Source organism: Henriciella sp. (genome assembly GCF_029936995.1).
Classification (GTDB): Bacteria; Pseudomonadota; Alphaproteobacteria; order Caulobacterales; family Hyphomonadaceae; genus Henriciella.
Window position 1 is genome coordinate 55,860 of the sequence record NZ_JAPYRE010000007.1, and the last position, 112,386, is coordinate 168,245.

Here is a 112,386-nt window from a genome sequence, read left to right on the forward strand (position 1 = left end):
ACGCTGGCCCTCGCCCAGCATTTCATTGCGAAACCGCGTCACCAGCAGGCGCGTACGTTCAATTTCATGAACCGCGAGCAGCTTTGTGGACGCATTGGCAGACCCCTGCCTTACACTTGCAGATGAGACAGCATAGATCGGGTCGGTTCGCAGGGAGGCGTCATAGGCCCGTCCCGGCTGGCCCACCCCCCTGGCAAAACCTTCACGGAAGGCGCCGTATGCCGCATTGCGACGCAGGTCGAGATCGACCAGCCACGCGGCCTTGTCGGACTTGGCGGCCGCCATCAGCGCGAACGAGGCTGCGACACTACTCGTGCCTTCCTCCGGTACGGCTGAAATAAACATGACACAGCGTCCGCCACTCGCAGCCGTCAGCCGCGACGCCGAGCGCCATACGCTTGCCATTTCCTCACGAAGATCCTGCATCCGGCCCACTTCCTCTGAAGGTTTGGGCTATCACGCGCTGGTTAATGCTTTTCTTAAGGAGCGGACTTGGATGCGTCCTGCTTCACGTTCGACACCATAGACTCGGATGCGCTCAGATCCTCAACAAGGTAATCGGGCACCATCACCAGCGGAAAAGTCCCTGTTTTGACCCAAAAACGCCCTGAACGATGGCCGCCGCGAGACACGTCAAGGAAAAGACTGCCAGTAAAAACAGGTTGATCAATTCGAACAGGTCTATGAATTGAGCCATCATAAAATATAGCAATGGCGGTGCGAGCCAAAGCACCAGAGGCACCCGAAGCACCCAAATCATGGTTGTGGTGATCAGGATCGCCACGGTCCATAGACTAAGCGTCTTGGCCTCCGCACTGGAGGGGTACCACATGAAATTATAATCCAGTGTGAACCAGATGACTGTGAGGATAACAGGCAAAGCGATCAGAGCGGCCAACCGTCGAAGGGTGACTGCGCCACACATCCTGCGACTAAGCCTTCACCAGCCCGATCTCGCGCAGGCGTTCCATGAGATAGTCCTGTGCAGTAATCGGGGCTTGCGGCTCACCGCCCTCTTCGAGGCACTGCGGCAGCTGCTCGATCAGAACATCCTGGTTGAAGTGCAGGAAGAATGGCGTTGAATATCTTGGAAATTTCGCCCGCTCCGGCTCAGGGTTCACGACGCGGTGCGTCGTCGATGGCAGTACGCCGCCGGTCAGCCGCTGGAGCATGTCGCCGCAATTGATGACCAGCGATCCGGGCGGCGGGTTCACGGAAAGCCACTGGCCGGACCGGTGCCAGACTTCCAGCCCCGCCTCCTCGGCCCCCAGCAACAGCGTGATGACATTGATATCCTCATGCGCGGCAGCACGCACCGTCCCCTTGGGCGGCGGGTTCTCCTGCGGCGGATAGTGAAGCAGACGCAGGATGGAGTTGCCCATCTCCACCTTGTCATCGAACCAGTTTTCGGGAAGCGCCAGGTGGATGGCAACGGCGCGCAGCAGGTCGCGGCCAAACGTGTCGAGCGCATCATAGAAGGCGCGCATCGCCGCATCGAAGTCCTCGACCTCGCCGACATGCGGGGTGTCCTTCATCGTCTCGCGGTACTTCGAGCCTTCAGGCAGCTCGCGGCCTGTATGCCAGAACTCCTTCAGATCGGCCTGCTTGCGGCCCTTGGCGTTCTCGGTGGCGAATGGTGTGTAGCCGCGCTGGCGTCCGCCCGCGGCGTCGTGATAGCGCTCCTTCACTTCTTCCGGCAGGGCGAAGAAGGCTTTCGCGGCCGCGTTCGCGCGCTCGATTATGGCGTCATCGACCGGGTGGCCGGTAATGACGGCAAAGCCCGTCTCGCGGAAGGACCGGCCGAGCTGGCCGGCAAAGGCGGCTTTGTCCTCGCGCCAGAGCGGCCAGGCGATGGGTTCGAAGAGGTCTGTCATGGCCGTGAATATAGCCCAGACATTCCCTCACGCCCAAGCCCGATCCGCATGGCGCACTGCGCTCTTTTCAGCTGCCGCGCTAGCGGAAGTCCTCCGCACCCGCCAGACGCCGGTGGATCGGCCACTCGGCAAAGGCGAAATAGAGCACGGCCACAATGTTCACGAGCGGTATCAGCATCAGGAGCGACAACGCGCCATTAAAGCCCGCCTTGCTCCAGATCTTCCAGTTCGCCACCAGAAACAGCACAATCATCGCCAGCGAGAAGACGAGCGAGAATATTCCGAGACCTTCCATGATTTCCCTCCTTGGTCCTTGGATACGCCGGCAAGGCCAGCCACAGCAGTGACCATTTTTCCCAACGCCCCAACAACGCCCGTTCGGGTCTGAAATGGATTTCGGGCATTTTTCGGGGATATGGTTAACCACGCGGCTGCCACGGTTAACACACAGGCCGTTTTGGCGTTTTCGCGTTAACCATACAGCAAAGCTCTCACGGCAACTTCATCTGCGTCACCGAGGCGTGACGTGATGGTTTTTCGACCCGGAAAGACGGCCCCAGAAAAAGCCGCGACCGGGTGGGTGGAAAAGGAGAATGAAGATGCCGTACTCAGAGATGGCCGTAGATATTGCCCCCGAAACGGGGATCGGTTCAGCCGCCAGTGGCGATGAACTTTACCGTGTAGGCCTTGCCTATTCGACAGGTGTTGGCGTCGATGCCGACATGGTCGCTGCACACAAATGGTTCAATCTGGCCGCGCTCAAGGGCTCGGAAGAAGCCAAGGAATACCGCAGCCAGATTGCCGACATGCTCTCAAGCGAAGAAATCAACCGTGCCCTGCGCTCGGCCCGCGACTGGCTCAACCTGATGAACTAGAGGCCCGCAAGGCCCGGTTACAGATCCGGCAGCCACATGCGAAAGGGCGGCAGAAGCCCCCTTACCGGAACTCGCCCGAGACATCGTAGAACAGCGAGAACTCGATCGGCAAGGCGTTGCGGAACCACTGTTGCATGAACAGGTTCTCTTCCGCGATTGCCGACTTCGGCACATAGACCACATCAAAACGGCGCAGTGGTGTGAAGTCCGCAAAGCGCGGATCGTTCAGCCCGCTACGCACATCGAAGACCGCGGTCATGACCTGCCCGCCAGGCATACGCCGCATAAGCGCGACCTGGCTTGGCTTCGCCTCATCGGTAAAGCCACCCGCCATGATGATCGCCTGCAGCGGATCAATCTGTCCCGGCAGTTCGACCATGCCGGGCGTCCCCACTTCTCCGCCGACAAAGATACGCTGACTTTCGAATCCTGTCGGAATGACGTCGATATCCGGTGACTTCAGCTCACTGGCATAAGCGTCGAGAAGCTGGCTGCGCAGCTCTGTTGCGGTGCGCGCAGATGCCCGCAGAGATCCGACATAAGGCAAAGTGACCGACCCGTCCGGCGCGACCCTTATTTCCCGGTCAAGCTCCGGTGCCGTGTGAAAGATCACTTCCAACGTATCGCCAGGCGCCAGCAGATAGGCCGGATCGGCCCCGTCTTCATAGCGCCACTCCGCGACAGGGAAATATTCCGAGGACACCGGCTCCACGCTCTGGCAGGCGGCGATAGCAGTAAGCGGCAAGACCAGGAGTAAGCGTTTCATGTCCAGACCGGGCGAAATCTTCAGGTTGGGAAGTCGAACGCAAGGCTCGTTGTTAATGTTTAAGGAATTATCAAGCGGCTTGAGGCACTTAATCTGCTAACCATAAGCGTGGAGCATAAAAGCGTATGGCATCGACGGGAGACTGGGGAGCGGCAGGCAGTGACCATGCTGGGACTGGCGTCGTGCGTCACCGTCCACGGCTGGGAGCCGTCGAGATCGGGCTACAGCTCTGGCGCGCCAAATGGGTCATGCTGCTCGTTTTCATTCCAATCTTTGTGCTCGGTATTCTCGCTGCCTTGCAGATGCCCACCACTTACGAAGCAAATTCCCGCCTGTATGTCCGGCTCGGGGACGAGAACGTGTATCGCCCACGGGTCGGCACGGAAGGCGCCGGCGCCATGCCGGAAACCGAACAGCTGATCCAGGCCGAAATCGAAGTCCTGCGCAGCCCGATCGTCGCCGAACGTGCGCTTGAAGGCTTCTCTGTGGCCCGCGTCTTTCCTGAACTGCATGAGGCCACGCAGGAAAAGCTCGCCGAAGCCCCTGCAAGCCAGCACGCGGCAATCGAGGAAAAGGGGTATGAGCAGGCCGTTGCCGCGCTAAGGGAAGCCTTCGAGACCGGGTCTGCACCCAAGACACCCGTCATCGGCACCGCGCTTACCCACAAGGACGCCACCCTGTCTGCGGAACTGCTCAACGCTATCGTTGCGGCCTATCTGGAATACAGGACGGAGGTTTTTTCCTCCAGCAGCTCGGCCTCCCTCGCCGGTCAGCGGGAAAAGTTCGAGGCCCAGTTGCTTGATGTCGAGGATGATATCCGCGCCTTCCTCAAACGCCACGACATCGGGGACTTCGAGAGCGAACGACAGACCGCCCAGCAACTCTATGCCACGATCAATAGCGAGCTTTTGACCAACCAGTCCCGTGCCAGTGCCGTGGAAGGTCAGCTTGATATCTATAACCGCCAGCTCGCCAGCATGGACCCGCAACAGGACCTCTATGTCGAGGACAGCTCCGCCGAACGCCTGACAGAGCTACAGGTCGAGCGCGAGGAACTGCTTTCGCGCTATACAGAAGACTCGCGCGCCGTGCAGGCTGTTGACCAGCGCATTGCGCAACTGCGTGAATATCTCCAGTCCCGCCAGGGTCTGTCAGGAACGACCCGGCGCGGGCCAAACCCCGTCTATCAGGAGATCGAACAGTCCGCCAATAACCTCGAGGCCGAGGCCCAGTCCCTTGCGCTCCAGGAAGACGAGCTGGAACGCCAGCTGGAGCGCGTGGAGGCCCGCCTTGAGCGCCTCAATGACCTGGCTCCCCAATGGCAGGAACTGCAAAGGCGCAAGTCGCTCATGGAGGCCAATGTCGAGAACTTCTCTGTCCGCGAGCTCGAGGAACGGGCCCTGTCTGAAATCTCCGACACGTCCGCCGAAAGTGTCCGTGTGCTGGAACCGGCCCGCACCCCGATCGAAGGGTCCAGCCTGAAACTGCCCATAGCCGCGCTGGCCTTCCTGTTCGCAGGCTTCACCGCCTTCATGGCCGGTCTGCTGCGCGCGCTCACCCGACAGGGTTTCCCCACAGCCCGCTCGGTCGAACGCACCGTCGGCGTGCCTGTCGTCGGCTCCCTCAAAAAGGCCGCCTGATCTTCTCCTTTCCGCCGGCCTGCTGTTGGCGTCAGACCGCACAAGACTCCCGATAGACTCCCGCCGTACCGCCACGAGACCATTCTCACACCATAAATTTGTCCGCTCCCGCCGCGGCTGAGCCATAGTGGCGCGTATGGCCCTTCAGCCCGCCGCACGTCTCTGCCTGAAACAGGCCCTGCCGCATCTGGCGGTGGTGGTGGCGATGATCCGTGCGCTGATTTCGTCTGAGGAGACACTGTCACCCGGCTTGCGCCGTCGTATTGTCGCGCTGTTGCGTCCCGCCGAGGCGCTCGCCCGACGCCTGCTCATATTGCTGGCAAAACAGCCTGCCATTCGGGCTGCCCGGCAGGGCCGCCCCCTTCCGGACTGGTCTTGCCTGCCGAAGCCTGGCCGCAAGGCCGCGCCGAGCTTCAGGCTGAGTGAACCGCTCGTCACCTTCGCCGTTCTGCTTCAACGCCAGAAAGCGAAAGGCCCAAACCTTCTCCACTGGCACCGCCCGGCCCCCAACACATTTGTGAAAACAGACCAGCAGGATCGCCTTCTGAAGCGTCTTGCCGCCCTGGAAGCCGTCAGCTCAAACCCGCAACGCGCCGCCCGGCGCATGGCCCGCTGGCTCGTCCGTCATGCCCGCCAGCCGGGCCGGACAAGTCCGTTGCGTATCGGCTATCCGCCCGGCCTGTCTGACCGCCCGCCGGATGCACGGCTCGACTGCCTGCTGCGTGACGCGCAAATGTTCGCCCGATCTGCGCTCGACCCGCCACCGGGCGAGACTGCCTGCCCCTGAAGTCTCTGCCCGCCTGTTCCAGCGCGGCTGCTTGCCCCTGCCCTGACCCCGCGTCGGCCTTGTCATCCTATGCTGTTTGCGCCCGTATGGGCGAAAAGGCGCGTCAGACGCCAGGCAGGAAAGGGAGACACGGCAAATGTTCGACAATGATGACTGGGTAAACCAGGTCCGCGAAGAGGCGATTGACCCGGACCGGGAGATCGTGGACCCCCACCACCATCTCTGGCCAAAGCCCAATGATCGCGACATCATCTATGATCTGGAAGACCTCTGGCGCGACACCGATGACGGCCACAATGTCAGCCAGACCGTCTTCGTCGAATGCGGGGCTGCCTATCGTGAGGACGGGCCTGACCATCTGAAACCTGTCGGTGAAACCGAGTTCGTCGCCGCAGCCGCCGCGCGCTCTGCCGCCGATCCGGACAGGGCAACCATCGCTGCAATCGTCGCCCATGCCGATCTCCGCCTCGACAATCTCGACGAAGTGATCGACGCGCACATTGATGCATCACAGGGGCTTTTTCGCGGCATCCGCCACGCCGGCCCGCACGATGCGGCAAGCGAGCATTTCCGGATCCGTCCCCGCTCCCCCGCCGGGCTTTACCGCGACGAGGCGTTCCGGCGCGGCGTCGCCCGGCTCGGCGAGCGCGGCTTTACCTACGATACCTGGAATTACCACCACCAGCTCGGCGACTTCACAGACCTCGCCACGGCTGCGCCCGGCACCACCATCATCCTCGACCATTTCGGCACCCCCCTTGGCGTCGGCCCGTATGAAGGCAAGCGAGAGGAGATTTTTGCCAAGTGGAAAGATGACATCGCCGCCGCCGCACAAGCCCCAAACGTCTATGCCAAGCTCGGCGGCCTTGCCATGCCGGACAATGGCTTTGGCTGGCATGAGCGCGATACCCCGCCCACCTCGGATGAGTTCGTCGAGGCACAAGCAGCCTATTACCACCACACCATCAAATGCTTCGGGCCCGAGCGCTGCATGTTCGAGAGCAACTTCCCCGTCGACCGGCTGTCCATCGGCTACAGCGTCATGTGGAACGGGCTTAAGAAGATCGCGGCCGAGTATTCCGACGCCGAACAGGATGCCATGTTCTCCGGCACTGCCCGGAAGGTCTACAGCATTGATGCGCCCGGCTCGTGAGGGAAACGCCATGTTCGACGAGATTATCTACGAAACTGCCAATGGCCGTGCACGTATCACGCTGAACCGGCCCGAGAAGCTCAATGCGCTTACCCTCAGGATGCAGGCAGAGATGGCCGAGGCTTTCTGGCAGGCCGACAATGACCGCGATGTCCACTGCGTCATCATCCGCGGCGCAGGCCGGGCCTTCTCCGCCGGGTATGATCTTGCAGGCAACAGCGATGTTCCGGTCTCGCGCGTTGAGACAGACAATCCGCGTGGGAGCCGGTCCGTCGATGACGACATCTGGCAGCTTGAACGTGCCCAGCGCTACCGCATGGCCATCTTCGACATGCACAAACCGGTCATCGCAGAGGTCCACGGCCCCTGCATCGCCGGGGGCACCGACATCGCCCTGCTGTGTGATATGGTCATCATCGCTGACGACGCGACCGTATCCTTCCCTGCGGGCCGCAATCTCGGCGCGCTGCCCAACCAGATGTGGCTCTACAATGTCGGCCCTCAATGGACCAAGCGCCTGATGCTCACGGGTGACTCCATCACGGGCACGGAAGCCGCCCAGCTGGGCTTCGCCATGAAGGCTGTCCCGGCTGGCATACTCGAAGCGGAAGTCGAAGGGCTCGCCGCGCGCATGGCACATATCGATCCTGATATCCTCGCCGCCAACAAACGCGCGGTGAACCTCGGCATGGAGCTGATGGGCGCGCGCACCATGCAGCGCCTTGCTGTCGAGAACGATGTGCGCGGCCACCAGGCCGCCTCAGCCCACGCTTTTGTCAAACGTGCCAGCGAAGCGGGCCTCAAGACTGCGCTAAGCGAACGCGATGCCCCGTTTGGCGATGGCCGTGTCCGGGTCAACGGACCTGAAATCAGGGACGGAGATGGAAGACTGACCGAGGACTAGGAAGACCGTTCCCGCACGTTCGCCAGCCACGCCTCACGGGTAATTTCCCATATCTGCGAAGGCCGAAACGTGCCGTCGGGGCGCACGCTTTGGGTATCGCCCTTGTGCTCGAACCCCATACGGGCAAAGAGCTTCTGCATCCTGAAATTGTCGAGCGCAGTCGTGTTACAGATGATATCGAGATCGAGGGTCTCGAACATCCATGTGAAAGTCGCCGCCATACCGGCCCCGCCCTGTCCCCTGTTCTGGAGATCGGGACGGATCGCCCCACCGACTTCCCCGGCGGCCCATTCCGGCCAGATGAGCACTTCGGTATATCCGGAGACCGCACCATCCTCATCGAAGTTAAGCGAAAGCAGCCCTTCACCCCGCTCCCGCGCAGAAAGCCCATCAGCGATGAAGGCCGCGACCGACTCCATCGTGAGAGGCTTGGGCAGCGAGTAGATCCAGTTGTGCACTTCGGGGCTCTCAAGGAATTTCAGAAATATACTTTCATCCCCGGCCACTGCCAGCCGGCTATGTTGCGTCATTGAAGGAAGCCGGTCCGCGGAATTTACCGCCGCACGAATAGCGGCCTCCCGTTCCGGCCCAGTCCGGTTCTTCGTGAAGGGAATGTCGCCCATGTCTTACGCCTTGTCTTTCAGGAAAGCCTCGACCTCTTCACGCCATGGCAGGCTTGGCTGCGCGCCCTCCCTGGTCACGGCAAGTGCACCCGCAGCTGACGCGAAGCGAAGTGCAGCGCCGTCTTCCATGCCCTCGGCCAGCGCCACGGCAAGCGCACCGCAGAACGTGTCGCCAGCACCGACCGTGTCGATGACAGGGACAGCATAGACCGGCATCCGCGCAACCTCCTGGCCTTCACGATAGAGAATAGCGCCCTCCCCGCCAAGCGTGACGGCAACAAGTCCGCTTCCACGGTATAACGCATCGCCATAGAACTCTGCTTCCGCTTCATTGGCGATAAGAAGGTCTGCCCGCTCAAGCAGCTCGGCGGGAACGGGCATGGCTGGGGCAAGGTTGATGGCAAAGAGCCCGGTGTCGATGGTGGCGGCCGCCTCAATCGCGCCAAGCGGGACTTCCAGTTGGCAGAGTACGGCATCTGCTGGCCCGGCCCCGGCGACATCACGCGGTTCGAGATGGGCATTGGCACCGCTGGCCACGACAATCATGTTCTCACCAGCGGCATCGACAGCGATCAGTGCAACACCTGTCGGTGCATTTTCATCCTCAATGATGCGGGAGAGATCAACCCCGTCGGCCCGCAGGAGCGCCAGGGCTTTTTCGGCATTTGCGTCCGTGCCGACGCGCGCGACCATGGAAACTTCCGCGCCCAGCCTGCGCGCGGCAAGGGTCTGGTTGGCACCCTTGCCACCGGGATATTCCGCATAGCTCGCCCCTGTGACTGTCTCTCCGGGCGCTGGCAGGCTTTCACAAGCAGCCACGAGGTCGAGATTGGCCGAGCCGACTATGACAATTTTTGCGGCACTCATTCGCCGTACCTCGCGATCTGACCCAGCATCTCAGAAAACACACCATCCGCGTCGGCCTGTGTATACCAGAGCACATGGCCATCTTCCCGGTAATCCGGAATGGTCCTGCCGAACTCTTCGCCTTCTTCGGTGATGACTTTCACTTCTGCCTTGCGGCCCTCGAAAAGGTCCGGGCGCAGGAGGGCGATGATCGTGGACGGATCATGCAGGGGAGCGTGGCGCCCCTTCTCGTTCTCCTCAAGCCTGTTGGAAGCGGCCAGCAGGTCCGCGGCCGCCACTGCCTGTGTCGACCCGAGCGCACGAATCCGGCCGACCTGTTCATCGCTGGTCAGTAACTGGTGGGTTACATCAAGGCTCAAGACCCGCATTGGCACGCCGCACCGGAACACGGCCGCCGCCGCATGAGGATCGGCGAATACATTGAATTCGGCGTAGGGGGTAATGTTACCGCCCTCTACATCGGCGCCCCCCATGACAACAATTTCGTCCAGCCCCGATACGATGTCAGGTGCCATGGCAAGGGCGAGGGCAAGGTTGGTCATCGGCCCCGTCACGACAAGCGTCATAGGCTGGCCCCTCGCGGCTCTCAAGGTGCGGACCAGATAGTTCACGCCATGCGCCCGCGATGCCCGGACCCTGGGCTTTGGAAAGACAACATTCCCTAGCCCGGTTGTGCCGTGGAAGTCCTCTGCGGTGACAGGATCGCGCAAAAGCGGCCCCGGCGCGCCGGCACACACGGGCACTTCCCGGCCCCGTCCGGCCAGTTCGCGGATGATGCGCGCATTGCGAAGCGTCAGTTCGGCGCGGACATTTCCGGCAGCGGTCGTGATGCCCGCCACATCCATCATGTCGGAGGCGGCAAAGGCGGTGAGCAGCGCGACCGCGTCATCGAGACCGGGATCGCAATCTATTATGATCTGTCGTTTCCTCATTATCCGAGAACAAAAAACCAGTCTTGCCGTTCCGGCAAGGGCTGGCCGGCATGGCTTGTGGCCCTTAAGTATATGGCCAGCACACAAAAGGGAGTTTTTCCGATAATGGGTATCTCAACGAAATCGCTCGAATATGAAGCTGGCGGCCAGAACTATGAAGGCTTTCTCGCCATGCCGGACGGCAAACCGAAAGCCGTTGTCGTCATTGTTCACGCCTGGGGCGGGCAAAGCGAATTCGATCATGAGAAAGCCAAGCTGATGGCTGAATGGGGCTATGCGGGCTTTGCCGTCGACGTCTTCGGCGTTGGCAAGCGCGGCGAGACCAAGGAAGAGTGTCAGGCCCTGATCGAACCGCTGGTTTCCAATCGCGAGGAACTCCAGAACCGTCTCCAGCTCAGTCTTGAAGCCGCTCAGAAGGAATCCGGCTGCGACAAGGCTGCCGCGATCGGCTTCTGCTTTGGCGGGCTTTGCGTGCTGGACATGGCGCGCGCTGGAATGGAGGTCCAGGGGGTTGCCTCTTTCCACGGCCTGCTCGGCGCGCCGGGCAATACCGATGGCAAGAAAACCGATACGAAAGTGCTTGTCCTGCATGGCTGGGACGACCCGATGGCCACGCCGGAAGAGGTTCTCACCTTCAGCAAGGAAATGACAAAGGCCGGAGCCGACTGGCAGCTCCACGCCTATGGTGGCACCGCCCACGCCTTCACCAATCCGGACGCCAATGATCCGGACTTTGGCACTGTCTATAACAAGGATGCCGAACGCCGCTCTCTGGCATCGCTGAAGGACTTCCTCAGCGAACTTTACGGCTAAGCGGTCACCAGACCGGCGACCAGATAGAGCATCACAGCCCCTGCGCCTGTAATCAGGGCGTAGGGCAGCTGTGTTCGCACATGCTCGATCAGCTCACATTCCGCCGCCAGACTCGCGATGATCGAGGTGTCGGAAATCGGGGAGCAATGGTCCCCGAAGACCCCGCCACCGAGCACTGCCGCCAGCGCCAGGGAGGGCGGCACGCCTGCGCCCAGTGCCAACGGAATGGCGACCGGTACGAGAATGCCATAAGTGCCCCAGCTGGTGCCTGTCGTGAAAGATGTGAGCCCGGCGACGATGAAGATAATCGCCGGCAGTGCCCAGGCGAGCGGAAAGCCGGCAGCAAGGCTGCCAAGAACCTCGCCCGTGCCAAGCGCCTTGAGGCTTGCCCCGAGTACAATGGCGAGGAAAATAACGGTAACAGCGGGCAGAAGTTCGCCCATGCCCTTGAAGCCAGTCTGGATCAGGGAGCCTTTCTCTTCACGCCCGGACCGCCAGAGCAGAATGCCCGCAACCGCAGTCGCGATACAGATCGCCCAGAGGATGGACTTTGAGCCGGAGCCCTGCAGCAGGTTGCCCCCACCGGTCCAGGCCATGAAGCCGAGCGCGCCGAGCACCAGAACGGCGACGGGCAGCCCCATGTCCATCGCCCGGCCGGGGGCCTCTGCCTCACCTGGTTCCGCACCGCCCGTTTCCTGCACTTCAGCTTCGCGGGTCTTGAGCGGGCCGATCGTGCGGTCCGTGAAGACGGTGAGGTAGACACCGATCAGGGTCAGGACCGCATAGAAATTGAAGGGGATTGTCCCGATCAGGATCTGCAGCGGGTTGTCGAAGCCGTATCCGGAGATCAGGGCGAGGACATAGGCCCCCCAGCCATTCAGGAGGATGATCACACTGACCGGCGCGGAGGTGGAGTCGATGAGATAGGCCAGCCGTTCGCGGCTCATCTTCAGCCGGTCAAAGAGCGGCCTGCCCATGATGCCGGTCGCAAGCAGGCTGATATTGGTCTCGACGAAGATGATCGTACCTGTCAGCGCCGTCACCGTACCCGCCCGGCGGCGCGTGCGGGCGGCCCCGGAGCGTATCAGCCAGTCCACCATGCCGGAGATGCCCCCGGAGCGGCGCATGTATTCTATCATGGCGCCAATGATGAGACAGAACAGGAGGATGCGCGTATTGCCCGCATCCCCGAACACAGAAACGGCGCGCTCAATCCCGCCCGTAAGGCCAAGTGCCGGATTGAAAGAACTTACCAGCGTTTCCGAAAGCCAGATGGCAATCCCGAGCGCGATGTAGACATTACGCGTCCACACCGCGATGGCGAGCGCCACGACAGGCGGCAGTATGGTGAGCCAGTCTCCCGCTGTCATGACGCGCCGCCTGCCACGAGCACTAGTTCAGCACGCCGGGAGAGGTCAGTTCCGAAGTGCGGGCTTCCTCGGCGGCGCGCAGGAGGCGCAGCATGTTGCCGCTCCAGACCTTCTCGATCTCTTCCTCGCTGTAGCCCGCCTCGAGCAGGGCCGCGGTAACCTTGGGCAGGAAGGTGATGTCGCTCATCCCCTCGACACCGCCGCCGCCATCCCAGTCGGCGCCCATGCCGACATGGTCCGGACCGACCAGCTCCAGCGCATAGAGCAGGTGTTCCATGAACTTGTCGAAGGTCGAACGCGGCTCGGGATACTGCGCATCGACTTCATCACGCGCCTCGCTGTAGGCCGCGCGGGTCTCTTCATCCATGTCGTAATAATCATCGCCATACTCCGCCTTCAGCTCATTCATGGCCTGCTGGCGCTCAGGGCTTGGTTCAAGCGCTTCAAGATAGGAGCCGTAGGCGTTGATCTGGATGACGCCGCCATCGTCTGCCACAGCCGTGAGAAGCTCGTCGGGAATGTTGCGATAATGGTCGTACACACCATCGACACCCGTATGTGAAAGGATAACGGGCGTCTCGGAGACCTCGATCATGTCATAGACTGTCTCGTCGGAAGCGTGTGAACCGTCGAGGATCATGCCGAGTTCATTGGCCTTCTGCACCAGTTCTTCGCCCAGCGGAGAGAGTCCGCCAAACTCTTCGCCGGAAACATCCGTCGCACTGTCGGCGAACTGGTTGTCGCGGAAGTGCACCGGGCCGACCATGCGCAGCCCGCCAATGTAAAAGGTTTCGAGCATGGAGATGTCCGTGCCGAGCGGATAGGCATTTTCCATGCTCTGATAGACGACGCGCTTGCCCTCATCAGCGATGCGCTGGGCATCATCCGCGGTAAATGCCAGCTCAACCTCGTCAGAATACTTCGCCGCCAGTTCGCGGATCGCCATCTGGCGCAGGACGGCACTATTGCGGGCCGCATCATAGGAGGCGTCATCAAGCGGCCCCTGCGCAGTGAAGATCACCCAGAACCCGCCATCAAGGCCACCGGCTTTCATGCGCGGCAGATCGACATGCGTTCCGTCTTCCTCGAAGCTCTGGCGCTGCGAAAAATCGTATTCCTGGGTATGGAAGTAAGCGGGTGTGTCGAGGTGGGTATCCATGACAAGCATATCGTTATGGATTTCGCCTGTCTCTGTCTCGACCGCGCGTCCGCTTTGTGCGGCAGGCACATCGGCTTCTTCAGATGACTGCTGCGCTGTGGCCTGCGGGATAATCTTGCTGCCATTCTCGCCGTGGTGTTCCTGGCATGCCGTGAGACCGAAGAGGCTCACGCCGGCCAGCAGGCTGGCCATGAGACGAATTTTCATGAGGCTAAGCTCCATATGATGTGTTTTGCCCGATACGAGCAGAGTCTGGGCGCAAGGGCAATCGCACCGGCTCAGGACTGGCGCGACTTGCGCAGCTCCGCCCAGCGTTTCAGCCGCTCGGCAATCGGGCCTTCCCTGCCCTCGCCCTTTGGCTGGTAGAAGTTTTCGCGTTCCATGCCATCAGGGAAGTAATCCTGTCCGGAGAAGCCTTCTTCGGCATCATGGTCATAATTGTAACCGTCACCATACCCCTCATCCTTCATAAGCGCCGTCGGGGCATTGAGGATGTGTTTGGGCGGCATCAGCGAGCCGGTGGCCCTGGCCGAACGCTGGGCCGCCTTCCAGGCGGTGTAGACGGCATTGGATTTCGGCGCGGTGGCGAGATGGACGACGGCGTGAGCGAGTGCAAGTTCGCCTTCCGGGCTGCCGAGACGTTCATAAGTGCGCGCTGCTTCAGCCGCGATCATCAGGCCGGTTGGATCGGCCAGCCCGATATCCTCGCTCGCCATCCTGACAATCCGCCGGGCGAGATAGAGCGGGTCCTCGCCGCCGGTGATCATGCGCGCCAGCCAGTAGAGCGCCGCATCCGGGTCCGAGCCGCGCACGGACTTATGCAAGGCAGAGATGAGGTTATAGTGCTCCTCCCGGTCCTTGTCATAAGCCGGTGCGCGCTTCTGGAGCGCTTCGGACAGCGCCCCGGCGGTGAGTGCCTTGCCTTCATCGGCGAGCGTAAACGCCTGCTCGGCCAGGTTCAGCATGTAGCGCCCATCACCATCGGCCATATCGATCAGCGCTTCACGGGCGCGCGGCTCCAGCGGCAGTTTGCGGCCTTCGAGTTTTTCCGCGCGGGTGAGCAACTCACCGAGCGCATCCGGCCCGAGCCGTTTCAGCGTCAGCACCGCACAGCGCGAGAGAAGCGCACCATTGATCTCGAAACTCGGGTTTTCGGTCGTCGCGCCGACGAGGGTGACAATCCCCGCCTCGACGAAGGGCAGGAAGCCGTCCTGCTGGGCACGGTTGAAGCGGTGAATTTCGTCGACGAAGAGCAGCGTGCCTTTGCCCGTCGAACGCCTGTTCTCGGCCCGGTCAAAGGCCGCGCGCAAATCCTTCACGCCGGAAAAGACTGCGCTGATCGCCTCGAAAGCAAGATCGGTCTCTTCGGCCAGCAGGCGCGCAATGGTCGTCTTGCCCGTGCCGGGCGGTCCCCAGAAGATGATTGAGGACAGCCGGCCCGTCTTCAGCATCCGCCCGAGCGCGCCGTCGGGGCCCAGCAGATGATCCTGCCCGACGACATCGGAGAGTTGCGCGGGACGTAGCCGGTCAGCCAGCGGACGCGGGGCGTCATCGGCCATGCCGGAAGCGGAGAAGAGATCGCTCATGAGCGTGGGTTAGAGCTTCATGAGCCGACTGAAAAGGTTCCGCTTTACGTCGTCGGGAATATGGGACTTGATGTGCGCTTCGAGGTGCGTGTGCCCCCAATGATATCCAGTCCAATGGATACGCTTTCCATCGACGCTCTCAATGTAGGAAAACCAGAGGGAATGGCCTTGCCGTTTAATATCATTCATCGCGATTGTGGTTCGGGTAGCCTTCCAGCCAAGGGCGCGGATCTCGGATGGCCCGCTAATCTCGTCTTCATCCCAGTAGACGGTGTATAAGTCCGTAGTGAGAGCCTTGAGGAAGAATAGGATCGGCAGACCAAACAGTAATGTGACCGGCAAAATGACCAAGGCACCCATAATATCGTCCTTGGGCAAAAAGGTCACAAAACCGAACACCGCGGCACCAAGCACCAAAGCGCCACATACGACACAGAAAATGCACCAAGCCTTACTGACGCGCGCGATTTTCCTACCATCGCTAAGGGTCTTCGGCCCAAACAGTCTGGTGACCGTCGCTGGATAAAACTTTTCCATCGCAACGATAGCAATGATGAGAGCGATGCCAGCAACGAAGCCTATCCAAGTCGTCATATTTCTTCCTCTTGAAGAGACAATACTGTTTTGTCCGCCGACCCATGGTAGAATGTCTTCTGGAGGACACAAGAATGACCCTAACCATCACGACAAGCGGGCAGGCTTGTGGCGCGAGCGTACGCGGTCTCGACCTGTCGGCACCGCTGGATGAATCGACCATCGCAGAGATCCGCACCGCCTGGCTGGAGCATCACGTGCTCGCCTTTCCGGACCAGAAACTCAGCGATGACGACCTCGAACGCTTCACGCAGTATTTCGGCCCGTTCGGCGAGGACCCGTTCATCGCGCCTATTCCGGGCCGCGAGCATATCATTGCCGTGAAACGCACCGCCGAGGAGACCGGGCCGGTCTTCGCAGAGACCTGGCACACCGACTGGAGCTTTCAGGAAACCCCGCCCGCAGGGACCTGCCTCTATGGCATCACCATCCCGCCCGTGGGCGGCGACACACTTTTTACCAATCAGCACAAGGCACTGGCCGAGATGCCTGATGAGCTGCGCGAAAAACTCGAAGGCAAGGTGGCGATCCATTCCGCGCGCAATGGCTACAGCGCGAAGGGGCTATATGGCGAAAATGATGCCGGGCGCAGCATGGACATCCGCTCCTCTGATGACGCCATGGCGACCCAGCGCCACCCCCTCATTCGCAAACACCCGGAGACAGGCGAGGAGGGCCTGTTCGGGTGTGCAGGCTATATCATCGGCTTTGAGGGCATGGGCGAAGAGGAAGGCTTTGCCCTGCTGACGGAGCTCTATCGCTGGCAGACACGGCCGGAATTCCAGTACCGCCACAAGTGGCAGCCGGATATGCTGCTGATGTGGGACAACCGCTCCTGCCTGCATATGGCGACTGGCGGCTATCAGGGCCATGACCGCCTGCTCCACCGCACGACCATCGGTGCGCGTGAGCGCGTGGCGGCGTAAGAGGCCGCCCCCCGGAGCGCGCTAGGCGCGTCCGGGATGGCGGAGAATGTCCCCTACTCTGCCGAGGCTTCCTGTATGCCGCCTGTCGCTTCCGGCGCTTCGCCCTTCAGATAGGTGTCGAGAAAATCGACATAGGCTTCTGAAGCAGTGATGCGGTTTTCACGCTTCTGGAAGCCGTGGCCTTCATCGGGGAAGACGATGTATTCCACCGTCGCCCCATTTACACGAGCCGCTTCGACCAGTTCGTCACTTTCCACCTGCAGTACACGTGGATCGTTCGCCCCCTGAATGACGAGCAACGGCTTTTCGATGTTTTCGGCATGGAATAGCGGGGAAATGCTGCGCAGGCGTTCCTTGTCAGTCGCCGGATCGCCCATCTCGTCATAGAGCGCGTCGCGAAACGCGCCCCACCATGGCGGGATGCTTTCCAGCGTCCGTACCCAGTTCGTGACACCAAAAATGTCGATACCGACATCGAACACTTCGGGCTCGAAGGTCATGGCGGCAGCCGTCATGAAGCCGCCATAGGAGCCGCCGATGATGCCGATCCTGTCTGGATCGATGCCTTCAACACCTTCGAGATATGTCCGTGCCTCGACGATGTCCTGGAGGTCCTTGCCGCCATGATCCTGGTCGTCCATGTGAAAGAAGGTCTTTCCGTAGCCGGACGATCCGCGGTTGTTGGCCGCCAGCACCGCATAGCCGTGATTGACGAGGTGCTGGATGGTGGCGGAGTAGCCGCGTGTGCTTTGCCCGCCGGGACCGCCATGCACCCAGACCAGTGCCGGGACCGGAGTGTCGGCGGAGGCCTGCTTCGGCTTGTAGAAGACGGACGGGATTTTCACACCGTCGAAACTCTCATAGCGCACGATCTCGGCGCTCACGAGATCTTCCTCATCAATCTTCGCGGGCAGTGCATTGGTCAGCCGCGTCGCCTGCCCGGTCTCAAGATCGGCCGTGTACAGATTGAACGGTGATGTATCGGTGTTCACCCCGAAGGCAATCGAGCTTTCGTCACGGTTGAAGCGGACCTGACCGACTTCGCCATCAGGGATATTCTTCAGCTCGACCGTCTCACCAGTCTGATTGTCCTTGATCGTCAGCTCGGTTGTCGCATCCGCATTGATGGCAGAGACAAGGTAGCGCCCCGCCGGGCTGTCGAAGACATATGAGACATCCCAGTCCGCCTCGATGAGTGGACTACGCTCGCCGCTGATCAGACCGTATGTCCAGGCCTGGTTGAACTCGCCAAACTCATTTGTGGCATAGATCAGGCGTTCGCTGTCGGCGGTGAAGTCGTAAACACCATAGGCAATGTCGCCCATATGCTCGGTAATCAGCTGTGGCTTGTGATCTCCGGCCACGAAATCGACAATATAGATATTGGAGTCGGCATTGGTGCGCTCCTTGGTCAGCGCCAGCCAGCGGCCGTCCGGGGAGATGTCGGCGATTTCCTTGCTATCATTCTCGAAGATCATCTCGCGGGAATAGTCATCTGCGCTGTAGGCGTAGAGATCATTGGTCTCCGGATCGCGCTCATTGGTCTGGACGTAGAAGACCTCGCCATCGTCGCGCCAGCCGAGAAACCGCGCACGGACTTCTTCGCCAGGGGTCAGATCGGTCAGCGTGCCGTCGGCCTCGCGGACATAGACATGATATATCTCGTTGCCGCCCGTGTCAGAGGTGACGATCACGCGGTCATCCTGCGGGAAGAAGGACTGGGCATAGACCGCGTCATCATCCGACTCGGTTAGCGGGGTGACGTTGCCGGCCGCGTTCAGGGTAACGGCGTTGAAGATGCCTGTCCTGTCCGTGGAGGCAAGAAGATCGCCATCATCATGGGAGAAGATAAAGCCGTTGGAGGCGCCGAGATTATAGCTCGTGGTCTGGTGGAAAAGCGCTGCCGGATACTGCTTCACCGTGTCAGGGGCCGGCAGCGCCGCAGATTCTGCGTCCGGTTCCGGCATGCGCTTGATCTCTTCCTGCGGTGAGGTGACCGTGGAGTCCTCAACCTTCTCCGCAGGTGTCTCATTCGTCGCGCACGCCATGACCAGCCCGGACGCGGCAAGCGCGAGTGTCCATCTCAAATCCATGAATCCCTCTCACAATCTGAATTGCCGCAAAGGCTAGCAGCCATTTTTCAGGATAGCGAGAGAGGACAGGACCTAGAGCCGCACTGTGCCGCTGATGCGCCGGCCATTCCGGTCGATTTCGATCGCCCAGGCCGAGGTGTCGGCGTCCAGCGCTGTCTGCAGGTCGTCCATGGTCTTGATGGCAGTGTCATTGATCGCGACAATCAGGTCTCCGGGGCGCACGATCTGCCAGGCATAGGCGCCGCGCAGGATACGGGTCACGAGGATACCGCTCGCAAACGGGTCACGCCCCATCTCCTCGGCCAGGCGCGGTGACAGTTCAGCCACCTCGGCGCCGGAGAAGGGGTGACGCCCATCCAGCACTTCAAGCTCTGCCTTGGTCGCCCCCGGTGGCGGGGCGAGCGTGACCTTCACGATTTCTGAATCACCACCCCGCAGGACCTTGAGTTCCGAGCGCTCACCCGGGGACCGCGTGGCGGCAAGGAATTTCAGGCCATTTTCATCAAAGACTTCCCGCCCGTCGATCTCGGTGATGAGGTCGCCGCGCGACAGGCCGGCCTTGTCAGCCGGGCCATCGTCAAAAACTTCGCTGACCATGACACCGACAGGCCGGTCGAGCCCTTGTGACTTGGCGATATCATAGGTCACCGACTGAGCTTTCAGCCCAAGCCAGGGACGCACGATACGGCCTTCGTTCACAGCCGCATCAACCACGCGCTGCACCATCTCGGCGGGGATGGCAAAGCCGATCCCGTTCGATCCGCCCGAGCGCGAGAAGATGGCGGTGTTCACACCGACCAGCTCAGCTTGCGTATTGATCAGTGCCCCTCCGGAATTGCCAGGGTTCACGGCCGCATCGGTCTGCAGGAAGAAGGAATAGTCCGACACGCCCACATCGGTACGCGCGGTCGCGGAGATGATGCCTGTCGTCACCGTCTGGCCAACACCGAACGGGTTGCCGATAGCCAGCACAATGTCACCGACTTCGGTATCGCGCGTATCGGCGTAATTAACCGTCGGCAGGGGTTCGCCCTCGGTATCTATACGTAAGACGGCAAGGTCTGTGCGCTCATCGGAGAGGATCAGTTCGGCTGCGTATTCCCGCCGGTCTGACAGCACCACAAGCAACTCATCGGCATCTTTCACGACATGGCTGTTGGTCACGATCACGCCGTCATCGGAAACGATGACACCGGAGCCGAGCGAATTCTGAACCCGTTCACGGGGAGTACCGAAAAACTGCCGGAAGACCGGGTCATTCGCGAAAGGGGACGCGCTCTGGCGCACCACCTTCTTGGAATAGACGTTCACCACGGCTGGCGAGACCTGTTTGACGAGCGGAGCATAGGAAAGCTCAAGCTCGGCGCGGCTCTGCGGCACACGTTTATCTGGGGTGAAGAAACTGCTCGCCTCCTCTGGCGAGACCTTGTCCTGGGCATCAGCACCGCCAGCCGGAAAGAGTGGGCTGAACACCACGGCCAGCAAGGCAAGTACGGCAAGCAGGCTCAGCAGGAGAAGCTTGGAAACATGTCGGGTCATGGTGTTGGTTTGCATCATGAAAATGGCTCTATTGCGGCGCGCTCATGAGTGCAATCGGGCAGGCGATGACAATTCAGTCAGCTTCCGGGGCAGCACGTGACCTCAGCGTCTCCAGGTTTTCGGCATGAACATCACGATTGATGCGATAGAACATGAGTGAACAGATCATTGCCACCCAGATGAAGAACAGGCATGGCGCATACCAGGCCCCGAGACGGAATACGGCTTCATCCGATACCTGGCCGGGCTGGGCGCTATCGGGAAAGCTTGCCAGGGTCAGGATGAACGTGGCCATCATGATCCCCACCCCGGAAACCAGTTTCCGGATAAAGCTGATTCCGGCGAAGAAAATACCTTCCGAGCGCCGGCCTGTCCGCACTTCACTTTCTTCCACGATATCGGCAATCATGGAGGCCATCAGCGTCTGTGTCGTGATGATCAGGGCCGTATCGATAATGCTGGTGACGATTATAATGCCGAAAAGCAGATCGGTGCCATTATCGGGCATGACGCCTATCAGGCGTAGAAACACTGGTGCCGGGGTCATCGTGAAGGCGATCGCCCCGACGATGATCGCTCCCTTCTTCTTGCCGATCGTTTTCGACACGATTGGCGAGATGAAAAGCGCCATGAAAGCCGAGAGGAAGACCGAAAAGGTCAGCAGCGAGGTCTGATCTGTGGTGAATTCCCAGAAAAAACCGTTGATGTAGTAGTTCAGCGAAGATGCAATCCCGCTGGCGAGGAAACCAAAGAAAGCCGCGACAAACAGTGCGGCGAAAGAACGCGAAGCGACCGTCTCTGCAATTTCGCGCATGATCGTCAGCGGCGTCATCTTGCGCGGGGGCGGCGAAGGTTTGAGATGCGGGATGTGTGAGTGCGTGCCGAGTGCGCTGATAAGTATGGCGCCGCCAATCATGCACGCCGCCAGCAAACCGTAGGTATTATAGCCCTCGACATTGAAAAAGCCGCTCGGATCGGCCTCGGTCGCGGTCAACAGATAGCGAAGGGCGAAAAACGCCACGAAAATCCCCCCCATCCAGGCAAAGAAATACCTGTAGGAAAGATAGGAGGTGCGCTCGTCATAATCGTCGGTCAATTCTGCCGCCAGAGCCGAGCTGGGCACCTCGTAAAGCGTGATCAGCGTGCGCACCAGAATGGAAATGACAACGAGATAGGGGAAAAGTTCATTGCCAGTGAGCGCTTGAGGAGGATTCCAGACGAAGTAATAGGCAAGCGCGACCGGCACGGCGGCCACATACATGAACGGATGCCGCCGCCCCCAGCGTGTCTTCACATTGTCCGACCAGTAGCCAACAAGTGGATCGGAAAAGGCGTCGAAAACCAGCGCGATCATCAACGCCAGGCCGACAAGCGGTGCCGACACTCCGAGCACCTGCGAGTAGAAGATCAGGACAAAATAGTCGAACCCGTTGGCCTTGATGCCGCTGGCGGCAGCGCCAACGCCATAAGCGAGCTTCGTACCAAAGCCGGCTTTACGCGGTTCGGACATCAGATTCGGCTTTCCGTCAGGGGTCTATTCGACGATGTCGTACTGCTCGATCTCGGGGCGCCCGGCGAGACAGGCGCCGAGCTTTGCCCCTGCCGCCTTGAAGTAATCGGTCTGACCATGCGCTTTCAGCGCGTCTTCGCTGGAGTACTGCTCCATGAAGATATAGACCTGCGGATCGGATTTGGACTTGTAGAGCTGATAGGTCAGCGTGCCCGGCTCATTCGCCTTGACCTTGGCCATCAGATCTTTGCCGATGTCTTCGAACTCCGCGTTCTTGCCCTCGGCGATTGTGAGTTTGGCGACAACTCCGATCATGAATTCCTCCGCAATGCTTTATATCTTTATCAATATGACAATAACCAGCTACATTCATTGTACAAGGCTTTACGTCGCGGCGGATGAGCGGATTATCCCCGGAAAGCTGTGACCTCGATCTCGATTTTCATTTCCGGCGCGATCAGGCCGGCCACAACCATGGTCGCCGCGGGGCGGATATTACCAAGATGGTGTCCGAGGACCGGTTTCAGCGTATCCAGCAGGCCCGCATCCGTGACGGTGTACTGGACGCGCACAATATCCTCCATCCGGAATCCGGCATCAGACAGGACAGAGCCGATTGTGGCGAAGCAGACCCCGGCCTGGGCGGCCGGATCTTCCGGCATGGACATTGTGGCATAGTCATATCCGGTGACCCCGGCGACAAAACACCAGTCGCCCTGAACCACGGCCCGCGAATAACCGATCTCCTCCTCGAAGGGAGAGCCGGTCGAGATGAGGCGGCGGTGCGAGGGCATGACAGATCCTTCCAGGCAAAGAAGACCCGCCATTTATCCGCGATTCCCGCCACGCCGGACAGGCTATTTCCCTTCAAATGTCGCCGTGCGCTTTTCGAGGATAGCATTGACGCCTTCCATGTGATCCTCGGTTTCGTGCATCAGCGCCTGCGAGGCGGCGGAGAATTCCATCATGGTTTCATAGGACGCGCTCTGGCCGTGGCGCAGGAGGGTCTTGGCGAGGCGCAGCGCCTGCGGCGGCTGGGCGGCCATGCGGCCGGCGAGCGCATTGGCTTCTTCCATCAGGGTATCGCCGGAATGCACATCGGAGACGAGCCCCCACTCCTTCGCTGTTTCCGCGTCGATGACATCGCCTGTGAAGAGAAGCTGGGCGGCGCGGGAATTGCCGACAATGCGCGGCAGGAGCCAGGCCCCGCCATCGCCGGGAATGAGGCCGAGCTTGAGGAAGGTCACGCCGAACTTCGCCTTCTCGGCAGCAAGGCGCACATCCGCCATGCAGGCAACATCACAGCCAAGCCCGATGGCCGCACCATTGACCGCCGCAATCAGCGGGGTTTCGAGATTGTAGAGCGACTTTACCGCCAGATGGATGTTGCGGCGATATCCATTGCGCACCTCGTTCGGGCTGCCGCCGAAAGCGCCCGTCTTGTCACGCATCGCCTTCACATCGCCACCCGCCGAGAACGCCTTGCCTTCGCCGGTCAGGATGGCGACGCGGATCTGCGGATCGGCCTCGATCTCAGCGCAGGCGGCGGCGACTTCCGTGCCATCGCCTTCCTGGCCGAGCGCGTTCATCATCTCCGGACGCGTCAGCGTCAGCGTGGCGATGGGGCCGGATTTCTCAAGTTTGATGACGGACATGGATGGGCGCTCCCGATAAGATGTTTCGTGAATGATCTGACGATGTCTATGACAGGGTGAGCACTGGCCTGTCGAGACCAGCGCGTAAAGTTAAAAGCCCCATCCTGCACGCGGGCAGGACGGGGCTTTCGGTATACGTCTTGTAGAGCTGGTCCCTACTCGGCGGCGACCTTCTGGCCTTCGCCACTGAGCGCGGTGTAGCGGCGCATATGATAGTCGACATTGCCGAATTCGCTGTCGATCATGGTCAGGCGCTTGAAATAATGGCCGATGGCCAGCTCATCCGTCATGCCCATGCCACCATGAATCTGGACGGCTTCCTGACCGACGAAACGCCCGCCCTGGCCGATGCGCACCTTGGCACCGGAGACAGCTTTCTTGCGGGCCACATCGTCTTCATCGAGCTTGAGGGTGGCCATGTAGGTCATGGAGATGGACTGCTCATGCTCCATGAACATGTCGACCATGCGGTGCTGGAGCACCTGGAACTTGCCGATGGCGACGCCGAACTGCTTGCGCTGGCGGGAATATTCCACGGTCATGGTCTGAGCGACGCCCATCGCGCCGGTGGCCTCGGCACAGACAGCGGCTGTGGCTTCATCAACGACACGCTCGATCAGCGGCAGGGCCTTGCCCTCCTCTCCGATCATCGCGTCGGCAGGCACAGACACATTCTCGAAATAGACTTCCGAAGCCCGGCGCCCGTCCACGGTTGGGTAATCGCGTGTGGTGATGCCGTCTGCGCCCTTCTCGACGATGAAGACCGAGATGCCATCCCTGTCGCGGCGTTCACCGGATGTGCGGGCCGTCACGATCAGGTGGCTTGCCCATGGTGCGCCGATGACAACTGCCTTGTGGCCGTTGAGGACATAGCCGCCGCCATCTTTCCTGGCAGTGGTCTCGAGGTCGTGCAGGTCGTAGCGCCCGCGCGGCTCGGCATAGGCGAAGGCGAAGACGCTTTCCCCGCCGATGATCGCGGTGAGATGTTCTTCCTTCTGGGCGGCCGTGCCTGCGTGTTTGAGAAAACCACCAGCGCAGACCACGGTTGGCACATAGGGTTCAACAACGAGCGCCTTGCCGAACTCTTCCATGATGATCATGGAGTCGATCGCGTTGCCGCCAAGACCGCCATCATCCTCGGAGAAGGCCGCGCCGAGAAGCCCGAGTTCTGCGAATTGCTGCCACATCTCCGGGCGCCAGCCTGTATCGCTCTCGGCGACCTTGCGGCGGGTCTCGAAATCGTACTGATCGCGCAGCAGCCTCGCGAGACTGTCGCGGATCATTGTCTGTTCTTCTGAAAAATTGAAATCCATGTGTTTCCCTCCCCGGCCGTCCGGGTTCATCCTTATTGTTTCGCTGTGTCCTCGAATGAAGCGGCAGCGCTATGCCGCCGCCTCATTGTCGTTTTCGTACCTGTTTCCGGCGCGCCCTAGAGCCCGAGGATCATCTTGGTGATGATGTTGCGCTGGATTTCGTTGGAGCCGCCATAGATCGACGTCTTGCGCATGTTGAAATAGTTCGGCGCTGCCTGGTGGGCATACTCCGGGCCGATCGGGAATTCGTTGGAGCCGTCTTCCGGGAAGCCGCGGAAATATGGATGGCCATAATGACCGACAGCTTCCAGCGTCAGCTCTGTCAGGCGCTGCTGGATCTCGGTGCCCTTCACTTTGAGAATGGAGCTTTCCGGCCCCGGCCCCTTGCCCTGCGCTTCACCAGCGAGCGTGCGCAGCTCGGTGAACTCAAGCGCGGTGAGGTCAATCTCCAGCTGGCCAATCTTACGCAGGAACTCGTCATCCTGGATCAGCGGCCTGCCTTCAAGCAGCTCGGTGGAGGCAATCTCGCGCAGGCGTTCGACGCCACGCTTGGACCGGGCAACCCCGGCAATGCCGGAACGCTCATGCGCAAGCAGGAACTTGGCATAGGTCCAGCCCTTGTTCTCTTCGCCGACAAGGTTCTCGACCGGCACGCGCACATCGGTCAGCCAGGTCTCGTTGACCTCGTGGCCGCCATCGATGGTCTTGATCGGTTTCACCTCGATGCCGGGCGTATTCATGTCGGCGAGGATGAAGGAGATGCCTTCCTGCGGCTTGGAAGCGTTCGGGTCTGTCCGGCAGAGGAAGAAGCCCCAGTCGGCATGCTGGGCCAGCGTCGTCCAGGTCTTCTGGCCATTGATGACATAGTGGTCACCATCGCGAACGGCTGTGGTTTTCAGAGAAGCGAGGTCAGACCCGGCGCCCGGCTCGGAATAGCCCTGGCACCACCACACCTTGCCTTCGCGGATACCGGGCAGGTGTTTGGCCTTCATTTCCTCGGAGCCGAACGTGTAGATCACGGGGCCGACCATGGAGACACCGAAAGGCAGCGGCATGATTGTGTCCATGCGTGCATTTTCTTCCGACCAGATATACTTCTGGGTCGGCGTCCAGCCTGTCCCGCCATATTCTTCTGGCCAGGACGGCACGGACCAGCCCTTTTCACCGAGAATCTGGTGCCAGGCGAGCATGTCATCCCTGCTGAGATCCTCACGCGCACCGACGCCGCGGAGATGCTTGGGATAATTTTCCTCGATGAAGGCCCGGACCTCCTTGCGAAACTCGACTTCCTCCGGGGTGAATTCCAAATTCATGGCTTGATCCTCACGATTGTCTTTTTGTGTCTGTTGCCGCCCTTGTGCCTGCATGAAGGCATGAAAGCAAGTTGACGCGCACGTCAACGTAAACTGTGTCGCAGGGCACCCTTACAGGCAGCCTGTCAGCTGGCTGGCTGCCCCAGGAATGGCGCGCAGGCCGTCTGCAGGACGCCTACCGCGGCGGCCGAGCCCATGCCGCCACCGGTATTGAATTCGAATGGCAGCAGCGGGCGCATATCGATACGTTCGAGAGCGGCCTCATGCGCGGGTCGCTTTGTCACATGACCCGGCAGGACATGCGCCACGGCTTTCGGATTGATGGCGTGGACGACACCGGCGGCTATGGTTGTGGCAAAACCGTCCAGGACGACCGGCACGGACTGGATGCGCGCGGCGAGGATAGCCCCGACACAGGCGGCAAGCTCACGCCCGCCAAGACAGCGGAGGGCTTCCAGCGGATCATCAAGATGCCCGCGATGTTTCTTGAGGGCTGCATTTACCAATTCAGTACGGGCCGCGCTGACTTCACGCGGTGTATGCGGGCCGGGACGAACCCAGTAATCCGGTGTTCCGCCATATAGCGCGCAGGCAACAGCCGCCGCCGATGTACCAATACCAGCGCCAAGAACCCCCAGGGCCAGGACATCCGGCTGACCTTCCAGCGCTTCGAAACCATAGGCTATTGTCGCCGCACATTCACGCTCGGTCATGGCGGGAGACTCGGTGAAATCGGCTGTCGGCTGGTCAAGGGCAAGTTCGAAAATACGGATATTGGCCCCGACCTGTGTCGCGATCGCCGAGAGTGGTGCCTTGCCGCCACGCAGGGACTCGACCCGGGTTTTCGTGCTCGCATCGCTTGAGAGAGAAATCTTGTCGCCGACAATCCCGTGTGCGCCCGCAAACAGGGCCAGTGTCGCATTCTCTATGCGCGGCGGATAACGCCCCTGCCAGCGCGCCAGCCATTCGGCTGCCTCGCCCAAGCGGCCGAAATCGCCCTCACGCCCCATCTCGAGCAGGGCTTCACGTACGGATTTCGACGGTGCCTCGTCAGGCTCGACCCGGCGCATGGCCAGATCGCGAACATCATCGAATGGCGTTGCAGAAGACGCTGCGTCGCTCACTGGCATACCTCACACTTCAGAATTGGCGCAAAGCGCCTGAAACACCGATTGAAGTCAATGAAAGATTCGTGATTTTTTCCTATCAATACCATATTGAGCCCCTATGCAGGAGAGCATGCAGAAAAGCGTGAAACCCATAGAGACCCCCTGCCGCAAGGTTTGCGCGGTGGACGGCCAGACCGGGCTGTGCCTGGGATGTGGCCGTACGCTGAAGGAAATCGGCGGATGGTCAGGGCTGAGTGACACCGACCGCAGGACTGTCATGGAAGAGCTGGACGCGCGCATGGAACGGCTGAAGAAGCTCGGCAAACTCGGGCCTGCGGCATGAGTGCGCGGATCATCTCGATGTTGCTGAGCGCCTGCGCAGTTGCAGGGGCCGTAGCTGTGTTTGTTGCCCCCGAACTCGAACGAGCCTCACAACAGGAGACATCGGACGCCCCTGCTGCGACCGTCAACACAGCGACCCCTGAAGCTGAAGATAAGAGCCGGTCACGACAGGCCGTCCTGTCAATCCGCGATGACGGCCATTACTGGGCCCGCACGCTGGTCAACGACAAGGCCAGTGTGGACTTCATGGTCGATACCGGCGCCAGCACAGTCGCCCTGACCCAGGAGGACGCGCGCAAGATGGGCTTCGATCCGGAGCGCCTCGACTATAAATGGGAGATACGCACGGCTGGTGGGGTAACTTATGGCGCAAGCGTCGTCATCGACTCCATCAAGATCAACCAGGTTCACGTGAAGAAGGTCAATGCCATGGTCCTGCGTGAGGACCTCTCCCAGTCCCTGCTTGGCATGAGTTTCCTGCGTGAGCTCTATTCCTACGAATTTCGTGGTGACCGGCTGATCATCCGGCAATAGTCTTCCAGATCATTCGCGCAGACACGACGACCAGAAGCACACCGAACAGCTTTCTGAGCAATGCCGCATCTAGCTTGTGCGCAAGGGCCGCACCGAGCGGCGCCATTGTGACAGTGAATGTCGAAATCAGGAGGAAGGCCGGGGCATTGACGTGGCCGATGGAAAACGGTGGAAGGCCATCGCGTCCGATGCCGTTCGCAACCGCCACCATGGCGCCGGGAAAACCGATAGCCACGCCGAAACCGGCTGCTGTTGCCACCGCCTGGTGGATCGGGCGGCCACAGACCGTCATCAGGCTGACCCCAAACGTGCCGCCACCAATGCCCATAATGGCCGACAGCGCGCCGAGCATACCTCCAAGGCCGATACGCGGTGTGCCCTTGGGAAGGTCCTCGGCCAGCTTCCAGGTCGGCCGGCCGAAATAGAGCTGCATGGCGAGGATGAGCAACATCGCACCGAAGAAGAAGGTCAGCCCGTCCTTGGAAACGAAGCCGGCGATGAGCTGGCCGAGGACGGCGCCGAGCATGATCCATGGCGCCCAGCCCCGAATGATCGCCCAGTCGACCGCCCCGCGGCGGCTGTGCGCCATGACAGAGCGGACCGATGTCAGGATGATCGTCGCGAGTGAGGTTGCCACAGCGACATGCATGGCCGTTTCGCCATAGCCGAGCGCGGTGAACAGGAAATAGAGCACAGGGACGATAATCGCCCCGCCGCCAATGCCGAAGAGGCCTGCGGCCAGCCCGGCGACACCACCGGCAACGATGAGCGAGACAATCAGGACGCCATACTGAGCGAGAAAATCAGCCATCAGGCAGCTACAGCTTCAGGCGCAACATGCTCGAGCGCTTCATCAAGCACCTCAAGCCCTGCCCCGGTCTTCACCGCCTTTTCCGACAGGGTCCGCCGCCAGGCCCGCGCGCCCGGCTGGCCAGCAAAAAGGCCCAGCATATGACGCGTCATGGAAGACAGTTTCACACCGTTGTCGAGCTGCCTGGCCATGTACGGACGATAGGATGCAAGCGCGGCCAGGCAGTCTGACATCTCGATGGCATCATCCCCGGTCCCGGTCCCGATCAGCCTGTCAGCCCGCGTCAGCAGCCCCGGCGTCTGATAAGCGGCCCGTCCGAGCATGACACCATCGAACGTCTCCAGGTGAGCTTCGGCTTCCGCCATGGTCTTGATGCCGCCATTGAGGATAACGGAAAGGTCTGGACGCTCGGCCTTCAGGTCTGCAACAAGGCCATAATCAAGCGGCGGAATGTCCCGGTTCTCCTTCGGGCTGAGGCCGGAAAGCCAGGCCTTGCGGGCATGGACAGTAAACACCTCGCAGCCCGCATCAGCCACCTGATCGACAAAACCGAACAGCGTCTCGCGCGGCGGGTCCTCATCAACGGCAACCCGGCACTTCACCGTGACCGGTATGGAAACCGCCTCGCGCATCGCCGTGACACATGCTGCGACCGTCGCCGGCTCCTGCATCAAACAGGCCCCGAACCGGCCGGACTGCACCCGGTCGGACGGGCAGCCGCAATTGATATTGACCTCATCATAGCCGAACTCTTCCGCAATCCGGCTGGCCTCGGCCATCTTCTGCGGGTCGGAGCCGCCAAGCTGAAGCACCACCGGATGCTCGTCTTCACTGAACCCGATGAGACGCTCGCGATCGCCGTGGATCACCGCATCGGCCGTGACCATCTCCGTCCACAAGAGCGCCTGTTCCGACAGGGAACGATGGAACATCCGGCAATGACGGTCCGTCCAGTCCATCATAGGCGCAATGGAAAATCTATAGGGTTGATTTATATGCATTTTTTCAGTAACTTCAGTGGACTAAATCGAGAACGTGTGCACTTTTTTGGATGAATTTGCACACGATTGTACCGGTTTTGATCTCTCGGTGCACACGGAGCGCACACGAAATGGCGACGATTGTTAAACTTCCTTCCGGAAACTGGCGGGCCCAGGTCCGGCGTAATGGACGCTACGTGTCCAGGACCTTCAAACGCCGTCGTGACGCCGGACAGTGGACGGTCGACATGGAGCGGCGCATCGACCGCGGCGAAAGTGTCTCCAAAACCCGTCCCAGACATCTCAATACCCTTACCGATCTCGTCGACCTCCACATTGCGGACATGTACGACTCCCGCAAGCCCCTGCGTCGCTCGAAATCCTACTCGCTGAACAAACTCAAGCAGGATATCGGTCATATCCGGATTAACCAGATCGACCGGGAGACGATTGTCGATTTTGGACGCCATCGGTCTATTGAAGGCGCCGGTCCGTCGACCATTGGCATGGACATCTCCTATCTGAAAACCATTCTTCTTCATGCCAAGGCCGTTCACGGCGTTCACACACCCGTAGAAGAAGTCCAGCTTGCCAGGGTCGCTCTCAATCGGCTCGGGCTGATCGGCAAAAGCCGTGAGCGAGACCGTAGACCAACGCAGGAAGAACTGGATAAGCTGTTTGCATTTTTCGATGCCAACACTCGTTACTTGGCTCCGATGAGCCGGATCGTTCGTTTCGCTGTCGCAACGGCTATGCGCCAGTCCGAAATTTGCTCCTTCGAATGGGATGACGTGGATATGAGGCGGCGGATTGTAACCGTGCGCGATCGCAAAGATCCGAGACAGAAGGATGGCAATCATCAGAAAGTGCCACTTGTGGACCTGACGGGATATGATGGCTGGGCCCTCATAAATGAGCAGCGCCGGCATAATAACAACATCGGACGGGTCTTCCCCTACAATCCCCGGACCGTCGGCACCGCTTTCCGCCGCGCCTGCGCCGACCTGGGAATTGACAATCTCCACTTCCACGACCTTCGTCACGAGGCGACAAGCCGTCTGTTCGAGGCTGGTCTGGAAATCCAGCAGGTCGCGCTCGTGACCGGGCACAAGGATTGGAAAATGCTGAAGCGATATACGCACCTCACGGCAGACTCGATTGTCGCTTTGGGGGACAAAAGCTCTTAATCTCTGAAACGTACTAGCGTCATACGCAGTAGAGCAGCGGGACTAAGTGATAATAGATCATTCCCACTCGGCGGGCGGAGAGATTTTCTATTTAAAATCGAATACTTGAATAGATTCCTTGGAGTACTGCCACTGGTTTCGGCTAATCCCCCTAAACAAATTCGATTATACTCGCCGGTTCAAAACAACGAACTTTCCTTATTTGGCTGCGCGCCTCGAACTCGATCATGATCTCTCGTTATCAGAAGATAAGAGGCAGGAATCTCGTCACATCAACCTCGATTGTCGACATTCCCAAGCGCATCGATCGCAACTATCCGAGCGACTTCTTCTTTCCAGATGGTGCAGACGGGACGGAACGCTAGGCGCCTGACGAAACCGCGACTGAAAATTTAAACGGTGGCGGTGATGATTACCATCAGAACCAGCCGATACCTTTATCACGTCCTTCTAAATGACCGCATTGCCGAGAATGTACACATTCTTTTGCCAAGGAAGCAGGCAGGCGTAACGATGATCAGAACAATGGACATCTTAAGTATCACGCCGACCAGCTCATCACGGTCTATATCCCGTTTGCCGCATTGACCAGGGCAGGTCGTTTTCCAAGATGCAAGGTACACGAGCAATGGACCTGCAGCAAAGTATTCACGATCTAATTATCGATTTTGGAAGACTGATAACGGCCAAAAGCCCACCAGCTTGGCTGTGCATCAGCTCAAGATGCCCGTCCAATGCTTCGAGAGCGGTCTCTACAATTGAAAAACCGAGCCCCGTTCCCGTCTCACTTGCGGAAGAACCACGTTCAAAACGCCTTCTCAACGTTTTACGCTTGTCTGGCGCAATGCCTGGACCGCTGTCTTCAATATGGATTTCGAAACGGCTTCCCGCACGACAGCGAATACTAACAGTCTGGCCATATCCCCCGTAGATAATCGCATTTTCAACGAGATTTCCGATGGCAAGCCTCAAAAGATCCGGGTCTACGCACAGGCAATAGCTGCAAGGTTGCTTCATATTGAGAACGGCATCGCGCTGTTGAGCCAATGGATGCCAGTCGTCCAGGATTTCTCCCAAGAGGCTGTCCAGGCTGACTTCGCCTACGGGGGTATAGCTTTTTTTATCCTGTAGTCTCGCCAGTACAAGCAGCTGCCTGACCAGTCGGCCAGTTCGATCCACGGCCCTTGAAATTCGCACGAGCGCTGACCGTCGCATATCCGGGTCACTCGTGCGGGCCGCAACTTCAGCTTGGGCCTTCAGTCCCGCCAGCGGCGTCTGCAGTTCATGTGCTGCATTGGCCACAAAATCCCGCTCGGACCTGCGAGCGGCTTCAAGCCGCGAGAAAAGCCGGTTCATGGCGTTCACCAAGGGTTCGATTTCCGCCGGAACCTTCCCAACAGCAATCTCGGCGGCATCATCGGCAGAGCGCTCCTCGATCGCCGCTGCAAGCCAGCGAACCGGGCGCAGTCCCCTCGCAATACTGAACCAGATCATGACGCCCAGAAAAATCAGGCCTGCGATTGCCGGCAGCAATAGTCCGGCAAGCATGTCGCGCAACAACATCCGGCGCACGCGCAGCTTGTCCCCCACCATCACGCGAAGACCACGTTCAGTGTCAATATGTGTATATATGCGCCACCGCTCCTCTTCGATAACACGTTCACTGAAGCCGGATTCAACGACAGCAAGTGGACGCGTAGGAGCTCCGGCGGACCGCCCCACCAAGGCGCCATCAAGTGTCCAGATCTGACAGGAGAGTTGACGCGAATAGGAAGAGAGATCCTGAACACCGGAGGCATCACGGCGCGGACCGAGATTGAGCGCGGCCACCATCCGCGCTGCTTCGAGAAGCCTGCTGTCGAGTACGTCCTGAACCTCCTCACGCGTCGAGACGATTGTCCAGGTTGCGGCGAGCGTCCAGACAAGCGTGGTGGCGAGGGTGACCAGTACGAAAAGCCGTCCCCTAAGTGACCTCATGGTATAGCTATCCTATAGCCCTGCCCCCGCACCGTCTCGACCCACTTGCGCCCAAGCTTCAATCGCAGGTGATGAATGTGGACCTCGACCGCGTTACTTTCGACTTCCTCCTGCCATCCATATATCCGGTCTTCCAGTTCGTGCCTGGAGAATACCTGGCCGGGGTGACCTGCAAGGGTTTGCAAAATCGCAAACTCGCGTCGCGAGAGCGGCACCAGAACACCATCGAGGCGTGCTTGCTTGCCGGCTTCGTCTATGAACAGACTGCCAACCTCGATGCCCGCTTCTGCACGCCCATGAGATCGGCGAAGCAGTGCTCGCAACCGCGCAGACAGTTCTGCCAGAGCGAAGGGCTTTCCAAGATAATCATCCGCACCGCTATCGAGACCGCTGATGCGTTCGTCGATCAGGTTTCGTGCCGTAAGAAGTAGTATCGGCAGCTCAACACCACGTTTCCGCCACTGCTTCAGAAGCTCAAGGCCTGAGCCGTCAGGCAAACCGATGTCAAGGATGATAGCATCATGACTGGAGGCCAGAACGGCCGCATCTGCCGCCTCACAGGTCCCAACAAGATCCACTTCAAAGCCATCAAGCTTTAGCCCTTCAACAAGGCCGTCCTGCAGAATTTCATCATCTTCAACAACGAGTAAGCGCATCATGATTTCCAAGACTTCGTGGACCTTAAAGCAGCCTTAAGGCGGGGATAAGCTCCCCTTAAGGACAGACGCAGATGGAGACCATGTGACCGGTACTTTAAACATAGGCCCTTTCGTCCTGACGTATGACAGGCTCCTGGCACTTGGCCTGATCCTGATATTGCTCGTACTTTCTGAATTCCTGTCGCGGCGCAGCAATAGCAAGCTGTCGACACATGTCTGGATAAGCCTACTTGTAGGTGTCGGCGTTGCGCGGCTCGCTTATGTGTTGCTCAACTGGTCCGCATTCGCTGTTGACCCCTGGACGATAGCAGCCATCTGGCAGGGTGGTTTTCTGCTCTGGCCGGGCGCAATAGCGGCAGCTGGCGCGCTTTTGCTCTTCCAGGGGCTGCATCGCGCCAGCCTGATGCTGACAGCAGCAATTGCCGTTCTGGCACTGACCTTCAGCATTACCAATGCGGCCTTGCTTGCCGCCGAGCCAAAACCGCTGCCGAAGGGCCTAACCGTAACCAGCCTGGACGGCAACCAAGTCAGTCTCGACACGTTGGAAAGCCAGCCATTCATTGTAAACCTCTGGGCGACATGGTGTCCTCCCTGCCAGCGGGAGATGCCCATGCTGGTCGATGTTGCTTCGACCTCGAGCGTGCCCATTCTTCTCGCCAACCAGGGAGAGACACTGGACACGATCCGGCGCTATCTCGACCGGAAGGGCTTCGATACCGGCGCTGTGTGGCGCGATCCCGATTACAGCCTACAGTCCGTGACGGCTTCACCCGTCCTCCCAACGACCTTCTTCGTCGACCAGTCCGGCATGGTCACTCACATACACACCGGCGAAATCTCCCGCGCCGCACTCAAGAAACAGATCAGGAAACTGGAGAAGACCCGATGAAACGAACACACATTGTTGGTGCTGGTGCTGCAGCTTTTATAGCCACCGGCCTCTACCTCGCGACCGAGATGCCGATGACTTCTCCGGCAACGGCGGAGGAAAGCACGGAAGAGGCAGGCACCCCCGACAGCGATCAGAAACGTATTCTTGCCGACATCCAGAATGATCCACTCGCCCCGACCGTCGAGCCTGAAAACTACGACGTCACCATTGTCATGTATTCAGACTACCAGTGCCCTTATTGCCGGAGGATGCATCCGGCAATTGAGAGTGTTCTCGAAAGTGATGACAAGGTGCGTGTCGTGTATCGTGACTGGCCAATCTTTGGCGGTCCCTCCGATCGGGCAGCCAAGGCCGCAATAGCCTCCCAGTATCAGGACATGCACTTGGAGTTCCATGATGCTCTGATGACCTCCAGCGGCAGCTTTACACAGGCCACAATCCGCCAGGCCGCTGACGAGGCTGGTGTCGATTGGGAACAGCTGGAGTCAGATATGCAGACCCATAGCGATGAAATCGATGCGCTTCTGGACCGTACGCGCGCCCAAGCCGCGTTGTTAGGCTTTCAGGGCACGCCCGGCCTTCTTGTTGGATCCAATCGTATTCCAGGAGCCGTCGATGAGGCCATGTTGAGAAATGCAATCGAAGCGGTGCGTACGGAAAGCGAGTCTAGCAATGATTGATCAGTTCACAGCTCTGAAAGGTGAGGTGCAGCTATGCGCACTCTGATCCATGGTCTGCTGGCCACAGGTCTTTCATTTGGCTTGTCCCTGACATTCTGGGCCGTCTTCGGCGTTTTCCAGCCAGGCCCGTTCTGGGTTGTCAGCGCTGCCGTAGCTATCGTGGGTTTTCTCGCCGGCCGCCTATCCTCACGGTATTCCGTCACCGCGATAGCGACAATTCTCCTGCGCTGCGCTGCGTTTGCCATGGCCCTGCTGGCCTCGTAGCTTCAAGACCTGTCATATCAAGAAGAAGGGCCGCACCGATGTGGCGCGGCCCTTGGCTTGTGCCTATCAAACCTCCGTCAGGCGCAGATACGGTCGGACTTCATCCCAGCCCTGGGGAAACAGCGTTCGGGCAGCCTCATTTGTCACTGACGGTGGAATGATCACTTTGCTGCCGGGCAGCCAGTCCGCCGGCGTGGCGACCTTGTACTTGTCGCCGGTCTGCAGAGCGTCGATCACCCGCAGGATTTCGTCGAAGTTCCGACCAACGCTCATCGGGTAGGTCATTGTAAGACGGATCTTCTTGTTCGGATCGATGATGAAGACGGAGCGGACGGCAGCTGTCTCGCTCTCACCAGGATGGATCATTTCATAAGCCTGGGCAACCTTGTGTTCGGTATCGGCGATGATCGGGAAAGCGAGGTCTGTATTCTGGGTCTCATTGACATCATCGATCCATTTGATGTGCTCTTGGACACTATCGGTCGACAGTCCCAGTGGCTTGGTATTGCGCCTGTCAAACTGATCGGCCAGCTGCGATGTACGGCCCATTTCTGTCGTGCAGACGGGCGTGAAGTCAGCCGGGTGGCTGAACAGGAAGACCCAGCTGTCACCCGCCCATTCATGGAAGGAGATATCGCCTTTCGTCGTCGGTATAGTGAAGTCCGGCGCTGTATCACCAATTCTCAAAGACATGACACGGTCCTTTTCTGTTAAGTGTCTATGGGAGGAAATCTGTTTGCTATTTGTCAGGCCACGCTGCTTTTCGTGGGGCGTTCCTCTGCGGTCCACGCTGAATAGGACCCCATGAAGACGTCCACTCCGCTCTGGCCGCATCGCTTCAGAGCCGACGCCGCGAGCGTGGCGCGGGCACCACTGCCGCACATGACCGTGACACGAGCAGGAAGCACAGGCCCATCACAGGCGGCAAGGACATCTCCGGCATAGCAATGCCGCGCCCCTGCAATGTGGCCGGCCTCGAACTCGTCGATCGAGCGCACATCCAGCAGCGCCCAGTCCTGCTTGTTCTCAAGACGCTGGGCCACCTCGACCGCATCTACAATCGGGATCGCACCGAGTTTTTCGCCGCCGGCCGCCATGCCCACCGGCGCAAGCGCGGCGCCGACAATTTTATCGAACCCGATCCGGCAGAGATGCCGTGATGCAACTTCGGCTTCTTCCACGGACTCCGCTATCAGGGCGATGCTGTCGTCGCGACCAAGAAACCATCCGCCGAAAGCCGCGATCATCGAGACCGGAAGCGCCTGGCTCCCTTCGATATGACCGCCAAGATAAGCCAGCACAGAACGGACATCGAGAAGATGTCGAGGCGCCTTCTGCCTGAGGGCCGAAAGCGGCAGCATCTGTAGGGACGCAGGGGCAGTGCAGGCCGGCGCACCGCTAAGGTTTAACTGTTCCATCAGCCTGAAATATGGTGGCTGATAATGATGCTCGGCTGTCTTGGCAGCGATGAACGCCTCGCGGCTTTCAATCTGCAGGCGCGGATTGTTGCGCCGCTCATGCCCAATCGTGGAGAATTCCCGCGCAGCCATGCCGGATCCGCAGACAGAGCCTGCCCCATGCGCCGGGTAGAGGATTGTTTGGTCGCCAAGTGCGAGCAATTTCTGCAAACTGTCATGGAGCTTGCCGGCAACCTCTTCGGCCCGATCTGGGTAGAAATCGGTGCGTCCGACATCGCCGACAAACAGGGCGTCACCCGTAAATACGCCGACAGCGCCGTCGGTATATCCATCGTCAAGAATAACGATGGATATGGAATCATCCGTATGCCCCGGTGTTTCCAGAACTTTGAGTGTCAGCGTGCCTATGTCCGCGGAGAAGCCCTCGGTTACTGTCCCGGCGTAAGGGATTTTTCCTGCTGCATTCGGGCCGTGATAGACCGTGGCTCCAGTAACATCCGCCAGCGCGCGTGCACCGGAAACGAGATCCTCATTGCGGTGTGTCTCGAAAATGTGGGCAATGCGAACGCCATTGGCACGGGCGATATCAAGGTAGATGCCTATGTCACGGCGCGGATCGATCACCGCAGCCAAGCCGCCATCGCCCAGGATATAGGAAAAATGAGCGAGGCCTTCTGTCTTAATCTGTCTGAGAAACATTCTGATTTTCCTTGATTGGGGTGAAGTTGCTAGGCGCGTTCGAGGCCGGCCATTCTCAACGATGGACAAGGAATGGCATCCGGCGTGGTCGTCTTTGCGTCGCGGCTGAAAGCCATCTGGACAGTTTCAAGGTCCAGATCCTCCATTGCGTCGTATGTGTTGAGGTACACATTACCGGTCAGCTCCTCGAGGAAATGCGAGCGTTTCAGCCGGTCCATGACCGGCCCTTTCACTTCAGACAAGTGGAGCGTGACATCCGCATCCTTCAGGCGAAGATTGATCGCTTCGAGACTTTCCAGCCCACTCGCATCAATCCGGTTCACAGCCGGACACATAAGCACAAGATGCTCCAGGTCCGGCCGGTTACTGAGCACACAGTAAACGGTGTCTTCCAGAAAACGGGCATTTGCAAAGTACAGGCTCTCATCGATCCGAATGATGAGTACCTGGTCCGAAATCACGACACTGTGGCGGTTCACATTGCGGAAGTGGTGCGTGCCCGGCATCTGTCCGACCAGCGCGAAATGTGGACGGCTGGTATTGTAGAGATGCAGGAAGAGCGACAGCGCTACGCCGGTCGTCACACCAAGTTCAACACCCGAGAGTAGCGTCACCAAAATTGTCGCCGCCATGGCCGCGAAGTCGGACCGCGAATAGGTCCAGACCTGCCATATGGCCTTGAGGTCGACGAGGGACAGCACTGCAACGATGATCGTTGCGGCAAGTACAGCCTGCGGCAGGAAATAGAGATACGGCGTCAGGAAGAGTGTCGCGAGGGCGATGCCGACCGCCGTGAATGCGCCTGCCGCTGGCGTTTCGGCCCCGGCGTCGAAGTTCACGGCTGAACGGGCGAGCCCCCCGGTGACCGGATACCCGCTCGAAATGCCGGCGGTCATACTGGCAGCCCCCAGGCCGATAAGCTCCTGGTTCGGGTCGACGCGCTGACGGCGCTTGGCGGCAAGCGTTTTGGCAACCGAAGTGGACTCGACGAAACCAATCAGGCTGATCAGTGCGGCCGACCCGACAAGCTGCATCCACACATCCCGGTCAAAGGCAGGCAACCCGATAGACGGCAGGTCGCGCGGCACTTCTCTGAGAATACGCACCCCCTCCTCGTCGAGGCGCAGCAGGGCCACGGCGAGTATACTTGCAATGACGGCAAAGACCGGCCCTGTCCGGGTCAGGATGGCGGCAGCTTTTTCAGGCAATCCAGCCTTAATGAGAGCTGGCTTCAGATACTTGCGTGAGCCGAACAGGAAAATGAGTGACGCAACCCCGATGATCAGGGTTGGAAAATTGATATCGTCAAGACTCGCGCCGAGCTCTATCACAATCTCGAAAAGATTGTGTCCGCCCGCCTCGACACCAAGGATGTGCTTGAGCTGGGAGGCCGCGATGATAATGCCCGATGCGGTAATGAAGCCGGACACCACAGGGTGGCTCAGAAAATTCGCCAGGAAACCCATCCGGAACAGGCCAAGCACCAGAAGAATCACCCCCGACAGGAAGGCGAGGATCAGCGCCGCCTGTATGTAGGCCTCCGACCCCTGCGCGGCGACCTTTCCCGCCGCGGCGGCCGTCATCAGCGAGAGGATCGCGACAGGCCCGACCGCCAGCGTCCGGCTGGTCCCGAAGAGTGCATAGGCAATGAGCGGCAGGATGGACGCATAAAGCCCGATAACGGGTGGCAGTCCCGCCAGCATCGCATAGGCGAGAGATTGCGGGATCAGCATGATCGTGACGATCACCGCCGCGATCAGGTCATTGACCAGCGTTTCGCGGCGGTAGTCGCGCCCCCATTCGAGGATCGGCAGATAGCGGGATGGGCGGAACACCATTCGGGTCAGGCCGCCTTGCCTGTCGTGTCGTTGCCATCTCCAGCATCCTGAGCCTCATGTGCGGCCGGACGATGCGGCAGCACTTCATGGGTCACGAGCGTTTCCTTGCCCCGCAACATCATGTCGAAATAAATCCAGGGCAGCATCTTCTCTTTCAGGAACCAGGCCGCACGCGTCGGCCTCTCTCCATTCAACATCCACTTGGGCAAGGTCGGCTCAAGTTTTCCGCCATAAGCAAATTCGGCCAGCACGATCTTGCCACGCTCCACTGTCAGCGGACACGAGCCATACCCGCTATAAACAGCCGTGGGCGCCTGGCCATCGAGTGCGCGGACGACGTTGTGAGCGGCGACAGGCGCCTGCTTGCGCACGGCGGCCGCCGTCTTGGCGTTGGGCGTGGACCCGGCATCGCCGAGGCCGAAAACATTGCCATACTGTTTGTGCTGCAAGGTCTCTGCATCGACGTCGACCCATCCGGCATCATTGGCCAGCGGGCTTTTCGCGACGAAATCGAGCGCTGTCTGCGGCGGGCAGACATGCAGCATGTCGAAGGAGTGTTCCTGCCGGGTCACATTGCCCTCGGCATCCTTTACATCGAACCAGGCTTTTTTCGCAGGGCCATCGACCGCGACGAGCGTCTGATTGAAAGCGAGATCAATGCCATAGGCTTTGATGTATTCCATCAGCGCCGGGACATATTCCTTCACACCGAAAAGAACGCCACCCGCATTGTGGAAGCTGACGTCGATATCCTTCAGGACACCGCGCCTCTTCCAGGCATCGCAGGCAAGGTACATCGCCTTCTGCGGGGCGCCCGCACACTTGATCGGCATCGGCGGCTGCGTGAAGAGCGCTTTGCCCCCCCTCAGTGACTGAACCAGCTCCCAGGTATAAGGTGCCATGTCGAACAGATAGTTCGAGGTAACGCCATTCTTGCCGAGCGTATCGCGCAACCCCTCGACACCTTCCCAGTCCAGTTTAAGGCCGGGCGCCACCACAAGAATGCGATAGCCGATGCGCGTTCCATCCTCGAGGACGACCTGATTGCGGTCAGGCTCGAAACCCGTACAGGCCGACCGGATCCACTTCACACCTTCAGGCATGAGCGAGTCCATTGGCCGCTCGGTCTGCTTGCGGCTGAAGACCCCGCCGCCGACAAGCGTCCATCCTGGCTGATAATAATGCTCTGTCTTCGGCTCGACGATGGCGGTATCGGTCTCGCCACGCCGCTTGAGAATGCTGGAAGCCGTCGAAATGCCCGCTGCGCCGCCGCCGATAATCAGCACGTCATGAATGCGTGAAGCACGCGCGCCGACTGAACTGCCCGCAGCATTTTCCGCCGAAAGACGATCTTTCAACCCTGATATATCATAGCCGGCATCCGACGCCGTTTTGAGGATTGAGTCCGCAGACAGGTGGCCTGCCTGTAACAGGGCCCAAAGGCTGACGGATCGTGTGCCCGTGCGGCAATAGGCCAGCACCGGGGCGGGCAGTTCACGCATGGCTGTCGCGAAATTCGATACGTCGGCCCGGGTGATGTCACCTGGCGTGACAGGTATATATCGGACATTGAGCCCATGCCTTTCTGCTGCCGCAAAAATCTCCTCGTGATTGGGTTGCTCGCTCGCTTCGCCATCAGGCCGGTTGATGAGGATGGCGCGATAGCCTTTCGAGGCGGCCAGGCCGACATCCTGCGCGGTAAGCTGGGGTGACACCGAAAAGTCCGGCGCAATAGTCTTGATATCCATTGGGTCGTCCTCCCGCTTCAGGATTACCGGCTATTACAGTGCGTTGATGGGTAGCTTCATGTAGATCTTGCCATTCGGCTCGGCGGGCGGCATTTCACCTGCACGCATATTGATCTGAACCGATGGCAGGATCAGCTTCGGCATGGAAAGCGTTGCATCACGCTCGGTGCGCATCTTTACGAAATCCTCGCGCGATGTGCCTTGCTTGACATGCTTGTTGGAGTGTTTCTCTTCGCCGATCGTCGTCTCCCAGACATAGTCGTCGCGCCCCGGCGCCTTGTAATCGTGGCACAGGAAGATGCGCGTCTCATCCGGAAGCGCAAACAGCTTCTGGATCGAGTCATAGAGCGTGCCGGCATCCCCGCCGGGAAAGTCGCAGCGCGCGGTGCCGAAGTCCGGCATGAAGATCGTATCGCCGACGAAAACAGCATCGCCGATGACATGGCTCATGCAGGCAGGCGTATGGCCCGGTGTGTGGATCGCCTTCGCCTCAATCGAGCCGAGCCTGTAGGTCTCGCCATCCTTGAAGAGATGATCGAACTGGCTGCCATCGGTGTGGAACGCCTGTCCTTCATTGAAAATCTCGCCGAAAACCTTCTGGACAGTGGCGATATGTTCGCCGATCCCTGTTTGTCCGCCAAGCTGTTCGCGAACATAGGGCGTCGCGGTCAAGTGGTCGGCATGGACATGGGTATCGATCACCCATTCAACCTCCAGGCCCTTCTCCCTGACGAAGGCGATCAGCCTGTCAGCCGAGTCTGTTTTCGTGCGGCCCGAAGCCTGGTCAAAGTCCAGTAATGCATCGATGACGGCGGCCTTCTCGGTCGCGGGGTCCCAGACGACGTAACTGATCGTGTTTGTGGTGTCGTCGAAGAACCCTTGAACGGTGGGTGTGTTCATGGGTCTGTTCCTTCTTTCAGTTGAGAACACGGGCAAAATGGCCCGAGCCATCGCTTAAATTCTTCTGAATGAACCCCTCCCGCGCGACACGGCCGAGCGGCTTCGCGCCAGGGACGACCTTGTCGAGCATGACAGCGCAAAGCGCATCGACCATGGCGCCGGCGCGTGAGGCGTCCGACAGCCTGTAATAGATGGACTTCGCTTCGCGCCGGGTTTCCACCAGACCCTCCTCGCGCAGCTTGGAGAGTTCGCGCGAGAGGCGCGGCTGGCGGATCCCGATCGCCTCTTCGATCTCACTGACCGAGAGCTCAGTATCGCGCAGCTGACAACAGATCATCAGGCGGACCGGATGCGCCAGCGCCTTTAGCAGCATTGTCGTGTCTTCGGCCAAAGGCAGCATGTCCTCGTTGTCCGGTGTCATTGATCCACTCCCCGGAGCGTATAGTACCAGGCTGCGCCATCTCCGGTGCTACGGGCGTCGGCCTCATGCATGTTGCTCGGCGCTGACAGAACGGGACGATCGCCGGGCATCCACCCTTCCGGCGTGGACACGTTGTCCGTGTCCGATGTCTGAAGTGCAGCGAGGACGCGGAGAATTTCTCCGACCGAACGGCCCACCGCCAACGGATAATGAACCATCGCACGGATCACGCCTTGAGGATCGATGAAAAAGACCGACCGGACAGACGCCGTGGAGTCTGACTCGTCATGGATCATCCCGTAAGCCCGGGCAATCGACATCGAAATGTCCTCGATGATGGGAAAGGAGATGCGCACATCGAAACGCGCCTCGATATCCTTCACCCAGGCGAGATGGGCATACAGGCTGTCGACCGACAGGCCGAGCAGGTCGCACTCCAGATCATTAAACCGCTCGATCTGCTTCTGAAACGCGATGAATTCCGAGGTGCAGACCGGCGTGAAGTCAGCCGGATGCGAGAAAAAGACCAGCCAGCGCCCCCGATAGCCGGACAGCTGGACCGAGCCTTCTGTGGTCCGCGCAACAAAATCCGGCGCCGTCGCCCCGATACGGGCAGAGGGCAGTTTCGCGTCGTCCGTGCGGGAAAGATCCATTGTGTCGCTCATCAGATAATCCTTGATTGCCAATTTACATATTACATTATACAGATGTGTCAATTGATTTGATCTGGCTATCCACCACGGAGAGACAAGTATGGAAAATTTTACGCCCCTGAGCGCGAGTATCGGCGGCGCATTGATTGGCGTCTCAGCGGTTCTGCTCATGGCACTGCACGGCCGGATCGCGGGCATAAGCGGCCTTTTCTCCGGTATGGTGTTCGCGGATCGCGGTGACCGGACCTGGCGCGTCTTTTTCGTCGCAGGACTGGTCCTCGCCGCGCCCGCATGGCTGGCCGCCAGCGGTCAAGGAATCGCGTTCGACTTGGACGCGGGCTGGCCCCTGATCGTCGCGGGCGGGCTGCTGGTCGGCTTCGGCACACGGCTTGGGTCTGGCTGCACAAGTGGTCATGGCGTGTGCGGGCTGTCCCGCCTCTCCTCCCGCTCGATGGTCTCGGTGGCACTGTTCATGGGCGCCGGAATGGCCACGGTCGCTCTCGTCAAACCCCTTTTCGGAGGCTAGCTGATGGCCCGCAATATTACCGCCTTGTTCGCCGGGCTCATTTTCGGCCTGGGGCTTGTCATCTCGCAGAAGGTCAACCCGGCCAAGGTCATCGCCTTTCTTGACGTTTTCGGAGACTGGGATCCGTCGCTCGCCTTTGTTATGGGCGGCGCCCTCATCGTGACAGCCATCGGCTACCGGACGGCCTGGCAACGCGCCAAACCGGTTTTAGCGGATCGTTTCCAGGTGCCGTCCAGCCGCCAGATCGACAAAAGGCTCGCCATTGGCGCCCTGCTGTTCGGTTTCGGCTGGGGCCTCGTCGGCCTGTGCCCAGGCCCGGCCATTGCGGCCATCACGATTGGCGGATGGGACGCGGCGCTGTTTCTCGTCATGATGAGTTCGGGAATGGTCCTGTTTGAAGCGCTTCATAAATCGACATTACTGCAATCGACATAGCACGCGGAGGCAATCTAAGGCTTCATTCCTCGGCCAACGGCTTGTTCAGTCTGGCAGCCACACCACGATCATTTCCGAGCTTACCCGCCACCTGCTCAACAAAGTAGTCGAACCGCCGCTGTCCAAGTGCATGCGCCGCCGCCCGCTCACCTTCGGGAATGGGGTCTGTTCGTGTCAGCCAGTAAAAGACGAACTGTCCCAGCGCTTCGAGCGTAAATCCAACATCGCGTTCGATCTCGCCCTGGCGAAGGTCGAATGCATCCAGCCGCGCCAGAAAGCGCTCTTCCAATCCGATCCTCGTTTCTGGATTGAAATACTCTCGCAATGCCTGCTCGATGATCGCCGACTTGGTGGAGCCGGGACGCTGCGTCGCCTCATCGAGCCTGGCGTAGACATCGAGAGCAAGACGCAGATTGATACGGGGTTTGGGCATGGCTCAGAAATCCGGCAAAGTGTCAGGGTCGGCGAGATCCAGCGCAGCCGCGGTGCGAATGGTGTCCAGATGCCTGGCATCAGCCGGCTCCAGACCATCCTCCTCAACCAGGTCCGCAGCAAGCTCGGGCCCGGATTTCTTTATCTCCTGTGCCTCCGCAAGTTTCGGGGTAACCTCCAGCCCGCCTTCACCCTGACCATCAGGCGCAAGACGATCACTGGACATGGCATCCTTTTTGGGAACCAGCCCCGACCAGTCATGTGCGCGCTTTGCGGAGGCCACCCGAACAGGGGCCGGAGGCTGTACCCGGCGCGTGAAATTGCGGTCCCTGAAATAGCGTAACTTCTTCGCCTGAACGGGCGGTGCACCTGAGACCATGACAAGCTCATCGCTGGCCGGCAGCTGCATGACCTCCCCGGGCGTCATCAGCGGGCGCTGGGTTTCCTGGCGTGAGACCATCATGTGCGAGAGCCATGGGGCGAGCCGGTGGCCGGTATAGTTCTTCTGCGCCCGGAGTTCGGTCTTGGTGCCGAGCGCTTCCGATATCCGCTTCGCCGTGCGCTCATCATTCGTCGCGAAGGCCACGCGGACATGACAATTGTCCAGGATCGCATTGTTGGGTCCATAGGCCTTCTCGATCTGGTTCAAGGACTGGGCGATGAGAAAGCTCCGGATTCCGTAGCCTGCCATGAAGGCAAGCGCGGTCTCGAAAAAGTCCAGCCGCCCCAGGGCAGGAAACTCGTCCAGCATCATGAGCAATCGGCGCCGGTTTGGCACCGGTAACTCTTCCGTCAGCCGGCGCCCGATCTGGTTGAGCATCAGGCGCATCAGGGGTTTGGTCCGTGACATGTCGGAGGGCGGGCACGCCAGATACAGCGAGACAGGCCGCTCGGCCTCGACAAGATCTGCAAGGCGCCAGTCGCTGTCGGACGTCACGGCCGCAATCACCGGGTCGCGGTAGAGCGCCAGGAAACTCAAAGCGGTCGATAGTACACCTGAGCGCTCATTCTCGGCCTTGTTGAGGAGATCCCGCGCGACCTGCGCCACGACAGGATGAACTGAACTTCCCTCACGCGCGTCGACCAGGTGTCTGGTGCGCATCATCCGGGTGAGCGTTGCGGTAAAGGTCCGGCCGGGATCAGACAGGAATTTCGCGCAGCCTGAAAGCGTCTTGTCCTTTTCGGCATAGAGAACATGGAGGATCACGCCCACCAGGAGCGCATGCCCTGTCTTCTCCCAGTGATTGCGCCGTTCAAGCGAGCCCTCCGGATCCACGAGAATATCGGCAATGTTCTGGACATCGCGAACCTCGCATTCGCCGCGCCGGACCTCCAGGAGTGGGTTGTAACGCGGCGAATTCCGGTCGGTTGGGTCGAACCGGATACAGGTCGAGAAGCCGGAGCGCCATCCGGAGGTCAGGTCCCAGTTCTCCCCCTTGATGTCGTGAATGACCGCACTTCCGGTCCAGGACAACAGGGTCGGCACAACCAGGCCAACACCCTTGCCAGATCGCGTCGGCGCGAACGCCATGACATGTTCGGGACCGTCATGGCGCAGATAGGCCTGACGGGTCTTTCCCAGGAACACACCCGCCTTTGCGCGTAGCCCATGCTTTTTCAGCTCCCGGGTCTTTGCCCACCGCGCCGACCCATATGTCGTGACATTCGCTGCATCACGGCTGCGGATCACCGAGCCGATAACAGCCGCCAGGATCCCAAGCAGTCCGCCGGAGGAGGCGATAAGGCCCGCACGGGCGAACACGTCCGGCGCATAGGCCTCATAGGCATACCACCACTGAAAAAGGCGCCAGGGTTTGTAGATCGGGGTCTCGCCAAGGCTGAACCACGGATGTCCCAGGGCTGGCTGATAACCAAACATATGGGCTGTCCATTGCGTCGCGCCCCAGAGGGCAAGGAGGATCAGGAGGAAGACGGTGAGGACCTGGCCGAGCAGGATTTTTCCGGGGCGCATGATGAGTTTCTCAAGGCTTGGATCTGGGAAACCGTATTCTCGCCTGGCTTCTGCTGTCCTGAACAGACGGACACGCGGACAGGCTGCGCAAAGCGATGCAAAGTCACCCAACGGGCTAGCGCGACAGGCCGCGGTGCCGGCCGGAGCCAAACGTCCAGGAAACACCTCTGGCGGTCCGCCGGGCGAGCAGGTCGCGCCCGCGATGGCGCTCGATTTCGGCCCGCCAGGGGACAAGTGCAAACTGTTTGGCATTGCCGATGAGCGCAAACCGGCCAGGGCCCAGATCGATCGCCCGTTCATAGCGTCCAGGCATTGCGTCCCCGGTCTGGAGGTCGACTGCTTCACGCCCCGATGCCTGCGTGATCCGCGCAATGGCTGCAGACCGCTCTCGCTGAGCAAGCTGACCACGGACACCCAGGTCCAGTGTCTCCTCACCGGGTGCAAGATGCCCCCTCTCCCGCAGCCACTCGATCCGGGCTTTCCGGGCAGCGACAAGGCGTTGGCCCCGGGTTTCACCTGAGATATCATCAAGCCAGGTCACACCGTCCCGCGTGACCTGCTGGTCCAGCGAAAGCCATGAACGTACCCTGAAATCGACCCCGCCCTGCCGCTCCCTTTCAAATGCCGCTGCGCGGCCCAGATAGTCTTCCGGGATCGTCCAGTTTCCATCGGGCATCCGCACGACCAGGCCGGCCCGGCGAAGCGCTTCGAGGCGCCTGACATGGGCGTGCCGGAAGCGCGCGGTCGATGTGGGGTCGGCTTCGGCATGAAGATTTTCTGAGTAGAGCCCACCGGTGCGCTCCGCAATACCGGCAATTGTACGGTCGGATGCTCTGGCCCGCGCCTGTCGAGGTCCGGCCTTGACAACCGCCCCATCCGGCGGAATGGCGCCGGGTTCAGCATCGCCAAGATCCACCAGCCATTTCTGGCCGTCAAAGTCCTCGAGAATGAGCGAGCGGCGATCACGCAACTCGTCCTCCGGCAAGGCCGCAAGGACTGTGCCGGTCAGCACGCGCGCGCCGGCCCGGCTGGGATCAAAGGTCGCCAGGCGTTCGAGGCCATCCTGGCGGCCAAACCGGTGCGCCAGCGTCCGGATGACATCGTTGCGCTGTCCCATCTCCGCCAGCACATCGTCCCATCCGGACTTCATTTTCCATCTTTGCCCGGTCACCTGCTCTGTCAGACCAAGCGCTCGCAAGTGTGCGAGCCGCTGACGTCGGAGGCTGCGTTCAAATCGTGCCGCCTCACTTGAAGCGGCAGGTGAGACATCCACCATGCCATCTTCAACATCGCGCAGGATCGCGCGGTCGATCGCCGTCAGCCGGTCCTTCCGGATCTCCGCATTGCGTGACCGCGCGATCTCGAGATCCCGCCGCGGTCCAAGCCTTTCCGTCACCAGGTCCGAGGCGCGCTGACGAAGCCCTGATTTCAGATAGTCCGGCGCGATGACCAGGTCATGGCCCCGCGCATCCCTTCCCCGAACGACGATATGGGTATGGGGATGACCGGTATTGTGATGATCGACCGCAAGCCAGTCGAGGCGCGTGCCAAGATCACGCTCCATCCGGGCCATCAGGTCCCGTGTCATCTCACGCAGATCGCCAAGCGCACCCCCGTCTTCGGGCGACACGATAATGCGGAACTGATGGCGGTCGGTTTCACTGCGGTCGAGAAAGCCTGAAGCAGCCGGGGGTTCGCCTTCACGTGTATAGAGCTCACCGCCCCGGCCATCGCGCTCCACACCGTCGCGCTGAATATAACGGATATGGGCCCGGAAGGCGCCAGCACCCCCGCCCCGTCCCGACCGCGCGATATGGAACTTGACGATAACGCGCCGCATGCGGAAAGCGGCCAGTCTCTGGCGCCGGAACTCGAGCTGCCGCGCGACCGCGCCGCCACGCCCGAGCCGCCGGCCCGTATAGCCGCGCCTCTTCCGCGCTGGACCCAGCTTTGCAGTGGCCTTCCGGAGCTGCTTCGAAAACCGCTTGCCCCCGCCCCGTCCCCGATCCCTGATCCGTCCGAGACGCGGTGTGAAGTCATCATCGACCGGCAAACCCGTCTCCTCTCACCAGGCGCCCGCTGAATTCCCAGCAGCCACGGGCGAACCTCACACACCACGCGCGTCTCGACCCGGTACAAAGGGCGCCTGAAAATCGATGTACAGAGAGGGCGTTAGGCAGGGCCTGGCGCCAGGCCTTTGATCTTGCCCTGCCGGGTCCGAAATCCTGCCCCTGGCCCACGCTTCTATTCCCTTGCATGGCCTTGCCGCGCTCTAGCCGCCGATCAGAAGCAGGGGGATGGCAACGCCGTCCACATCCTCGATCGAGGTGGCCCCGAAATAACGCCCGTCCAGCGATCGGGGATGAGCGTTCAGAAGGAAGATTTCGTCCTTGTCCAGCACATGACAGCCGCGCCAGACCGGCAGCTCACGGCCCCGGGAATCCGCCTCAAGCGCGGTGGCGGCCCATACGCCATCAATGAATATATCGGCACCAATCCGGCAGATTTCCGCACCCTGGACCGCAACGATTCTCTTCAAAAGCGGCCAGTCCCTGCCCACGAAACCGTTCGCTTCAGCCCACGCACCGGCCTTGCTCCGGCTGGAGACGGCGACCCACTGGCCCGGCGTGAAGGGCGCGCCGCTCAGCCGGTAAAGCCCCTGCGGCGCACTGCTGGTGCGGTTCCAGACAAGCCAGCTCTGCGGCTGCAGAAACAGGCCCGACCCCGCCAGCAGAACCCCCGCCGCCGTGATCATGACGATCCGGATATTCATTCCGGTTTGCGCAAACGCTGCGAGGTCGAGGCATATGTATTGCGCTCCGACCAGGCGATGAGACTGGCCCTGGGATAGAAGACCCGCGCGCCATGCTTGCGATAGACCGGCCCCCTGCCCTCGCAGCGATAATGATCGAGTGTCGAGCGGCGAAGCCGCAGGAATTGCGCGGCCTCCTCGACCGTCAGCAGCTCCGTCCAGCCATCATTTTGCGATGTATCCGTGTCCATGTTGTCCGTCCTTTCCTGGTTTGCGGATGCCGCAAATTCTTGGACAGGCGTGCTGGAAACTGGAGCCGTAAAATGCGGGAAGGCGATTTTTCACCCTGTAATTAAGCCTTTCCGGAAACGCAGAAAGCCGCACCGGGACGGAACCCGGTGCGGCTTGTAGAGACTGGAGCTGGCGCGCTAGTCGCGGGCGTTCCAGAGGATGACATGGCGGCCTTTCTGGCCCTTGACCGGGGCGAGATTGGCGAAGATCCGGCGCGGGCCGATCTGCGGATCGGCGAGGGTCAGCGAGACATAATCGCGTCCCGAAACCTTTGATTTGCGCATCCAGCCGCCACCGATTTCCGTCGATGTTTCTCCGGCATAGATGCGGAAGTCCGGCTGGCCATCCTGGGCCTTTTCTGCATTTTTCTCGATGCGGATCGCAGCCGAGAGGTTCATCATTGCGAGTGTGCCTTCGAAGCCGGTCTTGGTTTCGCTGACATATCCGAGTGCGTTTGCCATGGGGATCTCCTTTTCATTCCTTGGCTTGGTCTCCGGGAACCCCTTGTCCCCGTCGACGCCGGACCGGAAGGACGGCCAATCGGCTGGCCAGAACCTGAAAGGGCGCAGCGCCAGCGAAGCACCGGGGCGGTGACGAAATTTGGCTCGCGGTGAATGCGCGGAACGCGCAGAGGAAATTTCTTCGCCCGCCCCGGTTTCAGGGCCAGACGATTGCCGTCCAGGTCATGCGGCAAGAGACGGGACAAAGGGGGCTTTCGGGTGATGCCAGGATAGAAAAGAGGGCCGCATATGAGAGCCGCAGCGGCAGGTGTCAGAGCTATCCAGACAGGCAGAATGAACCGCGATCAGTATGGTCCCCTCTTTCGACTTGAATCCCCTCGCATGCGAATCTGGCTGCACGTGACCGTCCGGATAAATCCGGTCTGACGACGAAACCGCGGAACGGGTGGCACCCTGCGCCTTTACTGGCTATTCGAGGAAATGCATCCTTCGCACCCAACGCCACCAACGCGGCGCGGTCACGCCGTCTTCTGCATTCTTGAAACGTGTCGCGGGAACAGATATACCCTACAAAACATAAAACTGTAGGGTAGACATGCAAAGCCATCCACTTTCAGTCCAGACTACCTATCAGGACCTTGTCGAGGCGCACAGGATGCGGGCGGTCTCGGACCTTGGCGGCACGCCCTTCCTGAAGACGGCGAACAGCAATCGATACTGGTATGCCCGCCAGAGGGTCGGCGACCGCGTCGTCGACAGATATATCGGCCCGGATTCGCCGGAATTGAGAAACCATATCGAGCGCGCCCGTGAAGCGGCGGAAGATACGCGGCAGTTCGAGCGCCGGTGCGCAAGCATGGTCGCACAATTGCGCGCCGCAGGCGTTCCCGCGATTGATCGCGAAACAGGCAAGGTGCTCAATGCCATGGCCCGGGTCGGCACGTTCCGGCTGGGGGGAACGCTTGTCGGAACGCATGCCTTTCGCATGTATAGCGCAGAGCTGGGCGTCGGATTTCCCGAGGCGCTTGGCGTCACATCAGATGTCGATATCGCGTCCTTCGAGAACCTCAAGCTTGTCATTGACGATGAAGTCGATCCGTCTCTCGCAGAGACGTTCAAGGATCTGCAACTGACCCCCGCCCCCGGTCTGGACCGCAAGAACAGACCCACACGCTGGGTCATGGCCGGCGGGGGGACCATGGTCGACTTTCTGGTGCCGAAAATGCTTGCAGAGAAGGATATTGTTCTCCTCAAGCCGCTGGGCGTCTATGCGCAGGCGCTTTCGTTCCTGAACTTCCTGATTGCCGATCCGATCCCTGCGGTCGGCCTCTACCGGAGCGGCCTCCTTGTACAGATTCCGCGCCCGGAACGCTATGCCATTCACAAGCTTATCGTTGCCGCCCGGCGCCACGAAACCTCTGCGGCGAAAGCCAGAAAGGACCTTGCCCAGGCAGATATTCTGATATCGATCCTCTCCGAAGACAGGCCGTATGAACTCAAGGCGGCGTTCGAGCTTGCCATGGAGTCGGGGCCTCAATGGCGCGAAACCATCGAGGAGAGCCTCGATAAACTGCCTGACGCATCAGCCGCCTTGAAGGCCTGAGCCGTACGCGGTTCAGGCCTGTTCAACGTACAAACCACGCTCGCATCGCACCTGAAGCCACCACGCTCACCACGATCATAGGCCTTGCTGTCTTGCTGAGATCGCCCCTCTCCGCACACGCGGATCATGTCTCGAGACAGCTTCAGGACGGGCGATTTTTTAGGCGTTTCTATATCGCACCAAATCTCGCCCGCCATCTCCACAGCCGGAAACATGAAAACCGCCCGATGCCAGAGACACCGGGCGGCTCGCACTCTGCTGGACGGGAGACGCACCGTCAGGCAGCGTCGGACTGTGTCACGGCCTCATCATCGGCTGTATCCGTTCCCGTGCTCTCGAACAGACCCGAAATCCGCGCCCAAGCATCGGCGGGCGGTGACCCGGCTCCATCGACAAGGGGGGTTGGCGGCACCTGCATCCAGCCCGGCCGCCAGTCGGGACGGGCCTCGCAACCTTGGCCACTTATCCGGTTTGCGAGCACCTGTTTCTGCGCCTTTCCGGTCTCGGTGCGGCAGCTATCGGCCAGCGATTTCGTCGCAATATCTCCGACCATCGCATTGATCGCGCGCTTGTCGCGGGTCAGCTCGAAGAAGGTCTCGTCCGGTGCCCAGCAGGCTGCCAGGTCGGTGCTACAGACATGCAGTACGGCCTCGACAATGCCGTTTCCGGCTTCCAGCGTGCGCGCCATGACACTCGCCAGAACCTGCAACACTTCTGCGTCCGATAGGGCGAGCAAAGCCGAAAACAACTCGCACAGTCGATAGTCATCGCCATTGCGATGGAAAGCGGGATTGACGTTCAGCGCTTTCAACAGGGCGTCGGCATCAGCCGTCCGTTCTGCAAGGCTCGCCACCGATGCCGAGGCCTCCACGCTTGCCTGCGTCTCCTCTTTCCGGGTCCGCACTTCATGCGGGCGTACATCCCAGAGCGCACTCCCGGTCATCGCATGCGCGACCATCAGGCGAAGCGCAATGGCAGGCGATCCGGCAAGGCTTGCCTGTGCGGCGGCATGGCGGTGGAGCAAGATGTATTCCGCAAGCGGGCCGGACATTTCCGGGCGGATCGAGGCAGGCTCTGCTGTACCGCCCTTCTCTGCGCGATCACGTTTTCGCGCCTCCGCACCGGATACATACCCTTCATGGAAGGTCACCGTGCCGTCATGGCGGATTTCGACAAACACCTTGCCACCATCTTCCCGGTCACACCGGACATGGTCCCAGCGGTGGAAATACGCCCCGCGTTCGAGACAGACGACATCGGCCCAGCCTTCCGCAAGATAGGCCTCTATGCGGGCCGCGACGGCTACTGACTGCGCCTTCCAGAACTGGTCCGCATCGGCGAACACGCCATGCTCCCCGAACAGGTCAGCTGTGACTTGTCCTTCATAGGTGTCGAGGTCGAACAGCGCCTTGTCGGTGGTGATGGCTGTGCCGCCCGTCACCCATGCCCGGCAGGAACGCCCCATCGGCGCACGTTCGTTGTCGCTCTGCCAGAGGCGTAACCAGTCCGCCTGCTGGTCCGGCGTCGCAAGCGTCAGCGCCCGGATCGTCTCGCGGTCAATCTCATCTGCGGCATAGAGCTTGCGGATAGGATCGGCGAGTGAGGCGAGCGCCAGCACGCGCCGCACAAGCAGTCCGGTCACCCCGAAGAAGGTCGCGATATCGTCCACCGCCCTGCCCTCGTCATGCAACCGCTTGAAGGCGTCATACTGCTCCATCTCGGTTGCCGGAAGGCGTCCGACATTCTCGATGACGGAAGCCGCGATTGCGCTCGCCGCATCCTTTTCGGGCATGACCGCGCACGGGACGAGTGGCGTCTTGCCGGTCTCCTTTTCGAGTTCCTTCAGGGCGAAGAAGCGGCGGCGTCCGGCGATCACGCCATAATATTTGCCTTCGCGCCGCACCAGCAGGGTCTGGCGAACGCCCTTTTCGCGGATCGACGGCAGGATGTCGGACACGTCCGGTTTTTTGCGGCTGTTACGCATGTTGAGCTTCGAAATCCGCAGTTCATCAAGCGGGATATGTTTCAGGTCGGGCTGTGCCATAGGGGTCTCCTTTTCTGGCGGGTAAAGCGAGAGACCGAGCGCCCATGCCGGGTCTCTCCAGTTGATCTTGGTGTAGGGAAAGCCATCGCCGTCGCGGGAGGGTTCGGGGTCGGTCTCGCCCCAATCATAGTCCCGGAGGCTGATCGCGGGCGCGCGGCCCTCGACCCAGATTTCAACAATCCGGGCCTCGGCAATGACCAGCGTCAGCCGGGGGCGCGGGCCGAGTGCTTCGACGAGGGAAAGCGCCGCGCTCATGTCGCGGCCCAAGGCTTTAGCGTCATGGCAAGGCGCTGGGCGGCCTCCCGGCCCGTTATCAATGCGTCAGTCAGAAGCTCATTGGCGACCTGAGTGAGATAGGCATTGTCCGAGCCGGGATAGTTGACCTCAATACCCCAGAGGCTCGCGGCATGTGGCGCGATCAGGATGTCGTCCACGCGAACCGACAGCATGATCCCGCAATAAAACCATTCATCCGTCTTCCAGGCCTGCATGACAGCTTCGGCCTGTTTGAGAGCGGCGTCATAGCGCTGGCGCGGCTGTCGCCCGGCGCCGATAAATCCCGGATCGCCGATATCGAGTGAAGGCCAGAACCCGTCCTGCCGCTCGTCAGGGCGGTCGGAACAGTCATCGCGCACGATGCGCGCGGTAACCGTGAAGCCCTGCGCGTCACACTGGATGGTGTCGCCTTCACAGGCGAAGCTGTCGAAATGCTGTGTGAATGTCATGGCGCTCACCGCGTCCAGAAGACGTGAACGTCTTCAAACCCGGCCTCGAAGACCATGATGTCGCCCGAGAGCTCCATGTCGCGGGCGAGCGCCTGCCAGTCGATATAGTATTCGAGACTGGTGGGGATTTCCGTCCCGGTGTCACGGTGGAGCCGTTCGGCAAAATCCGCCGCGCTGCGGTGGCATCCAGCATAATCGTCAAACGCCGCGCGGGCCTGTTCGAGGTCATCGCCGAAATGGCGGTGGACCAGTGCGCCGAGCCTGCCATGGTCGGTAATGAAATCGGCCAGGTCGCAGACCGTCTCGAAGCTCGCATATTCCGACAGGTGCGCGCCTTCGAATCCGTCATGATCATGGATGGCCCATTCTTCCGCGTCCGGCAGCGGCGAGTCCGCCAGCATCGTGCGCACCGCGTCCATGATCTCATCCGGCGTGGTCGCGTCGATCCATGTCCCATGCAGACAGCCATTATTGTAAGCGGCCAAGCAGGCGACATAGACACGCGGGCGGCTGTCAGGTGCAGGCGCGGTGTCTGTTCCAAGAGGAGGTGAAGGTTGCGTGGTGGGCATGGCGTCAGTCCCGTCTCCCCGCCCAAATGACCCTCCCGCATCAGGCGGGGGTGGGCGGCGAGAAGGCCGGCAGGCCGGACCAATTAGCCGGTGGCGCAAGGCGGCAAGGTAGGCCGCTCACATGGCCTTCATACGGACACAGCTCCGGCGCCTTGCGCCAGCGGCGGGTCCGGGCAGACCGGTCGTCCGCCCACCGCCGTCTGGAAGGGACCCGTCAGCACGCCGGGGAGGAACGGGTCGCCGGTCGCGCACCAGCCGCCGAATCCGTACAAGCTGATCTGACATGACCTTGCACATTCGCGAATTTCGGGAGGAGGATCGTGACCACGTCGTCGCGCTCTGGAGCATGTGCGAGCTCACGCGACCCTGGAATGATCCCGATGCAGATATCGACCTGGCCGTACGAAGCCGCGAGGCGAGCCTGCTCGTGGGCCTGAAACAGGACGAGATCATGGCCAGCATCATGGTCGGCCATGACGGGCATCGCGGATGGATATACTATCTTGCCGTGACGCCAGACCATCGAAGCCATGGACATGGCCGTGAAATGATGGCGGAAGCCGAACTCTGGCTGCAAAGCCGGCGCATTCCAAAGGTTCACCTCATGGTGCGGTCCGGCAATACGGACGCCGCAGAAGTCTACAAGGCTCTCGGTTATGAGCGCCAGGAGGTCAGCGTCTTCGGAAAATGGCTCGGCCCCGAACGGTCATAGGGCAGATACGTCTGACAGACACCCATTGAGACCAGGCAGCCCGTGACCCCTCTGGCGCAAGACAGTGGGACGCGCGGGCTGGCGCGATCACCGGCGAGACACCCGCATGCCGCAGCGTGGACCCGGCAGGGGGCCACGCGGGGGTCCGGAGACGAGCCGGGCTGCTGGCGGCGCGTGCCGTCAGCAGATCAGCTCCCGCGAACCGCGGGGTGATCGCCACATCAAGGCCTGATGCCGGAAAAGGTTAGAATGCTCTCCAGAGGCCCGTCATGCTGAGGAATACCAGGGTGAGAAACCCCAGGAAACTGAACACGAAGACCAGGCGGCCAATGAAATCCCGCCAGCCCAGGATCAGGAAGTCCGGGCGCTCTGACGGATCCTGCGCCTTTTCACGATCACTGTCCTTGTCGCTCATGCCGGCCTCATCTATCCGCACCAGTCAGGCTTCGAAGAAAGCGCCCTGCCCCCTTCGTGCGGCCAGGGCTTGAGCACGCCTTCGCGCAGGCCCGCACGGGCGATGTCCTGCCCATCTGCGCTGAGCCGGATCACGACCCGGCCATAAAGGTCGGGTGGCTCCTGGTGCGTGATCTCGAGACCGGCATTCCGCGTCAGCTCGGTCATGAAGGCTTTCGCCTCGAAGCCCAGTTCACGTTCGCCTTCACAATGCGCCCCGCCAATGGCCGCGCCCACGCCGCCGGTTTCCGGGGCGTCGACATCGCCGAGCCGGAAATCCATGCCATGAACCCGGCCACTATCACCATCGGACCAGTAGATCGAAGCGTCCGTCTTGCGGTCTTCGGACTGGGCAAATGAACAGGCGCCGAGACTGGCGGCGAGAAGAAGCCATCTCATCAGGTCTATCTAGCCAGATTCGGCGTGACATGGGCAGGTGCTTCGTCACTCACGGTCCTGCAATGCCCTCAATCTTCGCCTGGCCTCATCCTGCAATATTCCGAGCTTCGTTACTTTCGACCGGTTTTGCACGACCTCCTGGATCGCCACCTTGCGCACCGCAATCCGGTCGAGGTGATCCTGTTCCTGCCGCTTAAGATCGTCGGCGATATGGGCGATGTAGTGCTCCAGCGCTTCTACGGTGCAGAGGCCTTCTGGAAAGCCGGCAAGTGACACGCGGCCCTCCCGCGTCAGATAGGATGGCGGAACGCTCATTGTGTCCTCACAGGCAGTATTTCCTCAACACCAATCAACACCCCATAGAACAAGACACGCCCGGAAACGGGCAATGCCTGGCTCCTTTCAGGATATGTGCCATTTCACCCGCGAAGCACTTGGCCCGGCCCTCTGCAGGCCAGCAAAACCTGTAAAAATTCCACCAGACATATCGACAACTCTCAGTGACAGACCTCCACCTGTACGCGAGCCGACAGCCAGAAAGACTGCCGCTCATTCCATCAAACCGCCGATGGGGTGCTGGCGGTCAGGCGATGGGAGAACCCCCTCAATGTACAAGGCCTGCCGGCCAGCGCCCCTGGCACAAGAGTGCAGAAAAGGACGCACATGATGAAAGCAAGACAGGTCAAATGGGTCGAACGCAATGAGACCGACCCTCACCGCCGCATCTCCCGGCTGGGCGGGGATGATTTCACCCATACGGTCCTGGAGGCCATCATGAACGTCCACCATGGCGAATGTCGCTACTGGATGATCTACCAGGGCGCGCCGGTCTGGATCGTGCTCGATACACGCCCGGGCGCAGCGTATCTGCGCACCGAGTTCGATGCCGGTGAGCCCGACATGCTGCTCAGCCTGCCTGGTGAGACAAAGGCCCGCTAAGATCACGGGACTGCGGGGCCTTCCGCGTTCCGCAGTCCTCTGCGGCCATGCGTGAGCGTCCGCAATGATAGATTATTCTATTTTATATATAGATCAGCTAAAAGGTTACTCAGCCCCGACTTTCTTCCAAACGCCTGCCATAAATGGGGTTTGCACGAAACCCTCTTGATTATCGAATCTACTTATGATTTATTATTTGTCCTCTCAAAGTCAAAAACTGAATAGCTGGTTGACGCTGCCGCAGACCATAAATGGTGCGGTAGCGACAAAGCCGCGAATGCGAGGACGGGACAGTGGCACTGCGGCCGGCAGAAGGCCGGGCAGAAACAGACAAGGAAACAGCAGCCGCAGCGCCAGAAACCTGGCGCGATTGCATGCGCGCAGGCATGGAGCTTGCCCGGACAGGTGAGCTTCACCTCGCGGTCAGCTGCTTCGACGCGGCAAGACAGACACGCTCTGATCATCCGCAAACCCTTCATACATGTGCCAGCACGCTCCTGCGGGCCGGTAAGACGGATGCGGCATGCCGCGGTTTCAGTCAGCTCATTCAGCTGGTCCCGGAATTGCCCTCGGCCTGGCACGGGCTCGGGCTGGCCCGCCATGGGCGCGGAGAGATTGACGAAGCGCTTGGCGCCTTCCGTCAGGCGGCAAGGCTCGATCCCAAAGCCTGGCGCTCCTGGCAGTCCATCGCGGACATCACACCAGACGAAGACGAGCGGATCCTTGCGATCGGCCACGCCGCCGACAGCCTGGAAGCCCGCGCCGGAGACCCTCGCACAAAACCTGACATCATCCTTCGCGTCTGCAATGCGCTGGCCGACGCACACAGGTTCGAGGATGCTGTCATTTTCGCTCGAAACAATCTGTCACGCTTTCCGGATCAGGCATTCGCGCACGAACGAATAGGCCATTGCCTCTATGCAGCAGGGGCTTTCCAACCGGCCTTCGAACAGCTGAAGCGTGCACTCGCCTGTACAGCCTGCCCGACCGCGGCACCATCAACCCACAATCATGGCTTCGACCCCGGCAAGGCAACAGAGGCGCTCAACGAGGTCTGCACTATACTCTCAGCAGCCGGTCTCGTGCCTTTTCTGGCCGCCGGCACATTGCTGGGTTTCATCCGCAACGGCCAACCCCTGACCCATGACCGGGACATCGATATCGGTGTGTTCGCTGATGAAGCTGCGCCGGGTATCGCGGCCATCGTCCGTCAGCACCCAGCCCTCATGCTGGAAAGGCGCGCTCGCCCCGGCGAGCGCTATTTCGCGCTGACGCACAAGGGCATCGGCGTCGACATCTTCCTCTACGAGAAAACAGCCCGCCATGCGCTTTGCGGCTTCAGCCATCATCCGGGCGATATCCAGTGGCGCTTCACAGACTTCCGGCCCATCAAATCCCGCTTCCAGGGTCTGACCTGTCACATCCCGGAGAGCCCGGAGCGCTATCTCACCGAAACCTATGGGCCTGACTGGCAGATTCCAGACCATGGTTTTGCTTCGGCGATCAGCTCGCCTGCCCTCTACAAGACGGATGCCTTCGCCCGGGCCTGTTACAGCGCGGCCCGCGCCAGACGCGCCCTGAAGGCTGGCGACCGGGGTAAGGCGCGCGCCCTGATCAACCAGTCCCCCATTCCAGTTCCCCTCCAACCAGACATGCAGGATGCAAGCACCGATGAGATGAACAGACAGAGCCGCCGTTAAATCGTCAGCGTTTTCAAGCCTCCCGATCGCGCACAGCTGATCGGACAAGAAGCTTTGCGTATCCACCATAACGCCTTGTTTTTATTACGAATCTTTGGTTGACTCCCTCTACTCAAGAGGTCACACTCAAGGCGCTGCCAGAACGGCGGCGTAACCTCAGAAGGAGAAAGACCATGAATACCAGGACAGACGAATACGTCACCGAAGACGAGTTCGAGCCAATCGAACTCGGTACGGTTTCCGAGGAAACCCGCGGCGGTCAAGAACTCGGTGTCGAGTTTGCCAACGGGCCGAATTCCCGGATCGCCTGACCCGTATCAAGGAGAGGGGGAACGCAAGTTCCCCCTTTTCCCCGAACCCATGGAAGAGCCATAGCCGAGGCGGCACGGATGAACAGCCAGTACTATCTGCCGGATGACGTTCATGTGTGTGCCTGCGGCACAATATACATCATCCTTGACGCGGTGAATGACAGGTATCTGTGTCTGACATCCGACCAGTCATACCTGTTCGCGCAGCTTGCAGCCGCCGACGGCCATGTTCCCACATTCTCGAAAGCAGGCCAGCTGGCGAACCGGCTAGCTGATCAAGGCATTCTTACACCCCGCCATGCGGCGGGGCATCCTATCGCCCACCGCACATTCCCTGCGGCGGCATATTCGATCACCGACCGGCATCCGGTTTCCCGGCCGCTCCCCCACTGGAAACACACACCGCATTTGATGCTGGCCATTGCGATATGTCTTGCCCTGCGAAAGGCAGGACGTAGACATATCGCGCGATGCGTCCACGCTGCCCGTACGTGGAAAGCCGGCATTCCCGGCAATAGCGACACGTCCCGAGACCAGGTGCTCGCCCTGACGGAAAGCTTTCATGCGCTGACACCCTATTTCTTCACAACCCAGGACGCCTGCTTCTTCAGGAGTCTTGTCCTTCTCCGCTTCCTTTCGAGCTTCAATATCTCAGCCGAGTGGGTGTTTGGTGTGCGGCTTGCCCCGTTCGATGCGCATTGCTGGGTCTCACATCGCGGGATTCTTCTGAACGAAACTTGCGACAAGGCGGCAGAGTATCAGCCGATCATGGTCGTATAGAATGAGTGCTTTCTTCGCCATGATCTGGGAAGCGGAGAATATGAAAGCCGCCGAGCAGGCTGGTGTCATCGAAACACGCCTGCATCATCATTTAGGCAGATCCGTAAGCTCATGCACCGCAGAGGGCTTACGCGTTTATGATCTGCATCCGGCATCAACCAGCCCGGGATTGATCGAACTCCGGCCGGTCAATAGCCAGCCTTCCGGCGCCGTCTTCGGCACACTCTTCAAAAATCGGACAGACCTCGTCGCGGGTCCACCTTTGACTCAGTTCGATCCCTCGGACAGTGCGCACCTCATGACATCTGCGGGCAGCGCCCTGATCTCGGACTTCTGGGGAAGTTATGTCGCAGTTCTGAGAACGCCCCAGGGCGTGGCCGTTCTTGCGGATCCGACCTCGTCCATACCCTGTTTCTATAGCAACGCCGGCAATGTCACACTTGTCTTCTCACACCTGGAAGCGTGCGAGTTTCTCGATCGGACACAATTCTCCATCAACTATGACTTCATCCGTGCGCTGCTCGTCTATGACAAGATCCAGAACGGGCAGACCGGCCTGAATGAAGTGCATGAACTTGCGGGCGGGCACCGTCTGACCGTTACCCGCCAAGGCCTTCATGTCGAGCAGCTGTGGGACCCGCGCAAGACTGCGCGCAGACCCTGCGAGGAGGCGGAACCCGCGGCTGCTTCGATACTGCGGGACACGATAGAATATGTCGTGCATTCGAGGGCTAAAGCCTGTCACGGCGGTATAACCCTTAATCTCTCGGGCGGCCTGGATTCAGCGATCGTGGCTGCGACGCTCGGCAGACATTCCTCTTTGACCCGGGCCAACGCCGTCCACTTCGTCCTGCAATCTGAAGATCCATCTGAGCTGGCGTATGCGCAGGCAGTCGCCAGTCATGCCGAGATCGGTCTCGAAGAGGTTGCGGTTACGCCGCAGCGGACGCTGCCGGGTCCGGCAGATCATCCTTTGTCGGTACGCCCATTCCGCAGCTTCCTCGGACAGGATCTCACAACCCACCTTGCCGGGCTGGCGCAACTGGAAGGCCGCACGATCTTCACAGGCCAGGGTGGCGATCACCTGTTTCTCGAAACCCGCAGCGCGCTCGGCTTCGCCGAATACCTGCAACACTGTGGTCTGGGCAGACAGGCCCGCATGGAGCTTCTCAACTCGGCCCGGCTTTCCGGCCTCTCCATCTGGCAGGCGCTTGGCAAAACCTTCGCCACGACATTGAACAGCTTACGGAATGGCGATGGCGCTCATGGTATTCTCGACCGCAGGACCCGGATGAACCAGAACGACCATGAGACACTCGATCCGGCAGCCCTGTTGCCGGAATGGGCCAGCGACAGGCAAGGTCTTCCAGCCGCAAAGTTCGGCCAGATCGCCAGTCTGGTTCACATGTTCCAGATCCGCAGCGGGCTTGCATCGCTCCACTCCCGGCCGGTTGTTCACCCGCTGATTTCCCAACCGCTTATCGAACTCTGCCTGCGGCTGCCCACCTATCTGCTTTGCACTGACGGACAGGGGCGCGGGCTGGTCCGCAAGGCCATGGCCGGCCTGGTTCCGGATCAGGTTCGGCTCAGACGCTCGAAAGGAGACGCCTCCCGATTTTTCATCGACCAGCTGGATAGCCACCGCGAGATGATCGCTGAGGTGATCCGGCATGGCGAGCTGGTCCGTCATGATCTGCTAGATCCGGCAGATCTGGATATATTTCTCGGGCGCGAGGAATACCGGCACCAGACATTCGGGCGTATGCTGCTCATCCATTACGCCATTGAGGCCTGGCTCCAGTCATGGAAGCAGGTGGGGCGACACTAGTCGCGAGCACGCGGCGTATCCTCGTCCGGAGTGAAGATACCGCTTTCTTCGAGAAACCCATCGATCCGCCTCCAGAAATCGCGGATATTATCAGGCGATGAGGGACCATGCCCTTCGCCCCAGTAGCGGACATAACGCGCCTCCTTTCCAGCCCGGTAAAGCGCGCCGAACATTTCGTCATATTGCGCCATGTCGAAATAATCGAAATCGCTGTGGACGAGCAGCACGGGTGCCGTGATGTCCGCCGCGTTCGCGACGGGGCTGGTTCGCGCATAGGCGGCGGGGTTTTCAAGTGCACTTTCGCCAAACCCGAACGGACAGTAATGGCTTGGCCCTTCCATGGCGCATTCATAGCGCCACCTGTTATCGCCGCCATTCTGGTCGAGATGAAAATACCGCATCAGCCCGCGCGCGCCAAAATAATGACTGAAATAATCGGCCCAGCCATTGACCGATATCACGGCGGCAAGCCTGTCCGACTGTGTCGCCGCGACCAGGGAGGCAATTCCGCCCTGGCTGAAGCCGTAAAGCGCAATACGGCCGGGATCGGCATAGCCCTGCTCTACCAGCGCGCCGATTGCCTGATCCAGGAGATTCCCATACCCGGCGAGCGACCCCTCCGGCGTGGAAGCGAGATCGAGAGGCAGGGCGGGACGAAAGTAGATAAATCCCCGGGCGCTCCAGAGATCATCCAAAACGGCCCCGGCCCGGGCGGCATCTTCAAGGGTCTTACACCTCCCGCCTGTTCCCGTCGGGTAGACTTCAACCAGAACCGGATAGCGTTTCCCGCTTTCATAGCCGGGCGGCAGAAGGAGACAGCCCTGCATGGACCTGGCCGGTTGCTCCCCTGACGGATCCTCCAGGGTGTAGGAAACCGGCCGGTCAACCGGATGATTTATGCCGTTGAGATGCTCATTGATACGTGCCAGCTCCTCAACACGCCCGTGCCCCCGGATGAGAAGCAGACGCGTCGCAGCCCCCTCCTTCAGCGTCGCGACCATGGCCCCGGCCGCCCGGGACGCGGCAAGAACCCTCGCCCCGGCAATGCCGACTGGCTGGAGTGCGACAGCATTGTCAGTCCCGTCAAAGTTGACATGAACAATGGCGCCATCGCCCTCCACATCCGGCGTCTCGACAATGAAGTCCGCTGTATCCTGCAAGGGGTAGCGTATCAGCGGCGAGCCGAGGCGGAACTCGTTCGACCAGCTGTGCGCCATGTTTGGCCGATAGGTCAGCGGGCCAGTGATTTCGATACCTTCCGGCAGAATAGGGTCTACAGGTCTCTCCGTCCCAAGCCGAACCACGTTCGTCCCAGATATGATCGTAATCGACCGGTCACCGGCGTGGAGCAATTGCCCGGCCGGGCTGTCGAGCGAAGCAGACAGGTTCGAGATCGTGCCGCCCGGACCGAGCAGGTACCAGTCGAGCCGCTCCTCATCTGCGTCTCGCGCCAGCACGGCAATACCTTCATCGAGCAGCGCCGCACGCGCCGGACCCGCCCACCACTTGTAATCAGGATCCAGATGATTGGTTGCGAGAACCAGCGCGCCATGGTCCCGGCACCCGGGTCTAAGCGCCGCGGTATCGACAATGTAGAAACACCCCTCTTGCGGGGTTTCCTGGCGGTCCCATCCGAAGACGGCAAAGCGCCGGCTGTCCGGCGACCAGGTCAGGGAATGAGGATCGATGTTAAACGGACCATTGAAGACGTCGGTCTTCCCCGTCTTGAGGTCGATCAGCCGCAGCCCGTAGCGCCGGTCGAATACCGGATGCGTCTCGTGTGCCACAGGGCGGGCATCGGGGGGCGGACGCCGGCGTTCCCCGGTCCGCGCAGCAATCAGGTAACGGCGATCCGGCGAGACACGCACACCTGCAAACCGCCCTTCTGCCACAAGCCTTGTTGTTCCGGAGGAGAGATCAAACTCGACAAGTCGGCCGGACGCCCAGTCTTCGGACCGGTCGCGCCCCGTGCTCACCGCTTCCGATGCTGTTACCCCCTCGCCGGACCATGCCTTGTTCCATTCGCGCCAGAGGAACCGGCCAGCCGTGCCGCGACTGCGCATCTCGGAGCCTGGGAGGTCGGGGTCGCGCACCGGCACGACGAAGCGATCATTCGACGTCCAGACAAGGCGTTCATTATACCTCGCTCCGGCGACATATCTGTCGCGTATATCAGGCATTTCAGAGAAGCGGACACAGTCGTCGCGCCCCGTGCGGCAGACGACCAGGCGATGCCGACCCAGCCTGTGTTCAATCGTCACGACCCGGCTTCCATCCGGAGAGAACCCGAACAGGAAGTTCGTCGCGTCCGGATCGAGGCCAGGTTGAAGCCGCGCAGGTTCAGAACCGGCCATATCCCTGACCCAGAGCTGGTGTCCGCTCAGCCCATAGGCCCGCAACCAGTAGGAATAGTCAGCCAGTGTCTCATAGGCGGGCACGAGATTGTAGGCGAGCCACTTGCCATCCGGCGAAAAGGCCGCCTCACCGATCCCTTCGATCATCAGTACGTCATCAAGGGTCAGCAGGCGGCGACCTTCATCTTCACCGGTCCCGGCACGTGCCGCAAAAGGATCAGCAAGCAGGCAAAGCAGCCCGGTCACAAAAACCAGACGGACCATCTCCGCCCGAAACAGGAAACGGGAACTCATCGGGTCTCTCCCCTGATGCATGGCGAAGGCCCTCTGCGTCACGATGCTTTCCAGCGCGCGACAAAAGGGGCCTCGGCCGATGACACTTCAGAACGTCTTGCGAACTTCGACGCTGACGAACCGGCCGATCGGAGAGGCATTGGCCGGATCGTAGCCGGTCAGGGCGAACCCGCTCAGAGGCGGCGCACTCGGCGGCGACTCATCGAACAGATTGGTCGCCGAAAGATTGAAGACCGTGCCCGATAGCCAGCCCGTCCGGTCCTCGCCAAAATCGTATGACAGCGAAAGGTCGGCGGTAATCCATGAGCCGATCCGGCGCGCATCGGCGGTACCATCAATCCTGTAGTCATCGGTATAGTTGACGAAGAAATTCCCCGTAAAACCACCCCTGGAGAGACCAAGATGCGCGCGCAACTGCAGGTCAACCGGATTGTAAAGCGTGTTCAGTGTCTCGACCGCCGGCGTCGTCTCTGCGGCCTGCTTCACGAAATCGATGATGTAGTTCGCATTGATCCCGGCCGAGACACGCCCGATTTCCGCATCCGCGGAATAACCAAGCTGGAGGTCGATCCCGCGCGTTTCGGTCGACGCCAGATTGCGTGTCAGATTCACCCTGTTGATGAAGCCGATATTCTCGACCGCGGTCGCGCCACCAGCCAGAATGACCGGGCGGCTGAGCGATGCCAGCAGGGCATCGATCTGTACGTCGGTGGGGAAGAAGATCACCGTTCCAGCCGGGAAAAGATCAGGATTGTCAAAAGCCAGGCCGGGCGCGAAGTTGGAATTCAGATTGCCCGGAATGGGTGTCGCACCGAGACGGTCCTCGAAATTGATATCGTAATAGGAACTGCTCAGAGACCAATCGTGTACGCCCGAGCTCACCTCATAGTCGATCCCGGCGGTGAAGGTTCGCGACGTCTCTGGCTCAAGATCGGGGGCTGTCCCGTTGGCCTGGATATAGTTCACACCGGCCAGTGACGGATCTGGCAGCTCTATGCCGAATATACCGCGTATGAAATCATAGGGCAGCACGCCTGCAATCCGGTCAAGCGCACCGGCCTGACCCAGCGCCGGGGGCGCGAAGGATGTGCTGTAGGAGCTTCTGAGGTTCAGCCCGTCCACGGGTGCCCAGAGGAGCCCGATCTTGGGGTTCGACGTCGAGCCGAAGTCGGAATAGTCGTCGATACGGCCAGACAGGTTGAGTTCGACGCGGTCCGCCAGCGGCTGGGCGTTGCCCGGCCCGATCAGCGGAAACAGGACTTCCGCATAGACAGAGGAAACATCACGCTCACCGTCCCGCAGCGCGGGCGATCCGGCCTGCTGGACCCTGAAACGCTCCTGGCGGACCTGTCCGCCCATGGCTGCCCTCACCTGCCCGCCCGGCAATTCGAACAGATCGCCATTGAGCAGCACCCCGGCTGACCAGAGATCGGACTCGGTCTTCTGCCGCGACGGATCCCGCGGCACCGGCGACAGGATCCGGGACGTCCGGTCATTCCGGATCTGGCTGTAATTGCCGTCCAGCGACAGGATCCAGCGGTCAGAAAACCGGTATTCCGCACCGAGATTGAAGGTCAGGCTTTCAGACCCGATCCTGTTGCGGCCAGCGGAGGCAAAACTGCCAATGCCGACCGCCCGGCTATCAACCTCGCGGTCGGAATAAAGAAGTGTCGATGAGAAGTCGAGCCGGCGCCCCACCTCCTGATTGGCGGACAGGACCAGGCTGTTGCGGGTCTGGGCGGGGAGCAGGTCGAACACATCGGTAAGTGTGATCGGGTCGCCGCCCGACAAGGGCGGGACGGCAATATCCGGGCGCTCCGACAGGGTCAGGTTTCCACGGTCGGAATATTCATAGACAGCGAGCAGGTTCCCGCTGTCCCACGCGGTCCCGGCGGACTGGCTGAAGCGATATGCGTCAAGATCGCCGCTGGTCACCGTTCCGTAGCGCAGCGCAGTTTCCGCCCCTTCAAAGTCATCCCGAAGGACAAGATTGATCACCCCGGCCACGGCATCGCCGCCATAAATGGAAGAGGCCCCGTCGGTCAGCACCTCGACCCGTTCAAGGGCTGAGACCGGAATGAGGGAGAGATCGACAAAATCCCCTATCGTTGAGGTCGGAGCGACCCTGTTGCCGTTCAGCAGGGTCAGCGTCGCCCCGGATCCCAGCCCGCGGAGATTGGCACCGGTGCCATAAGTATTGTTCGATTGTGAGTTGCGGTCATTCGGCAGTCCCTGCCCGGCTGCAAACTCGGTCGACCCGCCGCTGAAATTCTGCGGCAGCTGGCGGATAAACTGTTCGGTCGAAGAGGCTGCCGACTGCAGCAGGTCCTCGCGGTCATAGACCTGTAGCGGAGAACTCTCCGGCGCGAAGCCGCGCAGACTGGTGCCGGTCACCCTGACCGTATCGATGCGAAGCGCACTTTCCTGGTCCGTTTCAGTCCCGGCGGGTCCAGGGACCTCCACAGGCGCGACGGGAGTCCGTTCGGGTGCTCTCTCGCGTCCCGGTACAGGTGCATCAGGCGCTTTCCTTACAATCAGCGCTTCACCGCCGCCACGAACCGCAACCAGCCCGCTTCCGGCCAGAAGGCGTTCCAGCGCTTCTTCAGGCGAATAGTCCCCTTCGAGAGCCTCAACATCACGGCCTGCAACAAGCGGCCTCGAGAACATGATGGGCGTACCGGTCTGTGCGCTCAGCGCCTGCAGGGCTTCAGCCAGCGAGGCTGCCTCGATCGTCACCTCTGTGCGTTCGCGCCCATCCTGCGCGGCAGCCGTGCCAGCGCCTGCGATCATCGATACGGCCACTGCGCCAAGCAGTTGCCGTCTCAGGCCAGTCTTCATCCCCATATTGCCCCTCCGGACGTGTTGTTGAATCCGGCTGGCACCCCGGTCGGGCCCAGCTCGATAAATTCAACAAGCCGTCCGGCCTGCCATGCAGAAATTCTCCGAACCGCTGTCTGTGGGGCTAATCCCGCTCCTGGCGCCGCAGCGTGATCGTGCGGCCGGACATGTCCGCCGTCACTGGCAGGAAGAGCTCGAGGCTCTCGGCAAAGTCCCGCTGCTGGCCCGCCGGGAAGCTGCCGCTGATCCGTTCTGCCGCCAGGGCCTGATCCCCGATCCTGATCGTCACACTGGAGTAGCGGTTCATCTCGGCCACAGCCTCGGCGAGGGTCGTATTATCGAACTGAACCAGCCCGGACGTCCACCGCCCGACACTTTCCAGGTCGACTTCTGAAACCTCGACACCGCCATCCGCCTGCATGACAAGCTGGTCCCCGGGCTCCAGCACGCTCCCCTGCCCTGCCCCGTCCGAAGCCCCGACCCTGACCGATCCCTCGACCAGCGTGATCGCAACCTCATCCCCGCCAGCCTGAACATTGAACCGTGTCCCAAGCGCCTCGGTCCGGCTGGCGCCGGCCATGACCACAAAGGGCCGGGCCTCGCCTGCGACATCAAACAAGGCCTCGCCCCAAGCGAGCTCTATCTCGCGCGCGTCTTCTCCAAGCCTCACCTCGACCCGGCTTGCGGTATTGAGCGTGACCGTCGATCCATCGGCGAGCACCACCTGCCGAACCTCGCCAATGTCCGTCACATAAATATCCGGTGCCACTGGTTGAGCAGCCGGCCAGACCCCCACAACCACAAGCCCGATGAGCACAAGCGCGGCGATCCCGCCAAGCCAGCCCACCCATCCCGGTACGCGGTCCTTCCGGGACACCTCCCGGTCTTCCCGCGCCCGCCGGCCAAAGCCTGAACGGTCCATGGCCACCAGGGAGCGTTCGATCTCACCAAAGGCTGCGGCATTCGCCGGATCGCTCTCCCAGGCCTGGAAGGCTTCCCAGGTCTCGTGCGAAAGGCCGGGCTCCTGCAGCTCGGCATACCAGTCCGCCGCGGCTTTCAGCCGCTCCGAATATCTGTCCCGATGTGCCGTCATGAGCTTCACCCTGCCGGGTTCGCTTCCCGGCCTTCCAACCTTGCGAGACGTTCGGCAATCTCGGCGAGTGCCGTCGCAACCTCACTCTTGGCCGTTCTCGGTGAAACTGACAAGCGCCGCGCGATCTCATCATAGGTGAGCCCGTCATAGCGGTGGAGCCTGAGCACTTCGCGGCGCCGCCACGGCATGGCGGCAATGGTCTGCTCGGCGATGGCGAGAAGCTGGGCATTCATGAGCTGTTTCTCCGGCGTCACGGTCCGCGCACAGGCCAGCGCCTCGCCAACACTCCCGACTTCGACAGAGGCCTGCTGCTGACGCCTGTGGCCCGACTTCAGATGATTGACGGTCAGATTGCGCAGGGTCGTGAACAAGAGCTTGCGAAGTTCCTCACCCGCCCTGTCCGGATAGGCCCGCCCCACAGCAACAAAGGCATCCTGCACCAGGTCCTCGGCATCCGCCCGGTTCCCCACCCGCAACAGTGCCAGACGCACGAGTTGCCTTCGATGATGGTGAAAGATACTCCGAAGATGTTGGTCTGACTGATCAGAGTTGAACTCACCTGAATCCTCACTTGGACCCCGCCGAAATCGCGACAGTCTCAGTTCCGTTTTCGTGGTATTAACGGGGCTAACCAAGTCGCAGCTTCCTAGCGAATAATCCCAAAATGGGATTATTCCATATCAGGATTACGAAGGCAATCTCTAATGGGATTGCTGAGTAAGTACTTGGGAAAATATCTTCGTTCTCCTGCCCACCAATTGCTCATATCGGAGATCAAGGCAGCTCGCCTTCAGGCGGGCCTGTCACAGCAGGCGCTGGCAAAGCGGTTGGGCCACCCGCAGTCATACATAGCAAAAATAGAAACAGGCGAGCGTCGGATCGACGTAATCGAGTTCCTCTTGCTGCTCAACGTTCTGGAAATCAGTTATACTGATATGCTCGAGCCAATCGCGAAATTACTGAACGACTCTTGGTAACCCTCAGTGAGCGTCCTCTATGGGCGCAAAAGCAAACGTAAGAAAAGTATTGCTCGTACGTACTACCACGTCCGTTGGTAAGGATGCCCGCGCTTGCATCCTGCCCGCCGGTGGTTCCTTTAGGGTATTAAGCCCAAATCAGAGCTAATAGACTTGACCCAGCCCCGTGATCCGGGCCGTTCATTCGGAGAGTCTGTTCGCCTTTCTTTCTGTTGTTGATGGCGTGGTCAAGGCCCGGGGAGTGGAGCTTCCCCGCGGCTCAAGCGAGCCGGGCCTTCGGCGGCGCAGCCGCCGTTCGTAGGTTACGGGGCTGAGGCCGCCGAGTGATGTGTGTGGCCGGACCGTGTTGTAGTCTATCCGCCAGGCTTCGATGATGCGCCGGGCGTCACCGAGACTGTCGAAGAGATGCTCGTTCAGGCACTCGTCGCGCAGCCGGCCGTTGAAGCTCTCGACGAAGGCGTTCTGTGTCGGCTTTCCCGGCGCGATGTAGTGCCACTCAATGCCGGCCTCGCGCACCCATTTCAGGATCGCATGACTGGTCAGCTCCGTGCCATTGTCGGAGACGATCATCTTCGGAGCACCCCGCCGGGTGATGAGCCTGGACAGTTCCCTGGCGACCCGCACGCCGGACAGGGAGACATCGACGACCACGGCCAGGGCTTCCCGGGTGAAGTCGTCGACCACGCAGAGCGTGCGGAACCGGCGGCCATCGCTGAGAGCGTCCGATACGAAGTCCAGGCTCCATCGCTCATTCGCCTGTTCCGGCAGGAGCATGGGTGAACGTGTGCCTGTCGCCCGCTTTCGCCCACGTCGTCGTTTCACGGCCAGTCCCTCCTCGGCATAGATCCGGTAGATCTTCTTGTGATTGGCGCTGAGGCCCTCGCGGTCCAGCAGGATGCCGAGCCTGCGATAGCCGAACCGGCGGCGTTCACCGGCCAGCTCCCGTAGCCTCTGGCGCAACTTCTCGTCACCGCCATCGCGTTTTTCATACTGGAAGGTGGACCGATCGAGATCGGCCAGCCGGCAGGCCCGACGCTCCGACAGGCCATGCACTTCCATCACGTGGTGCACGGCCTTCCGTTTGGCGTCGGGCGTCAGAAGTTTTTTGTCGCCAGGTCCTTCAGGGCGGCATTGTCCAGCATTGCATCGGCCAGGAGGCGCTTCAGCTTCGAGTTCTCCTCCTCCAGCGTCTTCAGCCGCCGGGCGTCCGACACCGTCATGCCGCCGAACTTCGCCTTGTACTTGTAGAAGGTCGCATCCGAGATGCCGTACTTGCGGCAGATATCGGCTGTCTTCACGCCAGCCTCGTGCTCCCGGATCATCCCAATGATCTGTTCTTCGGAAAATCGTGATTTGCGCATTTGTCATCCTCTTCGTGTCGAGGACTCTGCAAATTCATGGCCGGAATTTACGGGGCTGGGTCAAAATGGGTCACGCCCCATTTCCTCGGCCAGACGCGGTGAGAGTTCGGCGACCTCGGCCCCGGAGAAAGGATGGCGCCCATCCAGAACTTCCAGCTCCGCCTTGGTTGCGCCAGGTGGCGGGGCGAGCGTGACCTTGATGATTTCTGCGTCACCGCCGCGCAGGACCTTCAGCTCCGAATTCTCGCCCGGCGACCGGGTCGCGGCGAGGAATTTCAGACCGGTCTCGTCAAACACTTCGCGCCCGTCGATCTCGGTGATCAGGTCGCCACGCGACAGGCCGGCCTTGTCTGCCGGGCCATCGTCGAAGACTTCGCTGACCATGACGCCGACAGGCCGGTCGAGCCCCTGGGACTTCGCGATGTCATAGGTCACAGACTGGGCCTTCAGGCCAAGCCAGGGCCGAACGATACGGCCCTCATTCACAGCCGCATCGACCACGCGCTGGACCATCTCGGCCGGAATGGCAAAACCAATCCCGTTGGACCCGCCCGAGCGCGAGAATATGGCCGTGTTTACGCCGACCAGCTCGGCGCGCGTATTGATTAGCGCACCGCCGGAATTACCGGGGTTCACGGCCGCATCGGTCTGCAGGAAGAAGGAATAGTCCGACACGCCCACATCGGTACGCGCGGTCGCGGAGATGATGCCTGTCGTCACCGTCTGGCCAACACCGAACGGGTTGCCGATAGCCAGCACAATGTCACCGACTTCGGTATCGCGCGTATCGGCGTAATTAACCGTCGGCAGGGGTTCGCCCTCGGTATCTATACGTAAGACGGCAAGGTCTGTGCGCTCATCGGAGAGGATCAGTTCGGCTGCGTATTCCCGCCGGTCTGACAGCACCACAAGCAACTCATCGGCATCTTTCACGACATGGCTGTTGGTCACGATCACGCCGTCATCGGAAACGATGACACCGGAGCCGAGCGAATTCTGAACCCGTTCACGGGGAGTACCGAAAAACTGCCGGAAGACCGGGTCATTCGCGAAAGGGGACGCGCTCTGGCGCACCACCTTCTTGGAATAGACGTTCACCACGGCTGGCGAGACCTGTTTGACGAGCGGAGCATAGGAAAGCTCAAGCTCGGCGCGGCTCTGCGGCACACGTTTATCTGGGGTGAAGAAACTGCTCGCCTCCTCTGGCGAGACCTTGTCCTGGGCATCAGCACCGCCAGCCGGAAAGAGTGGGCTGAACACCACGGCCAGCAAGGCAAGTACGGCAAGCAGGCTCAGCAGGAGAAGCTTGGAAACATGTCGGGTCATGGTGTTGGTTTGCATCATGAAAATGGCTCTATTGCGGCGCGCTCATGAGTGCAATCGGGCAGGCGATGACAATTCAGTCAGCTTCCGGGGCAGCACGTGACCTCAGCGTCTCCAGGTTTTCGGCATGAACATCACGATTGATGCGATAGAACATGAGTGAACAGATCATTGCCACCCAGATGAAGAACAGGCATGGCGCATACCAGGCCCCGAGACGGAATACGGCTTCATCCGATACCTGGCCGGGCTGGGCGCTATCGGGAAAGCTTGCCAGGGTCAGGATGAACGTGGCCATCATGATCCCCACCCCGGAAACCAGTTTCCGGATAAAGCTGATTCCGGCGAAGAAAATACCTTCCGAGCGCCGGCCTGTCCGCACTTCACTTTCTTCCACGATATCGGCAATCATGGAGGCCATCAGCGTCTGTGTCGTGATGATCAGGGCCGTATCGATAATGCTGGTGACGATTATAATGCCGAAAAGCAGATCGGTGCCATTATCGGGCATGACGCCTATCAGGCGTAGAAACACTGGTGCCGGGGTCATCGTGAAGGCGATCGCCCCGACGATGATCGCTCCCTTCTTCTTGCCGATCGTTTTCGACACGATTGGCGAGATGAAAAGCGCCATGAAAGCCGAGAGGAAGACCGAAAAGGTCAGCAGCGAGGTCTGATCTGTGGTGAATTCCCAGAAAAAACCGTTGATGTAGTAGTTCAGCGAAGATGCAATCCCGCTGGCGAGGAAACCAAAGAAAGCCGCGACAAACAGTGCGGCGAAAGAACGCGAAGCGACCGTCTCTGCAATTTCGCGCATGATCGTCAGCGGCGTCATCTTGCGCGGGGGCGGCGAAGGTTTGAGATGCGGGATGTGTGAGTGCGTGCCGAGTGCGCTGATAAGTATGGCGCCGCCAATCATGCACGCCGCCAGCAAACCGTAGGTATTATAGCCCTCGACATTGAAAAAGCCGCTCGGATCGGCCTCGGTCGCGGTCAACAGATAGCGAAGGGCGAAAAACGCCACGAAAATCCCCCCCATCCAGGCAAAGAAATACCTGTAGGAAAGATAGGAGGTGCGCTCGTCATAATCGTCGGTCAATTCTGCCGCCAGAGCCGAGCTGGGCACCTCGTAAAGCGTGATCAGCGTGCGCACCAGAATGGAAATGACAACGAGATAGGGGAAAAGTTCATTGCCAGTGAGCGCTTGAGGAGGATTCCAGACGAAGTAATAGGCAAGCGCGACCGGCACGGCGGCCACATACATGAACGGATGCCGCCGCCCCCAGCGTGTCTTCACATTGTCCGACCAGTAGCCAACAAGTGGATCGGAAAAGGCGTCGAAAACCAGCGCGATCATCAACGCCAGGCCGACAAGCGGTGCCGACACTCCGAGCACCTGCGAGTAGAAGATCAGGACAAAATAGTCGAACCCGTTGGCCTTGATGCCGCTGGCGGCAGCGCCAACGCCATAAGCGAGCTTCGTACCAAAGCCGGCTTTACGCGGTTCGGACATCAGATTCGGCTTTCCGTCAGGGGTCTATTCGACGATGTCGTACTGCTCGATCTCGGGGCGCCCGGCGAGACAGGCGCCGAGCTTTGCCCCTGCCGCCTTGAAGTAATCGGTCTGACCATGCGCTTTCAGCGCGTCTTCGCTGGAGTACTGCTCCATGAAGATATAGACCTGCGGATCGGATTTGGACTTGTAGAGCTGATAGGTCAGCGTGCCCGGCTCATTCGCCTTGACCTTGGCCATCAGATCTTTGCCGATGTCTTCGAACTCCGCGTTCTTGCCCTCGGCGATTGTGAGTTTGGCGACAACTCCGATCATGAATTCCTCCGCAATGCTTTATATCTTTATCAATATGACAATAACCAGCTACATTCATTGTACAAGGCTTTACGTCGCGGCGGATGAGCGGATTATCCCCGGAAAGCTGTGACCTCGATCTCGATTTTCATTTCCGGCGCGATCAGGCCGGCCACAACCATGGTCGCCGCGGGGCGGATATTACCAAGATGGTGTCCGAGGACCGGTTTCAGCGTATCCAGCAGGCCCGCATCCGTGACGGTGTACTGGACGCGCACAATATCCTCCATCCGGAATCCGGCATCAGACAGGACAGAGCCGATTGTGGCGAAGCAGACCCCGGCCTGGGCGGCCGGATCTTCCGGCATGGACATTGTGGCATAGTCATATCCGGTGACCCCGGCGACAAAACACCAGTCGCCCTGAACCACGGCCCGCGAATAACCGATCTCCTCCTCGAAGGGAGAGCCGGTCGAGATGAGGCGGCGGTGCGAGGGCATGACAGATCCTTCCAGGCAAAGAAGACCCGCCATTTATCCGCGATTCCCGCCACGCCGGACAGGCTATTTCCCTTCAAATGTCGCCGTGCGCTTTTCGAGGATAGCATTGACGCCTTCCATGTGATCCTCGGTTTCGTGCATCAGCGCCTGCGAGGCGGCGGAGAATTCCATCATGGTTTCATAGGACGCGCTCTGGCCGTGGCGCAGGAGGGTCTTGGCGAGGCGCAGCGCCTGCGGCGGCTGGGCGGCCATGCGGCCGGCGAGCGCATTGGCTTCTTCCATCAGGGTATCGCCGGAATGCACATCGGAGACGAGCCCCCACTCCTTCGCTGTTTCCGCGTCGATGACATCGCCTGTGAAGAGAAGCTGGGCGGCGCGGGAATTGCCGACAATGCGCGGCAGGAGCCAGGCCCCGCCATCGCCGGGAATGAGGCCGAGCTTGAGGAAGGTCACGCCGAACTTCGCCTTCTCGGCAGCAAGGCGCACATCCGCCATGCAGGCAACATCACAGCCAAGCCCGATGGCCGCACCATTGACCGCCGCAATCAGCGGGGTTTCGAGATTGTAGAGCGACTTTACCGCCAGATGGATGTTGCGGCGATATCCATTGCGCACCTCGTTCGGGCTGCCGCCGAAAGCGCCCGTCTTGTCACGCATCGCCTTCACATCGCCACCCGCCGAGAACGCCTTGCCTTCGCCGGTCAGGATGGCGACGCGGATCTGCGGATCGGCCTCGATCTCAGCGCAGGCGGCGGCGACTTCCGTGCCATCGCCTTCCTGGCCGAGCGCGTTCATCATCTCCGGACGCGTCAGCGTCAGCGTGGCGATGGGGCCGGATTTCTCAAGTTTGATGACGGACATGGATGGGCGCTCCCGATAAGATGTTTCGTGAATGATCTGACGATGTCTATGACAGGGTGAGCACTGGCCTGTCGAGACCAGCGCGTAAAGTTAAAAGCCCCATCCTGCACGCGGGCAGGACGGGGCTTTCGGTATACGTCTTGTAGAGCTGGTCCCTACTCGGCGGCGACCTTCTGGCCTTCGCCACTGAGCGCGGTGTAGCGGCGCATATGATAGTCGACATTGCCGAATTCGCTGTCGATCATGGTCAGGCGCTTGAAATAATGGCCGATGGCCAGCTCATCCGTCATGCCCATGCCACCATGAATCTGGACGGCTTCCTGACCGACGAAACGCCCGCCCTGGCCGATGCGCACCTTGGCACCGGAGACAGCTTTCTTGCGGGCCACATCGTCTTCATCGAGCTTGAGGGTGGCCATGTAGGTCATGGAGATGGACTGCTCATGCTCCATGAACATGTCGACCATGCGGTGCTGGAGCACCTGGAACTTGCCGATGGCGACGCCGAACTGCTTGCGCTGGCGGGAATATTCCACGGTCATGGTCTGAGCGACGCCCATCGCGCCGGTGGCCTCGGCACAGACAGCGGCTGTGGCTTCATCAACGACACGCTCGATCAGCGGCAGGGCCTTGCCCTCCTCTCCGATCATCGCGTCGGCAGGCACAGACACATTCTCGAAATAGACTTCCGAAGCCCGGCGCCCGTCCACGGTTGGGTAATCGCGTGTGGTGATGCCGTCTGCGCCCTTCTCGACGATGAAGACCGAGATGCCATCCCTGTCGCGGCGTTCACCGGATGTGCGGGCCGTCACGATCAGGTGGCTTGCCCATGGTGCGCCGATGACAACTGCCTTGTGGCCGTTGAGGACATAGCCGCCGCCATCTTTCCTGGCAGTGGTCTCGAGGTCGTGCAGGTCGTAGCGCCCGCGCGGCTCGGCATAGGCGAAGGCGAAGACGCTTTCCCCGCCGATGATCGCGGTGAGATGTTCTTCCTTCTGGGCGGCCGTGCCTGCGTGTTTGAGAAAACCACCAGCGCAGACCACGGTTGGCACATAGGGTTCAACAACGAGCGCCTTGCCGAACTCTTCCATGATGATCATGGAGTCGATCGCGTTGCCGCCAAGACCGCCATCATCCTCGGAGAAGGCCGCGCCGAGAAGCCCGAGTTCTGCGAATTGCTGCCACATCTCCGGGCGCCAGCCTGTATCGCTCTCGGCGACCTTGCGGCGGGTCTCGAAATCGTACTGATCGCGCAGCAGCCTCGCGAGACTGTCGCGGATCATTGTCTGTTCTTCTGAAAAATTGAAATCCATGTGTTTCCCTCCCCGGCCGTCCGGGTTCATCCTTATTGTTTCGCTGTGTCCTCGAATGAAGCGGCAGCGCTATGCCGCCGCCTCATTGTCGTTTTCGTACCTGTTTCCGGCGCGCCCTAGAGCCCGAGGATCATCTTGGTGATGATGTTGCGCTGGATTTCGTTGGAGCCGCCATAGATCGACGTCTTGCGCATGTTGAAATAGCTCGGGGCCGCCTGGTGAGCGTAATCCGGTCCGATCGGGAACTCGTTCGAGCCGTCTTCCGGAAAGCCGCGGAAATACGGGTGGCCGTAATGGCCAACAGCTTCCAGTGTCAGCTCTGTCAGGCGCTGCTGGATCTCGGTGCCCTTGACCTTGAGAATGGAGCTTTCCGGCCCCGGACCCTTGCCTTGGGCCTCGCCGGCGAGCGTGCGCAGCTCAGTGAACTCAAGCGCTGTGAGGTCGATTTCAAGCTGGCCGATCTTGCGGATGAAATCGTCATCCTGGATCAGCGGCTTGCCTTCAAGCAGTTCTGTCGAGGCAATGTTGCGCAGCCGCTCGACGCCGCGCTTGGAGCGGGCCACGCCAGCAATGCCGGAGCGTTCATGCGCAAGCAGGAACTTGGCGTAGGTCCAGCCCTTGTTCTCTTCGCCGACAAGATTCTCGACCGGCACGCGGACATCGGTCAGCCAGGTTTCGTTGACCTCGACACCGCCATCAATCGTTTTGATCGGTTTTACTTCAATGCCGGGCGTATTCATGTCGGCGAGGATGAAGGAAATGCCTTCCTGTGGCTTGGACGCGTTCGGGTCCGTGCGGCAGAGGAAGAAGCCCCAGTCGGCGTGCTGGGCCAGTGTCGTCCAGGTCTTCTGGCCATTGATGACATAGTGGTCACCATCACGTACGGCAGTTGTTTTCAGCGAGGCGAGGTCAGAACCGGCACCCGGCTCTGAATAGCCCTGGCACCACCACACCTTACCTTCGCGGATACCCGGCAGGTGCCTGGCCTTCATCTCCTCGGAGCCGAAAGTGTAGATCACCGGACCGACCATCGAGGCACCGAAAGGCAGCGGCATGATCGTGTCCATGCGGGCATTCTCTTCCGACCAGATATATTTCTGGGTCGGCGTCCAGTCCGTACCGCCATACTCTTCCGGCCAGGATGGCACAGACCAGCCCTTTTCGCCGAGGATCCGGTGCCAGGCGAGCATGTCATCCCGGCTCAGGTCCTCACGCAGGCCAACGCCGCGCAGGCGCTCAGGATAGTTTTCCTCGATGAAGGCCCGGACCTCCTTGCGAAACTCGATTTCCTCCGGGGTGAATTCCAGATTCATGGCTTGATCCTCACGATTGTCTTTTTTGGTCTGTTGCCGCCCTTGTGCCTGCATGATGCAGCGAAAGCAAGTTGACGCGCACGTCAACGTAAGCTGTGTCGCACCCCGCCGCGAAGCGGCAGGGTATCAGCTTGAAGGCTGGCCGAGGAATGGCGCACAGGCGGTCTGCAGAACGCCGACGGCAGCAGCCGATCCCATACCTCCGCCTGTGTTGAATTCAAATGGCAGGAGCGGGCGCATACCGATGCGCTCAAGTGCGGCCTCATGCGCCGGACGCTTGGTGACGTGTCCCGGCAGAACATGCGCCACGGCTTCCGGATTGAGAGCATGTACAATCCCGGCGGCAATCGTTGTCGCAAATCCATCCAGAACTACAGGAACAGACTGGATGCGCGCCGCCAGGATCGCCCCGACACAGGCGGCAAGTTCCCTCCCCCCGAGACAACGCAGCGCCTCCAGTGGATCGTCGAGATGACCGCGATGCTTCCTCAGGGCCATATTGACCAGTTCAGTACGCGCCGTACTGACATCCTTTGGCGTATGCGGGCCGGGGCGCACCCAATAGTCAGGTGTGCCACCATATAGCGCACAGGCCACCGCGGCCGCCGAAGTGCCTATCCCGGCGCCAAGGACACCAAGCGCAAGAACATCCGGCTGGCCCTCCAGCGCCTCGAAGCCATAAGCGATTGTCGCAGCACATTCGCGCTCACTCATCGCGGGGGCCTCGGTAAAATCGGCTGTCGGCTGGTCGAGGGCCATTTCGAAAATGCGGATATTGGCACCGACCTGTGTGGCGATCGCCGAAAGCGGGGCCTTGCCACCGCGCAGCGAATCGACCCGGGATTTTGTGCTTGCATCACTGGAGAGCGAGATCTTGTCCCCGACAATACCATGCGCGCCAGCAAACAGGGCAAGCGTCGCATTCTCGATACGCGGAGGGTAACGCCCCTGCCAGCTGGCCAGCCATTCGGCAGCCTCTCCGAGACGGCCAAAATCACCGTCGCGCCCCATCTCGAGTAGTGCTTCGCGCACCGACCGGGACGGGGCTTCATTAGGTTCGAGATGGCGCATTGCCAGATCGCGGACATCATCGAATGGCGTTGCAGAAGATGCTGCGTCGCTCACGGGCCTACCTCACACGTCAGAATTGGCGCAAAGCGCCTGAAACACCAATTGAAGTCAATGAAAGATTCGTGATTTTTTCCTATCAATACCATATTCAGCTTCTATGCAGGACAGTATGCAGGTACGCCCTAAAGCCATCGAGACCCCCTGCCGCCAGGTTTGCGCCGTGGACGGGCAGACAGGACTATGTCTCGGCTGCGCCCGCACACTAAAGGAAATTGGCGGCTGGTCCGGCTTGAGCGATGCTGAACGCCGGGCTGTCATGCAGGAGCTGGATCAGCGCATGGACAGGTTGAAAGCACTCGGCAAGCTCGGGCCTGAGGCATGAGTGTGCGCATCGGCTCCATGCTGCTCAGCGCCTGTGCGGTGGCGGGTGCCGTGGCTGTCTTCGTCGCACCAAAACTGGATGAGGCGTCAAAGGACGATACCGCGGCCACATCTGGCGAAACGGTCAACACTGCCACGCCCGCAGGCGAGAAAGAATCCCGGCCACGCCAGGCCGTTCTGTCGATCCGTGATGACGGACATTACTGGGCACGCACACTGGTCAATAGTAAAGCCAGTGTGGACTTCATGGTCGATACGGGGGCAAGCACAGTCGCTCTGACGCAGGAAGACGCCCGCAAGATGGGCTTCGATCCCGAAGCGCTGGACTATAAATGGGAAATCCGCACAGCCGGCGGTGTGACCTATGGTGCAAGCGTCGTGATCGAATCAATCAAGATCAACCAGGTCCATATCAGGGATGTGAGCGCCATGGTCCTGCGCGAGGATCTCACCCAGTCCCTTCTCGGCATGAGCTTCCTGCGTGAGCTTTACTCCTACGAGTTCCGCGGCGACCGGCTGATCATCCAGCAATAGTCTTCCAGATCATCCGCGCCGACACGACGACCAGAAGGATGCCGAACAGCTTCCTCAGGAGCGCCGCATCCAGCTTGTGCGCAAGCGCCGCGCCGAGCGGGGCCATCGTGACGGTGAAGGTCGAGATGAGCAGAAAGGCTGGCGCGTTAACGTGGCCAATCGAGAAAGGCGGCAGACCTTCCTTGCCGATGCCGTTGGCGACCGCCATCATCGCGCCGGGAAAGCCGATCGCCACGCCAAATCCGGCCGCTGTCGCCACAGCCTGATGGATCGGGCGGCCACACACCGTCATCAGGCTGACCCCGAACGTACCCCCGCCAATCCCCATAATGGCCGAAAGTGCACCGAGCACGCCGCCAAGCCCGATCCGCGGCGTCCCTTTGGGCAGGTCGTCGGCCAGTTTCCAGGTCGGGCGGCCGAAATAGAGCTGCATGGCGAGGATAAGCAGCATGGCCCCGAAGAAGAAAGTCAACGCGTCCTTGGACACAAAGCCTGCAATGAGCTGGCCGAGGATAGCGCCGAGCATGATCCACGGCGCCCAGCCGCGGATAATCGCCCAGTCCACCGCCCCACGTCGGTTATGCGCCATGACGGAACGCATGGACGTCAGAATGATTGTGGCAAGCGAGGTTGCCACCGCGACGTGCATGGCCGTTTCGCCGTATCCGAGTGCGGTGAACAGGAAATAGAGCACAGGAACGATAATGGCGCCGCCGCCAATTCCGAAGAGCCCGGCTGCCAGTCCGGCGGTCATGCCAGCCAAAACAAGCGAAACAATCAGGACGCCATACTGGGAAACAAATTCCGCCATCAGGCCGGGACGCTTTCACGGGTGACATGCGATAGCGCTTCATCAAGCACTTCAAGGCCCGCGCCGGATCTGACCGCCTTTTCAGAGAGGGTCCGTCGCCAGGCACGCGCGCCGGGCTGACCGGAGAAAAGCCCCAGCATGTGACGCGTCATGGATGACAATTTTACACCCGCTTCAAGTTGCCCGGCCATATAGGGCCGGTAGGTCTCAAGCGCGGCGAGACAAGTGGACATATCAACCGTGTCGTCGCCCTTGCCCGTTTCGATCAGGTGATCGGCGCACGTCAGCAGGCCCGGTGTCTGGTAGGCGGCTCGGCCAAGCATGACACCATCGAATGTCTTCATATGGGCTTCGGCCTCTTCCAGCGTCCTGATACCACCATTGAGAATGATCGTGAGGTCTGGGCGCCTGGCCTTCAGATCTGCGACAAGGCCATAGTCCAGCGGAGGAATGTCCCGGTTCTCCTTCGGGCTCAAGCCCGAAAGCCAGGCTTTGCGCGCATGTACGGTGAACACGTCACAGCCTGCATCGGCCACCCTGTCGACAAAGCCGAAAAGCGTCTCACGGGGCGGGTCTTCATCGATGGCGACACGGCATTTCACGGTGACGGGAATGGAGACCGCAGCGCGCATCGCCGCGACGCAGGCAGCAACCGTATCGGGCTCCTGCATGAGGCAGGCCCCAAACCGTCCGGACTGCACCCTGTCGGACGGGCAGCCGCAATTGATGTTGACCTCGTCATAACCGAACTCTTCGGCAATCCGGCTGGCCTCGGCCATCTTCTGCGGATCGGAGCCACCAAGCTGCAGGACAACCGGATGCTCGTCCGCGCTGAAGGCGAATCCGTGAAGGTCAAAAAGGATATGATCTTCAATGTCACAGCAACTGATAAGTCGTAGTCCGGATCTGCAGGCCCTTTTCGACGACGGCTATGAGCTGTCAGTTGTGGCGGGGCATCTTGTGGTCAGCAATGTGCCATATGTGGCACACGATAAGTCTATCAAGCGTGGAACGCTCGTTTCCACCTTGGCCCTTTCTGGAAACCAGACTGCTCCCCCAAGCACTCATGTTATGAAGTTTTCCGGCGATCATCCTTGTGACAAGAACGGACACCCCTTGAAAGGAATCGTCAATGGGCAAGGCCGGACAAATGTCGGGGACGGGCTCGTGACCAATTTGAGCTTCTCTTGCAAACCAACTGAGACTGGCAAGTACGCTAACTACTATGACAAAGTGACAACGTATGTCGGAATGATCTCGGGACCGGCCGAAGTCATTGATCCAGCAGTCACTGCACAGACTTTCGCGGTAACCGAAGCGGCGGATGACGACACTCCGTTTAAATATATCGATTCCGCGTCAAGCCGAGCTGGCATTTCAGCCATCAGTGATACGCTCAAATTCTCAAAGGTCGCGATTGTGGGCCTTGGGGGAACGGGATCTTACATCCTCGATTTGGTGGCCAAGACGCCGGTCGGTGAAATACATCTCATCGACGGTGATGAGTTCATGCAACACAATGCTTTTCGGGCGCCAGGCGCTGCATCGATTGAACAACTTCGAAGGCGCCAGAAAAAAGTCGACTATCTAGCTGAAGCATACGGCGCGCTGCGCAACGGGATCGTGCCACACGCGACCTATTTGACCAAAGAAAATATATCGCTCCTCGAGGGGATGGATTTTGTTTTTGTGGCTGTAGATAAAGGTCAGGTGAAGGGTGCGATAGCTGATAAACTTGACGCCGACGGCGTTGCTTTCATCGATGTGGGTATGGGTATTAGCATTGTCGATGAAGCGCTTTTTGGGGTGGTTCGGACAACGACAAGTTCCCCGCAACAAAGATCTCATTTTGAAAAATGCGTAAATCTGAGCGGCAACGACGCGGATGACGCTTATCGCCAAAACATTCAAATTGCCGATCTCAATGCGTTAAACGCAGCGTTGGCGGTCATGCGCTGGAAGAAGCTAGTTGGCTTCTACGTAGACCTAGAGCACGAGCATCAGTCCAACTTCACCATCGACGGAAATATCATAACGAACAGTCATTTTCATGAAGCATAAGACCATCCAGCACCAATTTGTGGAAGCTATACCCAACCGCATTGAGCGCGACATACTCTATGTATCTCTTGAGTTCGCGACAGCTGTCCATTTGTGCCAATGCGGCTGCGGGTTGGAAGTCGTCGCGCCGCTCAGCCCAACAGACTGGAGAATGACATTCGATGGTGTGTCGGTCTCCTTACATCCATCAATCGGAAACTGGAGTTTCCCCTGCCGATCACACTACTGGATTAGAGGTGGCCGAATACAATGGGCGAGCGACATGCCAAACTCTCAGATTTCTGGCATTCGACAAGCGGATAAGAAGAATAAAAAACAAGCGTTTGAACGCCAAGCTTGGCACAAGCGATTGTGGTCGCAAGTACTTAGATTATTTAATAATTAGTTTGGCGTATTCAGGTTGACCGACGAATAGAAAACTCTTTCTGCCAACTGCAATGCGCCGCACACTGCATTTGATAACATTGTTGCTGAACTCCCCCTAGGTCGACGGAAAAATTTGGCAGACGTGTCAGTGCATCCCGGATTACCTGTTCTGGGACGGACTTGGACTCGACCCGAGCCGACTATTGTCTATGCCCGTTTTAAAACGCACCCAGTAGTGGATATAAGCGCGCCTACTGGATCCCTCATCGACGCTTCTGTATACCTCGCTAATATCTGCAATCGGGATTCTTCTGTCATCAGCGCAGCAATCTCAGTCATTACGCCTGATAACGCATAGTATTACTGCGACTTACGCTCGTGCTTCTCCCTCCCCCGCCACATCTCCGCATACACGTCGCCCGCCGCCAGCAGTGCCTCATGCCTCCCCCGCTCGACAATCCGCCCGTCCTCCAGCACCAGGATCTGATCGGCCCCCGCAATCGTCGACAGACGGTGCGCCACGACAATCGATGTCACCCCAGCCGCGGCGCCTGCGAGATTGGCCGCGATCCCGGCCTCGGTGCGCGTGTCGAGCGCAGAGGTCGCTTCGTCCGCCAGAAGCAGGCCCGGCCGCCTCAGCAGCGCCCGCGCAATGGCGACCCGCTGCTTCTCACCACCTGAAAGATGCAGCCCACGCTCGCCGACCAGGGTGTCATATCCATCCGGCAGCCGGCCCGCCAGCGTGTCCAGCCGTGCCATGCGTGCGGCCCACTCGACCTCATCCACCGCTTCCTCGCCTGCCGGAAAGGCGATATTGAAAGCCAGCGTCTCGTTGAACAGAGTCGTGTCCTGCGGAATGACCGCGATCATCCGTCTCAACTCGTCCAGCGGATAGTCTGCCAGCGGAACACCGTTCAGCAGGATCTGCCCGGCATCCGGTTCATGAAACCGCATCAGCAGGCGCAGGATGGATGACTTGCCCCCGCCAGACGGCCCGGCAAGGGCCGTGGACGTCCCCGGCGCAATGTCGAAACTCACCCCGTCCAGCACCTTGCGCATGCCATCATAGGAAAAGCTCACCGCCTCGAACCGCACAGACAGGGCTTCCTCACGGACGACGCTGGCCCCGTCACGACCAGAGGAATTTCCGCGTTCCGTATCCTCTCCGAGCAAGTCCAGCAGGCGCTCGACAAAGGCCACCCCCTGCCCGATGTCCCGGATCCCGAACCCCAGCCGTTCCAGCGGCTGGACCAGCTGGATCATATAGGCATTGACGAGAACAAAATCTCCGACGCTCATCGCGCCCGCCTGAACCTGCGACAGCGCCAGCCAGAGCGTCACACCAAGCCCACCTGAAAAGATCAGCGCGACCAGAACCCCGTTGAGGAGCCGGGCCCGGTAGAAGCCGCGCCAGGCACGCTGGACCCCCGCCAGGCGCTGGTCATGGCGCCCCGTGACGAGCGGCTCACCAGTATAGGCCTTGATGGCTTCGACATTCAGGAGATTGTCGGCAAGGCCTGCATTCGCGCCAATCCGGGCCGCCGACACGTTCCGGCTGGCCGCTAGCACCCGCCGCGCGCCATGGGTGAACACAATCCCATAGGCGAGGATGCAGACCGCGAACACAGCCAGGAAGACCGGATCGAAGAAACCCGCCAGGATGACGGCGATCACCGCGATCTCGATAACCCCCGGCAGAAGCGTGAACAGGCTGTGCTGCAAGAGCAACCTGTAGCCCTGCAAGCCGTTTTCGAGAATCTGGAGCGTCGCCCCCGTCGTCTGCCTGAGGTGATAGCCCATCGGCAGAGCCAGGACATGCGCAAGCATCTTGCGGCTGAGCCGCCGGCTGATGGACTGGTCGGCCGCGCCGAACAGGAAAGTGCGTCCCTCGCCGGTCAGCCGCCCCAGCCCCAGCGCCCCGACATAGAGCCCCAGAACGGCAAGCGCGGGCAGATAGAGCTCAGCCCCGAAAGCGCCCTGCTCCTCATCTCCAAGGCGGTCGATCAGAATCTTCAGTGCGACCGGGGCCAGGGCGGCAAGCAGGGCAGCCAGGACAACACACAACAAGGCGGCTGCGAGGGCCAGGAGATCCCGCCGAGTGGCAACAGAGCGGAAAGCCACGAAGCTTTCCCGCAGCGTTTTGCGGCGGATCTGTCGGTGTTCCTTGTCCATGGCCATACCGGTTATGAGTGGCCAGTATGATAGCACGGCCCGCCGAAAGTTTCCCGGAAAGGTTGAAGGATAATTCCAGGGTGAAGCCAGCCTGGCAACGCACTTCGAACCCGCTCGACAACGGCCATGAGTATGAGAGGTTCTGAATCTGTGACGCGACTGGGCACTTTCCCATTCCCGGCATACCGACTGATATGATTATTGGCACTTTATGATGAGTGCATCTTACGCGAATCAAGAAGTTGGGGGCAGGTGTGTAGTCACTCACCTCCTCGGAGACGCGCATTAGCTCACCGCCTCAAACGCTCGCAATCTCCAGCAGCCGATATCTCCCCGAAGACCGCTTGCTCCTATATCAGGGTCCACTGGTTACTCCGGTACGAGCACCTGAGTGATCGCGTCCGGCAGAAGGTCCGAGTGACAACAAAATGATGGGAGTGCTATTTTCTACTTTCGTAATTCGTCATGGCGAGGACACGGTCGGCCCACCAATCACCCATGCGGGCGCGCTCGTTCCAGTAGACGGCCCGGTTGTAGATCGAGCGGACACCCTTCGTGTCATGATGGGCGAGTTCGGCCTCGATCGCATCCGGGTTCCAGAGCCCGCTCTCATTGAGCAGGGACGAAGCGCTTGCCCGGAACCCGTGCGGTGTGGTCACGTCGCTTGCAAACCCGAGGCGATGCAAGGCACCGTTCATCGTGTTCTCGCTGATCGGGCGATCCGCCGCGACCATTGACGGGAAGACGAAACCCTCGCGGCACCCGCCTGCCCGGATATCGAGCAGGATGTTGACGGCCGTCCCGGAGAGAGGCTTCCTGTGGGGACGCCGCATTTTCATGCGCTCGGCCGGGATCTCCCATGCCGACCGGTCGAAGTCGAACTCCTCCCAGCGGGCGAGGCGAAGTTCGCCGGGCCGCGGGAAAAGCAGGATCATGAGCTTGAGCGCCGGGACAGAGCGTGCGCTGCCCTCATAACCCCAGACAGCCCGCACGAGGCGTGCGAACCCGGCCTCTTCCGTCAATGCCGGCATGTGCCGCACTTGCGGACGGGTCAGGGCGCCGCGCAGGGCCTGCGTCGGATCAATATCGGCCCTTAGCGTCGCGATCGCGTAGCGGAAGACCTCCCCGACCGTGGTCCTGAGACGCTTTGCCGTCTCATATGTGCCGCGCGCCTCGACCTGCTTCAACACATCCAGGATGTCTGCAGCGTGGATGTCGCGCATCTGTTTGTGCCCGAGTCCGGGCCGGGCGAAATCGAGCAGCCAGCGTTTCTTGTGCAGCGTTACCCCGGCGAGCCCCTCGCGTTCACGCTTGTCGAGCAACTCGTCCGCAATTGTATCGAATGTCCCTGTCAAAGCCCTGCGCCGGGGAGGTTTCCTTCCGGGCCGGGCGTCGACTGCCGGGTCGAGCCCCTTGTGCAGGAGGCGCTTTGCCTTGAGGCACAGCCCGCGGGCATGCTCGAGTGTGACGATCGGCCAGGCTCCGAAGGAGAGCGTCTTCTGACGATGCTCGAAGCGGTAGTTCATTCGCCAGAGCCGTGAGCCCTTCGGCGTGATGTAGATATAGAGGCCGCACCCGTCAGCGCACTTGTAAGGCTTCATCCGGGGCGCCAGTCCGGCAATCAGCTCCTCACGCAATCGTGCCATCCGTCGTCTCCCGTCAGCGCGGATGGGAAATTGTGGCGTCAGAACCGGTCAAGCCGCAACGAAAATCCGCCCCAAGCAGGAAAAATCTAACAAGACCTTGTTTTTTTATAGTTTTTTACTGGTGCCCAGGAGAGGACTCGAACCTCCACGTCGTGAGACACACGGACCTGAACCGTGCGCGTCTACCAATTCCGCCACCTGGGCATCAGGGATCGGAAGGCGGGTTGATACGGCGGCGAAGCCGCAAGGTCAACGGGCAAATCCAGCACCCGCCCCGCTGCCCTGTCCGCGATGCTGGCAGGCCAGAATGGAAAGCAGCATTCCCGGTGGCAGGCAAGGGAATCGTAGCATCAACCTTAGTATGGCACGATTGCCATTGCGGAATCTGTCATACTCAGCTGCTCGCCTAATACGCAATCCTGCCAGCAAATATCACTCCCGAACGATCAATCCGGTTCCGCCCCTCTCGTGGCAGGCGTCGTTTCCACGCGCATGAAAAAGTCTTCGACATTCCAAAGCAGAGCCAAAACCGGGCACACGGCATACCCGTGAACTGGATGATGCATGCCCGGTTTTGGTGTTGGCTGCCCCGGCGCGCATCAGATCAACGACCGAGGGCATTAGCATGATTTAACGCAGGAGCTGTGAACGAATGGCTTCCAGTTCTTCCTCCGTCACGTCGACCTCTTGCCTGAGAAACGTCATGACTGAACCGTACTCGGCTTCCAGATCGGCCAGAGCGGTCTCAATGTAGAGTGGGTTGGAGCGCATGAGCGGCGCAACCATTTCCGGCGGCAGTTTGGCGAGGAAGGCGTACGGACTGTCCTCATCGATCGCGTCCTCATTGCCAGTGAATTCTTCCATATAATCGACATAAGTCTCCGACAGCGCGTAGTCAGCAACAACGGTTTCACGCGGCACACCGAGCGCGGTAAGCAGAAGTGCGGCACCAACACCCGTACGATCCTTGCCCGCCGAACAGTTGAAAGCGAGCGGAATCTCGCCTGCCGCCAGCCGGTCGAACATCTCGCGATAGGCCGGAGCCTGTTCATGCGCGATATCCGAATAACCGTCAGCCATAGACTTGCTCACCATTTGCGGTGTGGCGTCCGGCTTCTCGAACACGGCCCTGAATCCCATGTCGCCGCTGCTTTCCGGGTCGGGAAAACTCAGATAGTCGACTTCGCCAGCTCGCCAGTCGGTTGGCTCGTCGGCGCGCTCATGCGCCGTGCGCAGATCACAGATGACCTGGATACCAAGGCTCGAAAGATACGCGTAATCGCCGTCGGTCAGGCCATCCATCACGCCCGAACGGTATATCTTGCCCCATTTAACGGTTCGGCCGTCTTTTGTCTCATAGCCGCCAAGATCACGAAAATTACGGCCGCCTTCCAGCGGCAGCAGGCGAAGCGCGGTGCGCACAGGTTCGCCGTCTTCCGGCACGATGGTGAAATAGTGGCGCTCGTCGAGCGTTTCCGCCGTCCAGCTCAGTTCACTGGCCGCCAGGTCTTCGCCAATCACCTCACCTTTGCCAGCTTGCATATTGGCGCTCGAGGAAACCTCCACGGTGACATCTGTGCCGAGTGCCTCCGGCCAGTCGATCGTGTAGGTTTTTGTCGCCTGATCCAGGCTTACGAAAGCATCTGTCAGGCCTTCAGCGGGGGCTGTGTCCGGCTGCTGGGCGGCTGCGAGCCCGTAGCCTGCCAGGGCGAGGATGGTGGCCGTGCTGAGATAGTTACGAATGGACATGGTTGAGGTCTCCCGGTTTGAAGGCTGCTAGTAATTGATGCTGAAACCGGCCATGTAGGCACGGCCATAGGCTTCGATCTGGTTGAGCGCGCGCGGCGTGTCGTTATAGCGCCGGTCCATGAAATTGGTCAGGTTGTTGCCTTCGAGGAAGACTGTGGCCGTGGCGTCGCGGAACTCGAAGGGAAGATTGTACTGGATCTTGGCGTCGAGACGCTCGGTCTCGTCCCAGAATTCATTCAGGTTTGGACCGCTTTCCGTGGTCGACAGCCAGGCATCGCGCCACTGATAGCTGATCCGGGCCGACAGGCCGAACTTCTCATAGAAGACAGACGCATTGTAGATCATGTCGGAAGTGCCCGGTATCGGGCGGTTGACCCCGCTGTCGCCGATTTCCGGCGCGAAGAACTCGCTGTCAAGCATAGTCAGATTGCCCGAAGCCCCGAACCCGTCGAATGGTTCCGGCAGGAAATCCGCCGCCGAATAGATCAGATTGAATTCCAGACCGGAAAGCTCGCCCGCCTCACCGTTCAGGAAAGTGTTGTAAGGCACCATTTCGCCGGGCGCGAAGATACCGGGCGCGATGGTCGAGCCGTCGATGACCGTACCGCCCGGATAGATAACATTCTCGATCGTGCGATAGAAGGCGCCCGCCGACAGTATGCTGGCCGCGTCGAAATACCATTCGAGTGAGGCATCCAGACCGTAGGATTCCTCGGTTTCAAGATCCGGATTGCCACCACTGATCGACGGCACCGTCGGATCAACCGTTTGCGAGGCCCGCGCCTCTGTGTAGGTCGGGCGGCTGAGGCCGCTGGTTGCGGAAAGACGCAGCTTCACGTCTTCCCGGAGGTCCCAGTTGACATGAACGCTCGGCAGGACGTTCGTATACTCGTTCGAGGCATCGATATCGGTGGAAACCCCGTCGAGGACCTGGTTGCCGGTGGTCGAGAAATCGGTCGCCTCGACCCGCAAGCCATAGACGATATTGCCCCAGTCGAACGTGCTTGTCGCCATCGCATAGCCAGCGAGGATGTCTTCCTCTATGCCAACGACCTGGTCGGGCGAGAACTCCGGCACCGGAGAGAAACCGGGATTACCCGCACCGAGCGCGTCAAACAGCGCCGCGCGCAGCGCCTCATTGCGGTAGTAGACCCCGCCGAATGTATTGGTGAGTTCAGCGTCCCATGGCGTCTGCGTGGCGAAGTCATTCGCATTCACCGGAACGCCGGGCGTGACAGCCTGGGTAAATCCGCCATCCGCCTCGCGGGTGTCGTAACTGAGGCCGGCCTTGAACACCGTGTCGAAACGGGCGAACTCGCGCTCGACATCGAAGATCCCCTTTGTCGATTCGGTTTCAAGCAGGCTGTACACATTGATGAATACGCCCAGGTTTTCACCCAGATTGTTGACATCCACAGGCATCGTCGTGCCGAGGGCATACGGCGTCAGGACGGGATCATCGAGATTGGAAATGTCGTAATCGGCCGAAATGGGCGTGAAGTCCACGACATTGAGAAGCGGTATGCGGGCGAGGTTCTCCGTCTCGGTATAGTTCAGCCGCGGCGTGACGCGCCAGCCTCCGGTTTCGACATCGAGTCCGAGCGTATTGGTAAAGGTCGACGTCTCGTAACGCCCCTGTTCCAGCAGGCGGGAGACGGCAATTCCATCTATGCGCCCCGAGGACTCAAGAACGACCGGGGCGAAATCGAACACGTATTGATTGCGCTCTTCTTCGTCGGCGAACTGGTAGAAAATGCTGGACCCGAATACCCGTTCGACAGGCCCGCCAGACGGGCGGTACTCTGCCTTGCCGCCATAGGAATTGTTCTCGCGGTAGCCCCCATACTGACGGTAATCGAGACTGTTCAGACTGTCGAGCGTGCCATCGCCATCGGTATCAAGCGTGGAGAATTCGCGGTTGTCGACATTGCGGTCGCGTTTGTCGAGTGTGCCGAAGGCCAGAAGGCCGAAACGGTCATTCGACCAGGACGCGCGCAGGGCATAACGCTCGGTTTCAGCATCATTGAGATCGCGCTTGCCTGCTGCCGCCGTCGCTGAAAAACCAAAGCCCTCTTTGTCAAACGGACTGAACGTCTTGATGTTGATGTGACCCAGCACAGGCGCGCCGGGTGTATCCGGCGTGACCGCCTTGTTCGCCTCGACGGCGCTGGTGATCACGGCGGGAATGGAATCGAAGCGCGGTATCCGGCCATTATCGGCCCCAAGCACATCGATCCCGTCAAACGAGATCGTGGTGTAGCGGAAACGCCCGCCGCGGAAATTGACGAAGCGCGCATCGCCCTGGTCGCTCTCGACGGCAAGACCCGGCACACGGGTCAAAGCGGCGGCTAGCGTCTGATCGGGAAAGCGCCCGATCGTGTCGGCCGAAATCACATCGACCACATTGTCGGCCTCGCGCTTGGCCTCGATGGCCGCCTGCTGGCTGTCGCGTATGGGAGACGCGGTCACAAAAACGGTTTCCTGGCGCGATTCACGGACGTCCTGAGCCTGCGCCGTGGCAGTCACCGCGATGGCGGTGCCAAGCAATAGACTGGTTTTGAAAACTGGTTTGAACATACCTCGATCCCCTCTCGGTTAACGAGGCTGCAAGTATCAAAACTAAACAACTGTACCAAAACAAGCTTTGATGAACTTTAATTGTCGGTTTGATGACGCACCGCAACAAAATTGTCAAAAACCGAGCCCATCTAGTGTATTAATACAGAATATCGGTGAGATCTGACGTGGAAAAGCCTTGATGCCAATGAAGATTCTCTTCAAAGTTAAACCACGAGTTTTAACAACAATATTGATCATATGTACCAAACCAGAAGCGATCCAGTTTCCACTGAAAAAGAGACAAGTCTCTTCATGCACGCCTATCCCCTGGTGGAAGCCTACGGCCTGAAAGGGCTCACGCTTCGCAACCTTGCCCATACAGCAGGTATCAGCCCATCTCTTCTAACCTACCGGCATGGCTCGCGCGATGGCCTCCTCAGCGCTGTCTTCGCCGAAGCGCGCTCGGCTGATGAAACCGCCTGGGCCATGCGGGAGAAAACCTTCAACATCACTGGAACGGAACCGGGGCATCTGCTCTCTATCGCACTCGCTACTGTCACCGACTCGATTACACGAACCCGTCAGACGAGCTTGATGCAGTGGATATGTTTCACTGCTGCGGAGCGGGAGCCCGCTGCAAAGCCTGCCGCCGCTGGCTGGCCGCAACTGTCAGTCGACTACTGGACACACCACTTTGTCCGGTTGGGCGTTGACTCTCAGCTCTCCGCACCTTTTGCGGCTGCTCTGACCGGTGCCACGCGGATTGGGCTTCTTGCTGACGGCAACCCCCTTTTGCTGAGCTGGATGAATGACTTCATCATAAGGTTATGCCAGCGCATTGGCGCAAATCCCCCCAGCCCGGCCGGCGACAGTCACACCCGGGCCGCCGTGGAACAAACCTGGCGCGATCAACCCCGTCATGCACCCGCTTCACGTAGCGATACACCGGACCGGATCATCGATGCCGCCGCCGGGCTGCTCGTCAGTCACGGGCCTGATGCGCTGACCCATCGGCTGATCGCAGAACAGACAGGAATTTCTCTGTCATCCATGACCCATCACTTCTCCTCGCTTGACGAGATCATGCTGTATGCCTTCGAGCGCATCTATGACCGGGCGCGTACAGCTTCCTCAGCGGATCTGCCGCAAGGCATCAACATCGAAAGGCTGAGCCAGGAAGTGCTGCCGGAGATTTTTCGCCGCGCCCGCGCGCGCGGGCAGGAAAGCGTCGCCATGGACGAGGTCATCCTGTCGGCTGCGCGCAAATCCGAGACCGCCCCTCTTGCCGGCGCGCTGATGGCCATGACGGGGCAAACCTCGACAGCCTTGCTTCGGTCCGTCGAAGGCCTGCGAGAGAGCGTGGACCGGCTGGACGGCCAGCTCTTCCGTTTTGTCATGACAGGCCTGTCTGAACAGTCGGCCCATCTGCCCGGACCTGAACGCGACACATGGCTGGCAGCTCAGTCCCGCAAGTTCCTGCTGGCGTGCTGGGCAAGCGGATAGTATAGCCCCCCTGCTTTATTGTGCCTCCGGGCGACCGGCACTCCCGCTCTCCTGCATCGCGGTTCCGGCAATCTGAGCCGGTCCTTCACGACAGGCGGCGAAACGCTACTGGTGCAAATATCTCAGGCGCGTATCAGAAGGTCGCCTTGAGGCCGAATGTGTAAGTCGGGCCATACTCCTCATACTGAACATTGACGTTCCGCGTACCCGCATAGCTGTAAAGCGGGCGGTCGTTCAGGTTGGAGGCCTCCGCGAAGACCTGGAAGGTCTGATTGACCTGGTAAGCTGCCGTCAGATCGATCTGAATATGGTCATTGATATAGACATCTTCTGAAGCGTCATCCGGCGCCCCGATCTCATCGAGAATACGGTCACGATAGGACACGGCTGCGCGGGCCGTGATCCCGTACTTTTCATAGCCGAGCGAGACATTGGCTGTATGGCGGGACTGGAATGGCAGCTCGACATCACGCTGGCCGCCGTCCGGAAGCGGAACACTGGCTTCGGTATCGACCAGCGTATAATTGGCCGCCAGCAGGAAGCCGTCAAACGGCGCGGCCAGGAAATCCAGCTCCTGCTGCCAGGCTGTTTCGAAGCCATAGACCTGCGCATCCTCGCCATTCACGAATGTCGCGAACTCGTCAAAACCTTCAAAACCGGGCGTTCCGGCCAGGTCTGCGGGAAAGACGGGATTCTCGATATTCTTGAAGAAAACGCCCGCCGAGATCAGGCCGATGTCGCCGGGATAGTATTCAAAGGCGAGATCGATACTGTCGGCCTTGTACCGCTCCAGATCGGTGTTCCCGCCTTCAGCCTCGACCTCCCCCTCGTCGTCTGTTTCTATGACCGTGGCAGGCCGGTTCTGCTCGAAAACCGGACGAACCACCGCACGGAAATAAGCGGCCCGCAGGATCATTTCTTCGTTTAGCGCATAGCGCGCATTCAGACTCGGCAGGACGTCGGTGTAAGAGTCCTCGATCTCGATTGGCACCAGGTCCAGCGTACCCGTCACCTCATCCAGCGTAACTTCGTTGCCGGAGGCATCATATTCGGTGTGCTCAACCCTGAGACCGCCGGTCAGGGTGAGGCGATCGATATCCACACTTGCCATGGCGTACCCGGCATAGACATCCTCATTGATCGCGAAATCCTCGGCATTGGAGTCGATGAAAGTGCCTTCCTCATCGAGGTCCTCACTGAAGACATCGAGATTGTCGCGCACGAAACTGGCGACCTGGCGCGGCTGGGCCTGTGGCGCGATGAGACCAAGAGGATAGTCAATATCCGGGTTCAAGAAATCGGCGACGGTCAGGCCCTGATCGGCTCCGCCGAAAACGAGCGCGTCCAGTTCGGAGGTTTTCTCGCGCAGCGACGCCTTCGTTCCCACTTTCCAGAAGCCGTTATAGCGCCCGAACGATGTATCATAACGCAGATCGAGCTTGCCCGACCATTCGGTATCCTCGGTCTCACTGTCTTCAAAAACAATCTCGTCCAGCTCATAGCGTGAAGCATCACTGAAGCCTTCCAGGTTGTTGGTAATGATTTCAGGCCGGCGCACGTCAGCCAGATCGGTGCCAATCAGGATGCCGGTATCGGAAAAATCGGCCACGAATACCGGCTCGACATAATCGGGATTGTCCTCGTCGGCATCGGAATAGGCAAGCTGGTATTCCAGAGTGGCTGCCCCAAAACGGCTCTCGCCGCCCGTGCTCACAGACCAGATTGTCTGGGTCTCTTCGCGTTCGCTGACATAGGATTCAACTTCCTGATCACGCAGGAGAAGCCGGTCCGAACTCTGGGCAGCGACATTCGCGCCATAATCCGGATCAGCTTCATAGACCGTGCCGCCCTGGACCTCGTCATCGGCGAAGTCCGAATAAAGTGTCCGCAGGTACAGCTCGTGATTGCTGTTGACGCGCCAGTCTATATTCAGTGCTCCGCCGATCCGCGTGCGCTTGAGCACATAGTCGCGCGGCTCGATGACGACCGGGAAAGCCGTGCCGCCAAAATCGTCAAGACCGTCGCCGTTCTCGACCCCGTCAGAGCCGAGTTCCCGGCCATAGTAGCTGAACGAGCCGAGGACACCGATCTCGCCCATACTGCCTGCTGAAAAAACATTGGATGCCGAGCCGGAAAAGCGCGGCGAGAATTCGTCACGCAGATCGTTATAACTCGTCTGGGCCGTCAGCTTGCCGCCAAGACCGGCGCGCTCGAAAGCACTCGCAGATTCTATATCCACAGCCCCGCCAATGGCATCGCCCTCCATGTCTGGCGTCAGGGACTTGGTGACAGTGAGATTGCTTACCAGCTCGGACGGGATCACATCGAGCGCGACCTGACGCTGGTCGCTTTCAGCCGAGGTGATCGAAATGCCATTGATGCTGACCGAGTTGAGGTTCGGACTCGCCCCGCGAATGGAGATGAAACGGCCCTCGCCCTGGTCGCGGTTGATCGCGACCCCCGGAATGCGCTGGGCCGCCTCGGTGACGTTCTGATCGGGGAACTGGCCTATAAAGTCCGAGGAGACCCCCGACAGGATATTGTCCGCATTGCGCTTGCGGTTGAGCGCATCGGTGTAGGACGCGCGCTGACCGACGACCAGAACATTGTCCATGATCGAGGCATCGGTCCCGATGGCAAAATCGAGCCGGACGGGCTCGCTCCCCGAGACCTGAACGGTTTGCCGCGTGGTTCCTGCGCCCAGATACTGAACTTCAACAGTATATGTCCCCGGCGGAACGCTGGAGAAGCTGTAGCGGCCGCCCTGCCCGGTCGTTGTACGCCGGCCGAGCTCGACCAGGATGACTTCTGCGCCCCGGAAATAGGCGTTGCCCCGAACATCACCAACGCGCCCGCCAACCGAGGCCTCGCCTGCAATTTCAGTCTGCGCTTGCGCTGGCATGGCGATAAACTGGCTCGCAGCCAGGGCAAGTGCGGTAAGAGCAATGCCGTCGCGAAGGCGCAGGCGGGACGCGCAAGCAGGGTGCAGGTCGGTCATCTAATACATCTCCCATTGGTGAATGCCGGCCGGGCGGACGGCATATGCAAGGGGGCGCAGGACAGGTGCCTGCACCTCGGGTCTGAAGCGCGGTAACAACGGTCTGTGACACTTCCCGGTCAGCTTCCATGACGGTTTCGTGAAGTTTCCCGGCCAGACTTGCGCGGGCCGGATGTGCTTGGTCTAAGCCTTACGGTACTCTCGCTGGAACAGGACCGGAGACTTGGATATGCGCGTAATGCTGATGGGATTGTCAGGGCTCACCCTTGCGGTGATGTCGGGGGCGTGTGCGACGTCTCGTTATGATGGCCCGCAAGGCGTGGATGCAATTGGTGACCCGGCTGTTCCCGTCATGGCGAAGGCCGAAACGGTTGTGACAACAAACCCTGCCGTCGATGCTGATGATCCTGCCTTGTGGGCCAGCAGCGATGACCCGTCTCGCGGCCTGATCTTGGCGACAGACAAGACCGAAGGCCTCTATGTTCATGATCTTGACGGAAATGTACGCCAGTTCCTCGCCTCCGGCCCGCTTAACAATGTCGATCTGCGCGAAGGTTTCACGGTCAACGGCGCCGGGCGTGTTCTCGTCGGAGCGACCAATGATCGCGAAGGCGGCCTAGGCATCAATCTCTATCTGCTCGACCCGGCAACGCTGGAGGTCTCCGACTACGGCTTCATCCCCACCCGTATCGGCGAACCCTATGGCTTTTGCATGGGCAAGCGGGGACAGGATTTCTTCCTCATCGCCACGACCAAGGCCGGCACGGTTCATCAATGGCAGGTTGTGGCCGGAGAAAGCGGACCCGAAATCGGTCAGGAGCGACGCCTGGAACTGGAAACCCAGCTTGAAGGCTGCGTTGTCGATGAGGCCGCCGACGCGCTATATGTCGGAGAAGAAGATGCCGCCATCTGGCGCTTTGATTTCGATCCTGAAGGCAGCCAGGAGCCGGAGCTCATCGCTGAGGTCGACTATGAACGTTTCAAGGATGACATCGAAGGGCTGACCATCATCCGGGATGGCCGCCAGTCCTATCTCATCGCCTCCAGTCAGGGTGACAGTACCTTCCCGGTTTACCGGATCACCGGCGAAACCCCTGCCTATCTGGGCCGCTTTACCATCGTCGAGAGCGAGGCGACGGACGCGGTAACCCACACAGACGGTCTCGATGCCTGGTCTGGTGCGATCGGCGATTATCCTGAAGGCGCACTCGCAATCCATGACGACTATGAAACCCCGGGTGAAGAGCAGCAGAACTACAAACTCGTCGACTGGCGCGATGTGCGCGCGGCTTTGGGGCTTTGAACGCGATCCTCCACAATCGCCAGGCATTCCCTACCTATGCAGCTATCAGCTGACGCCATTCCCGGAGAGCGGCATCGCGTTGTGACTTGAAAGTCTGACGGCGGTTGATGTGGGGTCGTGGTTGATGTGGCTGGGGAGCGGGGCGTAGGTGGAGGCGAACTTCTGCAAGTTGGACATTCGCCTGTCGCCAAATATCAGCCCGGCTCACCCCGCCCCGATGAGCGACGCGGCCATCAAGCCACATCCCAGCACAACCAGCCCCCCTGTAGGCCAGGCCCACCAGCCCGGCGCACGGAGGGCAAGAACCGTTCCCCGCCCAAGCGTTTTTCTCTCCTTCCGGCTTCGCATGATGCGCAGTGCATAGATCGCCGAGCCTGTAATGGAGAGGGTCGTAAGTGCGACCCCGAAGACGAACCAGATGAGTTTCGTCACCAGCCCGCCGAAATAGCCGAAATGCAGCGGGTCCGCCGCCTCGCCAATTCTCTGATGAAGCGACAGGTCGCGCCCGTCTGTCATCAGCAGGATTTCGTGGCTCAGGAAGAATTCGAACCAGACTTCCCAGCGGCCGGGTGCCGCCGGTCCAGTTCTGTGACCGCGGAAGTCACCCGGCTGTTTCGTACTCCCCCGGCCCGTTGCCAGCAGCGTGCCATGCATTTCCCGCATCAACCGCAGCGAAAACGGAAATCCGCCTCCCCATTTTTCGAGGCCATGATTGAGCGCCGCAACATAGGTTGAGACCTCTTTGACATCATCGACAGGAGCGCCCGGCGCCTCGGCTTCTTCATAAAGCAGAAGGGTCAGAGAGCGATGACTGCGTCCCCTCAATCTGCGAAGATAGAAGCGCTTCCTTGCGGATATACATATATAGAAGTAGCGAGGTGTTCGGCACTATCGAGCAGACACCATCCAGCCTCCCAAGGGCATACATGGCCTCGCTGACAAGGCCTGAGAGGCTTGCAATATAAAGCGCGGGGATGGGCGGTAAGGGTGTCGGGACATAGGCCCGTACTGATCCACCCGCATCGGAACTCGTCGCATAGGTCCCGACCCGTCCGTTGAGATCGTGCTGCCCCATTCGTTACCCTTTAACAAGCCTCTCGGCTATTAAAGAGCAGCGGCTTTAAGTTTAATAACAAGCCTCGCTTATTAAAGACTGCCTTCATACCAAAGCCTGGTCAGGCCTGTGATGGTCTGTCCGCTCATCAGGGTGCCACCATCACGCAACCGCCTGGTTCGGTGCTAGCTGAGCTCCAAGAAGCTCGGTCAGATAGCCGCCATCCCGAAGCGCCTCAGCCTTCTTCACAAGATACCGAATGGCATGGCGCATCGAGGGGCCGTCCCATTCGTCGCGCACGCGGTCGGGCCCGTGAAGCACGACTGCAATCTCGCGCCGTGTCATACCAAGATTGAGACAATCCAGCGCGATCAGGCCATTGCGCAGAACCTGGGTCGTCTTGTTCCAGAGCGGTGTGGCGAGGTCCGGTCCATCGCCGTAGAGTTCAAGAGCGGCCTTCTGGAGTTTGACGCGCCGCTCATAGCCCTCGACATCGGAGATGGTCAGTTTCATCCGGACCGGCTCCAGGCCGAGCAGGGACATACCGGTACAGCGCACCTGTACGACGCACCCCTTGCCGCGGATCAGGAGAAATTCCCGCCCGACGGCATCGGTGACATGGGTGACGTCGCAGATCGCCATGGTGCGATCGAATATGTCACAGCTCTCGTTTTGTGCCCGGGGACCGCAATGAACCTCGACCTGGTCGGGAAACGCACCATTCGTCCAGACAGCATCAGCATCGAAGCCGTTCCTGTTCGGGTCTGGCAGGAAGACAAGCCCCCAGCGCTCGGCGAGAGTCTGCGGCACGCGGGATCGCAGCAGCCTGATATCCGCGCAGGGGGCTGGCCTCTCGGCAATGCTTTCATCCATGCGACCGACACAGTCCGTCCGGAAATCCCGATTGCGGCGCAGATACTCCCAGGCCCACCGGTCGGGTGTCAGCCGCCAGAGATAATCATAGCGTTTCAGCACGCCATCGCTCTTAAGAGTATAGGTCTTCATGATCCGCTCTCCTGGTGAACGGAACTCGCGCAAGAGGCGTGCCACTCTGGGTAGAAATTCAGACCACGAACATTTCACTCAGCTCCAGCATTTACTGCGCTAATGGCAGGGAAAACGTTACCCACTGGTTTTGTTCAGCGCCTCGCAAGAATGGTTAACTCTTAATAACCATGGGCTAATTCGCCTACCAGGCGAGTGCCTGATACATGCTCACATCGTGGATTGTGACGGCTTTCAGCAACGCAACGAGGAATAAATTCATCGGGTCCAGGCTGCCGCATCAGGACAATCCGGCCATCGCGTCGGCAGCCCTGTCCTGCTTCATTCTGGGAGAACCGTCCCGAATTGGTACTGTTGCAGCCATTTGCAAGCGCCTTGACGGTACTGTGCCGATTGGCCTGCGCACCAACTCCTACTCACGCCCATTGCCTGAGACAATCGCCCCGACCAGTCAGAAGGAAGTCGGGCAATGGCAATTGCGGCACACGCAACGGAAACGAAAAGCCGCCAGTCTGCCATGTTGCGCACCGCCTTCTGCCCGGTCGTTCGCCAGGCGCTGGAAGATCCGGCAGTGATCGAGATCATGGCCAATCCGGATGGAACGGTCTGGATCGAACGCGCCGGAACCGGGATCACCCGCCCGGACCATCGCCTCGACTCCACAGCCCGCGAGCGCGTCATCCGCCTCGTGGCCTCCGGGGCGGGAGAAGCCGCCAACCGCACTTCCTCCATCGTTTCTGCCGAACTCCCCGGCAGCGGCGAGCGGTTTGAAGGACTTCTCCCGCCCATTTCGACGGCCCCGTGCTTCTCGATCCGGAAACCCGCCACGAGCCCGTTCACGCTTGATGACTATGTCGATCAGGACGCGCTGTCGCCGGCCACAGCCGCGGCGCTCCGGGACGCAATTTCTACCCATGCCAATATCCTGATTGCCGGCGGGACCTCGTCGGGAAAGACAACGTTCACCAATGCGCTGCTCGCCGAACCGGCCCTGGCAGAGGACCGGATTGTCATTCTCGAAGACACGAGAGAACTTCGCTGCGCCGCGCGCAATCTCGTCCAGCTGAGGACGCAACGAGACGGCCCCTGCCTGAAGGCCCTCGTGCGCTCGACGCTGCGCCTGCGCCCTGACCGGATCATTGTCGGCGAGGTGCGCGGCGGCGAAGCGCTCGACCTGTTGAAGGCCTGGAATACCGGTCATCCAGGCGGGATTACGACGCTGCACGCAAACTCTGCCCAAGGCGCGCTCAAGCGGCTTGAACAGCTCACACTGGAAGCCACCAGCCGCCCGCCTGCCGACCTCATCGCCGAAGCCGTCGACATCGTCGTGTTCATGAGCCGGGCCGGTGGGCAGCGCCGCATCGAGGACGTGCGGCGCATCTCGGGTTTCGATGGCAGCGCCTATGTGACCGCCCCCCTCGTCGCCTCCGGCCTTTCCCTCGTCAGACAAGGAGCACATCATGACATCCAGTAGCCACCCCCCGACCCGAACTGGCCGGATCGTGGCCTGCCTCTCGGCCACGCTCATCCTTGCCGCCCCCGCATATGCTGCCGGGTCCGGCATGCCCTGGGAAGGCCCGCTCGACCAGATCCTGTCCTCCATCGAAGGCCCGGTTGCCCGCATCGTGGCGGTGATCATCATCACCCTGACCGGGCTGACCCTCGCTTTCGGCGAAACCTCCGGTGGCATGCGCAAACTGATCCAGATCGTGTTCGGCCTGTCGATTGCCTTTGCCGCCACGAGCTTCTTCCTCACCTTCTTCTCCTTCGGCGGTGGGGCGCTCATCTGATGGCGACGAGGGGTATTCCGCGGGAGAACCGCCATGAGCGCTAGCGAATGCAAAGGCTATGAAATCCCGCTGCACCGCGCGCTCACCGAGCCCATCCTGATGGCCGGGGCGCCGCGCGGCGCTGCCATCGCCATCGGGACACTGGCCGCCGCGCTCGCCCTCGGCCTTCGGCTCTGGATCCCGGGCCTTCTCCTCTGGCTCGCGGGCCATTCGGCGGCAGTGTTCATGGCAAGAAGCGATCCGGACTTCATGGCCGTCGCAAGCCGGTCGGCCCGCCACCGGGAGCATCTCTCATGCTGAACCTGAAAGAGTATTCCGAAACGCCCAGGCTGCTCGCCGACTATCTGCCCTGGGCCTGTCTCGTGGCGCCCGGCATCGTCCTCAACAAGGATGGCAGTTTCCAGACCAGCTTCCGGTATCGCGGTCCCGATCTCGAAAGCTCAACCGAAGAAGAACTCGTCTCGGGGATGGCGCGGGTCAACAATGTGCTGCGGCGGTTCGGATCGGGCTGGGCCCTTTTCTTCGAGGCGCAACGCAGCGAGGTCCATGACTATCCCGAATGCGCCTTTCCCGATGCAGCCTCCTGGCTGGTGGACGAGGAACGCGCGCTCCAGTCCGGCGAAGCCGGAAGCCAATTTGAAAGCTCATACTATCTGACCCTGCTCTGGCTGCCACCGGCAGATGCCACGGGGCGGGCTGAAAAAGCGCTCATTGAACGCGCCGAATGCGAAGGCGCAGCTGACTGGCGTCACCGCCTTGAAACCTTCGAACAACACGCCGCGCGGGTGCTCGATCTGCTGGCGGCCTGCCTCGCCGAGATCAGCCCGCTGAATGATGACGAAACGCTGACCTATCTTCACACGACAATCTCGACCAGGCGGCACCCGGTGGTCACGCCCGAACTGCCGGTCTTTCTCGATGCGGTCCTCGCCGACGAGCCTTTCGCTGGCGGCCTCGAGCCGATGATCGGAGAGGCGCATCTGCGCACGCTCACCCTTCTCGGCTTTCCGGGGTCGACCCTCCCCGGCATTCTGGACGAGTTGAACCGGCAGGGCTTTGCCTATCGCTGGTGCACCCGGTTCATCGCCATGGACAAGGCCGAAGCCGAAAAACGGCTCGGCAGGAAACGCCGGCACTGGTTTGCCAAACGCAAGTCGATCGGCGCGATCCTGCGCGAAACCATGTTCAATGAACAGGCCGCGCTGCTCGACACCGACGCCGACAACAAGGCGGCTGATGCCGACGCGGCCCTGCAGGAGCTCGGGTCTGACCTCGTCTCCTATGGCTATGTCACCACGACCATCAGCGTCGCGCATGAAGACCGCCGGACCGTGGACGAACATATCCGGATCGCCGAACGCATCATCACTGGCCGCGGCTTTACCGCCATCCGGGAAACGCTGAACGCGGTGGAAGCCTGGCTCGGAAGCCTGCCCGGCCATGTTTATGCCAATGTCCGCCAGCCCATCCTGCACACGCTGAACCTCGCCCATATGGTGCCGCTTTCGGCGGTCTGGGCCGGTGAAGCCGAAAACCCTCATCTCGAGGCCCCCGCCCTGATCCAGGCCCGGACGGATGGCACGACCCCTTTTCGCCTCAACCTGCATGTCGGCGATGTCGGCCACACGCTGGTCGTCGGCCCGACCGGCGCAGGCAAATCGGTGCTCCTGTCGCTGATCGCCATGCAGTGGAAGCGCTATGAGGGCGCGCAGGTCTTCCTCTTCGACAAGGGCCGCTCGGCCCGCGCAGCGACGCTGGCCATGGGTGGGGTGCATGTCGATCTCGGCGGGGCACAGGCGCCACGTCTTCAGCCGCTGAAAGACATCGACACCGATCGGGGGGCAAGCTTTGCCGCCGACTGGCTGGCCGGGCTCTGTGTCCATGAAGGTGTTGCCCTGACACCGGATCTCAAGGCGAGTCTCTGGGATGGGATCCGGGCCCTCGCCAGCGCACCGGAAGCCGAGCGCAGCCTGACCGGGCTTACCCTCATGCTGCAGGACGAGACGCTGAGAGCCGGCCTGCATCCCTACACGCTGGAAGGCCCGCATGGCCGCCTGCTCGATGGCGACCATGAAAGTCTCAGCCTCGCCGATACGGTCTCATTCGAGATGGAAGAGCTGATGCAGATGAAAGGCGCAGCCCTTCCCTTGCTCACCTATCTCTTCCACCGGCTGGACGCGCGGTTCGATGGACGGCCCACCCTGCTCATCCTTGATGAGGCCTGGGTCTTCCTCGACGATCCGCTCTTCGCCGCGCGCATCCGCGAATGGCTGAAGACCCTGCGCAAGAAAAATGTCGCCGTCGTCTTCGCCACCCAGTCCCTGGCCGACATCGTCAACAGCTCCATCGCGCCCGCCCTCATCGAATCCTGCCCAACCCGAATCTTCCTGCCCAATGAACGCGCCCAGGAGCCCCAGCAGAAAGAGGGCTATGAACGTTTCGGGCTCAACAGGCGCCAGATCGAGCTGATTTCTCAGGCCACGCCGAAACGCGACTATTATTACCAGTCGCCGCTGGGCTGCCGTGTGTTCGATCTCGGCCTCGGACCCATCGCGCTCGCGCTGTGCGGGGCATCCAGCCCCGTGGACCAGGAACGGATCAACAGGACGCTCGCACAAGCCGGACCGGCAGAGTTTGCCGAAACCTTTCTGGCCGCCAGGGGCCTTGCCTGGGCGGCTGACCTTCTGGCGCGCTGGCCAGGCCACACGCCGGGCGACACCGCCTCCCAGGACCCCACGACCCAACAGGACATCCCGTCATGAAACGCCTGCTTGCTGCCACCGCTCTCACGGCCCTTCCCCTGGGCCCTGTCATGACCCCGCCAGCCAGCGCCCAGTTTGGCGGGATCGTCTATGATCCGGCCAATCATGCGCAGAATGTGCTGCAGGCCGTGCGCGCCCTGCAGGAGATCGAGAACCAGGTCCGCCAGCTCGCCAACGAGATCGCCATGCTGGAGAATATGGCGCGCGATCTCGAACGCCTGCCCGGCTCGATCGGAGGTGATATTCTCGCGCGGCTGCGCCGTCTCGACGACCTCATGCGCGCGGCTGAAGGCATTGGCTACCGCGTCGAAACCATCGAACGCGACTATGATGAAGCCTACCCGGAAGACTACGGCGCTGCGCCGCCGTCCCGGACCGTCCTGGTCGAACAGGCCCGGGCACGCTGGCAGCAGTCACGGGCCGCCTATCGCGACAGCCTGGCGGTGACCGCTGAAGTTGTGAGCTCGGCCCGGGCCGACAGTGACAGTCTCGACCGCCTGATTGGCGAGAGCCAGTCGGCTGCGGGAAATCTCCAGGTCACCCAGGCCGGCAACCAGATCGCCGCGCTCCAGACCCAGCAGCTCATGCAGATGGAGACGATGATGGCAGCGCACTACCGGGCCGAGGCGCTCGAACGGGCCCGCCATCTCGCCGAAGCCGAGCGCGGGCGCGCCCGCACCCGCGCCTTTCTCGGGAACTGAACGCAGATGGATGTGATCGACACCTTCCTCGACACGTTTCTCCGCTACATCGATAGCGGGTTCGGCCTGCTTGCCGGCGATGTCGCCTATCTTTCGACAACACTCATCGCCATCGACATCACGCTTGCCGGGCTTTTCTGGGCACTTGGGCCAAACACCGATGTCATGGCCGCACTGATCAGGAAAGTGCTCTATGTCGGCTTCTTCGCCTTCATTATCGGCAATTTTTCCCTGCTGGCGAACATTGTCTTCGACAGCTTTGCCGGGCTGGGGCTGAGGGCTGGCGGCAACACGATCACGGCCGCTGATCTCCTGCGGCCCGGTTTCATCGCGAGCGTCGGGTTCGAGGCGGGCGAGCCGCTGCTCGAGGAGATCAGCGGCATGGTGGGGCCGATTTCCTTCTTTCACAACTTCCTGACCATCTCGGTCATGTTCATCGCCTGGGCGGTCATCATGGTCGCCTTCTTCGTGCTGGCCGTGCAGCTCTTCATCACCATTCTGGAATTCAAGCTCACCACGCTCGCCGGCTTCGTGCTCGTCCCCTTCGCGCTCTGGAACAAGACAAGTTTCCTGGCCGAGCGTGTGCTCGGCAATGTCATCACCTCCGGAGTGAAGCTGATGGTGCTCGCCGTCATTATCGGCATCGGCTCGACGCTCTTTGCCTCCATCACCGAGGCCTTCCGTACCGGTGAGGATGTCACGCTTGTCCAGATCATGGGCACGGTGCTTGCCTCCATCGTCTTCTTCTGGATGGGGATCTTCGCGCCCGGTATCGCCTCGGGTCTCATCACCGGCGCGCCGCAGCTCGGCGCCGGATCGGCCGCCGGGGCCGTCGCCGGCGTCGCCGCCGGCACCTATGCCGCCGGCATGGGCGGTCGCGCCGTCCTGGGCGCGGCGGCCAGTGGCACATCCAGCGCGGTGAAGGCCGGGGCGTCCATGACCGGCGCGGCCCGCACATCCTATACGCTCGGCCAAGCCGCCTCCGGTGCGTCTGGTGCCGGCGCTGTTGCGGCGGGCATGACGGGTGTCGCGCGTGCGGGCGGCGACGCGGTCCGCCGGACAGCCTCGAAGCCCGTCTCGGCCCTTCAGGACGCGTACGCCCAAGGCAGCCAGGGCGCCTGGCGGGCCACCGGTGGCTCGCCTGCCGGCGAAACGGCCCCGGGCTCAGTCACTGCCGTACAAAGCCCCGGCTGGGCGCGCCGGATGCAAAGGCGCCAGCGCATGGGCCAGGCCAGCCAGCTGGCCGTCCACACGCTGCGCGACGGCGATCGCGGAGCCGCCGGCGCTGCGCCCTCCCTTCAGAACAAGGAAGACTAGACCATGGCGTTCAAGCGCACCTCGACCCATTATGGCGAAAGCCCCTATCCCGAGACGCCCTGGCAGAAAGCGGGACAGGTCTGGGACCGGAGAATTGGCAGCGCCCGGGTCCAGGCCAGGAACTGGCGGCTCATGGCGCTCGGGCTGCTTGTCCTGTCCTTTGCCACGTCGGGTGCGCTTGTCTGGCGAAGCCTCCAGTCGACCGTCACGCCCTATGTGGTCGAGATCGACGCGACGGGCGCGACCCGTGCGGTCGGTCCGGCAACCGAACGCTACCAGCCAAGCGATGCCCAGATCGCGCATCATCTTGCAAATTTCATCAATCATGTCCGTGGCCTGAGCGCCGATCCTGTCGTGGTCCGCGAAAACTGGCTCAAGGCCTATGATTTCGTCACCGACCGCGGCGCGACCACGCTCAGCGAATATGCCCAGGCCAGTGACCCCTTCAGCGATGTCGGCCGCAAATCGCGCACCGTCGACGTGATCAGCGTCGTGCGCGTCTCAGAGGACAGCTTCCAGGCCCGCTGGCTCGAGAAGACCTATGAGAATGGCGCGCTGATGGACACGGTCCGGTTCACAGGTCTTTTTTCCATCATCACCCAGCCGCCGCGCGATGTCGCCCGGCTGCGCACCAACCCCCTCGGTTTGTATGTCCATGAGCTCCACTGGGGCGAGGACCTCGTCACAGGAGACTGATCCAGATGTTACGCACCCTGCTTGCCGCGTCGGCGCTCGCCCTGTTGCCCGCCTGCACCACGACCCGCACGCCCCCTATCGACCCGATCGAGCCGGAGGCCTTCACGGCGGCCATTCCGGTCGAACCGGAAGATACCCGCCCGGTCGAGATCGTCGAAACAGCTGTGCCGCTGCCCCTGCCCGGCCAGATGAAACCGGTGAGGGTCAGTGATCCGGCCTCCGGTCTCCCGCCCGCCGAGACGGTCCAGCAGGGCCGGGCGCAGGCCCTGATCGAACCCTCCGTCGACGGATATGTGAATGCCATCCAGGTCTATCCCTACACGGAAGGCGCGCTCTACCGGCTCTATGCAAGCCCCGGCCAGGTCAGCGACATTGCCCTCCAGCCCGGCGAGGCGCTTGTCTCGGTGTCGGCGGGCGACACGGTCCGCTGGGTTGTCGGTGATACGGTCTCCGGGGCCGGCGCCACCGCCCGTGCACACGTCCTGGTCAAACCCGTCAGCGCCGGCATCCGGACCAATCTCATGGTCGCAACAGACCGGCGCACCTATCATCTCGAACTGGAAAGCGTCGACAGTGGCTATATGGCTGCGCTCTCCTGGCGCTATCCGGCCGATGAGCTTGTTCGTCTCGCCGTGAAGAATGACCGGGCCATCGCGCGCGATGCCGGAGCGATCGAACAGGGCCTGTCGCTTGAGACGCTGAACTTCGACTACCGGCTCACCGGCGACAGCCCGGACTGGAAACCGGTCCGTGTCTTCGATGATGGCCGCCAGGTCTTCATCCAGATGCCGGCAAGTGTCGCGGCAACCGACATGCCACCGCTCTTTGTTCTCGGCGACGAAGGCGAGGCCGAACTCGTCAATTACCGGGTCCGCGGCACCTATTATATCGTCGACCGGCTGTTCCGCGCTGCCGAACTCCGGCTCGGCGAAAAGGACCAGACCGTGGTGCGCATCCGTCGGGCCGAACCGCGCAAGGGTCTCGCCGCCCTGTTCGCAGGCGGCCAGCCATGAGCGATCCGGTCCCCTTCGATGAGCATGCCGAACGTCTGAAGATCCGCGCGAGCCCGAAGCCTGTCACGCGGATCAACCGGAAGGTTTTGATGGTCGGCACAGGGCTCGGCGTGCTCGGCCTGTTCGCGGCCGCCAGCATCGCGCTGAAACCGCCCCGGGCCACAGGTTCCCACCCGCAGACCGAACTCTACAATACGACCAATACGAGAAAGCCCGAAGGCCTGGCCAGCTTGCCGGCGAGCTATAGCGACATGCCCCGTCCGGAACCATCACCGTCCCCCATCCCTCGCCTCGGTCCTCCGCTTGCCGGCGATCTCGGAGCGACCATGCTTGCCGCCGAACGAGATCTCGGAATCGAGCCGGAAGCCTATTCGGCCTATGAAACCGGCTTCCGTCCCAACCCGGCCGAAGAAGCCGCACGTGCTCGCCGCATGAAACAGGCCGCACTTGCTGAAGAAGCGGCAAGCGCGCCGCTTTTCTTCAAGCTGCGCAGAGAGGCCGGTACGTCGTCGGCAGGCCCATCGGGCACGGGCACGCCTGCCACGGACATCGGCGCTGAACTGCTCGCGCTCGCCAGTGCCCAGCCAGGCCTCACCCTACCCGTTGCAAATCAGCCTGACGCCAATCTACAGGACCGCAAGCGCGCCTTTGCAAGCGAGCGTCCACAAGCAGACATCTATAATGAAACCCAGGTCGAAGACCCCGCATCGCCCTATCAGGTCATGGCTGGCACGCTCATCCCCGCGAGCCTTGTGACGGGAATAAATTCCGACCTGCCGGGTATGGTGGTCGCACAGGTCACCCAGCCTGTCTATGACACGGTGACCGGACAGTATCTCCTCATCCCGCAAGGGTCCCGCCTGATCGGCCGGTATCAGTCGGAGGTCTCGTTCGGGCAGGATCGGGCACTAGTGGCCTGGCAGCGCATCATCTTTCCCGATGGCACCTCCATCGTGATTTCCGCCCCTGGCACGGATGCCCAGGGCTATGCCGGTCTCACCGACCGCACGGACCATCACTGGGACCGGGTCCTTGTCGCCACCGGACTTGCGACCCTGCTCGGGATCGGCGCCGAACTTGGCAGCGATGACGAAGACGATATCGCCCGGGCGATCCGCGAAGGCACCAGCGATACGGCGGGCCAGGCCGGACAGCAAACTGTCGAGCGCAATCTTGCCATCCAGCCCACTATAAGGATCCGCCCCGGCTGGCCGGTCCGGGTCATCGTCACACGCGACCTCATCCTGCGTCCCCATTCACAAGGAAGCCAGCCATGAGCCTTCGTCTCGACAAGCTCCCCGACCGCACACCGGTGCGCATGAGCCTCTCGCTCGATCCGGACCTCGCCGCAGCGCTCGGCGATTACGCCGAAGTCTACCGTCAGACCTATGGCGCGGAAGAAAAACCAGAAGCGCTGATCCCGGCCATGCTCGACAGCTTCCTGGCCTCAGACGCCGGGTTCAAACGCGCCCGAAGGGCGCTTCATGCCAATGCCAGCAGCAAAGGATAATCCCATGGCACACATCGGCTCTTTCACCCTGAAGGACGGCAAGTATACCGGCACGATCCGGACCATGACCATCAATGTCAAAGCCCAGCTTGTTCCCAACAGCTCAAAGACCAGTGACGATGCCCCGGACTACAGGCTCTATGCTGGCGGCGCTGAACTCGGCGCGGCCTGGCGCGAGGAATCGAAGAACGGCGAAACCCCCTATCTTTCCGTCAGGCTCGACGACCCAGGCTTCGCCGCCCCGATGCGCGCGGCCTTCTTCGAGAACAGGGAAGAAGGCACCGGCGTGATGGTCTGGGCCCGGCAGAAGTTGAAATGAGGCTAACGGTCTGAAAGCCGGAAGAGACTTTATCGACTTACCCCAGCTGTTCAATTCATCCTAAATAGTGGTGCCCGGTGCATCGTTCTCGACGGTCTCAGATGTCACATTACCCCCTCTGTAACGCCTACTTAGTCCCCCTTTAGCCATGTTCATTCTAACTCCGGCACTGGCCGCTGAACCTGTTCGGTCAAGAATTCAGCGAAAGGCTGAATATCATCTTTCACGCTCGCGCTTTCGAGCGCGGTCATGTAGCGGTCGCGATCCTCCACGCGGATGACTGTCCAGGGGTAGCCGCCTGAAGCGAGCATCAAATTCATCAGGAAGCGTGCAACACGTCCGTTTCCATCCGGATAGGGATGGACATACCCAAAGAGCCAATGCCCAAGAACAGCGCGGACTGACGCTTCTTCTTCGTTGCTCAGAAGTTCGAAGAGTGTGGGCATTGCATTTCTGACCGCCTCAAAGCGTGGGGGCACGTGCTGCGAGGTCTTGATGTAAACAGGATTGTTCCGATACCCGGCGAGCGCCTCGGCCTTTATCAGGCCAGCCGTTACGCAGGGCTGGAAGAGCTCGCGATACCAGGCGCGATGGGCGCTACTGGCAAGCTTGCCAGCTTCCTCACCCTTGATGACCTTCTCAACATCGGCCTTCACTGTCTGGAAGGCCTGCCAGTAGCCCCGTGCGGCAAGCGCATCGCGGACGTCACGGTGGTCTTTCACATTATCAGGATTCCAGTCACCGCTGCGCACCTGATCAACGAGCTCCGGTGAGACACGATAGCCCTCAATCGATAGAGAATGATAGGCATCGGCTGTGTAGACCTCATCAACTGCCTTGATATAGGCGTCCTTGTCGCCCGGCAGGCCGGGCGACTTCGGAAAAATATCGATGATTGTTTGGCGATGGCTGGCCCATAAAGCCTGAAGACGCCCCACGGTCGGCGACTTGGCGGTTGCGATTGTTGCAAAGATACGCTCAGGCTCAAATGGGTCGGTCTCGCGGATAACGTAATCTGCGGCCTTCATCGTAGATATAATCTCATCGGCAATATCTTCTTTGCCGACACGCCTGAAGGCGCCAACCAATCGGCCCGCAATAGCAGAATGACCTCCCGCCAGCAGGCGGCGCAGAAGATCGCTTGGGTCGGTAATTGCCGACAAGAGCACCTGCGCCTCGACCGGATAGCGCTGGAAGAAGCCCTCCGGCACTTTCAAAAGCGCAGCGTGTGTAGCGTAGAGGCGAAGATCATCGTTTTGTTCGAGATCATCGTGTGGTGGCATGTCAGGTTGCTTGAGGTCATAAAGCGAAGTGCCGTACAAGAGTTCGACCGTGTTGTTCGTCCCTTTCGGGGTATAGATAATGACCTGCGATGGAATGACCGTGTGCCCGGCATGCAGAAGTAGCGACTGTTCCGGAGACAGATGCCACTCATCGCCAAAGCGTGCGTTGCAATATCGGGCACAGAATTCCCGGAAGGATGCATACCAGGGCGTTGTGTCGCCCGCGTGCTCGCCTGGATTTGCCGATATGAGCCAGCCTTTCATCACATTCTGAAGAAAGCCGTTCTTGAGAAGGCGCTCGCGGTGGACGCGGCTCAATTCCTTAGATTGAAAGACACGCTGGCCTTTATCCTGAAGGCGTTTCAGGGCATCGAGCGCATCTGCGAGCTTCTCATTCGGGTTAGGCACAGCCCCTCCTCTTGCGCACCTTCAAGTGAATTGTGTTGCGCAATAACAAGTATATTATGCTTTTAAATCACAAGTCAATCATGTTGCGCAATAACAAGTTTTTGGCGTCGCGCCATCGCACGTAAATCATGCAAGTGCGTTTGGAGCGCACAAAGAGAGCCTGCAGAGAAAGCTATGCAGACATCAAAAACCCATCGAAGACAGATTCATTGCACCAACCCCGAAAACCAAAGAAGTGACCAGGACAAGCAAGCGGCAAAAATCCCGAAGAGAAGAGTTTGTCAGCTATCTCATCAAAAGTAATCCGCCGGGATTACTACTACGCTTTCTGGGCGGGTGATCCGAAAAACCTCTGGGAGGACCACACGTACAATGGGCGCGCGACGCTGACCTTCTCCGGCCCTCTAATAAAGCCTCAGGATAGCCGATATGAAAAATGCCGAAGTGATCTTGAACATCTGATCCGAAATTGTCTCAAGCAGCTCCAAACGAGTTCTCCTCTGCCCAGACGGATGGTCTAATGCTCAGGCAACCATCTCACACACTGGCATATTTCACAAAAACTGAATATTTTTAGCTTTTTTCATATATCGTTGATATTTTTCACACTATACCTCAGGGGCTAATGGATTTCACGCCAGACTGACAAATTTCAGGAAGCCGGATGTATATTCCGCAATTCTCAGAACCCGTTGAGGTTTTTCATGACCGGCACCTGCCAGAACCGGCACGGCCGGCCGGCTATGCGGCCCTGATAAACGCCTTTGAACTCTCTGTTCCCCTGCCCTTGATGCTGAGCGCCATTGGAGAACGGCACCGTATCGTCGAGGCGAAGTCCTGGCGAATTTACGGCCCCCGCTACGCACCTGAGCCGACGCTCGAAGGACATCTCACCTTCGCGCTGAAGAACGAAGGACTCGATCTCGCGGTTCTTAAACGCATTTTCGAGAAAGCTGACCGGCAAGAGCTTGGGACGATGATATCGGCGAAACCGGGAAGTGCGT

Annotated in this window: 109 protein-coding genes, 1 tRNA gene and 1 pseudogene (2 of these 111 running past the window's edge); 42 read left to right on the forward strand and 69 right to left on the reverse strand. The window is 60.3% G+C overall.

Going from position 1 to position 112,386, the window contains the following annotated elements; translation table 11 throughout:
* The 4 genes from Q1K31_RS14365 to Q1K31_RS14380 all read right to left on the reverse strand — a co-directional run.
* Positions 1-426, reverse strand: the 5' portion of a protein-coding gene (locus Q1K31_RS14365) for a hypothetical protein (protein WP_300380947.1). 276 nt of this gene lie to the left of the window's left edge; 426 of the gene's 702 nt are visible here — the first part of the coding sequence; it begins with the start codon at positions 424-426; its stop codon lies off the left edge, out of view.
* Positions 427-479: 53 nt separating this feature from the next.
* The gene (locus tag Q1K31_RS14370; protein ID WP_300380950.1) at positions 480-791 is read right to left on the reverse strand and encodes a hypothetical protein; all 312 of its coding nucleotides are present in this window, start codon (positions 789-791) and stop codon (positions 480-482) included.
* A 141-nt stretch (positions 792-932) separates the two neighbouring features.
* Entirely contained in the window at positions 933-1,874 is a 942-nt protein-coding gene (locus tag Q1K31_RS14375; protein WP_300380952.1) for a 2-oxoglutarate and iron-dependent oxygenase domain-containing protein, read from the reverse strand.
* A gap of 79 nt (positions 1,875-1,953) precedes the next feature.
* Positions 1,954-2,169 (reverse strand): hypothetical protein, encoded by a 216-nt coding sequence (locus Q1K31_RS14380; RefSeq protein ID WP_300380955.1) that lies wholly within the window; start codon positions 2,167-2,169, stop codon positions 1,954-1,956.
* A 304-nt stretch (positions 2,170-2,473) separates the two neighbouring features.
* Here Q1K31_RS14380 and Q1K31_RS14385 point away from each other — a divergent pair, with 304 nt between their 5' ends.
* On the forward strand, positions 2,474-2,749 hold the full coding sequence (locus Q1K31_RS14385; protein ID WP_300380958.1) for a hypothetical protein: 276 nt from the start codon (positions 2,474-2,476) through the stop codon (positions 2,747-2,749).
* A gap of 61 nt (positions 2,750-2,810) precedes the next feature.
* Here the strand turns inward: Q1K31_RS14385 and Q1K31_RS14390 are convergent, their stop codons facing one another.
* A complete protein-coding gene (locus Q1K31_RS14390) occupies positions 2,811-3,515 on the reverse strand; it encodes a polysaccharide biosynthesis/export family protein (RefSeq protein ID WP_300380961.1) in 705 nt (234 codons plus the stop codon).
* Positions 3,516-3,640: 125 nt separating this feature from the next.
* On the opposite strand from Q1K31_RS14390, the gene Q1K31_RS14395 reads away from it, so the two are divergent.
* From Q1K31_RS14395 to Q1K31_RS14410, 4 genes are all read left to right on the forward strand, one after another.
* Positions 3,641-5,155: a Wzz/FepE/Etk N-terminal domain-containing protein gene (locus Q1K31_RS14395; protein WP_300380964.1), complete on the forward strand. Its 1,515-nt coding sequence runs from the start codon at positions 3,641-3,643 to the stop codon at positions 5,153-5,155.
* 136 nt (positions 5,156-5,291) lie between these two features.
* The gene (locus Q1K31_RS14400; protein WP_300380966.1) at positions 5,292-5,942 is read left to right on the forward strand and encodes a hypothetical protein; all 651 of its coding nucleotides are present in this window, start codon (positions 5,292-5,294) and stop codon (positions 5,940-5,942) included.
* Between the two features lie 136 nt (positions 5,943-6,078).
* Positions 6,079-7,095: an amidohydrolase gene (locus Q1K31_RS14405; protein ID WP_300380969.1), complete on the forward strand. Its 1,017-nt coding sequence runs from the start codon at positions 6,079-6,081 to the stop codon at positions 7,093-7,095.
* Positions 7,096-7,105: 10 nt separating this feature from the next.
* Positions 7,106-7,999: a crotonase/enoyl-CoA hydratase family protein gene (locus Q1K31_RS14410; RefSeq protein ID WP_300380972.1), complete on the forward strand. Its 894-nt coding sequence runs from the start codon at positions 7,106-7,108 to the stop codon at positions 7,997-7,999.
* Here the strand turns inward: Q1K31_RS14410 and Q1K31_RS14415 are convergent.
* From Q1K31_RS14415 to Q1K31_RS14425, 3 genes are read right to left on the reverse strand one after another with little or no spacing between them, the layout of a single operon-like run.
* Positions 7,996-8,622 (reverse strand): GNAT family N-acetyltransferase, encoded by a 627-nt coding sequence (locus Q1K31_RS14415; protein WP_300380975.1) that lies wholly within the window; start codon positions 8,620-8,622, stop codon positions 7,996-7,998. The two genes, Q1K31_RS14410 and Q1K31_RS14415, sit on opposite strands and share 4 nt — an antisense overlap.
* A 3-nt stretch (positions 8,623-8,625) precedes the next feature.
* Entirely contained in the window at positions 8,626-9,489 is an 864-nt protein-coding gene (locus tag Q1K31_RS14420) for a ribokinase (RefSeq protein WP_300380978.1), read from the reverse strand.
* On the reverse strand, positions 9,486-10,421 hold the full coding sequence (locus tag Q1K31_RS14425; RefSeq protein ID WP_300380981.1) for a nucleoside hydrolase: 936 nt from the start codon (positions 10,419-10,421) through the stop codon (positions 9,486-9,488). The genes Q1K31_RS14420 and Q1K31_RS14425 overlap by 4 nt, the downstream gene beginning before the upstream one ends.
* A 105-nt stretch (positions 10,422-10,526) precedes the next feature.
* Here Q1K31_RS14425 and Q1K31_RS14430 point away from each other — a divergent pair, with 105 nt between their 5' ends.
* Positions 10,527-11,234 (forward strand): dienelactone hydrolase family protein, encoded by a 708-nt coding sequence (locus Q1K31_RS14430; RefSeq protein ID WP_300380982.1) that lies wholly within the window; start codon positions 10,527-10,529, stop codon positions 11,232-11,234.
* Here Q1K31_RS14430 and Q1K31_RS14435 read toward each other — a convergent pair.
* From Q1K31_RS14435 to Q1K31_RS14450, 4 genes are all read right to left on the reverse strand, one after another.
* Complete coding sequence (locus Q1K31_RS14435) at positions 11,231-12,604, reverse strand: Na+/H+ antiporter NhaC family protein (RefSeq protein WP_300380985.1); 1,374 nt, start codon at positions 12,602-12,604, stop codon at positions 11,231-11,233. The two genes, Q1K31_RS14430 and Q1K31_RS14435, sit on opposite strands and share 4 nt — an antisense overlap.
* A gap of 22 nt (positions 12,605-12,626) precedes the next feature.
* Entirely contained in the window at positions 12,627-13,970 is a 1,344-nt protein-coding gene (locus Q1K31_RS14440; RefSeq protein WP_300380988.1) for a dipeptidase, read from the reverse strand.
* Positions 13,971-14,041: 71 nt separating this feature from the next.
* On the reverse strand, positions 14,042-15,349 hold the full coding sequence (locus Q1K31_RS14445) for a replication-associated recombination protein A (RefSeq protein WP_300380991.1): 1,308 nt from the start codon (positions 15,347-15,349) through the stop codon (positions 14,042-14,044).
* Between the two features lie 9 nt (positions 15,350-15,358).
* A complete protein-coding gene (locus Q1K31_RS14450; protein ID WP_300380993.1) occupies positions 15,359-15,943 on the reverse strand; it encodes a hypothetical protein in 585 nt (194 codons plus the stop codon).
* A 74-nt stretch (positions 15,944-16,017) separates the two neighbouring features.
* Here Q1K31_RS14450 and Q1K31_RS14455 point away from each other — a divergent pair, with 74 nt between their 5' ends.
* The gene (locus Q1K31_RS14455) at positions 16,018-16,869 is read left to right on the forward strand and encodes a TauD/TfdA family dioxygenase (RefSeq protein WP_300380996.1); all 852 of its coding nucleotides are present in this window, start codon (positions 16,018-16,020) and stop codon (positions 16,867-16,869) included.
* 53 nt (positions 16,870-16,922) lie between these two features.
* On the opposite strand, the gene Q1K31_RS14460 is transcribed toward Q1K31_RS14455, so the two are convergent.
* The 9 genes from Q1K31_RS14460 to Q1K31_RS14500 all read right to left on the reverse strand — a co-directional run bounded on the left by Q1K31_RS14460 (position 16,923) and on the right by Q1K31_RS14500 (position 27,422).
* The gene (locus Q1K31_RS14460) at positions 16,923-18,962 is read right to left on the reverse strand and encodes a S9 family peptidase (RefSeq protein WP_300380999.1); all 2,040 of its coding nucleotides are present in this window, start codon (positions 18,960-18,962) and stop codon (positions 16,923-16,925) included.
* Positions 18,963-19,034: 72 nt separating this feature from the next.
* Entirely contained in the window at positions 19,035-20,501 is a 1,467-nt protein-coding gene (locus Q1K31_RS14465; RefSeq protein WP_300381002.1) for a Do family serine endopeptidase, read from the reverse strand.
* A 73-nt stretch (positions 20,502-20,574) separates the two neighbouring features.
* Positions 20,575-22,011 carry an MFS transporter gene (locus Q1K31_RS14470; RefSeq protein WP_300381005.1) on the reverse strand — a complete coding sequence of 479 codons (1,437 nt, stop codon included), beginning with the start codon at positions 22,009-22,011 and terminating at the stop codon, positions 20,575-20,577.
* A 24-nt stretch (positions 22,012-22,035) separates the two neighbouring features.
* The gene (locus tag Q1K31_RS14475) at positions 22,036-22,326 is read right to left on the reverse strand and encodes a putative quinol monooxygenase (protein WP_300381008.1); all 291 of its coding nucleotides are present in this window, start codon (positions 22,324-22,326) and stop codon (positions 22,036-22,038) included.
* Between the two features lie 92 nt (positions 22,327-22,418).
* Entirely contained in the window at positions 22,419-22,805 is a 387-nt protein-coding gene (locus Q1K31_RS14480; protein ID WP_300381010.1) for a RidA family protein, read from the reverse strand.
* Positions 22,806-22,868: 63 nt separating this feature from the next.
* Positions 22,869-23,666, reverse strand: a complete 798-nt coding sequence (locus tag Q1K31_RS14485; RefSeq protein WP_300381013.1) for a crotonase/enoyl-CoA hydratase family protein — start codon at positions 23,664-23,666, stop codon at positions 22,869-22,871.
* A gap of 155 nt (positions 23,667-23,821) precedes the next feature.
* Positions 23,822-24,979, reverse strand: a complete 1,158-nt coding sequence (locus Q1K31_RS14490; protein WP_300381016.1) for an acyl-CoA dehydrogenase family protein — start codon at positions 24,977-24,979, stop codon at positions 23,822-23,824.
* Positions 24,980-25,095: 116 nt separating this feature from the next.
* A complete protein-coding gene (locus Q1K31_RS14495; RefSeq protein ID WP_300381019.1) occupies positions 25,096-26,292 on the reverse strand; it encodes an acyl-CoA dehydrogenase family protein in 1,197 nt (398 codons plus the stop codon).
* 125 nt (positions 26,293-26,417) lie between these two features.
* Entirely contained in the window at positions 26,418-27,422 is a 1,005-nt protein-coding gene (locus Q1K31_RS14500; protein ID WP_300381021.1) for a nicotinate-nucleotide--dimethylbenzimidazole phosphoribosyltransferase, read from the reverse strand.
* 109 nt (positions 27,423-27,531) lie between these two features.
* On the opposite strand from Q1K31_RS14500, the gene Q1K31_RS14505 reads away from it, so the two are divergent.
* Both Q1K31_RS14505 and Q1K31_RS14510 read left to right on the forward strand, forming a co-directional pair.
* Entirely contained in the window at positions 27,532-27,744 is a 213-nt protein-coding gene (locus Q1K31_RS14505) for a DUF1289 domain-containing protein (protein ID WP_300381024.1), read from the forward strand.
* Positions 27,741-28,277: a TIGR02281 family clan AA aspartic protease gene (locus Q1K31_RS14510; RefSeq protein ID WP_300381027.1), complete on the forward strand. Its 537-nt coding sequence runs from the start codon at positions 27,741-27,743 to the stop codon at positions 28,275-28,277. The genes Q1K31_RS14505 and Q1K31_RS14510 overlap by 4 nt, the downstream gene beginning before the upstream one ends.
* On the opposite strand, the gene Q1K31_RS14515 is transcribed toward Q1K31_RS14510, so the two are convergent.
* The gene (locus tag Q1K31_RS14515) at positions 28,264-29,088 is read right to left on the reverse strand and encodes a sulfite exporter TauE/SafE family protein (protein WP_300381030.1); all 825 of its coding nucleotides are present in this window, start codon (positions 29,086-29,088) and stop codon (positions 28,264-28,266) included. The genes Q1K31_RS14510 and Q1K31_RS14515 overlap by 14 nt on opposite strands.
* On the reverse strand, positions 29,088-30,089 hold the full coding sequence (gene dusA / locus Q1K31_RS14520; RefSeq protein ID WP_300381033.1) for a tRNA dihydrouridine(20/20a) synthase DusA: 1,002 nt from the start codon (positions 30,087-30,089) through the stop codon (positions 29,088-29,090). Before dusA (Q1K31_RS14520) ends, Q1K31_RS14515 begins: the two co-directional genes overlap by 1 nt.
* Positions 30,090-30,199: 110 nt before the next feature.
* Here dusA (Q1K31_RS14520) and Q1K31_RS14525 point away from each other — a divergent pair, with 110 nt between their 5' ends.
* Together Q1K31_RS14525 and Q1K31_RS14530 are read left to right on the forward strand one after the other, a co-directional pair.
* A complete protein-coding gene (locus Q1K31_RS14525; protein WP_300381036.1) occupies positions 30,200-31,255 on the forward strand; it encodes a site-specific integrase in 1,056 nt (351 codons plus the stop codon).
* Positions 31,256-31,482: 227 nt separating this feature from the next.
* Complete coding sequence (locus tag Q1K31_RS14530; RefSeq protein ID WP_300381039.1) at positions 31,483-31,620, forward strand: hypothetical protein; 138 nt, start codon at positions 31,483-31,485, stop codon at positions 31,618-31,620.
* A 283-nt stretch (positions 31,621-31,903) separates the two neighbouring features.
* Here Q1K31_RS14530 and Q1K31_RS14535 read toward each other — a convergent pair whose 3' ends face one another.
* Positions 31,904-33,232 (reverse strand): ATP-binding protein, encoded by a 1,329-nt coding sequence (locus Q1K31_RS14535; RefSeq protein ID WP_300381042.1) that lies wholly within the window; start codon positions 33,230-33,232, stop codon positions 31,904-31,906.
* Positions 33,229-33,888 (reverse strand): winged helix-turn-helix domain-containing protein, encoded by a 660-nt coding sequence (locus Q1K31_RS14540; RefSeq protein WP_367187595.1) that lies wholly within the window; start codon positions 33,886-33,888, stop codon positions 33,229-33,231. Before Q1K31_RS14540 ends, Q1K31_RS14535 begins: the two co-directional genes overlap by 4 nt.
* Before the next feature lie 85 nt (positions 33,889-33,973).
* Between Q1K31_RS14540 and Q1K31_RS14545 the strand changes: the two genes are divergently transcribed.
* Genes Q1K31_RS14545 through Q1K31_RS14555 form a run of 3 tightly spaced genes read left to right on the forward strand, consistent with a single transcriptional unit; the run spans position 33,974 to position 35,727 of the window.
* A complete protein-coding gene (locus tag Q1K31_RS14545; protein ID WP_300381047.1) occupies positions 33,974-34,780 on the forward strand; it encodes a TlpA disulfide reductase family protein in 807 nt (268 codons plus the stop codon).
* On the forward strand, positions 34,777-35,463 hold the full coding sequence (locus Q1K31_RS14550; RefSeq protein WP_300381050.1) for a DsbA family protein: 687 nt from the start codon (positions 34,777-34,779) through the stop codon (positions 35,461-35,463). The genes Q1K31_RS14545 and Q1K31_RS14550 overlap by 4 nt, the downstream gene beginning before the upstream one ends.
* Positions 35,464-35,496: 33 nt before the next feature.
* A complete protein-coding gene (locus Q1K31_RS14555; protein ID WP_300381053.1) occupies positions 35,497-35,727 on the forward strand; it encodes a hypothetical protein in 231 nt (76 codons plus the stop codon).
* 66 nt (positions 35,728-35,793) lie between these two features.
* Here the strand turns inward: Q1K31_RS14555 and Q1K31_RS14560 are convergent, their stop codons facing one another.
* Genes Q1K31_RS14560 through Q1K31_RS14590 form a run of 7 tightly spaced genes read right to left on the reverse strand, consistent with a single transcriptional unit; the run spans position 35,794 to position 43,416 of the window.
* Positions 35,794-36,420, reverse strand: coding sequence for a peroxiredoxin (locus tag Q1K31_RS14560; protein ID WP_300381056.1), 627 nt, complete (start codon positions 36,418-36,420; stop codon positions 35,794-35,796).
* 53 nt (positions 36,421-36,473) lie between these two features.
* Positions 36,474-37,844 (reverse strand): MBL fold metallo-hydrolase, encoded by a 1,371-nt coding sequence (locus Q1K31_RS14565; RefSeq protein WP_300381059.1) that lies wholly within the window; start codon positions 37,842-37,844, stop codon positions 36,474-36,476.
* A gap of 29 nt (positions 37,845-37,873) precedes the next feature.
* Entirely contained in the window at positions 37,874-39,682 is a 1,809-nt protein-coding gene (locus tag Q1K31_RS14570; protein ID WP_300381061.1) for a SulP family inorganic anion transporter, read from the reverse strand.
* 5 nt (positions 39,683-39,687) lie between these two features.
* Positions 39,688-41,430: a bifunctional protein tyrosine phosphatase family protein/NAD(P)/FAD-dependent oxidoreductase gene (locus Q1K31_RS14575; protein WP_300381063.1), complete on the reverse strand. Its 1,743-nt coding sequence runs from the start codon at positions 41,428-41,430 to the stop codon at positions 39,688-39,690.
* 33 nt (positions 41,431-41,463) lie between these two features.
* Positions 41,464-42,330, reverse strand: a complete 867-nt coding sequence (locus Q1K31_RS14580) for an MBL fold metallo-hydrolase (protein ID WP_290759931.1) — start codon at positions 42,328-42,330, stop codon at positions 41,464-41,466.
* A gap of 16 nt (positions 42,331-42,346) precedes the next feature.
* Positions 42,347-42,751: a metalloregulator ArsR/SmtB family transcription factor gene (locus Q1K31_RS14585; RefSeq protein ID WP_300381067.1), complete on the reverse strand. Its 405-nt coding sequence runs from the start codon at positions 42,749-42,751 to the stop codon at positions 42,347-42,349.
* Entirely contained in the window at positions 42,748-43,416 is a 669-nt protein-coding gene (locus Q1K31_RS14590) for a peroxiredoxin (protein ID WP_300381071.1), read from the reverse strand. The genes Q1K31_RS14585 and Q1K31_RS14590 overlap by 4 nt, the downstream gene beginning before the upstream one ends.
* A gap of 88 nt (positions 43,417-43,504) precedes the next feature.
* On the opposite strand from Q1K31_RS14590, the gene Q1K31_RS14595 reads away from it, so the two are divergent.
* On the forward strand, positions 43,505-43,930 hold the full coding sequence (locus tag Q1K31_RS14595) for a YeeE/YedE family protein (RefSeq protein WP_300381074.1): 426 nt from the start codon (positions 43,505-43,507) through the stop codon (positions 43,928-43,930).
* Between the two features lie 3 nt (positions 43,931-43,933).
* The gene (locus Q1K31_RS14600) at positions 43,934-44,365 is read left to right on the forward strand and encodes a DUF6691 family protein (RefSeq protein ID WP_300381077.1); all 432 of its coding nucleotides are present in this window, start codon (positions 43,934-43,936) and stop codon (positions 44,363-44,365) included.
* Between the two features lie 22 nt (positions 44,366-44,387).
* Here the strand turns inward: Q1K31_RS14600 and Q1K31_RS14605 are convergent, their stop codons facing one another.
* The 6 genes from Q1K31_RS14605 to Q1K31_RS14630 all read right to left on the reverse strand — a co-directional run bounded on the left by Q1K31_RS14605 (position 44,388) and on the right by Q1K31_RS14630 (position 50,273).
* Positions 44,388-44,798: a ribbon-helix-helix domain-containing protein gene (locus Q1K31_RS14605; RefSeq protein ID WP_300381080.1), complete on the reverse strand. Its 411-nt coding sequence runs from the start codon at positions 44,796-44,798 to the stop codon at positions 44,388-44,390.
* 3 nt (positions 44,799-44,801) lie between these two features.
* A complete protein-coding gene (locus Q1K31_RS14610; protein ID WP_300381083.1) occupies positions 44,802-46,769 on the reverse strand; it encodes a conjugal transfer protein TraG in 1,968 nt (655 codons plus the stop codon).
* A gap of 115 nt (positions 46,770-46,884) precedes the next feature.
* Complete coding sequence (locus Q1K31_RS14615) at positions 46,885-48,822, reverse strand: DUF3363 domain-containing protein (protein ID WP_300381086.1); 1,938 nt, start codon at positions 48,820-48,822, stop codon at positions 46,885-46,887.
* 219 nt (positions 48,823-49,041) lie between these two features.
* Positions 49,042-49,542 (reverse strand): S26 family signal peptidase, encoded by a 501-nt coding sequence (locus tag Q1K31_RS14620; protein ID WP_300381089.1) that lies wholly within the window; start codon positions 49,540-49,542, stop codon positions 49,042-49,044.
* Positions 49,539-49,772 (reverse strand): helix-turn-helix domain-containing protein, encoded by a 234-nt coding sequence (locus Q1K31_RS14625; RefSeq protein ID WP_300381092.1) that lies wholly within the window; start codon positions 49,770-49,772, stop codon positions 49,539-49,541. The genes Q1K31_RS14620 and Q1K31_RS14625 overlap by 4 nt, the downstream gene beginning before the upstream one ends.
* A gap of 177 nt (positions 49,773-49,949) precedes the next feature.
* The gene (locus tag Q1K31_RS14630) at positions 49,950-50,273 is read right to left on the reverse strand and encodes a DUF736 domain-containing protein (protein WP_300381095.1); all 324 of its coding nucleotides are present in this window, start codon (positions 50,271-50,273) and stop codon (positions 49,950-49,952) included.
* A 595-nt stretch (positions 50,274-50,868) separates the two neighbouring features.
* Between Q1K31_RS14630 and Q1K31_RS14635 the strand changes: the two genes are divergently transcribed.
* Positions 50,869-51,876 carry a GSU2403 family nucleotidyltransferase fold protein gene (locus Q1K31_RS14635; RefSeq protein WP_300381098.1) on the forward strand — a complete coding sequence of 336 codons (1,008 nt, stop codon included), beginning with the start codon at positions 50,869-50,871 and terminating at the stop codon, positions 51,874-51,876.
* Between the two features lie 277 nt (positions 51,877-52,153).
* Here the strand turns inward: Q1K31_RS14635 and Q1K31_RS14640 are convergent, their stop codons facing one another.
* From Q1K31_RS14640 to Q1K31_RS14650, 3 genes are read right to left on the reverse strand one after another with little or no spacing between them, the layout of a single operon-like run.
* A complete protein-coding gene (locus Q1K31_RS14640; protein ID WP_300381101.1) occupies positions 52,154-54,175 on the reverse strand; it encodes a ParB/RepB/Spo0J family partition protein in 2,022 nt (673 codons plus the stop codon).
* Entirely contained in the window at positions 54,172-54,645 is a 474-nt protein-coding gene (locus Q1K31_RS14645) for a hypothetical protein (protein WP_300381104.1), read from the reverse strand. Before Q1K31_RS14645 ends, Q1K31_RS14640 begins: the two co-directional genes overlap by 4 nt.
* 5 nt (positions 54,646-54,650) lie before the next feature.
* Entirely contained in the window at positions 54,651-55,214 is a 564-nt protein-coding gene (locus Q1K31_RS14650) for an antirestriction protein ArdA (protein WP_300381106.1), read from the reverse strand.
* Between the two features lie 283 nt (positions 55,215-55,497).
* Here Q1K31_RS14650 and Q1K31_RS14655 point away from each other — a divergent pair, with 283 nt between their 5' ends.
* Positions 55,498-55,926 (forward strand): GNAT family acetyltransferase, encoded by a 429-nt coding sequence (locus tag Q1K31_RS14655; RefSeq protein WP_300381108.1) that lies wholly within the window; start codon positions 55,498-55,500, stop codon positions 55,924-55,926.
* 244 nt (positions 55,927-56,170) lie between these two features.
* Here the strand turns inward: Q1K31_RS14655 and Q1K31_RS14660 are convergent, their stop codons facing one another.
* The 3 genes from Q1K31_RS14660 to Q1K31_RS14670 are packed head-to-tail and all read right to left on the reverse strand — an operon-like array spanning position 56,171 to position 57,093.
* Complete coding sequence (locus tag Q1K31_RS14660) at positions 56,171-56,341, reverse strand: hypothetical protein (protein ID WP_300381111.1); 171 nt, start codon at positions 56,339-56,341, stop codon at positions 56,171-56,173.
* Positions 56,342-56,352: 11 nt separating this feature from the next.
* Positions 56,353-56,778 (reverse strand): thermonuclease family protein, encoded by a 426-nt coding sequence (locus tag Q1K31_RS14665; protein WP_300381114.1) that lies wholly within the window; start codon positions 56,776-56,778, stop codon positions 56,353-56,355.
* A 45-nt stretch (positions 56,779-56,823) separates the two neighbouring features.
* On the reverse strand, positions 56,824-57,093 hold the full coding sequence (locus Q1K31_RS14670; RefSeq protein ID WP_300381117.1) for a hypothetical protein: 270 nt from the start codon (positions 57,091-57,093) through the stop codon (positions 56,824-56,826).
* Positions 57,094-57,441: 348 nt separating this feature from the next.
* Here Q1K31_RS14670 and Q1K31_RS14675 point away from each other — a divergent pair, with 348 nt between their 5' ends.
* From Q1K31_RS14675 to Q1K31_RS14695, 5 genes are all read left to right on the forward strand, one after another.
* Positions 57,442-57,717: a DUF3892 domain-containing protein gene (locus tag Q1K31_RS14675; RefSeq protein ID WP_300381120.1), complete on the forward strand. Its 276-nt coding sequence runs from the start codon at positions 57,442-57,444 to the stop codon at positions 57,715-57,717.
* Positions 57,718-58,010: 293 nt separating this feature from the next.
* Complete coding sequence (locus tag Q1K31_RS14680) at positions 58,011-59,417, forward strand: tetratricopeptide repeat protein (protein WP_300381122.1); 1,407 nt, start codon at positions 58,011-58,013, stop codon at positions 59,415-59,417.
* A gap of 173 nt (positions 59,418-59,590) precedes the next feature.
* Complete coding sequence (locus Q1K31_RS14685; RefSeq protein WP_300381125.1) at positions 59,591-59,728, forward strand: hypothetical protein; 138 nt, start codon at positions 59,591-59,593, stop codon at positions 59,726-59,728.
* Positions 59,729-59,806: 78 nt separating this feature from the next.
* Positions 59,807-60,508 carry a lasso peptide biosynthesis B2 protein gene (locus tag Q1K31_RS14690; RefSeq protein WP_300381127.1) on the forward strand — a complete coding sequence of 234 codons (702 nt, stop codon included), beginning with the start codon at positions 59,807-59,809 and terminating at the stop codon, positions 60,506-60,508.
* Between the two features lies 1 nt (position 60,509).
* Complete coding sequence (locus Q1K31_RS14695; RefSeq protein ID WP_300381130.1) at positions 60,510-62,336, forward strand: asparagine synthase C-terminal domain-containing protein; 1,827 nt, start codon at positions 60,510-60,512, stop codon at positions 62,334-62,336.
* Here Q1K31_RS14695 and Q1K31_RS14700 read toward each other — a convergent pair.
* The 4 genes from Q1K31_RS14700 to Q1K31_RS14715 all read right to left on the reverse strand — a co-directional run bounded on the left by Q1K31_RS14700 (position 62,333) and on the right by Q1K31_RS14715 (position 69,550).
* Positions 62,333-64,984, reverse strand: coding sequence for a prolyl oligopeptidase family serine peptidase (locus tag Q1K31_RS14700; protein WP_300381133.1), 2,652 nt, complete (start codon positions 64,982-64,984; stop codon positions 62,333-62,335). The two genes, Q1K31_RS14695 and Q1K31_RS14700, sit on opposite strands and share 4 nt — an antisense overlap.
* An 87-nt stretch (positions 64,985-65,071) precedes the next feature.
* Positions 65,072-67,828 (reverse strand): TonB-dependent receptor, encoded by a 2,757-nt coding sequence (locus Q1K31_RS14705; protein ID WP_300381136.1) that lies wholly within the window; start codon positions 67,826-67,828, stop codon positions 65,072-65,074.
* A 118-nt stretch (positions 67,829-67,946) separates the two neighbouring features.
* Positions 67,947-68,915, reverse strand: a complete 969-nt coding sequence (locus Q1K31_RS14710; protein WP_300381138.1) for a FecR domain-containing protein — start codon at positions 68,913-68,915, stop codon at positions 67,947-67,949.
* A gap of 5 nt (positions 68,916-68,920) precedes the next feature.
* The gene (locus tag Q1K31_RS14715; protein ID WP_300381141.1) at positions 68,921-69,550 is read right to left on the reverse strand and encodes an RNA polymerase sigma factor; all 630 of its coding nucleotides are present in this window, start codon (positions 69,548-69,550) and stop codon (positions 68,921-68,923) included.
* A gap of 69 nt (positions 69,551-69,619) precedes the next feature.
* Between Q1K31_RS14715 and Q1K31_RS14720 the strand changes: the two genes are divergently transcribed.
* On the forward strand, positions 69,620-69,892 hold the full coding sequence (locus Q1K31_RS14720; RefSeq protein WP_300381144.1) for a helix-turn-helix domain-containing protein: 273 nt from the start codon (positions 69,620-69,622) through the stop codon (positions 69,890-69,892).
* Positions 69,893-70,072: 180 nt separating this feature from the next.
* On the opposite strand, the gene Q1K31_RS14725 is transcribed toward Q1K31_RS14720, so the two are convergent.
* From Q1K31_RS14725 to Q1K31_RS14765, 9 genes are all read right to left on the reverse strand, one after another.
* A protein-coding gene (locus tag Q1K31_RS14725) for an IS3 family transposase (protein WP_112074356.1) occupies positions 70,073-71,253 on the reverse strand; the annotation gives its coding sequence in 2 pieces (ribosomal slippage) (positions 70,073-71,004 and positions 71,004-71,253; 1,182 coding nt in all).
* A 60-nt stretch (positions 71,254-71,313) separates the two neighbouring features.
* The gene (locus Q1K31_RS14730) at positions 71,314-72,579 is read right to left on the reverse strand and encodes a trypsin-like peptidase domain-containing protein (RefSeq protein WP_300381149.1); all 1,266 of its coding nucleotides are present in this window, start codon (positions 72,577-72,579) and stop codon (positions 71,314-71,316) included.
* Between the two features lie 73 nt (positions 72,580-72,652).
* The gene (locus tag Q1K31_RS14735; protein WP_300381005.1) at positions 72,653-74,089 is read right to left on the reverse strand and encodes an MFS transporter; all 1,437 of its coding nucleotides are present in this window, start codon (positions 74,087-74,089) and stop codon (positions 72,653-72,655) included.
* Between the two features lie 24 nt (positions 74,090-74,113).
* Positions 74,114-74,404 carry a putative quinol monooxygenase gene (locus tag Q1K31_RS14740; protein ID WP_300381008.1) on the reverse strand — a complete coding sequence of 97 codons (291 nt, stop codon included), beginning with the start codon at positions 74,402-74,404 and terminating at the stop codon, positions 74,114-74,116.
* A gap of 92 nt (positions 74,405-74,496) precedes the next feature.
* Positions 74,497-74,883 (reverse strand): RidA family protein, encoded by a 387-nt coding sequence (locus tag Q1K31_RS14745; protein WP_300381010.1) that lies wholly within the window; start codon positions 74,881-74,883, stop codon positions 74,497-74,499.
* Between the two features lie 63 nt (positions 74,884-74,946).
* A complete protein-coding gene (locus Q1K31_RS14750) occupies positions 74,947-75,744 on the reverse strand; it encodes a crotonase/enoyl-CoA hydratase family protein (RefSeq protein ID WP_300381013.1) in 798 nt (265 codons plus the stop codon).
* A 155-nt stretch (positions 75,745-75,899) separates the two neighbouring features.
* Positions 75,900-77,057: an acyl-CoA dehydrogenase family protein gene (locus Q1K31_RS14755; protein ID WP_300381016.1), complete on the reverse strand. Its 1,158-nt coding sequence runs from the start codon at positions 77,055-77,057 to the stop codon at positions 75,900-75,902.
* A gap of 116 nt (positions 77,058-77,173) precedes the next feature.
* The gene (locus Q1K31_RS14760; RefSeq protein ID WP_300381152.1) at positions 77,174-78,370 is read right to left on the reverse strand and encodes an acyl-CoA dehydrogenase family protein; all 1,197 of its coding nucleotides are present in this window, start codon (positions 78,368-78,370) and stop codon (positions 77,174-77,176) included.
* Between the two features lie 126 nt (positions 78,371-78,496).
* Positions 78,497-79,495 (reverse strand): nicotinate-nucleotide--dimethylbenzimidazole phosphoribosyltransferase, encoded by a 999-nt coding sequence (locus tag Q1K31_RS14765; RefSeq protein ID WP_300381155.1) that lies wholly within the window; start codon positions 79,493-79,495, stop codon positions 78,497-78,499.
* 115 nt (positions 79,496-79,610) lie between these two features.
* Here Q1K31_RS14765 and Q1K31_RS14770 point away from each other — a divergent pair, with 115 nt between their 5' ends.
* The gene (locus Q1K31_RS14770) at positions 79,611-79,823 is read left to right on the forward strand and encodes a DUF1289 domain-containing protein (protein ID WP_300381158.1); all 213 of its coding nucleotides are present in this window, start codon (positions 79,611-79,613) and stop codon (positions 79,821-79,823) included.
* A complete protein-coding gene (locus Q1K31_RS14775) occupies positions 79,820-80,356 on the forward strand; it encodes a TIGR02281 family clan AA aspartic protease (RefSeq protein ID WP_300381161.1) in 537 nt (178 codons plus the stop codon). Before Q1K31_RS14770 ends, Q1K31_RS14775 begins: the two co-directional genes overlap by 4 nt.
* Here Q1K31_RS14775 and Q1K31_RS14780 read toward each other — a convergent pair.
* Both Q1K31_RS14780 and dusA (Q1K31_RS14785) read right to left on the reverse strand, forming a co-directional pair.
* Positions 80,343-81,167 (reverse strand): sulfite exporter TauE/SafE family protein, encoded by an 825-nt coding sequence (locus Q1K31_RS14780; protein WP_300381164.1) that lies wholly within the window; start codon positions 81,165-81,167, stop codon positions 80,343-80,345. The two genes, Q1K31_RS14775 and Q1K31_RS14780, sit on opposite strands and share 14 nt — an antisense overlap.
* A pseudogene (gene dusA, locus Q1K31_RS14785) lies at positions 81,167-82,003 on the reverse strand (tRNA dihydrouridine(20/20a) synthase DusA); the annotation flags it as partial. The gene Q1K31_RS14780 and the pseudogene dusA (Q1K31_RS14785), both read right to left, overlap by 1 nt.
* A gap of 37 nt (positions 82,004-82,040) precedes the next feature.
* Between dusA (Q1K31_RS14785) and Q1K31_RS14790 the strand changes: the two are divergent.
* Together Q1K31_RS14790 and Q1K31_RS14795 are read left to right on the forward strand one after the other, a co-directional pair.
* Entirely contained in the window at positions 82,041-83,228 is a 1,188-nt protein-coding gene (locus Q1K31_RS14790) for a ThiF family adenylyltransferase (RefSeq protein ID WP_300381166.1), read from the forward strand.
* The gene (locus Q1K31_RS14795; RefSeq protein ID WP_300381169.1) at positions 83,218-83,613 is read left to right on the forward strand and encodes a DUF6527 family protein; all 396 of its coding nucleotides are present in this window, start codon (positions 83,218-83,220) and stop codon (positions 83,611-83,613) included. Before Q1K31_RS14790 ends, Q1K31_RS14795 begins: the two co-directional genes overlap by 11 nt.
* Positions 83,614-83,954: 341 nt before the next feature.
* On the opposite strand, the gene Q1K31_RS14800 is transcribed toward Q1K31_RS14795, so the two are convergent.
* The 5 genes from Q1K31_RS14800 to Q1K31_RS14820 form a co-directional block, all read right to left on the reverse strand.
* Positions 83,955-85,766, reverse strand: a complete 1,812-nt coding sequence (locus Q1K31_RS14800) for an ABC transporter transmembrane domain-containing protein (RefSeq protein WP_300381172.1) — start codon at positions 85,764-85,766, stop codon at positions 83,955-83,957.
* Positions 85,767-86,206: 440 nt separating this feature from the next.
* Positions 86,207-87,412 (reverse strand): integrase arm-type DNA-binding domain-containing protein, encoded by a 1,206-nt coding sequence (locus Q1K31_RS14805; protein WP_300381175.1) that lies wholly within the window; start codon positions 87,410-87,412, stop codon positions 86,207-86,209.
* Positions 87,413-87,531: 119 nt separating this feature from the next.
* Positions 87,532-87,616 (reverse strand) — tRNA-Leu (locus Q1K31_RS14810).
* 426 nt (positions 87,617-88,042) lie between these two features.
* Positions 88,043-89,161 carry a tyrosine-protein phosphatase gene (locus tag Q1K31_RS14815; protein WP_300381178.1) on the reverse strand — a complete coding sequence of 373 codons (1,119 nt, stop codon included), beginning with the start codon at positions 89,159-89,161 and terminating at the stop codon, positions 88,043-88,045.
* 27 nt (positions 89,162-89,188) lie between these two features.
* Complete coding sequence (locus Q1K31_RS14820; protein WP_300381181.1) at positions 89,189-91,738, reverse strand: TonB-dependent receptor; 2,550 nt, start codon at positions 91,736-91,738, stop codon at positions 89,189-89,191.
* A 294-nt stretch (positions 91,739-92,032) separates the two neighbouring features.
* Here Q1K31_RS14820 and Q1K31_RS14825 point away from each other — a divergent pair, with 294 nt between their 5' ends.
* The gene (locus Q1K31_RS14825) at positions 92,033-93,223 is read left to right on the forward strand and encodes a TetR/AcrR family transcriptional regulator (protein WP_300381183.1); all 1,191 of its coding nucleotides are present in this window, start codon (positions 92,033-92,035) and stop codon (positions 93,221-93,223) included.
* 133 nt (positions 93,224-93,356) lie between these two features.
* Here Q1K31_RS14825 and Q1K31_RS14830 read toward each other — a convergent pair whose 3' ends face one another.
* Entirely contained in the window at positions 93,357-96,221 is a 2,865-nt protein-coding gene (locus tag Q1K31_RS14830) for a TonB-dependent receptor (protein WP_300381186.1), read from the reverse strand.
* Positions 96,222-96,450: 229 nt separating this feature from the next.
* On the opposite strand from Q1K31_RS14830, the gene Q1K31_RS14835 reads away from it, so the two are divergent.
* Complete coding sequence (locus tag Q1K31_RS14835; RefSeq protein WP_300381328.1) at positions 96,451-97,524, forward strand: phytase; 1,074 nt, start codon at positions 96,451-96,453, stop codon at positions 97,522-97,524.
* 204 nt (positions 97,525-97,728) lie between these two features.
* Here Q1K31_RS14835 and Q1K31_RS14840 read toward each other — a convergent pair whose 3' ends face one another.
* The 3 genes from Q1K31_RS14840 to Q1K31_RS14850 form a co-directional block, all read right to left on the reverse strand.
* Positions 97,729-98,349 (reverse strand): PepSY domain-containing protein, encoded by a 621-nt coding sequence (locus Q1K31_RS14840; protein ID WP_300381189.1) that lies wholly within the window; start codon positions 98,347-98,349, stop codon positions 97,729-97,731.
* Positions 98,306-98,599, reverse strand: a complete 294-nt coding sequence (locus Q1K31_RS14845; protein ID WP_300381192.1) for a Fic/DOC family N-terminal domain-containing protein — start codon at positions 98,597-98,599, stop codon at positions 98,306-98,308. The genes Q1K31_RS14840 and Q1K31_RS14845 overlap by 44 nt, the downstream gene beginning before the upstream one ends.
* A 141-nt stretch (positions 98,600-98,740) precedes the next feature.
* The gene (locus Q1K31_RS14850; protein WP_300381195.1) at positions 98,741-99,583 is read right to left on the reverse strand and encodes a DUF2285 domain-containing protein; all 843 of its coding nucleotides are present in this window, start codon (positions 99,581-99,583) and stop codon (positions 98,741-98,743) included.
* A gap of 469 nt (positions 99,584-100,052) precedes the next feature.
* Here Q1K31_RS14850 and trbB point away from each other — a divergent pair, with 469 nt between their 5' ends.
* Genes trbB through Q1K31_RS14905 form a run of 11 tightly spaced genes read left to right on the forward strand, consistent with a single transcriptional unit; the run spans position 100,053 to position 109,691 of the window.
* Positions 100,053-101,057 (forward strand): P-type conjugative transfer ATPase TrbB, encoded by a 1,005-nt coding sequence (gene trbB, locus Q1K31_RS14855; protein WP_300381197.1) that lies wholly within the window; start codon positions 100,053-100,055, stop codon positions 101,055-101,057.
* Positions 101,044-101,373, forward strand: a complete 330-nt coding sequence (locus Q1K31_RS14860; protein ID WP_300381198.1) for a TrbC/VirB2 family protein — start codon at positions 101,044-101,046, stop codon at positions 101,371-101,373. Before trbB ends, Q1K31_RS14860 begins: the two co-directional genes overlap by 14 nt.
* A gap of 33 nt (positions 101,374-101,406) precedes the next feature.
* Positions 101,407-101,673, forward strand: coding sequence for a VirB3 family type IV secretion system protein (locus Q1K31_RS14865; protein WP_300381201.1), 267 nt, complete (start codon positions 101,407-101,409; stop codon positions 101,671-101,673).
* On the forward strand, positions 101,667-104,135 hold the full coding sequence (gene trbE, locus Q1K31_RS14870) for a conjugal transfer protein TrbE (RefSeq protein WP_300381204.1): 2,469 nt from the start codon (positions 101,667-101,669) through the stop codon (positions 104,133-104,135). The genes Q1K31_RS14865 and trbE overlap by 7 nt, the downstream gene beginning before the upstream one ends.
* Positions 104,132-104,836, forward strand: a complete 705-nt coding sequence (gene trbJ, locus Q1K31_RS14875) for a P-type conjugative transfer protein TrbJ (protein ID WP_300381207.1) — start codon at positions 104,132-104,134, stop codon at positions 104,834-104,836. The genes trbE and trbJ overlap by 4 nt, the downstream gene beginning before the upstream one ends.
* 6 nt (positions 104,837-104,842) lie before the next feature.
* The gene (trbL, locus tag Q1K31_RS14880; protein WP_300381209.1) at positions 104,843-106,153 is read left to right on the forward strand and encodes a P-type conjugative transfer protein TrbL; all 1,311 of its coding nucleotides are present in this window, start codon (positions 104,843-104,845) and stop codon (positions 106,151-106,153) included.
* 3 nt (positions 106,154-106,156) lie between these two features.
* Complete coding sequence (trbF, locus tag Q1K31_RS14885) at positions 106,157-106,849, forward strand: conjugal transfer protein TrbF (RefSeq protein WP_300381212.1); 693 nt, start codon at positions 106,157-106,159, stop codon at positions 106,847-106,849.
* A 5-nt stretch (positions 106,850-106,854) separates the two neighbouring features.
* Positions 106,855-107,862, forward strand: a complete 1,008-nt coding sequence (trbG, locus tag Q1K31_RS14890) for a P-type conjugative transfer protein TrbG (protein WP_300381214.1) — start codon at positions 106,855-106,857, stop codon at positions 107,860-107,862.
* The gene (locus Q1K31_RS14895; RefSeq protein ID WP_300381217.1) at positions 107,859-109,139 is read left to right on the forward strand and encodes a TrbI/VirB10 family protein; all 1,281 of its coding nucleotides are present in this window, start codon (positions 107,859-107,861) and stop codon (positions 109,137-109,139) included. Before trbG ends, Q1K31_RS14895 begins: the two co-directional genes overlap by 4 nt.
* Positions 109,136-109,372, forward strand: a complete 237-nt coding sequence (locus tag Q1K31_RS14900; RefSeq protein WP_300381220.1) for a DUF2274 domain-containing protein — start codon at positions 109,136-109,138, stop codon at positions 109,370-109,372. The genes Q1K31_RS14895 and Q1K31_RS14900 overlap by 4 nt, the downstream gene beginning before the upstream one ends.
* Before the next feature lie 4 nt (positions 109,373-109,376).
* Positions 109,377-109,691 carry a DUF736 domain-containing protein gene (locus tag Q1K31_RS14905; RefSeq protein WP_300381223.1) on the forward strand — a complete coding sequence of 105 codons (315 nt, stop codon included), beginning with the start codon at positions 109,377-109,379 and terminating at the stop codon, positions 109,689-109,691.
* Positions 109,692-109,843: 152 nt separating this feature from the next.
* Here Q1K31_RS14905 and Q1K31_RS14910 read toward each other — a convergent pair whose 3' ends face one another.
* Entirely contained in the window at positions 109,844-111,382 is a 1,539-nt protein-coding gene (locus tag Q1K31_RS14910; protein ID WP_300381226.1) for a Fic family protein, read from the reverse strand.
* 664 nt (positions 111,383-112,046) lie between these two features.
* Here Q1K31_RS14910 and Q1K31_RS14915 point away from each other — a divergent pair.
* Positions 112,047-112,386 carry the beginning of a Fic family protein gene (locus Q1K31_RS14915; RefSeq protein ID WP_300381229.1) on the forward strand. 1,205 nt of this gene lie beyond the right edge of the window, so 340 of the gene's 1,545 nt are visible here — the first part of the coding sequence; the start codon lies at positions 112,047-112,049; its stop codon lies off the right edge, out of view.

Excerpts from the sequence above, each read along its gene's own strand:
- Q1K31_RS14370 (WP_300380950.1), bottom strand. The coding sequence starts at position 791 with ATGGACCGTGGCGATCCTGATCACCACAACCATGATTTGGGTGCTTCG.
- Q1K31_RS14375 (WP_300380952.1), bottom strand. The coding sequence starts at position 1,874 with ATGACAGACCTCTTCGAACCCATCGCCTGGCCGCTCTGGCGCGAGGAC.
- Q1K31_RS14380 (WP_300380955.1), bottom strand. The coding sequence starts at position 2,169 with ATGGAAGGTCTCGGAATATTCTCGCTCGTCTTCTCGCTGGCGATGATT.
- Q1K31_RS14385 (WP_300380958.1), top strand. The coding sequence starts at position 2,474 with ATGCCGTACTCAGAGATGGCCGTAGATATTGCCCCCGAAACGGGGATC.
- Q1K31_RS14390 (WP_300380961.1), bottom strand. The coding sequence starts at position 3,515 with ATGAAACGCTTACTCCTGGTCTTGCCGCTTACTGCTATCGCCGCCTGC.
- Q1K31_RS14395 (WP_300380964.1), top strand. The coding sequence starts at position 3,641 with ATGGCATCGACGGGAGACTGGGGAGCGGCAGGCAGTGACCATGCTGGG.
- Q1K31_RS14400 (WP_300380966.1), top strand. The coding sequence starts at position 5,292 with ATGGCCCTTCAGCCCGCCGCACGTCTCTGCCTGAAACAGGCCCTGCCG.
- Q1K31_RS14405 (WP_300380969.1), top strand. The coding sequence starts at position 6,079 with ATGTTCGACAATGATGACTGGGTAAACCAGGTCCGCGAAGAGGCGATT.
- Q1K31_RS14410 (WP_300380972.1), top strand. The coding sequence starts at position 7,106 with ATGTTCGACGAGATTATCTACGAAACTGCCAATGGCCGTGCACGTATC.
- Q1K31_RS14415 (WP_300380975.1), bottom strand. The coding sequence starts at position 8,622 with ATGGGCGACATTCCCTTCACGAAGAACCGGACTGGGCCGGAACGGGAG.
- Q1K31_RS14420 (WP_300380978.1), bottom strand. The coding sequence starts at position 9,489 with ATGAGTGCCGCAAAAATTGTCATAGTCGGCTCGGCCAATCTCGACCTC.
- Q1K31_RS14425 (WP_300380981.1), bottom strand. The coding sequence starts at position 10,421 with ATGAGGAAACGACAGATCATAATAGATTGCGATCCCGGTCTCGATGAC.
- Q1K31_RS14430 (WP_300380982.1), top strand. The coding sequence starts at position 10,527 with ATGGGTATCTCAACGAAATCGCTCGAATATGAAGCTGGCGGCCAGAAC.
- Q1K31_RS14435 (WP_300380985.1), bottom strand. The coding sequence starts at position 12,604 with ATGACAGCGGGAGACTGGCTCACCATACTGCCGCCTGTCGTGGCGCTC.
- Q1K31_RS14440 (WP_300380988.1), bottom strand. The coding sequence starts at position 13,970 with ATGAAAATTCGTCTCATGGCCAGCCTGCTGGCCGGCGTGAGCCTCTTC.
- Q1K31_RS14445 (WP_300380991.1), bottom strand. The coding sequence starts at position 15,349 with ATGAGCGATCTCTTCTCCGCTTCCGGCATGGCCGATGACGCCCCGCGT.
- Q1K31_RS14450 (WP_300380993.1), bottom strand. The coding sequence starts at position 15,943 with ATGACGACTTGGATAGGCTTCGTTGCTGGCATCGCTCTCATCATTGCT.
- Q1K31_RS14455 (WP_300380996.1), top strand. The coding sequence starts at position 16,018 with ATGACCCTAACCATCACGACAAGCGGGCAGGCTTGTGGCGCGAGCGTA.
- Q1K31_RS14460 (WP_300380999.1), bottom strand. The coding sequence starts at position 18,962 with ATGGATTTGAGATGGACACTCGCGCTTGCCGCGTCCGGGCTGGTCATG.
- Q1K31_RS14465 (WP_300381002.1), bottom strand. The coding sequence starts at position 20,501 with ATGACCCGACATGTTTCCAAGCTTCTCCTGCTGAGCCTGCTTGCCGTA.
- Q1K31_RS14470 (WP_300381005.1), bottom strand. The coding sequence starts at position 22,011 with ATGTCCGAACCGCGTAAAGCCGGCTTTGGTACGAAGCTCGCTTATGGC.
- Q1K31_RS14475 (WP_300381008.1), bottom strand. The coding sequence starts at position 22,326 with ATGATCGGAGTTGTCGCCAAACTCACAATCGCCGAGGGCAAGAACGCG.
- Q1K31_RS14480 (WP_300381010.1), bottom strand. The coding sequence starts at position 22,805 with ATGCCCTCGCACCGCCGCCTCATCTCGACCGGCTCTCCCTTCGAGGAG.
- Q1K31_RS14485 (WP_300381013.1), bottom strand. The coding sequence starts at position 23,666 with ATGTCCGTCATCAAACTTGAGAAATCCGGCCCCATCGCCACGCTGACG.
- Q1K31_RS14490 (WP_300381016.1), bottom strand. The coding sequence starts at position 24,979 with ATGGATTTCAATTTTTCAGAAGAACAGACAATGATCCGCGACAGTCTC.
- Q1K31_RS14495 (WP_300381019.1), bottom strand. The coding sequence starts at position 26,292 with ATGAATTTGGAATTCACCCCGGAGGAAGTCGAGTTTCGCAAGGAGGTC.
- Q1K31_RS14500 (WP_300381021.1), bottom strand. The coding sequence starts at position 27,422 with ATGCCAGTGAGCGACGCAGCGTCTTCTGCAACGCCATTCGATGATGTT.
- Q1K31_RS14505 (WP_300381024.1), top strand. The coding sequence starts at position 27,532 with ATGCAGAAAAGCGTGAAACCCATAGAGACCCCCTGCCGCAAGGTTTGC.
- Q1K31_RS14510 (WP_300381027.1), top strand. The coding sequence starts at position 27,741 with ATGAGTGCGCGGATCATCTCGATGTTGCTGAGCGCCTGCGCAGTTGCA.
- Q1K31_RS14515 (WP_300381030.1), bottom strand. The coding sequence starts at position 29,088 with ATGGCTGATTTTCTCGCTCAGTATGGCGTCCTGATTGTCTCGCTCATC.
- dusA (WP_300381033.1), bottom strand. The coding sequence starts at position 30,089 with ATGCATATAAATCAACCCTATAGATTTTCCATTGCGCCTATGATGGAC.
- Q1K31_RS14525 (WP_300381036.1), top strand. The coding sequence starts at position 30,200 with ATGGCGACGATTGTTAAACTTCCTTCCGGAAACTGGCGGGCCCAGGTC.
- Q1K31_RS14530 (WP_300381039.1), top strand. The coding sequence starts at position 31,483 with ATGATCTCTCGTTATCAGAAGATAAGAGGCAGGAATCTCGTCACATCA.
- Q1K31_RS14535 (WP_300381042.1), bottom strand. The coding sequence starts at position 33,232 with ATGAGGTCACTTAGGGGACGGCTTTTCGTACTGGTCACCCTCGCCACC.
- Q1K31_RS14540 (WP_367187595.1), bottom strand. The coding sequence starts at position 33,888 with ATGCGCTTACTCGTTGTTGAAGATGATGAAATTCTGCAGGACGGCCTT.
- Q1K31_RS14550 (WP_300381050.1), top strand. The coding sequence starts at position 34,777 with ATGAAACGAACACACATTGTTGGTGCTGGTGCTGCAGCTTTTATAGCC.
- Q1K31_RS14555 (WP_300381053.1), top strand. The coding sequence starts at position 35,497 with ATGCGCACTCTGATCCATGGTCTGCTGGCCACAGGTCTTTCATTTGGC.
- Q1K31_RS14560 (WP_300381056.1), bottom strand. The coding sequence starts at position 36,420 with ATGTCTTTGAGAATTGGTGATACAGCGCCGGACTTCACTATACCGACG.
- Q1K31_RS14565 (WP_300381059.1), bottom strand. The coding sequence starts at position 37,844 with ATGTTTCTCAGACAGATTAAGACAGAAGGCCTCGCTCATTTTTCCTAT.
- Q1K31_RS14570 (WP_300381061.1), bottom strand. The coding sequence starts at position 39,682 with ATGGTGTTCCGCCCATCCCGCTATCTGCCGATCCTCGAATGGGGGCGC.
- Q1K31_RS14575 (WP_300381063.1), bottom strand. The coding sequence starts at position 41,430 with ATGGATATCAAGACTATTGCGCCGGACTTTTCGGTGTCACCCCAGCTT.
- Q1K31_RS14580 (WP_290759931.1), bottom strand. The coding sequence starts at position 42,330 with ATGAACACACCCACCGTTCAAGGGTTCTTCGACGACACCACAAACACG.
- Q1K31_RS14585 (WP_300381067.1), bottom strand. The coding sequence starts at position 42,751 with ATGACACCGGACAACGAGGACATGCTGCCTTTGGCCGAAGACACGACA.
- Q1K31_RS14590 (WP_300381071.1), bottom strand. The coding sequence starts at position 43,416 with ATGAGCGACACAATGGATCTTTCCCGCACGGACGACGCGAAACTGCCC.
- Q1K31_RS14595 (WP_300381074.1), top strand. The coding sequence starts at position 43,505 with ATGGAAAATTTTACGCCCCTGAGCGCGAGTATCGGCGGCGCATTGATT.
- Q1K31_RS14600 (WP_300381077.1), top strand. The coding sequence starts at position 43,934 with ATGGCCCGCAATATTACCGCCTTGTTCGCCGGGCTCATTTTCGGCCTG.
- Q1K31_RS14605 (WP_300381080.1), bottom strand. The coding sequence starts at position 44,798 with ATGCCCAAACCCCGTATCAATCTGCGTCTTGCTCTCGATGTCTACGCC.
- Q1K31_RS14610 (WP_300381083.1), bottom strand. The coding sequence starts at position 46,769 with ATGCGCCCCGGAAAAATCCTGCTCGGCCAGGTCCTCACCGTCTTCCTC.
- Q1K31_RS14620 (WP_300381089.1), bottom strand. The coding sequence starts at position 49,542 with ATGAATATCCGGATCGTCATGATCACGGCGGCGGGGGTTCTGCTGGCG.
- Q1K31_RS14625 (WP_300381092.1), bottom strand. The coding sequence starts at position 49,772 with ATGGACACGGATACATCGCAAAATGATGGCTGGACGGAGCTGCTGACG.
- Q1K31_RS14630 (WP_300381095.1), bottom strand. The coding sequence starts at position 50,273 with ATGGCAAACGCACTCGGATATGTCAGCGAAACCAAGACCGGCTTCGAA.
- Q1K31_RS14635 (WP_300381098.1), top strand. The coding sequence starts at position 50,869 with ATGCAAAGCCATCCACTTTCAGTCCAGACTACCTATCAGGACCTTGTC.
- Q1K31_RS14640 (WP_300381101.1), bottom strand. The coding sequence starts at position 54,175 with ATGAGCGCGGCGCTTTCCCTCGTCGAAGCACTCGGCCCGCGCCCCCGG.
- Q1K31_RS14645 (WP_300381104.1), bottom strand. The coding sequence starts at position 54,645 with ATGACATTCACACAGCATTTCGACAGCTTCGCCTGTGAAGGCGACACC.
- Q1K31_RS14650 (WP_300381106.1), bottom strand. The coding sequence starts at position 55,214 with ATGCCCACCACGCAACCTTCACCTCCTCTTGGAACAGACACCGCGCCT.
- Q1K31_RS14655 (WP_300381108.1), top strand. The coding sequence starts at position 55,498 with ATGACCTTGCACATTCGCGAATTTCGGGAGGAGGATCGTGACCACGTC.
- Q1K31_RS14660 (WP_300381111.1), bottom strand. The coding sequence starts at position 56,341 with ATGAGCGACAAGGACAGTGATCGTGAAAAGGCGCAGGATCCGTCAGAG.
- Q1K31_RS14665 (WP_300381114.1), bottom strand. The coding sequence starts at position 56,778 with ATGAGATGGCTTCTTCTCGCCGCCAGTCTCGGCGCCTGTTCATTTGCC.
- Q1K31_RS14670 (WP_300381117.1), bottom strand. The coding sequence starts at position 57,093 with ATGAGCGTTCCGCCATCCTATCTGACGCGGGAGGGCCGCGTGTCACTT.
- Q1K31_RS14675 (WP_300381120.1), top strand. The coding sequence starts at position 57,442 with ATGATGAAAGCAAGACAGGTCAAATGGGTCGAACGCAATGAGACCGAC.
- Q1K31_RS14685 (WP_300381125.1), top strand. The coding sequence starts at position 59,591 with ATGAATACCAGGACAGACGAATACGTCACCGAAGACGAGTTCGAGCCA.
- Q1K31_RS14690 (WP_300381127.1), top strand. The coding sequence starts at position 59,807 with ATGAACAGCCAGTACTATCTGCCGGATGACGTTCATGTGTGTGCCTGC.
- Q1K31_RS14695 (WP_300381130.1), top strand. The coding sequence starts at position 60,510 with ATGAGTGCTTTCTTCGCCATGATCTGGGAAGCGGAGAATATGAAAGCC.
- Q1K31_RS14700 (WP_300381133.1), bottom strand. The coding sequence starts at position 64,984 with ATGAGTTCCCGTTTCCTGTTTCGGGCGGAGATGGTCCGTCTGGTTTTT.
- Q1K31_RS14705 (WP_300381136.1), bottom strand. The coding sequence starts at position 67,828 with ATGGGGATGAAGACTGGCCTGAGACGGCAACTGCTTGGCGCAGTGGCC.
- Q1K31_RS14710 (WP_300381138.1), bottom strand. The coding sequence starts at position 68,915 with ATGACGGCACATCGGGACAGATATTCGGAGCGGCTGAAAGCCGCGGCG.
- Q1K31_RS14720 (WP_300381144.1), top strand. The coding sequence starts at position 69,620 with ATGGGATTGCTGAGTAAGTACTTGGGAAAATATCTTCGTTCTCCTGCC.
- Q1K31_RS14730 (WP_300381149.1), bottom strand. The coding sequence starts at position 72,579 with ATGACCCGACATGTTTCCAAGCTTCTCCTGCTGAGCCTGCTTGCCGTA.
- Q1K31_RS14735 (WP_300381005.1), bottom strand. The coding sequence starts at position 74,089 with ATGTCCGAACCGCGTAAAGCCGGCTTTGGTACGAAGCTCGCTTATGGC.
- Q1K31_RS14740 (WP_300381008.1), bottom strand. The coding sequence starts at position 74,404 with ATGATCGGAGTTGTCGCCAAACTCACAATCGCCGAGGGCAAGAACGCG.
- Q1K31_RS14745 (WP_300381010.1), bottom strand. The coding sequence starts at position 74,883 with ATGCCCTCGCACCGCCGCCTCATCTCGACCGGCTCTCCCTTCGAGGAG.
- Q1K31_RS14750 (WP_300381013.1), bottom strand. The coding sequence starts at position 75,744 with ATGTCCGTCATCAAACTTGAGAAATCCGGCCCCATCGCCACGCTGACG.
- Q1K31_RS14755 (WP_300381016.1), bottom strand. The coding sequence starts at position 77,057 with ATGGATTTCAATTTTTCAGAAGAACAGACAATGATCCGCGACAGTCTC.
- Q1K31_RS14760 (WP_300381152.1), bottom strand. The coding sequence starts at position 78,370 with ATGAATCTGGAATTCACCCCGGAGGAAATCGAGTTTCGCAAGGAGGTC.
- Q1K31_RS14770 (WP_300381158.1), top strand. The coding sequence starts at position 79,611 with ATGCAGGTACGCCCTAAAGCCATCGAGACCCCCTGCCGCCAGGTTTGC.
- Q1K31_RS14775 (WP_300381161.1), top strand. The coding sequence starts at position 79,820 with ATGAGTGTGCGCATCGGCTCCATGCTGCTCAGCGCCTGTGCGGTGGCG.
- Q1K31_RS14780 (WP_300381164.1), bottom strand. The coding sequence starts at position 81,167 with ATGGCGGAATTTGTTTCCCAGTATGGCGTCCTGATTGTTTCGCTTGTT.
- Q1K31_RS14790 (WP_300381166.1), top strand. The coding sequence starts at position 82,041 with ATGTCACAGCAACTGATAAGTCGTAGTCCGGATCTGCAGGCCCTTTTC.
- Q1K31_RS14795 (WP_300381169.1), top strand. The coding sequence starts at position 83,218 with ATGAAGCATAAGACCATCCAGCACCAATTTGTGGAAGCTATACCCAAC.
- Q1K31_RS14800 (WP_300381172.1), bottom strand. The coding sequence starts at position 85,766 with ATGGACAAGGAACACCGACAGATCCGCCGCAAAACGCTGCGGGAAAGC.
- Q1K31_RS14805 (WP_300381175.1), bottom strand. The coding sequence starts at position 87,412 with ATGGCACGATTGCGTGAGGAGCTGATTGCCGGACTGGCGCCCCGGATG.
- Q1K31_RS14815 (WP_300381178.1), bottom strand. The coding sequence starts at position 89,161 with ATGTCCATTCGTAACTATCTCAGCACGGCCACCATCCTCGCCCTGGCA.
- Q1K31_RS14820 (WP_300381181.1), bottom strand. The coding sequence starts at position 91,738 with ATGTTCAAACCAGTTTTCAAAACCAGTCTATTGCTTGGCACCGCCATC.
- Q1K31_RS14825 (WP_300381183.1), top strand. The coding sequence starts at position 92,033 with ATGCACGCCTATCCCCTGGTGGAAGCCTACGGCCTGAAAGGGCTCACG.
- Q1K31_RS14830 (WP_300381186.1), bottom strand. The coding sequence starts at position 96,221 with ATGACCGACCTGCACCCTGCTTGCGCGTCCCGCCTGCGCCTTCGCGAC.
- Q1K31_RS14835 (WP_300381328.1), top strand. The coding sequence starts at position 96,451 with ATGCGCGTAATGCTGATGGGATTGTCAGGGCTCACCCTTGCGGTGATG.
- Q1K31_RS14845 (WP_300381192.1), bottom strand. The coding sequence starts at position 98,599 with ATGGGGCAGCACGATCTCAACGGACGGGTCGGGACCTATGCGACGAGT.
- Q1K31_RS14850 (WP_300381195.1), bottom strand. The coding sequence starts at position 99,583 with ATGAAGACCTATACTCTTAAGAGCGATGGCGTGCTGAAACGCTATGAT.
- trbB (WP_300381197.1), top strand. The coding sequence starts at position 100,053 with ATGGCAATTGCGGCACACGCAACGGAAACGAAAAGCCGCCAGTCTGCC.
- Q1K31_RS14860 (WP_300381198.1), top strand. The coding sequence starts at position 101,044 with ATGACATCCAGTAGCCACCCCCCGACCCGAACTGGCCGGATCGTGGCC.
- Q1K31_RS14865 (WP_300381201.1), top strand. The coding sequence starts at position 101,407 with ATGAGCGCTAGCGAATGCAAAGGCTATGAAATCCCGCTGCACCGCGCG.
- trbE (WP_300381204.1), top strand. The coding sequence starts at position 101,667 with ATGCTGAACCTGAAAGAGTATTCCGAAACGCCCAGGCTGCTCGCCGAC.
- trbJ (WP_300381207.1), top strand. The coding sequence starts at position 104,132 with ATGAAACGCCTGCTTGCTGCCACCGCTCTCACGGCCCTTCCCCTGGGC.
- trbL (WP_300381209.1), top strand. The coding sequence starts at position 104,843 with ATGGATGTGATCGACACCTTCCTCGACACGTTTCTCCGCTACATCGAT.
- trbF (WP_300381212.1), top strand. The coding sequence starts at position 106,157 with ATGGCGTTCAAGCGCACCTCGACCCATTATGGCGAAAGCCCCTATCCC.
- trbG (WP_300381214.1), top strand. The coding sequence starts at position 106,855 with ATGTTACGCACCCTGCTTGCCGCGTCGGCGCTCGCCCTGTTGCCCGCC.
- Q1K31_RS14895 (WP_300381217.1), top strand. The coding sequence starts at position 107,859 with ATGAGCGATCCGGTCCCCTTCGATGAGCATGCCGAACGTCTGAAGATC.
- Q1K31_RS14900 (WP_300381220.1), top strand. The coding sequence starts at position 109,136 with ATGAGCCTTCGTCTCGACAAGCTCCCCGACCGCACACCGGTGCGCATG.
- Q1K31_RS14905 (WP_300381223.1), top strand. The coding sequence starts at position 109,377 with ATGGCACACATCGGCTCTTTCACCCTGAAGGACGGCAAGTATACCGGC.